Source organism: Egibacter rhizosphaerae (genome assembly GCF_004322855.1).
Lineage (GTDB): Bacteria > Actinomycetota > Nitriliruptoria > Euzebyales > Egibacteraceae > Egibacter > Egibacter rhizosphaerae.
In genome coordinates this window covers 2788195-2899432 of the sequence record NZ_CP036402.1, presented here as the reverse complement: position 1 = coordinate 2899432, position 111238 = coordinate 2788195, and the positions used below count along the sequence as shown (strand labels likewise).

Sequence of the window (111238 nt, the reverse complement as noted above, 5' to 3'; positions counted from 1 at the left end):
ACATGGCGCGGGCGACGGGGGCCAGGTTGCGCACCGTGGTGGCCGGGCTCGGGCCGGACGCCACCCCCGCATCGCTGCCCGCCGATCCCGCCGGCCTCGCCCGCGCGGCCGACGACGATGCCCCCGCCACCTGACGCGGCCCGCGGCGGCACGCACCCACGGACCGGGGTCGCTTCCACCGGCCGCATGATCGGGTCACGCCGCGCGGTACCAGAGCTCCTCGCCGGCCAGCGCCCGCTGGGCGTTCTCGAACACGGCCTCGGCCTTGCGGTGCACGACGGTCGCCACCCCCGCCGCGCAGTGCGGGGTGATGAGCGCGTTGGGCAGCCCCACCAGCGGGTGGCCCTCGCCGGGCGGCTCGGCGGACAGGACGTCGAGTCCGGCAGCGGCGGGGCGCCCGGCCGCCAGCGCGCGGGCGAGGTCCTCCTCGACGACGAGCCCGCCGCGGGCGGTGTTGACGAGCACCGAGCCGTCACGCATCCGGGCGAGCCGGTCCGCGTGCACGAGCCCGGTGGTCTCGGGCGTCAGGGGGCAGTGCAAGCTGACGACGTCGCTGGCCGCGAAGAGCTCGTCGAGGTCGTCGCACCGCCGGACCCGCCCATCGGGCCATTCGGGGTCGAGGGGCTGCGGTCGCGACCGGTGGACCAGGATCTGCGCCTCGAACGGCAAGAGGCGCCGCGCGACGGCCTGCGCGATGCGCCCGAACCCGACGAGCCCGACGGTCGCGCCCATGAGCCCGAGCGACCGCTGGCGGTAGGTCCACTTCGGCCAGCCGTTCGCGCGGACGCCTTCGGACAGCGCGGTCAGGTGCCGACCGCACGCGAGGGCGAGCATGATCGTGTGCTCGGCCACCGCCTCGGGAGTCCCGACCGGGCAGATGCACACGGGGATGCCCCGGCTGCGCACCGCTTCGAGCTCGAGGCCGTCGAGCCCGACACCCTGACGGTGGATGAGCCGCAGCGCGGGCGCCGCATCGAGGTGCGCGGACGTGAGCGGCACGTCGACGTGCAACAGGATGTCGGCGTTCGCGAGCCGTGCCCGTTGTTCCCCCTCGTCGTGGCGGTCGGTGAGGTACTCGAGTCGCCATCCGGCGGGCAGGTGCTGGCGGTAGATCTCCGCGGCGTCCGAGCCGTCGCTGAACAGCAGGACCGTGACAGGACCGACCGAGGGAGGCTGAGTGCTCATGGGTCATGAATCCTATAGGGCGAGGGGGTCGGCGCGAACCGACGTGACGGCCGACGCCGCTGCTCGTAGGCTCATGTTCGGAGGCACGAGACCGCGGGCACGCGGCGGGCCCGGCAGGCCCCGGCGATGAGGAAGCCGTTGGATCCCCACGACACCGAGCGCCAGGCCGACGAGGGCGTGGGGCTGGCGCTCTTCGAGTTGGCTCCCCGACTGACGCGCCTCGAGAATTCGGTGCTGCGCGAGGTGGACCCTCCGCTGACGTTCCGGCAGTACCGGATCCTGGGGCGCGTCGCCGAGGGCCACACGACCCTGACCGCGCTCGGCAAGCTGGCGACGATCTCGTTGCCCGCGGTGTCCGAGAGCGTCGAGGGGCTCGTCCGCAAGGGGCTGCTCCAACGCACCGCCGACACGCACGACCGGCGGGCGGTGCAGTTGCAGCTCACCACCGAGGGCGAGAAGTCGCTCGAGGACGCGCAACGCCTCCTCGAGGCCGCCGCCCGCGAACTGCTCGCCGGGCTGATGGTCACCGATCATCGCGTCGCCTTCGAGGACGACCTGCGTGAGATCGCCGACCGCGTCACCAGCGCGTTGCTCGCGGCCCGCAAGCCCGGCACGGGGGAGAAGGGCGACGGCTCGCCGTGAGCCCGACCACTGACGAGCGTGCGCCGTGACGGGCGCGAACGACCAACGTTACGAGCGGGCCGATGCCGACGCGCTCGTCTCGTTCGCGACGGCGGCGCTCGAGGCCTGGCACGTCCCGCCGGAGGACGCGGCGATCGTCGCCGACAGCCTCGTCACCGCCGACCTCTGGGGTCACCAGTCGCACGGGGTGATGCGCCTGCCGTGGTACGTCGATCGGCTCCGCAGCGGCGTGATGCGGCCCGTGACCGATCCGACGTGGGTCACCGACTCCGGCGCCGTCGTCGTGCTCGACGGTCACGACGGTGTCGGGCAGGTGCTGGCATATCGCGCCGCCTCGACCGCCATCGCCCGCGCGCGTCGCCACGGCCTCGGGGCGGTGGGGGTGCGCAACTCGAACCACTTCGGCACGGCCGCGTACTACACCCGCCTCGCCCCGCCCGCCGGCTGCATCGGCGTGCTGGTGACCAACGGGAGCCCCGCCATGGCGCCGTGGGGCGGCCGCGAGAAGGTGGTCGGCAACAACCCGTGGTCCATCGCGGCTCCCGCGGGCGCGCACGAGCCCCTGGTCCTCGACATCGCGAACACCGCCGTCGCCCGCGGCAAGATCTACCTCGCCCGTCAACGCGACGAGCCGATCCCCGAGGGTTGGGCCCTCGACCCCGACGGGCGGACGACGACCGATCCGGTGGCCGCCATCGCGGGCACCATCGCCCCGATGGCCGGGCACAAGGGCTACGCGATCTCGGTGATGATGGACGTGCTCGCGGGCGTGCTCACCGGCAGCGGTTTCGGGCCGCAGGTGTCGGGCCCGTACCAGCACGAGCATCCCAGCCGCTGCGGCCACCTGTTCCTCGCCCTCGACGTCGGCTCGTTCCTGCCGGTGGACGAGTTCCACGAGCGGATGGAGCAGCTCGTCGCGCAACTGCGCTCGGCGCCGCTCGCGGAGGGGGCCGACGCGATCCACTACCCCGGGGAGCTCGAGCACCTGGCCGAGCAACGGCACCGACGAGACGGCCTGCCGCTGCCGGCCCGCACCCTCGACGACCTCGGCGCGCTCGGCGAGGAGGCCGGGGTGTCCCTCACTCGCGGCTGATCGCGGCGCGGCTGTCGGTCCCGTCGAGCACCAGCCGTGCCTCGGCGTCCTCGACCCGCTCGATCGCGACCGTCCATTCGTGTGGAGCCATCTGCCGTCCGGCCGACGTCACGCGTCCGGCGCGTCGTCGTCCACTTCGTCTGCTCGCCGGCGGCCGAGGACGTCGCCCTCCAGGTAACGCTTCATGCCCGCATGGCTCGCCTCGAAGCCCAGCGACTCGTAGAACCGGTGCGCGTCGTCGCGGGCGGCGTTCGTCGTGAGCTGGATCAGGTGGCAGCCTTGTGCCCGAGCCTCGTCGATGGCCCACTCGAGCAGGCGGCGCCCAACCCCTTCCCCGCGCCGGCCGGACGCGGTCCGGACCGCCTCGACCTGCGCACGCCACCCGCCACGGAACGCGAGGTGGGGGATGAACGTGAGCTGCAGGGTCCCCACCACCTCACCGGCCTCCTCGACGACCACGAGACGGTTGTGCGGGTCGGCCTCGATGGCCGCGTACGCGTCCCAGTACGCCTCCGGCAGCGGATCGTTCGGGTCCTCGCGCTGCCGTCCGAGCTCGTCGTCGGCGAGCAGCGAGACGATGGCGGGCACGTCCCCCCGTCGCGCGTCGCGGATGTCCATCGCGACGAGGCTACTGTCACCGCTCGGCCGGTGCCGACACGACCCGGGTAGGCTGACCCCGAGCGACCAAGGGTTGGGAATGCGCACCGAACTGACCGGCCGCGCCGCCTCCCCCGGGACGGCGTTCGGCCCCGCCTTCGTCGTCCCGACGCGAGCGGCCCGCGAGGCGCCGGACACCGGCTCCGATCCCGATCGCGAACGCGAGCGCGTCACCAGTGCGCTCCCGCGCGTCGCCGCGGATCTCGAAGGGCTCGCCGACACGGTCGGGGCGGACACGGGGGTCGCGCACTGCGAGATCTTCCGTGCCCACGCCGAGTTCGCCCGCGATCCCGAGCTGCTCCGCCACCTCGACGACGCCATCGCCGAGGGCGCGAGCGCCGAGCAGGCGGTCCGAGCGGCCTTCGGTACCTACCGCGAGCTGCTCGAGCGCTCCCCCAGCGAGAACCTCGCGGCCCGGGCCGCGGACCTCCACGACGTCGCCGAGCAGGCCCTCGACGCCCTCGCCGGGGGCGTCGAACCCCGTGTGCCGACCGCGGCGTGCGTGGTCGTCGCCGACGAGCTCACGCCCTCGCAGACCGTGCGGACCCCCCGCGAGCACGTGCGCGCCATCGCGTGCGCGCAGGGCTCGCCGGTCAGCCACGCCGCGATCCTCGCGCGTTCCCTCGGGATCCCCGCCGTCGTCGGCGTCACCGGCCTCCTCGACGCGGTGGCGCCCGGTGAGGAGGTCTCGGTCGACGGCACGACGGGCCGGGTCACCGTCGCCCCCGACCCCGCGACCCGCGCGCAGATCATCTAGCGCGGCTACCGGACGGCGTCGGCGACGGCGCCGGCGAACGCCCGCGTGCCCGCCTGCCCGCCCATGTCGGCCGTGCGGGTCCCCGCACGCACCGTGGAGGCCACCGCCGCATCGATCCGCGTGGCCGCCTCGCCGAGACGTGTCGTCCCGTGCCGAGCGCCGAGCCACTGCAACAGCATCGCACCGGAGAGGAGCATCGCGATGGGGTTGGCGATGTCGCGGCCCGCGATGTCGGGCGCGGACCCGTGGGCGGCCTGCGCCATCCCGTGACGGGTCGAGACGTTGATCGAGGGCGCGAGGCCGAGTGACCCGACGAGCTCGCCCGCGAGGTCGGACAGGATGTCGCCGAACATGTTCTCGGCAACGATCACGTCGAAGTCGGCGGCTCGTCGGACGAGGTGCGCGGCCATCGCGTCGATGTGGAAGTCGTCGACGACGACGTCCGGGTAGTCCTCGGCGACCTCACGGCAGATGTCGTGGAACATGCCCGTGGTCAGGCGCAGGACGTTCGCCTTGTGCACGACCGTGACGTGCCCGCGACGCTCGCGGGCGAGCTCGAAGGCCTGCCGCGCGATCCGCTCGACCGCGGGGCGGGTGATGATGCCCATGGCCATCGCGACGTCCGGCGTGGGCATGAACTCGCCGGTCCCCGCGTGGGTGTTCCGGTCGGCGTAGAAGCCCTCGGTGTTCTCCCGGGCGATGACAAGGTCCGCTCCCTCGACGACCGCGTCGGCGCCCTCCAGCGACTTCGCCGGACGGATGTTGGCGAAGAGGTCGAAGTGCTTGCGCAGCGCGCCGCTCGGGTTCAGCTGCGAGCGGTGGGGCTCGGGGTACGCGGCACTGTCGTGCGGGCCGAGTAGCCACCCCTCGAGCGCCTCGAGCGCCTCCACCGTCTCCGCGGGCAGCGACGTGCCGTGCGTGTCGATCGCCGCCCGGCCGACCGGCAAACGCACCCACTCGATCCCCGGGCCGCCGACCGCGGCCATGGCCGCGTCGAGGACGTCGGCCGCCGCCGGGACGATCTCGGGGCCGATGCCGTCACCCTCGAGCAATCCCAACCGGTGGGGGCGCGGCGCGTCGTCACGGACCATGCAGGACCTCCGAGGGTCGCGGGTGAAGCGTCAGGGTGCGACGGCCGTCGGACTCACCGGCCGGCCGCGTAGCCCTGCTGGCCCCGCGGATTCGCCCCCGCCTTGAGCGGCGCCGGGTCCCCGGCGGCGGAGACCGCGCTGAGGCGCCCGAGCGACCAGGGATCCTCACGGGTGACGAGGTGCCCTCGGCGCTCGAGCTCCGCGACGGTCTCCTTGGGGAACCGGTCCTCGAGGCTCAGCGCCCCGGGGGAGGCGTCACGGGGGAAGAACGAACTCGGGAAGTGGTCCGAGTGGAACGTGGGCGCGTCGATCGCCTCCTGCAGGTTCATCCCGTGGTGCAGGTGGCGCAGGAAGAACACGAGGCCCCACTGGTCCTGCCGGTCGCCCCCGGGCGTGCCGAACGCGAGGCGCGCCCGCCCGTCGCGTCGCGCGATGCCCGCCGTCAGCGTCGTGCGCGGTCGCTTGCCCCCCTCCAGCGCGTTCGGGTGCTGCGGGTCGAGCCAGAACATCTGCGCGCGCGTGCCCAGTGCGAACCCGAGGCCGGGTACGACCGGTGAGCTCTGCAGCCACCCTCCGCTCGGGGTGGCGGACACCATGTTCCCCTCCGCGTCGACGACGTCGACGTGGCAGGTGTCGCCCGGACTCTCGCCCTCGCTGTCGACGGTCGGCTCGCCGATGCCGAGCGCGTTGCCGGTGCCCTGCGTGGGTGGCAGTTCGGGGGGGAGCACGGGCTCGCGTCCGCCGGGCGCGCCGGGTCGCAGCTCGAGCGAGGCGTCGTCGCCGATGAGCCGGCGCCGCTGGTCCGCGTACGCGGGGTCGAGCAGGTCGTCGGTCGGGACGTCCACGAAGGCGGGATCGCCGTACCAGGCCTCACGGTCGGCGAACGCGAGCTTCGCCGCCTCGACCACGAGGTGCACGAACCCCGGATCGTCCGGCGCGGTCGGATCGAGGTCGAACCCCTCGAGCAACCGCAGCTGCTGCAGGAACACCGGAGCCTGACTCCATGCGTGCGGCTTGTACACGGTCCACCCGTGGTAGTCGACCGAGAGCGGGGTCTCGACCGGCGCCTCGTAGGCCGCGAGGTCCTGCTCGGTCAGCAGGCCGGTGTGCGCCGCACCCGAGGTGTCGACCCGCGGCGTCGAGCGATGGAACTCGACGATCCGCTCGGCGACGAACCCGCGGTAGAAGGCGTCCCGCGCGGCCTGGATCTGGGCCTCCCGGCCGGACCCCGCGGCCTCGGCCTCCTCGAGGATGCGCGTGTAAGTCGCCGCGAGGTCGGTGTTGGCGAACCAGTCGCCCGCTCGGGGCACGCCGTCGGCGAGCCACAGGGCGGCCGACTCGGGCCAGTCCTCGCGGAACTTCGGCGCCACGGCCTCCAGGACGGCGTTGATGCGGGGCAGGATCGGGAACCCGCGCGTCGCGTACTCGATCGCGGGGCTCATCAGGTCCCGCAGCGGCAGCCGACCACGTTCCAGAGCGAGGCGCATCCACGCGTCGAACGCGCCCGGCACGCACGCTGCCAGGGGCCCCGTGCCGGGCACGCGGTCGAGGCCGAGGTCGTGGAAGTGCTCGACCGACGCGGCCGCCGGCGCGACGCCCTGCCCCGCGACGACCTCGACGGCGTCGATCGCGGCGTCGTACACCATGATGGGCACCTCGCCGGCAGGACCATTGAGGTGCGGCTCGACGACCTGCAGCGTGAGCCCCGCGGCCACGGCGGCGTCGAACGCGTTGCCACCCGCCTCGAGCGCGGCCATGCCGACCCCCGACGCCAACCAGTGGGTCGACGACACCATGCCGTGTGTGCCCTGCAACTCCGGACGTGTGGTGATCATGACCTGGATCCCTCGAGGTTCCGTCGGTTCCGCCCAGCGACACGGCATTCAACCGCACCGGCCAATCCTATAGGATGTGGGGGCCACTGCCTAGCTGGCCGTAGGTCTTGTCAAGCATCGTGTACGACATCCTTGGCAGCCCCCGGTGTGCGCGGGGGCTGGCGGGATGCTTGTGTGGCGGTGGGGTGCGAGGTCGGCGGGGCCGTAGGCCCACGCTGATCTATGCGACCTCCACTGAGGGTGGGGTCAGCTGGCTTCGTTCGGGCTCTGAGACGGGTGGAAGGCCGGGCGTCAAGCTAGGAGCGGCGTGACCCGCGAACGAGTCCGCCATAGCCGGTACGACGTCTGATCCGGCCTTCCTGTCCGCGAGCCTCGCACGATCGACCGCGGATGGGAAGGGTCCGGTGTCCTACTCCTTGCTGGCCCAGCAGGCGGGGTCGTACAGCGTCTGGTCGCGGACCATCGCGAAGGCGATCTTGTTCGCCCGGCGGGCCAGGGCGGTGGCGATGATCGCGCCGGGCTTGCCGCGCTCGCGCAGCCCGGCGGCGTAGCGGCGGGCGGCGGGATCTTGGTGCCACAGGCCCACGCCGAGGTCGAGGATCGCCCGGCGCAGCGGCACCGATCCCTCCCGGCTGATGCCGCTGTCACGCCGTCGACCGGCGGACTCGTACTGGGCGGGGTTCAGCCCGGCGGCGCGGTACACCTGCCGGTGCGAGGGCCAGCGTGCCGGGTCGCCGACGCCGGCGGCGTAGCCGGCCGCGCGGACCGCCCCCCAGCCCGGCCCCGACGTCAGCACGCGGTAGCGGGTGGCGGGCACGAGCGCGTCGATGCGCGCGTCGACCTCGGCGAGTTGGCCGTCCAGGCCGTCGAGCAGCGCCAGATCGGCGGCCAGGACCTGACGGGCCACCGCCGCGTCGGGCGTGGGCAGCGCGTCGCGGGCCGCGGCCACGAGGCGCTCGGCCAGCGCCACGCTCACGCGCACGTCGCGGCGCGCCGCGAACGCCCGGAAGCGGGCCACGCCGAGCCGGGCGAGCCGATCGGGGTCTGAGAACTCGGCCGCGACAAGGCGGCCGACCTTGGTGCCCAGCACGCTCGACAGACTCGCGCCCAGCCCGGGAAAGCAGCGGTCCAGCTGACCGGTCAGCTGGTTCTTGACCGCCGAGCGGGCCTGCACCCGCCGGCGGCGATGCGCCGCCCACGCGCTCAGCTCGACCAGCAGCTCATCACCGACGGCCACCTCGTAGCCGCGGCCGGCCAGCAGCAGATCCGCGATCGCGGTCAAGTCGATCGGGTCGGTCTTGGTCCGACCCGTGCCGTTGACCCGCCGCTGGGCTGACACCCACGCCGGGTTGTGCTCCACCAGCTGCCAGTGCCCGGGCAGCACCCTCGAGGCGACCAGCGGCCGGTGGTAGTGCCCGCACGCCTCCACCCCCACCCGCACCAACGCCGTCTCCGCCGGCAGAACCCGCTCGACCCGAGCGACGAACCCCGCCACCCCCGACCGGTCGAGAGCGAACTCGAACGGCGCGGCCAGCCGCCGACCCGAGAAGTCGACCACCATCGCCATCGCCGCCGACTTGCCCACATCCACCGGCACCGCCACCAGCCGATCCAACCCCACGCCGACCGTCCGCGCCGAAAGTTGCTGCGCTCGAATACCATGCATGTGCATCATCAAGCCCACCTCCCGGTGGTGTCAGGAGAACCAGGCGCGACAACGCCCGACCCTCGGAACCTGTGCGGGTCCCTTCTGACACCTCCGGAGGCGAAACCCATGGAACCGCTACCGGCAGGTCATATCAGCCGCGCGACGCTGGCGCGAGGAGCCCGGGGCCTGCGCATGGACGACCGCCACGACGCGGACACGCTTCTCGACTGGTGCCGGACCACGATCGCTGCACGCGCCGGGGCGCTGCGTGCCGAGGCCGACCCGGCCGCCGAACAGGTCGCCGGCTACGACCTCGTCGTGGCCGCGGGCCGCGCCCGGGCCGCGGCAGCCCTGCTCGACGCCGCGACCGACGACACGCCCGCCACCCTCGCGCTCGTGGCCGCGGGGCTCGCCGCCGCCGACCTCACCGGTCGGCCGGCCATCGGGCCGGAGCCACCGCCGGCAGCCGTGCACCATGCGCTGGCGCGCGCCACCGACCCCGTTCGGCTCGACGCCGTGGGCGCCCGGACCCTCGCCGAGGGCGTGCCGCGCCCGCTGGACGAGGACGCCGCGCTGATCCGCGCCGGGGTGCGCGAGCACGCGCGCGACCGGGTCGCGCCGGAGGCCCAGCGGATCCATCGCGAGGACGCCGACGTTCCCGAGTGGCTGATCCGCGAGCTCGCGGACCTCGGGTGCTTCGGCCTGAGCATCCCGGAGGCCTACGGGGGCTCCCTGCCCGACACGGGCGATCGAGGGCACGCCCTGCAGCGGATGCTGGTGGTCACCGAGGAGTTGTCGCGCGCCTCGCTGGGCGCGGCCGGCAGCCTGATCACCCGCCCGGAGATGCTCGCCGGGGCGCTGCTCGAGGGCGGCACCGAGGCGCAGCGGCAGCGGTGGCTGCCGGCGATCGCGGGCGGGGACGCCATGTGCGCGATCGCGGTGACCGAACCCGATCACGGCTCCGACGTCGCGAACCTGACCACCCGCGCACGGCGGGTGGCCGACGCGGGCGGCCCGGACGGGGACTGGGTGCTGGACGGACGCAAGACGTGGTGTACGTTCGCCGGTCGGGCCGACCTGATCCTGTTGCTCGCGCGCACGGGCGCACCCGGGGACCGCCACCGCGGGCTCTCGCTGTTCGTCCTCGAGAAGCCCCCCTACCCGGGTCGTGCGTGGACCCACGAGCAGGCCCGCGGCGGGCGCCTGACCGCGCGCGCGATCCCCACGATCGGCTACCGGGGGATGCACAGCTTCGACCTCGCGATCGACGGGCTCCGGATGCCCGGCGACGCCATCGTCGGCGGGGACGAGGGCGAGGGGCGCGGCTTCTACCTGCAGATGCGGGCGTTCGCGACCGGGCGGTTGCAGACGGTCGCACGAGCGACCGGTGTGATGCAGGCCGCCCTCGACGAGGCCACAGCCTACGTTCGGGACCGGCACGTGTTCGGCGTGCCCCTCGCCGAACAGCCGCTCACCCGCGCGAAGGTCGCCCGCATGGCCGCCGACCTCGCGGCAGCGCGTGCGCTCGGGGACGCGGCGGCGCTGCGCCACGGGAACGCCGACGAGGGCGACCCGGGGGTCGATGCCGCCCTCGCGAAGTCGATGGCGTGCGCCGCCGCGGAGCGGGTCACCCGGGAGGCCCAGCAGCTGCACGGCGGGATGGGCTACGCCGAGGAGTATCCGGTGAGCCGGCTGTTCGTCGATGCTCGCGTCCTCTCGATCTTCGAGGGCGCCGACGAGGTGCTCGCCCTCAAGGTGATCCTGCCCCGGCTCTAGCACCCCGCGGTGGCGCCCGGGTGTCCCGGCTCAGTAGGCGATCGTGACGAGCCGCTCCTCGGTCATCTCGCGGATCGCGTAGCGGGGGCCCTCCTTGCCGGACCCGGAGTCCTTGACGCCGCCGTAGGGCATGAGGTCGATACGGCTGGACGAGGTCTCGTTGATGTGCACCGAACCCATGTGCAGCCGTCCCACGCACTCGAACGCGCGGTGCAGGTCACGCGTGAACACCCCGGCCGCGAGCCCGTAGGGCGTGTCGTTGGCCTCGGCGATCGCCTCGTCGAGGTCCTCGAAGCGCCGGATGACGACGGCGGGCCCGAACAGCTCGCGGCACATCAGCTCGGCGGCGGCGTCGACATCGGTCAGCACGGTCGGGCGCACCACCCGTCCCTCACGGGTGCCGCCCGTGAGCACCCGCGCGCCGCGCTCGGCCGCCCGCTCGATCCACCGCTCGACCCGCTCCGCCTCGGGCTCACTGATCAACGGGCCCACCTCGGTCGCCGGATCGCGCGGGTCCCCGCAGGTGAGTGCCTCCGCGGCCGCGGTGAGCCCCGCCTCGAACGCGTCCGCGACGTCCTCGTGCACGTAGAGCCGCTGCACGCTCGTGCACACCTGGCCGGCTTTGCGGAACGCGGCGTTCGCGCACTTCGCGACCGTGGTGTCGACGTCCGCGTCGGCGCACACGAGCGAGCTCGACAGGCTGCCGAGCTCCAGCTGCGCGCCGCGCAGGCCCACGGTCGCGCGGATGTGACGGCCGACCTCGGTACTGCCGGTGAACGTGTAGTAGCCGATCCGCTCGTCGATCAGCAGCGCCTGACCGGCCTGGCTGCCGGGACCGTGCACCAGTGCGATCAACGACGTGGGCAGGCCGGCCTCCAGCAGGATCTCGACGAGCAGCTCGGCCGTCAGCGGGGTGTACGCCGAGGGCTTGAGCGCGACGGCGTTACCGGCCGCCAGCGCCGGGCCCACCTTGTGGCACACGGTGTTGAGCGGGGAGTTGAACGGCGTGATCGCCGCGACGACCCCCACGGGAACCCGCATCGTGTAGCCGATCCGCCGCTGGACGCCGGGCGCTGCCTCGAGCGGGACCATCTCCCCGGTCAGGCGCGCGGCCTCCTCGCCGGACAGCCGCAGCGTCTCGATCGCGCGGTTGATCTCCCCCTCGGCGTCCCGGTGCGCGAAGCCGGTCTCGTCGACGATCGTGCGTCGCAGTTCGTCGCGTCGGGCACCGACGAGCTCGGCCGCGCGCGACAGCACGGAGAAGCGCTCGCGCGGGCCCAGCCCGGCGGTCGCCTGCCCGCGCACCAGGGCCGCGACCGCCGCGGCCACCTGATCGGCGCTCGCATGGTGCAGCTCGGCCAGCGGCTCCCCGGTGAACTTGTGCTCGACGGTGCCGCGCTCGGCCCCCTCGACCCAGGTCCCATCGATGAACAGTCTGGCGGTGACCATCGGTCTACACCTCGCGGTCGTCGGTGGACGGCAGGACGCGGCGCTTCACGAGGGCTCGATCAGCGCGAGCGGGCGCGCGGGCGCGCCGGTGCCACCGGCGATCTTCAGCGGCGCGAGCAGGAACGTGAACGCACCGAGCCCTCGCCCGGCGAGGCCACGCAGATCCATGACCTCGATGATGTTGATCCCGGCGTCCACGAGCAGTTGGCGGTGCACCGGCAGCGCCCGAACACCGGTCCACGGCTGGATGGCCTCGAAGGAGATCGTTTCCCCGCCGACCACCGAGACCCCCCGGGCGGCGAGCCAGGAGCCCGCGGCCTCCCCGGGTCCCGGGGTCCCGTCACGGTCGCCCCGGAACCGTTCGGGAGCGGCGATGTGCTCGGACCAGCCGGTCCGCAGGAGGACGGCATCGCCCTCGCCGACCGCAGTACCGGCCGCCTCCTCCGCCGCGGCGAGGTCGGCCGGGGTGACCTCCTCGCCGGCAGGGAGCACGTCGACGCCACGAACCCCCGCGACGTCCAGCAGCACGCCCCTGCCCGCGAACGGGGGGAACTCGTCGATGCCCAGTCGCGTGAAGCCGTCGTTGCCAGTCACCTCGGCGGCGTCGAGCCCGCCGTGCAGTCTCCCGTCCTGCGAGATGTGGGCGAGGGCGTCGACGTGCGTGCCGACGTGCCCCCCGGTGACGATGATCTCGTTCGCGGCGGAGCCCCCGTCGTCGCGGACCATGTCACCGTGACGGCGCTGCAGCGCGAACTGGAACGGCGGGTGGTTCGGTGACGCCGGGATCCCGCGACGGAGCGCGTGCGCGAGGTCCACCACCTCGCTACCCGCGACGCGCTGCCACAACGGCGCTGCGGTCATCGCGACACGCTCCTCAGATCTTCGGGACCTTCATAGTCGGGCACCCGAACTATCCAGAACCACGACACGGCTGTCAACCAGTGGTCGCGGGCTCGTCGGCGGACCGCGACGGCGGACAGACCCGATCGACCATCGCGACGGCGGCCTCGGTCAGGGGCTCGGGATCGAACAGCCCGTCGATCTCCGAGACGCCCAGCACCGTGGCGACCTCCGGGTGCGCGTGCAGGGCGTCCCGCAGGTGCCCGCCGTGGTCGGTGGCGCTCCGCGCGGCCGCGGACACGAGGTCGTGGGCTCGCTGGCGCCCGATCCGGTCGGCGAGCACCATCATCGCGCGCTCGCTGAACACCCCGCCGCGGCTCGCGTCGAGGTTCGCGCGCATGCGTCCGCGGTCCACCGTGAGTCCGGCGAACACCTCGGTGGCCAGTTCGAGCATGCGGTGGGTGTGACCGAAGACGCGCGGCAGGTAGTCGACGTCGACGGTGTAGACGGCCTTGTCGCGCTCGTGCAGCGAGCCGAACCCCGAGAGGCCGGTCCGCACGTCGCCCAGGACGAGCTCGCCGAGCGTCCAGATCGCCTCGCAGGTCGCGGGGTTGTGCTTGTGCGGCATCGTGCTCGAACCGACCTTACCGGCGTGGGCGGGCTCGGCGACCTCGCCGACCTCGGTGCGCTGCAGCGCGACGACCTCCGCGGCGGCGCGCTGCACGGCGCCCGCGACCATCGCGACCACGAACGCCAGATGGGCGGCGCGGTCGCGGCTCGTGTGCCACGTGATCAGCGCCTCGCCGAGGTCGAGCTCGTCCGCGAGGGCGGCGCGCACCTCGAGTCCGACCGGTCCGAGCGACGCGAGCGTTCCGGCGGCCCCGCCGAACTGCACGACGAACGTCTCGGTCCGCAGGCTCGCCAAGGTGCGGGCGTGGCGGCGCAGCTCGTCCACCCAGACGGCGACCTTGTAGCCGAACGTGATCGGCACGGCCTGCTGGCCGTGGGTGCGCCCGGCCATCGGCGTCCCGCGGTGGGCGCGGGCGAGTCCCTCGAGGATGTCGATCAGCCGGGCGAGGTCGCGGCTGAGCAGCTCCTCGGCCTCCGCCAGCCGCAGCACGAGCCCCGTGTCGAGGACGTCCTGGGTCGTCGCGCCCCAGTGCACGTACTCGCCGGCCCCGCCCGCGCACCGATCGGCCAGCGCCCGCACGAGCGGCATCACGGGGTGCACGGCGTGACGGATCTCCGCGCGCAGGGCGTCGAGGTCGTACTCGTCGACGCGGGCGCGCGCGGTGATCTGCTCCGCAGCCTCCGAGGGGACGAGCCCCAGCCGCGCCTCCGCGCGGGCGAGGGCGGCCTCCACGTCGAGCCAGGCCTGCACCTCGCGGGCGTCCGTGAAGCAGGCGGCCATCTCGTCGGTCGTGGCCGTCCACGCGATGCTCATGCAGGCTCCTGGACCCGTGCGACGAGGGCTGGCGAAGGTGGAGTCGCGGAAGGCTCGCGTGGGTCAGCTCGCCCCGCGCTCGACGATGTCACGGCGGTGCGCGGCAGCGCTCATGATGTGCTCGCGCATGATCTCCTCCGCTCGGTCTCCGTCCCCGTGCTCGAGGGCGACGATGAGCTGTTCGTGCTGCTCGTTGAACTCGTCGGTGATCGCCGGGTCGTTCATCAACGTGAGGCGGGTGGGGATCATGCGCCACAGGGACTCCGAGTGCTCCGCCACGAGGTCGGAGCCGCTGCGGCAGATGAGCAGGTGCAGCTCGCGGTTCCAGGCTCCGAGCTGCTTGCGGTCCTCGATCGACGACGCGGCCACCGTGCGCTCGTGCAGCTCGCGGGCCCGCGCGAGCTGCTCGTCGGTCATGCGCCCCGCGGCCAGGCGCGCACCGAGCGCTTCGACGGTCGCCCGCAGCTCGTACAAGTCGCCCAGGTGCTCATGGCTGAGCTCGTTGACCGTGGCCCCACGGTGCGGGGAGTAGCTGACCGACCCCTCGGCCTCGAGCAGGCGCAGCGCCTCGCGCACCGGGGTGGGACTCACCCCGAACCGATGGGCGAGGTCCGACTGGCGCAGCGGATCGCCCGGTTGCACCTCGCCGCGGGCGATCTCGGCGCGCAGACGCTCGAGGACGTAAGCCGTCTTGCTCGTGGGCGGGCCGGGGAGCCCGCTCACCAGAGCGTCGTCACTGCTCATGCGTACCCCCGCGGCTACCTGCCACCCTCTCGGCCGGACACGCCGGGAAGCGAGCCGCTCGTCTCGGCGGAAACTGGCGCTCAGTATATCTTGTAGAACCGTATGGCAGCGGTTGCCGGACGGAGCGAGCATCTCCCATCCATCCACCCACCCCAACATCTCCACCCTCTTCACCGAGCTCCCGTTCGAACACCGAGTCGGCGCAGCCGCCGAAGCGGGATTCGACGAGGTGGAGGTCTGGTGGCCCTTCGATCGGCCCGATCCTGGCGACCGCGCGGTGGACACGTTCGTCACCCGGTGTCGGGAGGAAGGGGTCGGCCTGGCCGCCCTCAACCTCGACGGGGGTGACCTCACCGCCGGCGAGCGCGGCCTGGTCTCGCTGCCAGGGGAGGAGAGCCGGTTCCGCGCGAACCTCCCGGTCGCCGTGGAGCTGGCCGAGCGCCTCGGCTGCCGGGTGCTGCACGCGCTGTACGGCAACCGTGTACTCGGCGTCGATCCCGCCGCGCAGGACGAGATCGCGACCGAGCGGCTCACGCTCGCCGCGCGTGCGGCCGAGCGGATCGGGGCGAGGGTCGTGGTCGAGTCGCTCAACCCCACCGACAATCCCCACTATCCCCTGCGCACCGCGACCGACGTGTGCACGGTTCTCGACCGCGTGGCGGCGGCCACGGGCGCCCGGCTCGCCTGGCTGTGCGACCTCTACCACGTCCAGCGCGGCGAGGGCGATCTCATCACCACCATCCGACGGCACGCCGACCGGATCGGTCACGTGCAGGTCGCCGACGCGCCCGGCCGCGGAGAGCCCGGAACGGGCGAGATCGCGTTCGAGCGGGTGCTGCCCGAGTTGACCCGGGCCGGGTACGAGGGGCGGATCGGACTCGAGTACCGTCCGAGCACGACCACCGAGGAGGGCCTCGCGTGGCTGCGTCAGCGCGGCCTCGCGCCCGCCGTGTCGGGCGTGCCGCACGACGAGCAGGAGGAACCGTGACGACCTACGGATTCGTCGGCCTCGGGGTGATGGGTCGCCCGATGGTCCGCAACCTGCTGCGGGCCGGCCACGACGTCATCGTGCACAACCGCTCCCCCGAGCCGGCGCGGACGCTGGCGGCCGAGGGAGCGCGCACCGCCGACGACCCACGGGAGGTCGCCGCCGGCGCAACCCACACCGCCCTGTGCGTGGCCGATCCGGACGCGGTGCGGGCGGTGGCGCTCGACTCGGACGGGCTGCTGGCCGGCGCGCCTGCCGGTGGGGTCATCGTCGACCACAGCACCATCGACCCCGAGACCACCCGCGTGCTCGCGGAGACCGCGTCGGCGCGCGACGTGGCGTGGGTGGACGCGCCGGTGAGCGGCGGCGAACAGGGGGCGATCGACGGGACGCTCACGATGATGGCGGGGGGCGACCCGGCCGCGGTGACCGCCGTTCGCCCGATGCTCGAGGTCAACGGGGCCACCGTGCGCCACGTCGGCCCGGTCGGGACCGGACAGACGGTCAAGGCCGCGAATCAGTTGCTGGTGGGCGGGACGCTCGCCCTGGTGGCGGAGGCCGTGCTGCTGCTCGAGGCCGCCGGCGCCGAGGTGACTCCCGCCCTCGAGGCGCTCGCCGGCGGGCTCGCCGGGAGCGCCGTCCTCGATGCGAAGGGCGCGCGCATGCACGCCCGGGAGTTCGCCCCCGGGGCACGGGTCGACCTGCACCGCAAGGACCTGGGGATCGCGCTGGAGATCGCGCGGGAGCACACGCGGCCCGTGCCGCTCACCGGCCTGGTCGCCCAACTCTTCGACGCCGCGGCCGCACGGGGTCACGGGGGTGACGATCACGCGGGCGTGCTGCGCGCGCTGGAGGCGCTCGGCCCGCCCGGGGGCACGGACGCTGAGCCTCAGGCGTCGGCGGCCCCCACCTCGAACGCGTCGAGGAACCGGCCGACGGCGACGTAGTAGGCCGCTGTGGCGGCGACCTCCACGAGGACGCGTCGGTCGAGCGTCGCGCTGGCTCTGTCGAACACGGCGTCGTCGACGGTCCCTGTGGCCACCGCCTCCGCGAACGCGAGCACCGCCTCGTCCCCGGCATCGAACCCGGCATCACGCCACTGCGGCAGGGCGGCGAGCTGCTCCGGCGCCACCCCCGCTCGCTCCGCCAACGGGGCATGGTTGGCCCATTCGTAGTCCGCGTCGAACAGGGCCGCGACGAGACAGGTCACGAGCTCGCGGGTGCGCTCGTCGAGGGAGGTCTCCCACCGGATGGCGGTGCCGAGACCGCACCAGGCCGCCGCCACGTTCCCGGCGTGCAGCAACGTCCGGTACAGCGTCGAGATCCGTCCCGTGCGCAACTCGCGGATGCGCGCCACCGCCTCCGCATCGGCGTCCGGACCATCGACGGGCGCGGGTGGGATCCTCATGCTGGGTCCTTTCCTGCCGGGATGCGGACGGGCCCCCCGACCGCATCCGGAAGGCTAGCGGAAAAGCTATGGGGCCCGTACTATTTTGTGGGCGGCTCCCACGAGCGCTCGCCCGGCCCCGATCCGTCGGACGTGAGGAGAACCATGGCAACCACGACCACCCCCACCGCCCTCGTGATGGCGGGCAGCAAGGGCCTCGGCTACGCGAGCGCGGAGGCGCTGGGCCGCAGCGGCCACACCGTCGCGCTCTGCGGACGGGACAGCGACGCGCTCGGCGCCGCCGCGAGGCAACTCGAGGAGGCCGGCATCGAGGCGCTGCCGGTGACCGCGGACGTCGCGGACCCCGACGCGCTCTCGCAGCTGTTCGCTCGGGTCGACGACGCGCTCGGGCGGCTGGACGTGCTCGTCGCGAACGCGGGCGGCCCCCCGGCGGGGAACTTCGACGACCTCGACGACGCTGCGTGGGAACGGGCCTTCGAGCTCACGTTCATGAGCGCGGTGCGGTCCATCCGCCACGCCCTGCCGCGGTTCCGTGCCGTGGGCGGTGGCCGGGTGATCGTGATCGGCTCGTCGAGCGTGCGGCGCCCGATCCCGGGGCTGACGAGCTCCAACGCGATGCGGCCCGGCCTCGCCGGGCTCGTGAAGTCCCTCGCCACCGAGTTGGGCCCCGAGGGCATCACCGTGAACATGGTGTCGCCGGGGCGGATCGAGACCGAGCGCACACGGACGCTCGACGCCGCCGCGGCCGAGCGGGAGGGCAGCACCTCCGAGGACATCCGCGCGCGCACGGTCGCCGGCATCCCGATGGGACGGATGGGCGAGCCGCACGAGCTCGGTGCCATGGTCGCCCACCTGGCCAGCCCCGCGTCGGCCTACGTGACGGGGCAGAGCATCCTCGTCGACGGAGGGCTCGCTCCCACCCTCCCCTGAGGAGATCGAAATGCGGCTCGGACGGTTCCAGCTGGGTGTGAGGACGAGGGACGGCGAGGGCGTCGGCTTCGACCCGGCGCTCATCGCGCTGTCGCTCGCGATCACGATCGTGTGCACGCTGCCGCTCTGGCTCACGGGCGCGCTCGCCGTGCAGATGCGTGCCGAACTCGGCTTCTCGATCGTCGCGCTCGGTGGCGCCGTCGCGGTGTTCCGCGTCGCGGGCGCCGCCTCGTCCGTGCCGCTGGGACGCCTCGCCGATCGGCTCGGCCCCGTTCCTGCCCTGCGCATCGCGGCGGGCATGGCGGCGGCCTCGGGTCTGGGCATCGCCGCGTTCGCACACGACTGGCTCGTGCTCGTCGCGTTCCTCGCGCTCTCGGGCGCCTCCAACGTGCTCGGGCAGACCGCGGCGAACCTCACGCTCGTCCGCACCGTCCGGGCCGGACGACAGGGAATCGCGTTCGGGGTCAAGCAGTCGGCGCTGCCGGCCGGCTCCCTCGTCGCTGGCCTCGCGGTCCCGCTCCTCGCGCTGACCATCGGATGGCGCTGGGCGTTCGTGCTGGCCGCGGTCCTGGCGCTCGCGGTCGCGGCCGTGGTCCCCGCCAACCGTACGGAGCGGTACGGCACGTCCAGCGGCGCGAGCAACCGCGTCTACGGCCGCCGCCCGCTGGTACTCCTCGCCCTCGGGTTGTTCTTCGGCATGGGGGCGGCCGGTTCGCTCACGACCTACATCGTCGAGAGCGCCACCGTTTTCGGCTTCGCCGAGGCGGCGGCCGGCCTGCTGCTCACCTTCGGCAGCGCGCTGTCGATCGGGGCGCGGCTGATCGCCGGCGCGCGGGCGGACCAACGCGGCGGCCGCCACCTGCACGCGGTCGGGCTGATGCTGCTCGCCGGATCGGTCGGCTACGTGCTCATCGCGGTGGGCACGCCCGCCGCGGTCCTCGTCGGCGCCGCGCTCGCGTTCCCGTTCGCGTGGGGCTTCAACGGCGTGTTCTGGCTGGCGATCGTGCGGCTCAACCAGGCGACTCCGGCCAGCGCCACCGGCCTGCTCATGCCCGGCGGCATGCTGGGAGGCGTCGCCGGGCCGCTCACCTTCGGTCTCCTGGTCGACACGTTCTCCTATCAGGCCGCCTGGCTCACTGCCGGCGGATGGGGCCTGCTGGCCGGGCTCTGCATGTTGCTCGGGCGCTGGCTCCTGCGCATCGACCTCGGCGCGAGCGACGCGGCCGGGGCCCCGCGCCCCGCGGCCGGGACCACGAGCTGATCGGCACGGGGGCGGCACGGACCCCGGTTACAGGCTCACCAATCTCCTATAGGATCTCGCGGCCGGAGCGTCCGTGTCGGCCCCGAACGGAGAAGGCATGCAACCGTCAACTGCGCTGATCGGGTGCAAACCCGACCGCGATCCCCGCCCGCTGCTCGCGCTCGCGCGCTGGGTCGTCGAGCCCCCGGCAACGCTGCATCTGGTGTCCGCGGTCCGGGTCGACACCGAGGAGAACCAGCGGCAACGCCTCGACGGGGTCCAGCGCCACCTCCAACCGATCGCCGATGAGCTCGAGCGGGAGGGGTTCTCGGCGCCGATCCAGGTCGGCATGGTGGCCGTCTCCCCGGGCAGCGACTTGGTCCGCACCGCAGAGCAGCGCGCAGCCGACTTCATCGTGATCGGCCTCACCAAGCGGTCCCGAGTGGGCAAGGCGCTCATGGGCAGCGAAGCGCAGCGGGTCCTGTTGAGCGCGCCATGTCCGGTGCTGTGCGCCAACTCCGGCTGGGTGGAGCAGGCGTCCACCGCCTGACCCCGCGCGCCCTGAGACCGTGCGATCCGGACGCGACACGCGCGGCCGTGCCGGGCCGTCGGGCCAAGACGGCCGCCTGCCCACCGCCGAGCGACCAGCGGGCACCGACGGGCGCTGCCCACCGCCGAGCGACCAGCGGGCACCGACGGGCGCTGCCCACCGCCGAGCGACCAGCGGGCACCGACGGGCGCTGCCCACCGCCGAGCGACCAGCGGGCACGGACGGGCGCTGCCCACCGCCGAGCGACCAGCGGGCCTAGCCGTCGGGCTCCCCGCCGAGTTCGGCCACGACCCGCTCGGCGACACGGTCGGCCGCGTCACGGGCGCTGGTCTCGCTGTCCGCCTCGACCATCACGCGCACGAGGGGCTCGGTCCCCGAGGCGCGGACGAGCACGCGGCCACGCCCGTCCAGCGCGGCCTCCTCGTCGCGAACCGCGCCCCAGACCCCCTCGGCGGCACCGAGGCGGTCGCGGTCGACACCGCGGACGTTGACGAGCACCTGCGGCAGCTGCTCCATCACCGTGGCGAGCTCCGAGAGCTTGCAGCCGGTCTCCGTCATGGTCGTGAGCAGCCGCACGGCCGAGAGGATGCCGTCCCCCGTGGTGGCCTGATCGGCGAAGATGAGGTGGCCGGACGGCTCCCCGCCCAGCAGGTGACCGCCTCGGCGCATCGCCTCGAGCACGAACCGATCGCCGACCTTGGTCTCCTCGACCGCGATGCCCTCCCGCTGCATCGCGAGCTTGAAACCGAGGTTGGTCATGACCGTGGTCACGACCGTGTCCAGGCCGCGCTCCGCCCGCAGCCGGGTCGCGAAGATCGCGAGCAGTTGGTCGCCGTCGACGACCCTCCCGGCCTCGTCGACCGCGATCAAGCGGTCGGCGTCGCCGTCGTGGGCGAGTCCCAGGTCGGCGCCCCGCCGGCGGACGGCCTCCCGCAGCGGCTCGGGATGCGTCGAGCCGCAGCCCGCGTTGATGTTGCGACCGTTCGGTTCGGCGTGGATGGCCTCGACGTTCGCGCCCAACGCAGCCAGCACCTGGGGCGCGAGGTCGCTCGCGGCCCCGTTCGCGCAGTCCACGACGACCTCGAGTCCGTCGGCGCGCACGCCCGCGGACGCGGCGACCAGATGGTCGCGGTAGGGCGCGAGCACGTCCACCGGACGTTCCACGCGGCCGAGGTCGACACCGGTCGGGCGGTCCACGCGCTCGCCCTCGAGCAGCTCCTCCACCCGCCGCTCCTGCGCGTCGTTCAGCTTGTAGCCGTCCGCGCCGAAGAACTTGATGCCGTTGTCACCGACGGGGTTGTGGCTGGCGCTGATCACGGCCCCGGCGTCGGCCCTCGTCTCGAGCGTGAGATACGCGACCCCGGGGGTGGGCACCACCCCGAGCTCGGTGACGTCGCCCCCGGCGGAGGCGAGGCCGCTGGCCAACGCCGCCTGGATCATGTCGCCGCTGGCCCGCGGGTCGAGGCCGATGAGCACACGCGGCCGGTCGATCCCACGTTCCCGCAGCGTGCCCACCAAGGCGCGGCCCAGCGCGAGCGCGAGCTCCGGCGTCAGCTCGGTGTTCGCGACGCCGCGGATCCCGTCGGTACCGAAGAGCTTGCCCACGGGCACTGACCGTCGGCTAGCGCTTCGAGTACTGCGGAGCCTTGCGGGCCTTCTTGAGGCCGTACTTCTTGCGCTCGACCTCGCGGGCGTCGCGCGTCAACAGCCCCGCCTGCTTGAGGCTGGGCCGCCAATCCGGATCCTCGCCCTCGAGGGCCCGGGCGATCCCCAACCGCAGTGCCCCGGCCTGACCCGCCGTGCCGCCACCGCGAATGTTCGCGACGACATCGAACCGCTCCTCGGCCTCGGTGACCTGGAACGGCTCACGCACGGTGCCCTGGTGCGCCTCGACGGGGAAGTACTCCTCGAGCGAGCGCCCGTTGATCTCGAACCGGCCGGTGCCGGGGCGCAGGCGCACGCGCGCGACCGCGCTCTTGCGGCGGCCGGTGAAGATCTTGTCCGCCATCTCACGTTCCTTTCGGCGACAGCTGCCGCGCGTCGACTAGAGGTGCTCGGGCAGCGGCTGCGGCTGCTGCGCCTCGTGGGGGTGATCGGGTGCCGCGTACACCTTCAAGCGCTTCAGTTGCGCGCGACCCGGGGTCGTGCGCGGCAGCATGCCCTTGACGGCACCGCGCAGCAGGTCCTCGGGCTTGGTTTCGAGGACACGCCCGAACGGCAGCGACACCAAGCCGCCCGGGTAGCCCGTGTGGCGGTGCCGCATCGACTGCTCGGCCTTGTGGCCGGTCAGCTCGACCCGATCGGCGTTGACGACGATGACGAAGTCGCCGACATCGGCGTGGGGCGCGTAGATCGGCTTGTGCTTGCCGCGCAGGACGTGGGCGAGCCGCGACGCGAGACGACCTAGCACCTCGCCGTCCGCGTCGACGACGTACCAGGCGCGCTCGATGTCGGTGGGGCGGGGCGAGTACGTGCGCATCGTGAAGGCTCGAATGCTCGTGTTGGACGGATCGGACTGGACTGCTCGTGCCGGCGAACGGCGGGTGGTGGTATCGACCACTCGGCGGGCCGAGCCTCCGCGCAGCCGGCGGTGCGGTCACCCGGCCCGACGGCGCGCAGCCCGGACCGGCCCGGGTCGGCGCTGCGATTGCGCGCACGACGACGGCACCGCGCCGCACCGACCCACTACAGTACGCGCCCGCGCGACGGCGGTCAACTTCACCCTGGTGAGGTCCGGCGGCCACCATAGGAGACCCCCTCGAGCACGAGCCCGTGTGGGGGGGCGACCTGGCCGACGACCTGGCGGTCCCGGGCGGCCAGTGCCTCGGCGACCCAATCGGCCCCGCGCGCGCCGCGCCCGACGCGCAGCAGGCACCCGGCGATCGAGCGCACCATTTGATGGCAGAACGCCGGCCCGGCGACATGCAGCTCCACCAGGCCGCGAGGACGCCGCCGGACCCGCAGCGCGTCGACCCGGCGGACGAGGTGTTGGTCCCCGCGGCGGCGGCAGAACGAGGCGAAGTCGTGCTCGCCGATCAGATGCCGGCCTCCCGCGTTCATGGCCGCCACGTCGAGCGCCGGGGGGCCGACGTGCCAGACGGCGATCCGGTCGAGCGGGTCCAGGGCGGGGCCGTCGCACAACCAGTACCGGTAGCGCCGCTCGGTCGCCGAGAAGCGCGCGTCGAAGGTGGCGGGGACCACGCGCACGCGCCAGATCGTGATCTCCGGACCCAGCATCCGATCGAGGGCCCGCCGGGCGCGTTCCACGTCGCCGAGCAGGCGGGCGTCGGTGGGGACGTCGACGTGCACGGTCTGCGCCCGAGCGTGCACACCCGCGTCGGTGCGCCCCGCCACGGTGATCGAGACCGGCCCGGCGAGCCGCTCGAGCGCGGCGGCCAACTCGCCTTCGACGGTGCGGTGTCCGTCCTGTGCCGCGAAGCCGTGGAACCCCGAACCGTCGTACGCGAGGTCGATGCGCACGCGCCGGTACGGGGCCGCTCGTGCCGCCAGGGTCAGCCCTTGGACTCGTCCTCGTCGTCGCCGACGGACTGCTCGGAGGCGTCGGCCTCCTCGGCCTCTACCCCTTCGACGTTCTCGTCGGTCGGGTCGCCCACGGCTGACTCGTCAACGGGGGCCTCGGCTTCTTCGGCATCGGCCTCGGGCTCCTCCGCGGTGGCCGTGGCGGCCGCCGCGGGCGCGGCCCGGGCTCCCCCGGTCGCCTCCTCACGCCGCGACCGGCGCAGGCTCCAGCGGCGCCCGCCCCCTCGCGCACGCTCTCGCCGCTGTCGCCGTCGCTGTCGGCGACCAGCTCGATCAGCGCCATCGGTGCGGCATCCCCCTTGCGGGGCCCCAGCTTCAGGACGCGCGTGTAGCCACCGGGACGCTCGGCGTTGGCCGGCCCGACCTCGTCGAACAGGCGCGCCAGCACCTCCTCGTCCTCGATGACACGGTTCGCGCGCCGACGGGCGTGCAGGTCACCACGCTTGCCGAGCGTGATCATCTTCTCGGCGAGGGGCTGGACGTGCTTCGCCCGTGCCTGCGTCGTGCGGATCCGCCCGTGGCGGATCAGCTCGGTGGTCAGGTTGGCCATCATGTGCTTGTGGTGGCCGGGGCTACCGCCGAAGCGGGGCCCCTTCTTGGGCGTCGGCATGGTCGTGCTCCCTCGTGCGTGCAGGCTCGTGGCGAGTGACGGGCGGTGCGGGCAGCCGTACGGGCTAGCCGCCGTAGTCGGAGAGCGAGAGCCCCATCTCGGCCAGCTTCTGCTTGACCTCCTCGATGGACTTCTGCCCGAAGTTGCGGATGTCGAGCAGGTCCTGCTCGCTCTTCTGGACCAGCTCACCGACGGTCGCGACGCCCTCGCGCTTCAGGCAGTTGTAGCTGCGCACCGACAGGTCCAGGTCCTCGATCGGCAGCATGAGGTTGGGGGACTGGGGTCCGGCAGCAGCGGTGTCGGCGCCGATGGACAGGCCGCCGGGGCCCGACTCCTCGAACCCGCTGAAGAGCCCGAAGAGGTCCTGCAGCGTCGATCCGGCCGACGCGAGGGTCTCCGGGGGACTGACCGAGCCGTCGGTCTCCACGTCGAGCAGCAGCCGGTCGTAGTTGGTCATCTGCTCGACACGGGTGGCTTCCACACGGTAAGTCACGCGGCGCACCGGCGAGTAGATCGAGTCGACAGGGATCACGCCGATCGGCTGGTCGGGGCGCTTGTTGCGCTCTGCCGACACGTAGCCGCGGCCCTGCTCGACGGTCAGGTACATCTCGACGCGTCCCTTGCGGTTGAGCGTCGCGATGTGATGATCGCGGTTGAGGATCTCGACCTCGCTCGGCGCGGTGATGAAGTCCGCGGTGATCTCGCCGGGACCCTCACCCCCGAGGAAGATCTCGACCGGCTCCTCGGAGTGGCAGCGCAGCACGAGATCCTTGACGTTCAGGATGATGTCGGTGACATCCTCCTTGACGCCGTCGATCGAGCTGAACTCGTGCAAGACCCCCTCGATGCGCACGCTCGTCACCGCGGCGCCCGGGATGGACGACAGCAGGGTGCGGCGCAGGCTGTTGCCGAGCGTGTAGCCGAAGCCTGGCTCGAGAGGTTCGATCGCGAACACGCTGCGCACGCCCTCGACGAGGGGTTCCTCGGTGATACCGGGTCGCTGAACGGTCAGCACGGGCCTCGGGCCTCCTCCTGACGGCGCGGGTAGGAGCGGCGGTCCGTGGCACGCCGGCCTCGGACCGTCGCTCGACTACTTCGAGTAGAGCTCGACGATGAGCTGTTCCTGCACGGGCGTGTCGATCTGGCTGCGCTCCGGCGTGTCGAGCACGGTGATCTGCAGCTTCGACTGGTCGGTGGACAGCCACCCCGGGATCGTCTTCGTGCCGATGATCTCGAGCGCGCCCAGGACGGCCTGGATGTCCCGCGACTTCTCCTTGATGGTGATGACGTCGCCGGCCTTCACCAGATAGGACGGGATGTTCACGACCCGACCGTTCACGAGCACGTGACGGTGGCGGACGACCTGCCGCGCTTCGTCCCGGCTGCGGGCGAGAGCGCCCCGGTAGACGACGTTGTCGAGTCGGCGCTCCAGGAACACCAGCAGCGCCTCACCGGTACGTCCGCGGTAGCGGCTGGCTTCCTCGTAGTAGTTGCGGAACTGCTTCTCGAGAACCCCGTAGATGCGCCGCGCCTTCTGCTTCTCGCGCAGCTGCAGCAGGTACTCGCTCTCGCGGATGCGCCCCCGGCCGTGCTCTCCCGGCGGGTAGGGGCGCTTCTCGATCGCGCACTTGGGACCCTCGCAGCGGGTGCCCTTGAGATAGAGCTTCTGCCGTTCGCGTCGGCAGAGCTTGCAGTCCGGTCCGGTGTAGCGAGCCATGGAACCCCTCGTGGTGGCGTGTGTCGAAAGCGGCGCGTCAGACGCGGCGGCGCTTCGGTGGCCGGCAGCCGTTGTGCGGGATCGGGGTCACGTCCTTGATGACCGCGACCTCGAGCCCGTTCGCGGCGAGCGAACGAATCGCGGTCTCGCGCCCCGAGCCGGGGCCCGACACGAACACGTCGATCTTGCGCATGCCGAACTCCCCCGCGCGCTTCGCGGCCTGCTCGGCCGCCAGTTGCGCAGCGAACGGGGTCGACTTGCGGCTGCCCTTGAAGCCGGCGTTGCCGGCCGTGGACCAGGTCAGCACGTGACCCTGCTGGTCGGTGATCGTCACGATCGTGTTGTTGAACGAACTCTTGACGTGGGCCTGCCCGTAGGCGACCTGGCGGCGATCCTTCTTCTTCTGGCGCCGCTCGCTGGACTTGCGCTGCTGAGCCATCGTCTCCTCAGTGCTTCCGCTTCTTCTGCTTGCCCGCGCCGCCGACGGTGGCCTTGCGGCCCTTCCGGGTACGCGCATTCGTGTGCGTGCGCTGGCCGTTGACCGGCAGGGCCCGGCGGTGCCGAATGCCCTGGTAGGAATTGATCTCGACCTTGCGCTTGATGTTCTGCTGCACCTCGCGGCGCAGGTCACCCTCGACCTGGAAGGCCCCGTCGATGATGTCCCGCAGCGCCTTGACCTGCCCGTCGTCCAGGTCGCGCACACGGGTGAGCGGGTCGATTCCGGCCTGCACGACGATCTGGCGCGCCGTCGGGTGGCCGATGCCGTAGATGTAGGTCAGGCCGACCTCGAGACGCTTCTCGCGCGGGAGGTCGACACCGGCGATGCGGGCCATACGCTCGCTCTCCTAGGTGCGGTGGGCTCGGGTGACGACTTGGTGCGGTGGGCTCGGGTGACGAGGGTGGCGGATCGGCGCGAACAGCGGACCGGTCCTAGCCCTGCCGCTGCTTGTGGCGGGGGTTCGAGCAGATCACCATGATCCGCCCGTGCCGGCGGATGATCCGGCACCGGTCACACTGGCGCTTCACCGAGGGCTGGACCTTCACGGCTTCTACCCTTGTCGTCGAACGGTTCTGGTGGACTCGGTCAGCGGTCGGCGCGAGGCGCCGCGATCCCAGGTGCGCGGCCTCAGACCGTGGCTCCGAGACCGGGTTGTCCGTCGAGGCTGGCACCTGCCCCACTGACGCCCTGCGGCTGGGACCATCGGCCGCAACGGCTCTCAAGACAACACGAACGGCCCAATAAGGCGGCAACATGTGGATGCCGCCCAGGGCCGACCTCAGACTCTAGCATCAGGCGCTACTGGCGTCCACGACGAGTTCGCGTCCGGGCACGCGGTCGGGCTCGTCGAGCGGGTACGTCGGTTCGTCGCGGCGTGCGGTCAGCACACGCGGGCCGTCGTCGGTGACCGCGACCGTGTGTTCCCAGTGGGCTGACAGCGCCCGATCGGCGGTGACGACGGTCCAGTCGTCCTCGAGCACCTCCGTGTCCGCGGTCCCGAGGTTGAACATCGGCTCGATCGCGATGACGAGGCCGCGCACGAGTTTGGGCCCCCGTCCGGCTCGCCCGTAGTTCGGGACCTGGGGCTCCTCGTGGAGTGCTCGGCCGAGGCCGTGGCCGACGTACTCCTTGACGACGCCGTACGCACGCGATTGGGACTGCGCCTCGACCGCGGCGGAGATGTCGCCGATCCGGTTGCCGACGAGCGCGGCCTGCAGGCCTGCCCACAGGGCGGCGCGGGTTCGGGCCACGAGCTCGCGGACCTCGGGAGGGGCAGCATCCTCGCCGCCCACGATCCAGGTAACGGCGGTGTCGCTGTGGTACCCGTCGACGATCGCGCCGGTGTCGAGCTTGACGAGGTCGCCGGCCTGCAGGATCACGTCGGACCGGGGGATCCCGTGCACGATCTGCTCGTTGACCGAGGTGCAGACGGACCCGGGGAAGCCCCGGTAGCCCTTGAACGAGGGTTGCGCACCGGCCCCGACGATCTCGCGCTCGGCGATGGCGTCCAGGTCCCCGGTCGACATGCCCGGCTCGAGGGCGTCACGCATCGCCTCGTGCGCCCGGGCGGCGACGGCCCCGGCACGAGCCATGGCCTCGATCTCCTGGGCGGACTTGCGGACGATCATCGGGGCGCCTTTCGGCTGGTCGGTGCGGGCCACTCCCCGCAGCTGGCGGAGGCGTTGGCGCGGTGTGCGGATCACGCCCCCTTGAGGCCTTGTAGCACCTTCTCGGCCCGCTCGCGCACCTCTTCGACGGTGCCGACGGCGTCGATGTCGCGCACGAGCCCGCGCTCGGCGTAGAAGTCCTCGAGCGGCGCGGTCTTCGAGCGGTACTCCACCAGGCGCTTGCGGATCACCTCGGCGTCGTCGTCGCTGCGGTGCTCCGCCTCGCGTCGGGCCTCGAGGCGGGCGAGCAACTCCTCCTCGGGGACCACGAAGCGTAGGACGGCGTCCAGCGGCGTGTCCCGCTCCTGCAGCAGGAGTTCGAGGGCCTCGGCCTGCGCCGTCGTGCGCGGATAGCCGTCCAGCAGGAAGCCCGGGGCCGCGTCGGGCTGGGCGAGGCGATCCTCGACCATCCGGTTGACGACGTCGTCGGGGACGAGCTCGCCGCGGTCCATGTAGGCCGTCGCCTCCAGCCCGAGCTGGGTCTCCTGCCCGACGTTCGCACGGAAGATGTCGCCCGTCGAGACGTGTGGGATCCCGTGATCGCGAGCGATCAGCTCGGCCTGTGTGCCTTTGCCCGCCCCCGGGGGGCCGAGAAGGACCAGTCGCACGATGTCTCCTCTTCTGTGTCGGCCGAACGACGACCGAGTCGTGGGTCGGCCCGGACGGCGCCCGACCCTGCTCGAGTACGTCGGGCGCGGGCCGAACGAGCGGACCGGCCGCTGCTAGCTGCGGATGAAACCCTCGTAGTCGCGCTGCAGGAGCTGGCTCTCGATCTGGCGCATCGTGTTCAACCCCACCCCGACCACGATGAGCAGCATCGCCCCGCCGAAGGGGAACGGCAGGCCCGCCGCCGCGGCGACGATCAGCGGCAGGACCGCGATGATCGAAAGGTAGATCGACCCGGCGCTCGTGATGCGGGTGAGCACGTAGTCGAGGTAGTCGGCCGTCGGCTTGCCCGGGCGGATCCCGGGGATGAAACCGCCGTACTTCTTCATGTTGTCGGCCACGTCCTGCGGGTTGAACGTGATCGCCGTGTAGAAGAAGGCGAAGAACATCGTCATCCCGAAGTACACCGCGATGAACCAGAAGCTCGGGTTCTCGGGGTTGAGGTGGCGCTCGACGAACTGCGTGAACGCGGGGTTGTCGATCAGCCCGGTGGTGAGCGACGGGATGAAGAGGATGGAGGAGGCGAAGATGATCGGGATGACGCCCGACTGGTTCACCTTGAGCGGGATGTAGGTCTGGCTGCCCCCGTAGGTGCGCCGTCCGACCTGCCGCTTGGCGTACTCGACCGGGATCCGCCGCTGGCCCAGCTCGACGAAGACGACGGCGACGATCAGCAGCAACCCCACGGCCACGGCGACCGCGAACACCATCTCACCGGCGGCCTGCAGGATCGCGTTGCCCTGGTTGGGGATCTCGGAGACGATCGCCGAGAAGATGATGAGGCTCATCCCGTTGCCGACCCCGCGCTGGCTGATGAGCTCGCCCAGGTACATGATGAGCGCGGTGCCGGCCGTCATCGTGAGGATCATCAGGGCCCGCAGCGGGATCGAGTCCTCGGGGATGAGCGTGATGCCGGCGGGCAACTGACCGAAGCCGAGCAGGTTGCCCTGCCCGATCATGACGATCAGCCCGGTGGACTGCACGAGCGCGAGCGCCACCGTGAGGTAGCGCGTCCACTGGTTGATCTTCTTCTGCCCGGTCTCGCCCTCCTTCTTCCACTCCTCGACCTTCGGGATCACGACCGTGAGCAACTGCATGATGATGCTCGCCGTGATGTAGGGCATGATCCCCAGGGCGAACACCGACAGCTGGTTGAACGCGCCGCCGCTGAACAGGTTCACCAGCTGGCCGGGTCCCTCGGCCTGTGCGCCCGCGAGGAACCCCTGCAGGGTCGCGAAGTCGACGCCCGGGGTCGGGATGTGCGCCCCCAGGCGGTAGACCGCGATGATCGCGATCGTGAAGAAGATCTTGCCCCGAAGGTCGGGGATCTTGAAGGCGTTGGCGAACGCGCGAAGCATGGGGTTTCCTCTGAGCGGGCGACTACCTGCGGCCGGTGGCCTCGCGGGACAGCTGCTCGGCCGAGCCGCCGGCCTCGTCGATCTTGCGGCGGGCGCTGCCGCTGAACGCGTGCGCGCGCACCGTCAGCGCGCGCGAGAGCTCCCCGTCCCCCAGCACCTTCACGGGGGCGTCGCCCTTGCGGACCAGCCCCGCTGCGTGCAGCTCGTCGGGGCCGACGGAGGTGCCGTCCGCGAACGCGCGCTCCAGCTCGCCCACGTTGACGGTCCGGTACTCGACACGATTCGGGTTCGTGAACCCGCCGATCTTGGGCAGGCGGCGCTGCAGCGGTAGCTGCCCGCCCTCGAAGCCGGCGGGCACCTGGCCGCGCGCCTTCGTGCCCTTCATCCCACGGCCGGCGGTCTTGCCCTTCCCGGCCGACTCGCCGCGCCCCTTGCGGGTGCGTGACTTGCGGGATCCCGGCGCGGGCTTCAAGTGGTGGATCTTCATCGGTCTGCCTCTTCGGCGTCCTCGGTGGTGTCAGCGGTGTCGTCCGCCTCGGCGTTCTCATCGTCGGCCGGCTCGTCGAGGTCGGCCTCCTCGAGTTGCTCGGGCACGGGGTCGACGTCGCCTTCGGACTCGGTCTCTGTCAGCGCGGCCTCCTCAGCCGCCGCGATCTCGGCCGCCTCGTCGTCGGCAACGGACTGGCCGGCGGGCGGGTTCCCGACCCCCTTCGGCTCCTGACCCGGCTCGAGGTCGAGGACCTCGCCCTCGCCCGGGTAGCGCACCTCGACGAGGTGAGCGACCTTCGCGAGCATCCCGCGTACCTCCGGCCGGTCGGGCCGGGTGACGGTCTGGTGCCGGCGGCGCAGGCCCAGCGCACGCAACGTGCGACGCTGCCCCTCCTGCTGCCCGCTCGTCGAGCGGACCTGGGTGACCTCGAGCTCACGCATCGGTCGGCGCCTTCATGTTCTCGAGCATCTTGCGGGGCAGGATCTCCTCCAGCTCCACGTCACGCAGCCGAGCGACCTCCTCGGGCCAACGCAGCGACTTGAGCGCGCTGACCGTGGCGCCGACCACGTTGAGGGCGTTGGCCGTGCCCATCGACTTCGCGAGCACGTCACCGATCCCGGCGGACTCGAGCACGGCGCGCATCGGCCCGCCCGCGATGACACCGGTCCCGGGCGCGGCAGGCTTCAGCACGACCCAGCCCGCATCGTCGCGGGCAGTGACCTCGTGGACGATCGTGCGCTGGATCATCGGAACCTTGAACAGGTTCTTCTTGCCCTCCTCGACGCCCTTCTGGATCGCCGCGGGGACTTCCTTGGCCTTGCCGTAGCCGACGCCGACGGTGCCTTCACCGTCGCCGACCACGACGAGCGCCGTGAAGGAGAAGCGGCGGCCGCCCTTGACGACCTTGGCCACGCGGTTGATCGCGACGACCTTCTCCTCGTAGGGGCTGCGCTCTTCCTCGCGCCCCCGACCGCGGCCGCCGCGGCCTCCGCGTCCACCTGCTGCTGCCATGGTTGCTCCCTGACCTTGATCTCCGGTTGTTGCGTGGTCGCTGGCTGGGTCGTGTGACGGGTGATGCCCGACCGCGCTCGGGGCGCGGCCGGGCTGGCGGCTAGAACTGCAGACCGGCTTCGCGGGCGCCGTCGGCCAGGGCCGCGATACGCCCGTGGTAGCGGTTGCCGCCACGGTCGAACACGACCTCGCCGATGCCGGCCTCGCTCGCACGCCGGCCGACCAGCTCGCCGACGGCCCGCGCGGCGCCAACCTTGCCGTCGCCCTCCGCTGCGACGCCGTCCTCGAGACTGTTCGCTGCCACGATCGTACGGCCCTCGCCGTCGTCGATCACCTGCGCGTAGATCGCACGGTTGGACCGGTAGACGTTGAGGCGTGGCCGCTCGGCCGTGCCCTGGATCTTGCCGCGGACACGCCGGTGTCGGCGCTCTCGTGCGCGGCGTTTGTCGGTCGTGTTCGTCATCACTGCCTCCTCGTCCGCGGCCGCCGGCCTCGTGCGGCACCGGCGGGTGCGCGGGACGCGAACGATCGAGCGGTCGGTCCTCGGGGGGACGGACGGGTCAGCCGGCGGCCTTGCCGGACTTGCGCCGGACTTCCTCACCGGCGTAGCGGATCCCCTTGCCCTTGTACGGCTCCGGCCTGCGTATTTTGCGGATGTCGGCGGCGACCTGGCCGACCCGCTGCTTGTCGGCTCCCGACACCACGATCTGGGTGGGGCTGGGGACCTCGAGGTCGATCCCGTCGGGCGCCTCGACGTCGACCGAGTGGCTGTAGCCGACCTGGATCTGCACCCCGCTGCCTCGCTTCTGCGCGCGGTAGCCGACGCCCACGATCTGCAACTCACGGCGCCAACCCTCGTGCACACCGTGCACCATGTTCGCGATGAGGGCGCGGGTGAGGCCGTGGCGCGCACGGCTCTCCTGCGAGTCGTCCGGGCGCTCGATGTCGACGCGACCGTCGACGACCTCGATCGACATCCCCGGGTCGACGTGCTGGGACAGCGTACCCTTGGGGCCGTCCACGGTGACCTCCCCCTGGCCGACGGTCACGTCGACCCCGTCGGGGAGGGTGATCGGCTCCTTGCCGATGCGGCTCATGATGCTTCGCTCCTCTCGCGTCACAGACATCGCCCACGGATCCGGGCCTTCCGCCCGTGACCGCACTGCTACCAGACGTAGGCCATTACCTCCCCGCCGATGCCCTGCTTGCGGGCCTCGCGGTCGGTCATCAAGCCCCGGGAGGTCGAGATCAGCGCGATCCCGAGCCCGCCCAGCACACGCGGCACCTCGTCGCGTTGGCAGTACACGCGCAGGCCCGGCTTCGACACCCGGCGGATGCCGTTGATGGCCTTCTCCCGTTGGGATGAGTACTTCAGCGCCAGCCGCAGCGTCGCCTGTGGCTTCGTCGGGTCCACCGCGAAGTCGCGGAGGTATCCCTCACGCTTGAGGATGTCCGCGATCGCCGCCTTCACCTTCGAGGAGGGCATGGAGATCTCCTCGCGGTAGGCGACGTTCGCGTTGCGGATACGCGTGAGCATGTCCGCGATCGGGTCGGTCATCGTCATCGTGCATCGCTCCTCGAGGGGTTGCGGGGACCGGCGGCGGGGCATCCGCTCGATGCCTCGGGACGCCCGGCCCCGTACTTCCCGTTGTCTGTGTGCGGTCGCGGGCGGTGCGCTCCCTACCAGCTCGCCTTGCGCACCCCCGGGAGCTCGCCCTTGTGCGCGAGGTCCCGGAAGCAGACGCGGCAGAGCATGAACTTGCGATAGACGCTGCGCGAGCGCCCACAGCGGCTGCAGCGCGTGTGCGCGCGCACCCGGAACTTCGGGGGGCGCGACGCCTGCGCGATGTTCGACTTCTTTGCCATTGACGGCTCCTGCTCGGATCACGGTTGCGGCGCGGCGGTAACGGTGGCCCCGCGCGGGGCCGACCTAGGAGGTCCGGTCGCTGAACGGGAACCCGTAGGCCACGAGCAGCGCGCGGCCGTGCTCGTTGTTGGTGGCACTGGTGACGATCGTGATGTCCATGCCGCGGACCCGGTCGATCGCGTCGTAGTCGATCTCCGGGAAGATGAGCTGTTCGGTCACGCCGAACGTGTAGTTGCCCTGCCCGTCGAAGCTGCGCGCCGGCAGCCCGCGGAAGTCGCGGATGCGCGGCAGCGCGACGGACAGCAGGCGGTCGAAGAAGTCCCACATGCGGTCGCCGCGCAGGGTGACCTTCGCGCCGATCGGCATGCCCTTGCGCACGCGGAAGCCGGCGATCGACTTGCGCGCGGTGGTCGCCACGGGCTTCTGCCCGGTGATCGTGGCGAGGTCGCGCATGGCACCCTCGAGCGCCCGCGCGTCCTGCACCGCCTCCCCGATGCCCATGTTCACGGTGATCTTCTCGAGCCGCGGCACCTGCATCACGTTGTCGAGGCCCAGCTGCGACTGCAGCTGATCGCGTAGCTCGTCGTGATACCGCTGCTTGAGCCGCGGCACGTAGTTGGTGGTCTCAGTGGTCGACATGGCGCTGGCTCCTAGAACGTCGCGTCGCAGGCGCGGCAATTGCGGTGCTTGACGCCGTCGACGAACTTGGCGCCGACGCGTGTCGCCTCCCCGCACTCCTCGCAGATCGGGAGCACGTTCGACGCCGGCAGCGGCGCTTCCTCGTGGACGATCCCCCCCTCGGTGGTCCCCGTGCGCGAACGCTGGATGGGGGTGTGCTTGGTCTGCACGTTCACGCCCTCGACCATGACACGGCCGTCGCTCGGCCAGACGCGCACGACCCGGCCGGTCGTGCCGCGGTCCTTGCCGGTGATGACCTTCACTCGGTCGTCCTTCTTGATGCGCTGCATAGCGTTCTCCTGCTCCCCATCGCCCATGACCCGGAGCGGGCCGGGCACTCTCCGGTGGCGGTGACTACAGCACCTCGGGCGCGAGCGACACGATCCGCATGAACCGCCGCTGCCGCAGCTCCCGTGCCACGGGGCCGAAGATGCGGGTGCCGCGCGGCGCGCCGGTGTTGTTCACGAGCACGCAGGCGTTGTCGTCGAAGCGGATGTAGGTGCCGTCGTTGCGTCGGCGCTCCTTGCGGGTGCGCACGACGACCGCGTGGACGACGTCGCCGCGCTTCACCCCGGCGGCGGGGATCGCCTGCTTGACCGTCGCGACGATCTCGTCGCCGAGCGAGGCGTACCGCCGCCCGGATCCCCCGAGCACACGGACGCACAACACCTCGCGGGCGCCCGTGTTGTCGGCGACCCGCAACCTCGATTCCTGCTGGATCATCGGTTCGCTCTTCCTGCTCGTTCGCGGTGAACTTCGCTGTCACGCGGCGCGTCCGGCGCCGCGCGCTCCTTCCTTCGGCCGCGCGCTGCGCGGCGCGGCCCAGTTGGGTCGGCGCGCCTACTTGGCGCGCTCGAGGACCCCGACGAGCCGCCAGCGCTTGCGCTTCGACAACGGGCGCGTCTCGGAGATCCGCACACGATCGCCCTCGCGAGCGTCGTTGTCCTCGTCGTGGGCGTGGAACTTCTCGCTCTTCTTGATGATCTTGTGGTAGAGCGGGTGAGTGGTGCGACGCTCGACGAGCACGACGACGGTCTTGTCCATCTTGTCGCTCACGACGATGCCCTGCCGCACTTTCCGCTCGTTGAGCGGTCGCTCCGGCTCCGGAGCGGTCTCGGTGCTCACGCTGGTCCTCCTCAGGGGTCGTTCTCGGGATCGGGGTCGGGCGCGCGGACGCCCGGACGCGCGGGCCGGCTACGCGTCGGAACGGGCGGCCGACAGCTCCCGTTCGCGCTGCACGGTCAGGACACGCGCGATGTCGCGGCGGACCTGCTGCAACCGACGCGGGTTGTCGAGCTGGCCGGTCGCCATCTGGAAGCGCAGGTTGAACAGCTCCTCCTTCAGCTCGTCGTGCTGCTCGACGAGCTCCTCATCGGAGAGCTCCCGGAGCTCCTGTGCGTTCATGGTGTCGGTCTCCTCTCGGGCTCGCGCCGGGCGGGCCGCGTCGCGCCGGTGACAAAGCGGGACGCCGGCCGACGCGGTGTTCGGCGACCCGCGTGTTGGCCTACTCGCTCTCGCGTGCGACGAACCTGGTACGGACGGGCAGCTTGTGCCCCGCGAGGCGCATCGCCTCGCGAGCGGTCTCGTGGTTCACGCCGGAGAGCTCGAACATGATCCGCCCCGGCTTGACCACCGCGACCCAGCCCTCGGGCGAGCCCTTGCCCGAGCCCATGCGGGTCTCGGCCGGCTTCTTCGTGTACGCCTTGTGCGGGAAGATCGTGATCCAGACCTTCCCCTGTCGCTTGATGTACCGGGTCATGGCGATACGGGCCGCCTCGATCTGACGGTTCGTGATCCAGCCCGGGTCGAGCGTCTGCAGCCCGTAGTCGCCGAACGCGATCTCGGTGTGCCCCTTCGACAGGCCGCGGGTGCGGCCACGGTGCTGCTTGCGGTAGTAGACCTTCCTGGGGGCTAGCATCGCCGTTGCTCCTCGTTCGCTCGGGGGGCGCGCTACGCGCGGCCCTCGTCCTCGTCGCCGGTGTCGGCCTCGGGGTTCGGCTCGACCGCTTCGGGGTTCGGCTCGATGGCCTCGGGATTCGGCTCGATGGCCTCGTCCTCATCGGCGTCAGCACCCTCGGTCTCACGCGGCACCGTCACGTCGGGACGTGCCTCGGGCACCACATCGAGGTTCTCCGCGGCGGCCTCGGCCTCGGTGGCCTGCTCGCCCACCGCTTCCCCGGACGGCTTGTCGGGGTCGACGACCGGCTCGGCGGCCGCTCCCGTGGGGTCACCCGGCTCCTGCCCGAAGCCTTCGGTGGCTGCCGAGCTGTCGGCCGCCGGGGTGGCATGCCCCGGCGGCACCGCGTCCTCGGGCGCGGGCGAGCCCGGGCGGACCGCCTCCTGCGGGGGGTACTGATCGGGCTGGTTGGTCGGCTCGGTCGGCGTGTCCGCCTTGCGACGCTTCGGACGCGACGGACGCACCGGCTCCTGGCCTTGCTCCGGCAGGATCTCGCCCTTGTAGATCCAGACCTTCACACCGATGCGACCGTAGGTCGTGCGTGCCTCGTCGAACCCGTAGTCGATGTCGGCGCGCAGCGTGTGCAGGGGCACCTGGCCCTCGCGGTACCACTCGGTGCGGCTCATCTCCGCGCCGCCGAGGCGCCCGGAGCACTGCACCCGCACGCCCTTGGCGCCGGCCTTCATCGCGTTCTGGGTGGCGCGCCGCATCGCACGACGGAAGCTGACACGCCCGCGCAACTGCTCGGCGACGTTGTGGGCGGTGACCTGCGCGTCGAGCTCGGGAGTCTTGATCTCCTTGATGTTGAGCTTGATCGACTTGCCGGTCATCTTCTCCAGCTCGCCACGGATGGCATCGGCCTCTGCGCCGCGCCGTCCGATGACGATGCCCGGCCGCGCGGACCACACGTCCACGGTGATGCGCTCCCGGGTGCGTTCGATGATGATCTGGCTCACGCCGGAGTGACGGACCCGCTCGCTGATGTAGCGGCGGATCCGCTCGTCCTCCGCGACGTAGCTCGCGTAGTCGGCATCCGCGAACCAACGGGACGTGTGGTCCTTGATGACGCCGAGCCGGAACCCGTACGGGTGGATCTTCTGGCCCACTTCGATCTCCTCTGCGGCCTACGCGCTGCCGGCGTCGTCGCCGTCGGACTGGCTGGACTCGTGCTCGCCCTCACCGGCGGCCGCCCCCGTCGCGGCGGCTGCCGCCGCCTTGGAGGCGCCCTTGCCCCGTGACGGGGCGGGCTCCTCGTCCTCGCCGTCGGTGAGGACCACGGTGAGGTGGGTGGTGCGCTTGCGGATCCGCGTCGCGCGCCCCATCGCGCGCGGCCGGAACCGCCGCAGGACGGGGCCCTCCTCGACCACGATCCGCTCGATCACGAGGTCCTCGGGATCGAGCTCGTGGTTGTTCTCCGCGTTGGCGGCGGCCGAGTCCAAGGTCTTGCGGACATCTCGCGCCGCGCCCTTGGTCTCGAGGTCGAGGACGGCGCGGGCCTCCTCGACGCCGAGCCCACGCAGATCGCGCGTGATCTGGCGCACCTTCGGTGGCGCGACCCGCGCGTAGCGGAGCGTGGCCTTCGCCTGCATCGTGACTCCTTGCCTGGTTCTTTCCCAGCAATCGTTGTCCCGGGCCGGACGAACCGGCTCCGAGGGTCTACCGGCGCTTGCCTCGGACCTGCTGCTTCTCCCCCGCTCCGCGCCACTTGATGGCGCGCGTGGGCGCGAACTCACCGAGCTTGTGCCCGACCATCGACTCGCTGATGAACACCGGCACGTGCTTCCGGCCGTCGTGCACCGCGATCGTGTGGCCGACCATCTCGGGCGAGATCTCCGAGCGGCGCGACCAGGTCTTGATGACGCGCTTCTCGTTCTTGCGGTTGAGCTCGTCGACCTTCTTCTCGAGATGCAGATCGACGAACGGACCCTTCTTGACGCTGCGCGGCATGGCGTGTCAGCCCTTTCTGCCCTAGCGACGACGGCGCTTGCCGCGCCGGCGGATGATGTCGGCGTCGGACGCCTTCTTGGCCTTGCGGGTGCGGCCCTCGGGCTTGCCCTTGGGGTTTGTGGGGTGCCGCCCACCCGAGCTCTTGCCCTCGCCGCCACCGAGCGGGTGGTCGGCCGGGTTCATCGCGACACCCCGGGTCGTCGGCCGCTGGTTCTTCCACCGGCTGCGGCCGGCCTTGCCGACCTGCACGAGCTCGTGCTCCGCGTTGCCCACCGAGCCGACGGTGGCCCGGCAATCCGCGAGGACCAGGCGGACCTCACCGGAGGGCAGACGCACCGCGGCCTTCTTGCCCTCCTTGGCGAGCAACTGCACGCGGTTACCCGCGCTGCGCCCGAGCTTTGCGCCACCCCCGGGACGCAACTCGACGGCGTGCACGGTCGTTCCGACCGGGATGTTGCGCAGGGGCAACGCGTTGCCGGCGCGGATGTCCGCACCCTCGCCGGATTCGACCCATTGGCCGACCTTGAGACGGTCGGGCGCCAGGATGTAGCGCTTCTCGCCGTCCACATAGTTCAGCAGGGCGATGCGCGCCGACCGGTTCGGGTCGTACTCGATGCTCGCGACCCTGGCGGGCACGCCGTCCTTGGTGCGGCGGAAGTCGATCTCGCGCAGCTTGCGCTTGTGCCCACCACCCTGGTGGCGCGTCGTGATGCGCCCGTGGGTGTTGCGCCCCGCACGCTTCGGGTTCGGCTTGGTGAGCGACTTCTCCGGTTCGCCGCGAGTGACCTCGGCGAAGTCCGGCGTGCTCATCCCGCGCCGTCCGGCGGTGATCGGCTTCTCTCTGCGAATCGCCATCGTCTCAGCCTTCGTGTGCTTGCTCGGGGTGGTCGTCCGCGCCGACGGCTAGAGGCCGGCGTCGAAGATGTCGATCTCGTCGCCGTCGGCGAGGATCACGATCGCGCGCTTGGTGTCCTTGCGTCGGCCCTCGGTGAACCGGAAGCGCTTGCGCTTGCCCTTGCGGTTCAAGGTGTTCACCTTGGCGACCGACACGTCCCAGATCTCCTCGACGGCCTGCTTGATCTCGGTCTTGTTCGCCTCGGGGTGCACGAGGAACGTGTAGCGGCCCTCGTCGAGCAGCTCGTAGCTCTTCTCGCTCACCACCGGGGCGATGATGACGTCGCGCGCGTTCCTCACTGGTCGTCACCCCCGCATCCGCGTCGTCCCCGGTCGCGGTCGCGCGCTGCCCGGTGCCGATCAACGCCAGGGCGTCCTCCTGCACGACGACGACGTCGCTACGCAGCACGTCGTACGTGTTCAGCTGGTCGACCATCAACACGTGCACGTTGGGCAGGTTGTCGAAGCTCTTCTCCACCCCCACGTGCCGGCCTGCCAGCACGAGCAGGACCTTCGCGTCCTCGATCCCGGCACCGGAGAGGAAGGCCCGCGCGGCCTTCGTCCGCGGGACCTCGGGAGCGAGTCCGCGCACGACCTTGAGGGCCTCCTCGCCCGCACGGTCGGAGAGCGCGCCGGCCAGCGCCTTGCGCTTGACCTTCTTGTTGACCCGCTGCCCGTGGTTCTGCTGGCCGGTGGGGCCGTGCGCGACACCGCCGCCGACCCACTGGGGCGCCCGGATGGACCCCTGGCGGGCACGCCCGGTCCCCTTCTGGCGCCAGGGCTTGCGGCCACCGCCGCGCCGCTCGCCGCGCGTCTTCGTCTTCGCGGTGTCGCGCCGCGCGTTCGCGAGCTGCGCGGTCACCACCTGGTGCATGACCGGCACGTTCGGCTCGACCCCGAACCACTCGGGCGCGAGGTCGACCGTGTCGACGACCGCGCCCTGCTCGTCGAGGACTTCGGCCTGCACCTCGGTCGTCGCGTGCTGGGCCATCACTCGTCACCTCCCTCGGCGCCCGCGGGGCTCGGCCGCTTGGCGGCGTCACGGATGTCCAGCAGGCCGCCGTTCGGCCCGGGCACGCTCCCACGGATCAGCAGCAGGTTGCGCTCGGGATCGACCCGCACGAGCTCGAGGCTCTGCACCGTCACGCGCTCGGCACCCATGCGGCCGGCCATGCGCTTACCGGGGAAGACCCGCGACGGCGTCGCGGCGCCTCCGATGGCGCCGGGCGCCCGGTGGGTCTTGTGGGCACCGTGGCTGGCGCGCTGACCCCCGAAGCCGTGGCGCTTCATCACGCCGGCGAAACCCTTGCCCTTGCTCGTGCCGGCGACATCGACGTGCTGCCCGTCGACGAACTGGGCCACGGTGACCACGTCGCCGGGCTGGTACTCGCCCTCGAGCGGCAACTCCACCAGGTGCTCGGTGGGCTCGACGCCCGCCGCGGCGAAGTGTCCGGCCACGGGCTTCGTGGGGTTGTCGTCGGTGCCGTACCCCAGCTGCACGGCGTGGTAGCCGTCCCGCTCGGGCGTGCGGACCTGCACGACGGGGCACGGCCCCGCGCGCACGACCGTGACCGGGATGACGTGGGCGTCATCGTCGAACACCTGCGTCATCCCGACCTTCGTGCCGAGAATCCCTCGTGCAACCATCGTCTGCTCGCCTCGCGTCCTGTTCGATGTCCGGGTTGGTGCTGCTACGGCGGTACGCCGACGTCCCCACCACGGGGGTGTCGTGGCGCACCCCGGCGCCGATGGCCGGCGGCGCCGTTCGGCGTGTGGTCAGAGCTTGATCTCGATGTCGACGCCCGCCGGGAGGTCGAGCCGCATCAGCGAGTCGACGGTCTTCTGGGTCGGGTCGTGGATATCGATGAGCCGCTTGTGGGTGCGCATCTCGAAGTGCTCGCGCGAGTCCTTGTACTTGTGCGGCGAGCGGATCACGCAGAACATGTTCTTCTCGGTGGGCAGGGGTACGGGTCCGGTGATGCGGGCGCCGGTGCGCTCGACCGTGTCGACGATCTTGCGCGCCGAGGCGTCGATGACCTCGTGGTCGTAGGCCTTCAGGCGGATGCGGATCTTCTGGTCTGCCATTCCTCAGCCTTCTGCGTGCTCGCGTCGCGGGGTGTGGTGGTCCGTGTGCGCTGGTCGTGGCTCGTGGGCTGGCGGGGAGTGCCCCCGCGAGGCGTGTGGCGTGTCGCGGGGGTGGTGGCAGCGGCGGATGAGGCTCGGACGCGCCGCGGGTGGCGCCGCGGCCGCCGGGTCGAGAGCCCACCAGCCCCCGACCCGACAGCCGCGCTCACTTGAGGATCTTGGTCACACGACCCGCACCGACGGTCTTGCCGCCCTCACGAATCGCGAACTGCAACCCCTCCTCCATCGCGATCGGGCTGATCAACTCCACCGTCATCTCGGTGTTGTCGCCCGGCATCACCATCTCGGTGCCCTCCGGCAACGTCACCGTGCCGGTCACATCCGTGGTCCGGAAGTAGAACTGCGGCCGATAGTTGTTGAAGAACGGCGTGTGCCGGCCACCCTCGTCCTTGGACAGGATGTACACCTGCGCCTCGAAGTTCGTGTGCGGCGTGATGCTGCCCGGCTTGGCCAACACCTGCCCGCGCTCGACCTCCTCCTTCTTCGTGCCGCGCAACAACACACCAATGTTGTCGCCCGCACGCCCCTCGTCCAACAACTTGCGGAACATCTCCACACCCGTGGCCGTGGTCTTGCGCGTCTCACCCAACCCGACGATCTCGACCTCCCCGCCGGGCTTGACCACGCCCTGCTCCACACGACCGGTCACCACCGTGCCGCGACCAGTGATGCTGAACACATCCTCCACCGGCATCAAGAACGGCTTGTCCACATCCCGAGCCGGCTCCTCGAAGTACCCATCGACCTCGCCCATCAACTCCAAGACCCGGGCCTCCTGGCCCTCATCGCCCTCCAGAGCCTGCAACGCCGAACCCTTCACCACCGGAGTGCCCTCACCATCGAACTCATAGGCCTCCAGCAGCTCGCGGACCTCCATCTCCACCAGCTCGAGCAACTCCTCATCATCGACCATGTCGGCCTTGTTGAGGAACACCACCAACCGCGGCACCCCCACCTGACGCGCCAACAACACGTGCTCACGCGTCTGCGGCATCGGGCCATCCGCCGCACTGACCACCAGAATCGCCCCATCCATCTGCGCCGCACCCGTAATCATGTTCTTCACATAATCCGCGTGCCCCGGCGCATCCACATGCGCATAATGACGATTCTCGGTCTCATACTCCACATGCGCGACGTTGATCGTGATACCGCGCTCGCGCTCCTCCGGCGCCTTGTCAATATCCTCGAACGGCGTGAACGCGACATCCGGATTGTGCTTATGCAACACATTCGTGATCGCCGCCGTCAACGTCGTCTTCCCATGATCGACATGCCCGATCGTGCCGATATTCATATGCGGCTTCGACCGCTCGAACTTCTCCTTGCTCATCTCGGTGGCTCCTCTGAACGCTCGTCTGCGCTGTCCGGTGCCCGCCCGCGAAGACATCCTTGGCGGGGGTGTGATCAGATCCCTACTCGCCGCGAACCTTCGCGACGATCTCCTGCGCGAGCGACGACGGGACCTCTTCGTACCTGCTGAACTGCATCGTGTAGGTGGCCCGTCCCTGAGTCTTCGACCTCAGATCCGTGGCGTAGCCGAACATCTCGGCGAGCGGGACGGTCGCCCGGATGACCTTCGAGTTGCCGCGGTCGCTCATCTCGTCGACCCGGCCGCGTCGGCCGTTCAGGTCTCCGATGACGTCGCCCATGTAGTCCTCGGGCGTGACGACCTCGACGTCCATGACCGGTTCGAGCAGTGCGACACCGGCCTTGTGCGCGGCCTCCTTGAACGCCATCGACCCGGCGATCTTGAACGCCATCTCGCTGGAGTCGACATCGTGGAAGCTGCCGTCCTTGAGCCGCAGACGGCAATCGACCAGCGGGTAGCCCGCGAGGATGCCGCCCTCCATCGCCTCACGCGCGCCCTCGTCCACCGACGGGATGTACTCCCGGGGGATCGCGCCTCCGCGGATCTCGTCGCTGAACTCGTAGCCGCCGACCTCACCGGTGGGGTTACCGAACTCGTCGACGATCTCGCGCGGGTTCTCGGCGTTCTTGCCGGTGGGCTCGAGGTCGATGACGACCTCGGCGAACTGGCCGGCGCCGCCGGTCTGGCGCTTGAAGCGCAGTTGGTGGCCGTGCACGGGCTTCTTGATGGTCTCGCGGTACGCGACCTGGGGGCGACCGACGTTCGCGTCGACCTTGAACTCGCGCAGCAGTCGATCGACGATGACCTCGAGGTGCAGCTCGCCCATGCCGCCGACGATGGTCTGGCCCGTCTCCTCGTCCGTGTGGACGCTGAAGGTCGGGTCCTCCTCGGAGAGCTTCTGCAGGGCGCTCCCGAGCTTCTGCTGATCGGCCTTGGTCTTGGGCTCGATCGCGATGTGGATGACCGGGTCCTCGAATTCCATCGACTCGAGGATGACGGGGTGCTGCGGGTCGCTGAGGGTGTCGCCGGTCCCGGTCTGCTTGAGCCCGACCGCCGCGACGATGTGGCCGCAGAACGCCTGGTCGCGGTCCTCGCGGTGGTTGGCGTGCATCTGCAGGATGCGGCCGATGCGCTCCTTCTTCTCCTTCGTCGTGTTGACGACGGACTGGCCCTGGTTCAGCACGCCCGAATAGATACGGAAGTAGGTGAGCTTGCCGACGTACGGGTCGCTCATGACCTTGAAGGCGAGCGCGCTGAACGGCTCGTCCTCGGTCGGCTTGCGCTCGATCGGCTCGCCGGTCTTCGCGTCGACACCCTTCACGGGCGGCACGTCCTCGGGGCTCGGCAGGTACCGGACGACCCCGTCCAGCAGGAGTTGCACACCCTTGTTCTTGAACGCCGACCCGCAGAAGACCGGGGTGAGCGTGCCCTCGATCGTCGCCTTGCGGATCCCGGCGATCAGCTCGTCCCGGGTCATCTCCTCGTCGGCGAGGTACTTCTCGAGGAGCCGGTCGTCGGTCTCGCTCACCGCCTCGATCAAGGCGGCCCGGTACTCCTGGGCGCGGTCCACGAGCTCGTCGGGGATCGGCACGTCGTTGAACGTCGAGCCGTAGTCGTCCCCGGTGCCCTCCCAGATGCGGGCGTCCATGTCGACGAGATCGACCACGCCGACGAAGTCGCTCTCGGCGCCGACGGGGATCTGCACCGCGACGGCGTTGGCACCCAGGCGCTCGTGCAGTGTGCCGAGCGAGTAGAAGAAGTCCGCACCGACACGGTCCATCTTGTTGATGAAGCAGACGCGGGGCACGCCGTACTTGTCGGCCTGGCGCCACACGGTCTCGGACTGCGGCTCGACCCCGCTGACGGCATCGAACACGGCCACCGCGCCATCGAGGATCCGCAGGCTGCGCTCCACCTCGACGGTGAAGTCGACGTGGCCCGGCGTGTCGATGATGTTGATCTCGTGCCCGTCCCAGGCGCAGGTGGTCGCCGCGGACGTGATGGTGATCCCGCGCTCCTGCTCCTGCGGCATCCAGTCCATGACCGCCGCGCCCTCGTGCACCTCGCCGATCTTGTAGTTCCGGCCGGTGTAGTACAGGATGCGCTCGGTCGTCGTGGTCTTGCCCGCGTCGATGTGGGCCATGATCCCGATGTTGCGGGTCAGGCCGAGCGGGTGATCACGCTTCGCCATATACCGATCGTCCTCTCGGGTGTTCGTTGCACGTGCGGGTGCGGCGCGGTCGCCGCTACCAGCGGTAGTGGGCGAACGCCTTGTTGGCTTCCGCCATCTTGTGCGTGTCTTCCTTGCGCTTGACCGACGCACCGCCGTTGTTGCTCGCGTCGAGGAGCTCGTTGGCGAGCCGGTCCGCCATCGAGTGCTCGCGGCGCTGCCTCGAGTAGGTCGACAGCCACCGCAGCGCCAGCGTCGTGCCCCGGCCCTGCCGTACCTCGATCGGCACCTGGTAGGTGGCGCCGCCCACGCGTCGGCTCTTGACCTCGAGCACCGGCTTGGTGTTCTCGATCGCCTTCTTGAACGTCGCGACCGGGTCGGTGCCGGTGCGCTGCTCGACGCGCTCGAACGCGTCGTAGACGATCCCCTCGGCCTTCGAGCGCTTGCCGTCCTGCATCACCTTGTTGATGAGCTGGGTGACGAGGACGCTCTGGAACTTGGGGTCCGGGTCGAGCTTGCGCTCGGGAGCGGGGCCCTTCCGCGGCATCGCTAGCCCTCCCTCTTCGCGCCGTACTTCGACCGTGCCTGCTTGCGGCCCCGGACAGCGGCCGCGTCGAGGGCCGAGCGCACGACCTTGTAGCGCACGCCCGGCAGATCCTTCACCCGGCCGCCACGCACGAGCACGATGGAGTGCTCCTGCAGGTTGTGGCCCTCGCCGGGGATGTAAGCCGTGACCTCGATGCCCGAGGTGAGCCGGACACGGCACACCTTGCGCAGTGCCGAGTTGGGCTTCTTCGGCGTCGTCGTGTAGACGCGCGTGCAGACACCTCGGCGCTGAGGGGAACCCTTCAGTGCCGGGGTCGTCGCCTTCTCGGCGCGCTGCTTGCGTCCCTTGCGGACGAGTTGCTGGATGGTTGGCATGGCGTCTGGACCGCCTCCGGTCTGTGCTGGCAGGGCGCTGATCGCACACCCCCGGTCAGCCCCCGCTCAGGGGGTCGTCGATCCGGGGCCGTGCAGGCACGGGTCCGAGCGGTCGGTCGCGTCCCGTGCCCGATCGTTGTCGTCCGCCCGCATGGTGCGGGCACCCCGATCCACGGGGCCGGGCGTTTCGGTTGGTGCTCACCCCGCAGTACCCCTCATCGGGCTGCGTGGTGCGGCCGACAGCGGCGGCGCACGCGCCAGCTCGCTGCACCGGGGCTGGACCCCGGTTCGGCCTTCGAACGAGTCGATGGCGTGAATCGAGGGCGCCCGGGAACGAGCCGAGCGCCACCACGACCGCCAAGCCTATGGGTGGCGCGAGGCGATGTCAACTTGGGACCGGCGGAACCTCCGCCGGCGGGGCGACGTCCTACGCGCCTCGACGATCACCCGCCCCGTCGCGGCGGGAACCCGACATCGACGAGGAGCCCCTCATGCGCCGCACCGCGCTCGGCACGATGCTCACCCTCGGGCTCCTGCTGGCCGCGTGCGGGAGCGACGACCGCGCGGACCCGCAGACCGATGACGGCTGGGAGCCGGACGATGCCCCACTCGTGGAGGTGGAGGGCACCGTCATCGTTGCCGACGGGGCCGAACCGCAGGTCTGCGCGGTGGTTCGCGAGTCGCTGCCGCCCCAGTGCGGTGCCGGGGTCGGCATCGAGGGACTCGATCCCGACGACCTCGACGGCCTCGACGGTGCCGGCCGCGACGGGGGCGTGCTCTGGGGCGCGGCGCGGCTCACCGGTACCTTCGACGGGGAGCGGCTTACCCTGACCGAAGCTCCCGCGGCGGTCTCGGGTGAGCCCGCAGGGACGAGCACGACGGGTGGACCGATCGAGGGCGCAGTCGCCGAGGCGCGCGACGCGGTCCTCGACCTGGCCGACGAGCGGGACGCGACGGTCCTCGGCTATCGCGCCGTCGGCGACGCCTTGGAGGTGACGGTCGTCGACCCGCGCGGTCCGCTGGCCGCAGCGGTGCGCGAGGAGTTCGACGACGGGGACGTGCGGGTCGTCATCGACGGGTGGCTCACCCACCGCGACGAGTGACCGACCGCCGTCGGCCCCGCCAACAGGGGCGGGGCCGACGGTGGGACGTGCGTGCTCGACGGGGCAGCCTCGCTAGTAGCTCTCCTCGCCCATGGTCCACCCCTCGTCGGCCTCGTAGTACTCGTCGTACCCGTCGGCGCCGAACTGCTCGATGAGGTCGGCGGGCACGACCTGCTCGGGCACCTCGGTCGGCAGGGGCCGCACCCCTCGGTAGCGCCGCAGTCCGGTGCCGGCGGGGATGAGCTTCCCGATGATCACGTTCTCCTTCAGCCCGATGAGGGAGTCCTTCTTCCCCTCGATCGCGGCCTCGGTGAGCACGCGGGTGGTCTCCTGGAACGAGGCCGCGGACAGCCACGACTCGGTCGCCAGCGACGCCTTGGTGATGCCCATGAGCACCTGACGACCGTTGCCGGGTTGCCCGCCCTCGTCGAGGACCCTGCGGTTCGCGTCGGCGAACTGCGTGCGGTCCACGAGCTCTCCCGGCAGGAAGGGCGTGTCGCCCGGCTCGACGACGTTCACCCGGCGCAGCATCTGACGGACGATCAGCTCGATGTGCTTGTCGTGGATCGACACGCCCTGCGAGCCGTAGACCTCCTGCACCTCGCCGACGAGCAGGCGCTGGGTCTCGCGGGCGCCGAGCACCTCGAGCATCTCGTGGGGATCGATCGAGCCCCCGGTCAGCATCTCGCCGACCTTGATCTCCTGACCGTCCGAGACGAGCAGGCGCTGACGGTTCGGCACCGTCACCGTCATCTTGGCGTCCTCGTCGTCGCCCTCGACGGTGACCTTCACGCCCCGATCGGTCTCCTCGAAGCTCACGACGCCGGAGTTGTGGGCGATCTCGGCCTTCCCCTTCGGGCTGCGGGCCTCGAACAGCTCCACCACACGGGGCAGACCCTGGGTGATGTCCTCCCCGCTCGCGACCCCGCCGGTGTGGAAGGTCCGCATCGTCAGCTGCGTGCCGGGCTCGCCGATCGACTGGGCGGCGATGATGCCGACCGCCTCGCCGACCTGCACGAGCTGGCCCTCGGCGAGCGCGCGGCCATAGCACAGCACGCACACGCCTTCGGGGGTGTCGCAGGTGAGCACGGTCCGGACCGTGACGCTCTTCTCCGCGTCGCTGGTCGCCCGGTGCTCCAGCGCCTCGCCGGTCTCGGGGTGCTCCCCGCGGACGAGGACGCGGCGCAGCAGCCGGATCTCGGCGTCGGTGAGCTCGGTGCCGGCCGGCATGAGCACGTCCTCGGTGCCCGGATAGTGCACGTCCTTGCCGAGCACCCGCCCGAACAGTGCCTGGCTGTCGCGCTCGCCGACGACGACCGGCATGCCGCGGCGGGTCCCGCAGTCGTCCTCGCGGACGATCAGGTCCTGCGCGATGTCGACCAGCCGGCGGGTGAGGTAGCCCGAGTCGGCGGTGCGCAGTGCCGTGTCGGCCAGGCCCTTCCGAGCCCCGTGCGTCGAGATGAAGTACTCGAGCACGGACAGCCCCTCACGGAAGTTCGACTTGATGGGGCGTTCGATGATCTCGCCGCGCGGGTTCGACACGAGGCCCTTCATCGCGGCGAGCTGCCGGATCTGGGTCATCGACCCGCGGGCCCCGGAGTTCGCCATCATGAACACCGGGTTCAGGCGGTCGAAGTTCGCCTCCATCTTGTCGGCGACGAGGTTGGTCGCCTCCGTCCAGATGTCCCGCAGCTCCTGCTTGCGCTCCTCGTCGGTGATGATGCCCTTGCGGAACTGCTTCTCGACGTCGAGCGCCTTCTCGTCGTGCTCGGCGAGGATCTCCTGCTTCTCGGGGGGCGCCTCGACGTCCGCGATCGACACGGTGACGCCGGCCCTGGTCGCGTAGCGGAAGCCGAGATCCTTGAGCCGGTCGAGCACCTGGGCGGTCACGGCACGCGTGTAGTTGTCCGCGCAGCGGTTGACGAGCTCACCGGCCTCCTTCTTGCCGATCAGCCGGTTCTCGAAGGGCATGTCCTCCGGCAGCGCCTCGTTGAGGATCACGCGGCCGGGCGTGGTGAGGATGCGGACCCCGCGGGCCGAGCGCACGACGCCGGGCGTGAGCTCCTCGGCGTCGTCCGGAAGTTCGTCGTCGAGGTTGTCCTCGACCCGCACGGCCTGGTTACGCAGGCGCACGAGGACCCACTGCTGCAACTCCACCTCGTGCAGGTCGAGGGACATCTCGACCTCACCGGGGTTCGAGAACGACGGCAGGAACGTCTCGCCGGCCTTGGCCGAGGCCACCAGGCCGTTCTGCGGGGCCGCCCCGGTCTCGTCCGCGTCCTTGGCAAAGGTGAGGTAGTAACTGCCCAGCACCATGTCCTGCGAGGGCGTCGCCAGCGGGCGCCCGTGGGCCGGCGAGAGGATGTTGTTCGACGACATCATGAGCACCCGGGCCTCGGCCTGGGCCTCGCTGGACAGCGGCAGGTGCACCGCCATCTGGTCCCCGTCGAAGTCGGCGTTGAACGCCGCGCAGACGAGCGGGTGGATCTGGATGGCCTTGCCCTCGACGAGGACCGGCTCGAAGGCCTGGATGCCGAGGCGGTGCAACGTCGGCGCGCGGTTGAGCATCACCGGGTGGTCGGCGATGACCTCCTCGAGCACGTCCCAGACCTGCGGACGGGCCCGCTCGACCATGCGCTTGGCCGACTTGATGTTCTGCGCGTAGTTGAGGTCGACCAGCCGCTTCATCACGAACGGCTTGAACAGCTCGAGCGCCATCTGCTTCGGCAGGCCACACTGGTGCAGCTCGAGCTGCGGACCGACGACGATCACCGACCGGCCGGAGTAGTCGACGCGCTTGCCGAGCAGGTTCTGGCGGAACCGGCCCTGCTTGCCCTTGAGCATGTCGCTGAGCGACTTGAGAGGACGGTTGCCCGGCCCGGTGACCGGCCGGCCGCGACGCCCGTTGTCGAACAGGGCGTCCACCGCCTCCTGCAGCATCCGCTTCTCGTTGTTCACGATGATCTCGGGCGCACCGAGGTCGAGGAGCCGCTTGAGGCGGTTGTTGCGGTTGATGACGCGGCGGTAGAGGTCGTTCAGGTCGCTCGTCGCAAAGCGGCCCCCGTCGAGCTGCACCATCGGGCGCAGATCCGGCGGGATGACCGGGACGGCCTTGAGGACCATCGCGGTCGGGTCGTTGCCCGTCTGGCGGAAGGCCTCGACGACCTTGAGCCGCTTGACCGCGCGGGTGGCCTTCTGGCTGCGGGCCTTGCGGGCGCCGCTGCGCAACTTCTCCGACTCGGCGCCGAGCACCTCGCGCAGCTCGGCGGCCTCCTGGTCGAAGTCGAGCGTCCCGAGCAGGTCGCGGATCGCCTCGGCGCCCATGCCGCCCTTGAAGTACTCCCCGAAGCGGAAGTACAGCTCACGGTAGAGCAGCTCGTCGGTGATGAGCTGCTTGGGCTCGAGCGACTTGAAGGTCTCCATGACCTCCTCGAGCCGCGCGACCTCCTGCTCGGTCGACTCCTGGACGTCCTTGATCTGCTTCTCGTACTCGCGACGCTTCTTGCGGACCTGGTCCGACTTCGCGCCCTGCTCCTCGAGCTCGGCGAGCTCGTTCTCGAGGTCCTTGAGCAGCTGCTCGCGATCGACCTCGAGCTGCTGCTCCATCTGCTTCTTCTCGTTGGCGACCTCGGCCTCGAGCGTCGGCAGGTCCTCGTGGCGCTGCCCGTCGTCGACCGACGTGATCAGGTAGGCCGCGAAGTAGATGACCTTCTCGAGGTCCTTCGGCGGCAGGTCGAGCAGGTAGCCCAGCCGGCTCGGCACGCCCTTGAAGTACCAGATGTGCGTCACCGGCGCGGCGAGTTCGATGTGGCCCATGCGCTCGCGGCGCACCTTCGAGCGGGTCACCTCGACGCCGCAGCGCTCGCAGATGATGCCCTTGAAGCGGACCCGCTTGTACTTGCCGCAGTAGCACTCCCAGTCCCGGGTGGGACCGAAGATCTTCTCGCAGAAGAGCCCGTCCTTCTCCGGCTTGAGCGTACGGTAGTTGATCGTCTCCGGCTTCTTCACCTCGCCGTTCGACCACATGCGGACCTGGTGCTCGGTGGCGAGGCCGATGCGCAGCTCGTCGAAGTTGTTGACGTCGAGCATTCTCAGAGGCTCCTCTGTGGGTCGACGGCCGGGCGCGCCGGCGCGGCGGCGCGCGGCGGTCGTGCAGCGGGGCGTGCGCGGTGCGTGGTCGGGTTCCCGGCCACCTAGGACTGACTCCCGATCTGGAACTCGTCGGAGTAGCGCTCGGGCCGCGAGAGGTCGATGCCGAGCTCCTCCGCGGCGCGGAACGCGTCGTCGTCGGACTCGCGGAACTCGATCTCCTGCCCTTCGGCGCTGAGCACCTCGACGTTCAGGCAGAGCGACTGCATCTCCTTGACGAGCACCTTGAAGCTCTCGGGGATGCCCGGTTCGGGGATGTTGTCGCCCTTGACGATCGCCTCGTAGACCTTGACTCGCCCGAGCACGTCGTCGGACTTCACGGTGAGCAGCTCCTGCAGGGCGTACGAGGCCCCGTAGGCCTCCAGCGCCCAGACCTCCATCTCACCGAAGCGCTGCCCGCCGAACTGTGCCTTCCCGCCCAGCGGCTGCTGGGTGATCATCGAGTAGGGCCCGGTCGAGCGGGCGTGGATCTTGTCGTCCACGAGGTGCAAGAGCTTCAGGATGTACATGTAGCCGACCGTGATCGGCTGGTCGACCGGCTCACCGGTCCGCCCGTCGATCAGGCGGGCCTTGCCGTCGCCGCCCACCTGCCGGTCGCCGTCCTGGTTCGGCTGCGTGTGGGCGAGCAGGTCGCCGAGCTCACGCTCGCGGCACCCGTCGAAGACGGGGGTCGCGAGCCGCTCGCCGCCCCGGCTCTCGAGCAGCTCCTCGTTCCAGCCGACGTCGTCGAACCACTCGGGCTTCGAGTCGAAGCTCCACCCGTTGGCGGCCACCCACCCGAGGTGCGTCTCGAGGACCTGGCCGACGTTCATGCGGCTCGGGACGCCCAGCGGGTTCAGGATGATCTCGACGGGCGTGCCGTCGGGCAGGAAGGGCATGTCCTCCTCGGGCAGCACCTTCGCGATGACGCCCTTGTTCCCGTGCCGCCCGGCGAGCTTGTCGCCGTCGGAGATCTTGCGCTTCTGCGCGACGTACACGCGCACGAGCTCGTTGACGCCCGGCGGCATCTCGTCCCCCGCCTCGCGGCTGAACGTCCGAACGCCGATGACGCGGCCGGACTCGCCGTGGGGGACCTTGAGGCTCGTGTCGCGCACCTCGCGGGCCTTCTCGCCGAAGATCGCCCGCAGCAGCCGCTCCTCCGGCGTGAGCTCGGTCTCGCCCTTGGGGGTGACCTTGCCGACGAGGATGTCGCCCGGGCTCACCTCAGCGCCGATGCGAATGATCCCGCGCTCGTCGAGGTTGCCGAGGACCTCCTCACCGACGTTGGGGATGTCGCGCGTGATCTCCTCGGCCCCGAGCTTGGTGTCGCGCGCATCGATCTCGTACTCCTCGATGTGGATCGACGTCATGACGTCGTCCTTCACGAGTCGCTCGGAGATGATGACGGCGTCCTCGAAGTTGAAGCCCTCCCAGGACATGAAGGCGCACATCAGGTTGGCGCCGAGCGCGATCTCGCCGTAGTCGGTGCACGGCCCGTCGGCCACGACCTGGCCGGCGACGACCTCGTCGCCCTCGTCGACCAGCGGCTTCTGGCTGTAGCAGGTGCCCTGGTTCGTCCGCTCGAACTTGCGCAGGAAGTGCTTCTCGAGCCGGCCGTCGGTGGTCTTGGAGATGATCCGGTCCGCGGCGACCTCGACGATGATCCCGTCGTTCTCGACCACGATCACGTCGCCGGCGTCGCGGGCGCTCTTGCCCTCGAGGCCGGTACCGACGTAGGGCGCCTGCGACTTCACCAGCGGCACCGCCTGGCGCTGCATGTTGGTCCCCATGAGCGCGCGGTTAGCGTCGTCGTGCTCGAGGAACGGGATCATCGCCGCGGCGACCGAGACGGTCTGCCGCGGGCTGACGTCCATGTAGTCGACCTCTTCGGGCAGGACCTCGCGGACCTCCCCGTCCCGGGCACGGCAGAGCACCAGCGGGTTCGTGAAGTGCCCGTTGTTGTCGAGCGGCGCGTTCGCCTGCGCGATGACGTTGCGGTCCTCCTCGTCCGCGGTGAGGAAGTCGATGCGGTCAGTGACGGTCCCGTCCTCGACCTTGCGGTAGGGGGTCTCCACGAACCCGAACGGGTTGATCCGCGCGTACGTCGCCAGCGAACCGATCAGGCCGATGTTGGGACCCTCGGGCGTCTCGATGGGGCACATGCGTCCGTAGTGCGACGGGTGCACGTCGCGGACCTCGAACCCGGCCCGCTCGCGGGACAGCCCACCCGGACCCAGCGCGGACAAGCGCCGCTTGTGGGTGAGGCCGGACAGCGGATTCGTCTGGTCCATGAACTGGCTGAGCTGACTGGCCCCGAAGAACTCCTTGATCGAGGCGACCACCGGTCGGATGTTGATGAGCGTCTGCGGCGTGATCGCCTCGACGTCCTGGGTGGTCATACGCTCGCGGACGACCCGCTCCATCCGGGACAGCCCGATGCGGACCTGGTTCTGGATCAACTCGCCGACGCTGCGCAGGCGGCGGTTGCCGAAGTGGTCGATGTCGTCGTGGTCGTAGGTCCGGTCCTCCTCGCCCGACTTCGACAGGTTCACCATGTAGCTCATCGTCGCGAGCACGTCCTGCTTGGTGAGCGTGTGCGACTTGAGCGGTGCACGGTCCTCGCCGGAGACGGCCACCTCACCGATGCCCGTGCGCTGTCCCTCGGCCTCCTGCAGCGGTTCGGGCACGCCGTGGTCGTCGACGAGCCAGCTGGCTTCGTCGACGTCGGCGAGGCCGAGCCGCACGAGCTCCTCGCCGAGCTTCTTGTTGGCCTTGTAGCGGCCGACCTTGGCGAGGTCGTAGCGCTTGGGGTTGAAGAAGAGGTTGATCAGCAACCCGCCCGCGGACTCCGCGGTCGGCGGCTCACCGGGCCGCAGCTTGCGGTAGATGTCCTGCAGCGCCTCGTCGGGCGTCTGGAGCACATCCTTCTCCAGCGTCGCCCTGATGCCCTCGTCGTGATCGAAGAAGTCGAGGATCTCCTCGTCGGTCACCGGGGTGTCGAGCCGCTCGCGGTCGGCGAGCTCGTACTCACCCGACTCGGGGTTCCACACCAGACCCTTCAGCGCCCGGTACAGCACGGTGATGTGCTGCTTGCGCTTGCGGTCGACGCGCACGCCGACCATGCCCCGCTTGTCGATCTCGAACTCCAGCCAGGCGCCGCGCGACGGGATGATCTTGCACCCGTGCAGGAGCTGACCGGTCGACTTGTCGAAGGTGCGGTCGAAGTACACCCCGGGGCTGCGGACGAGCTGGCTGACGACGATCCGCTCGGTCCCGTTGATGATGAACGTGCCCTGGTCGGTCATCATCGGGAAGTCGCCCATGAACACGGTCTGCGACTTGATCTCGCCCGTGGACCGGTTCACGAACTCGGCGGTGACGAACAGCGGCGCCGCGTACGTGAGGTCCTTCGTCTTGCACTCCTCGACGGTGTTCTTGGGCTCGTCGAAGCGGTGCTCGGAGAACGACAGCGCCATCTGTCCGGTGAAGTCCTCGATGGGGCTGATCTCGCTCAGGACCTCCCCCAGGCCCTCCTCGGTCAGCCACTCGAAGGAACTGCGCTGGATCGCGACGAGGTCGAGATCCTCGATGGGCAGCGGTTCCGAGATCTTCGAGAACGAGTGCCGCGGCGGGTCGCTCGCGCGAGCGGCCGCGGAACGCGCGGGCGTAACGTCGTGCTCCACAGAGGTCGACAATGCTCGCTCCTCACACTGCGCGGTGAACGCACTGAACGCCGAACGTCGGCGACGCTCGGCGAGGGCCGCGGCCAACCGCGGTCGCGGGTGGGTGGCCGCTCACGGCCTCCGCCGGTCGCGACGGAGACCGGCGGTCCGGGCGCTGCTGGCCCGGGAGGAAAGGATGGTGTTGTGCGGTCGGGTGCCCCGCCGTAGCCGCTTGACCGTCGGCTGAGCGGTTCGACACGCGGAATGCACGGCGATCGAGACACGAACAGGCAGTGTAGCGCATGGCTACACTGCTGACTGCGATCCGTGATCGACGCGGAATGTGGACCGGCACGCAACTCCTCGTGCGCGTGTTCCGCTCGTCGGCCCCGTAAGGATGCCGATCCGCGGGATGGGTGTCAACAAGGGCATTCGGGACGGGCCGCAGCTCCGGGACACTGCCGGGGACCACGGATCGGCGACCGTGGCCCGGTCAACCCGTCCGGAGCGGCGCTCGCCGTCGCGGGCGCGACACCGTGACGGCGCCGCGGACCGCGGTGGCTGCTACTTGAGCTCGACCGAGCCGCCGGCGGCCTCGATGGCCTCCTTGGCCTGGTCGGCTTGCTCCCTGGTGACACCTTCGAGGACCGGCTTCGGCGTCGAGTCGACGAGCTCCTTGGCCTCCTTCAGCCCGAGGTTGGTGACCCCCCGGACCTCCTTGATGACCTGGATCTTCTTGTCGCCCGGGTCGGAGAGGACGACGTCGAAGGCCGTCTGCTCCTCCTCGGCCTCCGCCTCATCGCCGCCGCCGGCGGCCGCCGGGGCGGCCACGGCCGCGGGTGCCGCGGCGCTGACGTCGAACTCCTCCTCGAACTTCTTCACGAACTCGCTGAGCTCGAGGAGGGTCATCTCCTTGAACTGCTCGAGCAGGTCGTCGGTGGAAAGCTTCGCCATGGTGCTGCTCCTCGGTTCAGGTCCCGGACGCGCGCGGCGGACCGGGGACGGTCTGTCGGGTGATCGGGTGCGGGCCGTGGCCGTCGGGCCCGCGCGACGGCATCGACCTACGTCTGCTGCGCGGGGTCCTCGCCGGTCTCGGCGGCCTCGGCTTCGTCGGCGCCGTCGCCGGCCTCGGCTTGGTCACCGGTTTCCTCAGCGGCCCCGGATTCGGCGCTCGCCTCGGTCGCCTCCTCGGGCTCGGCGGCCTCGGGCTCGGCGGCCTCGGGCTCGGCGTCCTCGGAACCGGCGGCCTCGGAACCGGCCGACTCGGCCTGCGTGAGAGCGCCCCCGTCATCGGGCGTCTTGTCCTGCAACGCGCCGAGCACACGAGCGAGCTTCTCGAGGTTCGCGTTCGCGAGCCGTGCGGGCTGGGCGAGGACCGTGCCGAGCATCACGGCGATCCTGCCGAGCAACTCCTCGCGGGACTCGAGGTCGGCGAGACGCGCCGCGTCGTTGGCGTCGAGCAGCTTGCCGTCGAGGACCCCGGCCTTGATCTGCAGGCCGGGGTGACTCTTCGAGAACCGCTTGAGGACCTTGGCGGCCGCGACGGGGTCACCGGCGCAGAAGGTGATGGCGGTCGGGCCCACGAGCACGTCGTCCGGGATGTCCACGCCGGCTTCGCGCACCGCGCGCCGCGTGAGGGTGTTCTTGACGACGCGGTACTCCGCGTCGGTCTCACGCAACTGCCGCCGCAGCTCCGCGGTCGCCGCCACCGAAAGACCGCGGTAGTCGGTCAGCACGGTCGCGTTGGACTGCTCCAGCCACTCGGCGATCTCGGCGACCTGCGCCACCTTCTCGGGGCGGGCCTCCTCGTTCGTCGCCATCGACGCTCCTCTCGGGTGTTTATGCGCGGGTGCGCGCGAGCCGAAGCGCCTGGGGTCAGGAGCGGCGCGGAGTCAGCACGGGCCCACGCGAGCCCGAGGGCGTCGCGAAGTCACCTGCGCTGGTCGACCGGCAGTGCCGGCTCCTTCGCCGCGTGGGACGCGGGACCGAGCGGTCTTCGGCTCAACGGGTAACGGTACGGCTGCCGCGGGGTGGCCGCAACTCGCGGCCGAGCCCCTAGGCGGCGACGGACTCCTCCTCCTGGGGCTGGTACGAGACGCGGACGATGCCGGGATCCACCGGCACCGAGGGGCCCTGGGCGGTCGACACGTGGATGGACCGCAGGTAGCGCCCCTTGGCGGCGCTCGGACGCTGCCGGACCAACTCGTCGATCACCGCGCCGTAGTTCTCCACCAGCTGGCGGACCTCGAAGCTCGCCTTGCCGATGGGAAGGTGCACGTTGCCCTGGCGGTCGGTGCGGTACTCGACCTTGCCGGCCTTGATCTCGCTGACCGCGGTGGCGACGTCGGTGGTGACCGTGCCGCTCTTCGGGTTCGGCATCAGCCCGCGAGGGCCGAGCGTCTTCCCGTAGCGACCGATCTTGCCCATCTGATCCGGGGTGGCGATCACCGCATCGACGTCGAGCTCACCGGACTCGATGAGCTCGGTCACCCGCTCGGCGCCGACGATGTCGGCGCCGGCGCTCTCAGCCGCCGTCGCCGCGTCGCCCTCGGCGAACACCGCGACCCGGGCCTCCTTGCCGACTCCGTGCGGCAGGGGGACCGACCCCCGCAGCATCTGGTCGGCCTTGCGGGGGTCGACCCCGAGGCGGACCGCGAGCTCGACGGTCGGGTCGTAGTTGACGGTGACGGTCTCCTGGACGAGGCGCATCGCCTCGGTCGGACGGTAGCGGCGGTCGCGATCGATCTTCGCCGCAGCCGCCTGGTAGCGCTTGCCGCGCTTGGCCATGATGATCCTCCTCGTGGTACCGGCGGGCGCGCCGGTCGCCCGGCTCGCCCTCCCACGTCGCGGACGGACTAGTCCTGGACCTTGAGCCCCATCGAACGGGCGGTGCCCTCGACGATCTTCACCGCGCCATCGACGTCGTTGGCGTTCAGGTCGGGGTACTTGCGCTCGGCGATCTCGCGGATCGTCTCCCGTCTGACCGTGCCGGCGCCCGCCCGACCCGGCTCCTGGGAGCCCTTCTCGATGCTCGCGGCCTTGAGCAACAGCTTCGAGGCGGGCGGGGTCTTCGTGACGAACGTGAAGCTGCGGTCCTCGTAGACCGTGATCTCCACGGGGATCACGTCGCCCTGCTGGTCGGCCGTGCGCTCGTTGTAGGACTTGCAGAACTCCATGATGTTCACGCCGTGCTGGCCCAGGGCGGGGCCCACCGGCGGCGCCGGCGTGGCCTGGCCGGCGGGAATCTGCAGCTTGATGAGGCCTGCGACCTTCTTCGCCATGTTCTCTCCTCGGTGTGGTGCGCGCGGACGCCGCGGCTCGGACGTCCTCCCACGGTTTCTGTGCTGCTTCGGGGCCGAGCGACCTTCGCCCGGGGGCGTCGTCGCCCGACTAGAGCTTGGCGACCTGCTCGAAGGTGAGCTCGACTGGTGTCTCGCGGCCGAAGATCGAGACGAGCACCTTGAGCTTCGTCGCGTCGGCGTTGATCTCGCTGATCGTCCCGGTGAAGTCCGCGAACGGGCCGCTGGTGACCCGCACGTTCTCGCCCTCCTCGAACTCGATCGAGGGCGGGACCGCCTTCTCCTCCTCGTCGGGCTCGGCCAGGATCCGCTCGACCTCGCGCAACGACAGCGGCACGGGCTTGGTGCCCGGCGGGCCCACGAACCCGGTGACCGCGGGCGTGTTGCGGACCACGTACCAGGAGTCGTCGTCGAGGTCCATGCGCACGAGGACGTACCCCGGGAAGACCTTGCGCTTGACCTGCTGCTTCTTGCCACCCTTGATCTCGACGGCGTCCTCGGTCGGGATGATCACCTCGAAGATCCGGTCCTCCATGTTCATGGACTGGATCCGGTTCTCGAGGTTCGCCTTCACGCGCTGCTCGTAGCCGGAGTAGGTGTGGACGACGTAGTAGTCGCCCGTCTGGCGCATGAAGTCCCGACGGTCGGGCATGCGAGGCCGCGCGGGGGCGGCCTCCTCCGCCGGAGCTTCCTCCTCGGCGGGCACGGTGTCGCCGTCCGGCACCGGCGCGGGCGCCTCCTCGGTGTCGGTCCCGGCGCTGCCCTCCTCGGTGACGCCCAGGGCACGGCTGACGTCCTCGAGGCTCGGACCGTCGCCACCGTCGGCCCCAGCGGCCTCCAGCAACTCGTCGAGGTCGTCGGTGTCGTCCTCCACGGCGTCACGTGCCTCGGGCGCCTCGGTCGCATCGGCCATGGCCTCCGCGACGAGTGCCTCGATCTCGGGATCGCCCTCCTCGTAGTCCACCGGCGTCTCGGCCTCGCCGCGTGCACGCGGGTCATCCGCCGCGCCCTGCGACGAGTCCTCGCCGAGTTCCTCGTCGGCTGCAGCGTCGGCGTGCTCCTGGTCGCTCTGAGGGTCGCTCATCCGAACACCCACACCGCGAACTGACTGAAGACCTGGTCGATGCCGAAGATGTAGATCGTGAGGATGGCGACCGCGAACAGCACGACCATGCTGTACTGGCCGAGCTCGCGGCGGTTCGGCCAATGGACGCGGCGCAGCTCGCTGCGGACCTCGCGCACGAACTGCGGGGGGCTGGTCCGCGGCTTGTCATCGGACCGACCCGCGCCGCCGGAGCCGCCGGAGCCGCCCGAACCTCCGCTCGGGCCGCCGGAGCCGCCCTCACCGGAGCCGCGACCGCCCGAGCCGCCGGCCTCGGCGTCGATGTCGCCACTGGCCTGGCGGCGCTCGATGCGCTCGCGCTCTCGTCTCGACTCGCGGCTCACTGCTTGCTCCTCGCGGCGTTCAGCGATCCCCCAGGGCGATCTCGGGGCGGTAGGGCACGCGGTGACCGCGTGCGTGGCGCAGGGGCGGAGGGAATCGAACCCCCGACCTTCGGTTTTGGAGACCGATGCTCTGCCAATTGAGCTACGCCCCTCTGGCAGCCTGTCATCGACAGCCCGAGATGGGCGCAACGACAGCGCAGCGGACAGTATAGGCAGGCACCCGACGTGCCGGCAACGCACGGCCGGTTTCGTTGCCCGACCCTTCGGCCGGTGGACCGACCCCCACCCTGACCGACCCCGGGCGGCGGATCAGTCGCTCAACCGCACGACCGCGCGCGAGCCCTTCGCGTCGACCACCCTCGCACCGTCCTCGGTCTCCGCCCACACCGCGACGGTCGCGGCCCCCCCGTCGTGGTCGACCTCGGTGACCTCGCCGCCGACTCGCAGCGTCGCGCCCACCGGGCACGGCGCCCGGAAGGAGGCCGAGAGGTGGGCAACGTGTTCGGGCCCGCCCGCCCACGCCGTGACGGCGCTGGACACCAGCCCCATCGACAGCATGCCGTGGCCGATGACCCCCCCGGTCGGGCTGACCTGGGCGGCGAACTCGGGATCCCAGTGCAGGCGGTTGAAGTCACCGCTCGCCCCGGCGTACCGGATGAGCATGTCCTGGTCGATGACGTGCTCGACAACGGGCAACTGGTCGCCGACCTCGACGGTCTCCCGCGCGGGCATCAACCGCCCTCCTTGAAGAAGATGATCGTGCTCTGACTGCGCACGACCGGCGCGCCGGTGTCCCGTTCCACGCATTCGACCCGCATCGTGAGGATGTCCATCCTCCCGCGATCACGCATGTCGGCGATCTGCGGGGTACACCTCAGCCAGTCCCCGACACGCAGGGCGCGCGTGAAGTCGTACTCCTGGGCCCCGTGCACGAGGTTCCAGTGGGCACCGAGCTCGGGGTCGCCGATCAGCAGCGGCGCGGCGGCCCCGCTGAAGCAGGCGGCGAACGTCGGGGGCACCGGGACCTGCTCGGGCGGGATCTCGCTGGGGTCCGCGGTGTACACCGGGTCGGTCGAGCCGGTCGCCAGCGCGTACTCACACACCTTCGGGCGCGTGATCTCGTAGGTGTAGGCGGGGTAGACGTGCCCATTGCGGTCGTAGTTCAGCGCGATGGCCCCCTCCGTTCGTCCTCGTTGCTTCCGAGGCCGCGGTCCTCCCGCCGTTGGCCCCCGCGAGAGCGCCGGGTGCGCGCGAGAGCGCCGGGTGCGCGCGAACACCGCCGACCCGGCGTGTCACGCGCGCGGCGTCACTCCTGCTGCTGACCCTGCTGCTGGCGTTCCTTCTTCGACTTCGGCGAGAAGGTCATGGTGATGAAGCGCCCCTCCATCTGCGAGCGCGAGTCCACGTTCGCCACGTCGCTGATCTCCTCGGCGAAGCGGTCGAGGACCCGGGCGCCCATCTCGGGTCGCCGGAGCTCCCGTCGACGGAACATGATCTGCACGCGCACGGAGTGCCCGTCCTCGAGGAACTGGCGCGCGTGGCGCACCTTCGTCTCGAAGTCGTGGTCGTCGATCTTCGGGCGCAGCCGGATCGACTTCTGACCGCCACCCTTCTGCTGCTTGCGCTGCTCGCGCTCCGCCCGCTCCTGCTCGTACTGGTGCTTGCCGTAGTCCATGACCTTGGCAACCGGCGGGCTTGCGTTCGGCGCGACCTCGACCAGATCCATGCCGAGTTCCTCGGCGGCGTCGATTGCGATCTTCAGGGGCACGACGCCCACCTGTTTGCCCTCGGGTCCGACGAGGCGGACCTCCTTCGAACGGATCTCGGCGTTGATTGCGGGTCGGTCAGCCAATGGTCCTCCCGGGTCGTCGGTCGCGCGGCACACCTCTGCGCGCTCGCTGCACCATGGTGACCCGGATTCGGGCCGATGCAAGAGGCAGTCGTCGCTCCGCCCGGCGCGGCCGGCCCTCGGGACCGGCGCGCCGGCGCGACTACTTGGTCTCGCGGTGGGGGCGGTGCTGTTTGCAGCGGGGGCAGTGCTTGCGCATCTCGAGCCGCTCGCGCTGCTTGTGGCGGTTCTTGGTCGTCGTGTAGTTGCGCTCGCGACACTCGGTACAGGCAAGCGTCACGTGGGGACGGGTGTCGCTTTTCGGCATGTCGGGCCTTCCCTGCTCTCGTGTTCGTCGGCAGCGCGCTCGCGCCGCGGGTGGCGCCGCGGCCGCCGGGTCGAGAGCCCACCAGCCCCCGACCCGACAGCCGCGCTCACTTGAGGATCTTGGTCACACGACCCGCACCGACGGTCTTGCCGCCCTCACGAATCGCGAACTGCAACCCCTCCTCCATCGCGATCGGGCTGATCAACTCCACCGTCATCTCGGTGTTGTCGCCCGGCATCACCATCTCGGTGCCCTCCGGCAACGTCACCGTGCCGGTCACATCCGTGGTCCGGAAGTAGAACTGCGGCCGATAGTTGTTGAAGAACGGCGTGTGCCGGCCACCCTCGTCCTTGGACAGGATGTACACCTGCGCCTCGAAGTTCGTGTGCGGCGTGATGCTGCCCGGCTTGGCCAACACCTGCCCGCGCTCGACCTCCTCCTTCTTCGTGCCGCGCAACAACACACCAATGTTGTCGCCCGCACGCCCCTCGTCCAACAACTTGCGGAACATCTCCACACCCGTGGCCGTGGTCTTGCGCGTCTCACCCAACCCGACGATCTCGACCTCCCCGCCGGGCTTGACCACGCCCTGCTCCACACGACCGGTCACCACCGTGCCGCGACCAGTGATGCTGAACACATCCTCCACCGGCATCAAGAACGGCTTGTCCACATCCCGAGCCGGCTCCTCGAAGTACCCATCGACCTCGCCCATCAACTCCAGGACCCGGGCCTCCTGGCCCTCATCGCCCTCCAGAGCCTGCAACGCCGAACCCTTCACCACCGGAGTGCCCTCACCATCGAACTCATAGGCCTCCAGCAGCTCGCGGACCTCCATCTCCACCAGCTCGAGCAACTCCTCATCATCGACCATGTCGGCCTTGTTGAGGAACACCACCAACCGCGGCACCCCCACCTGACGCGCCAACAACACGTGCTCACGCGTCTGCGGCATCGGGCCATCCGCCGCACTGACCACCAGAATCGCCCCATCCATCTGCGCCGCACCCGTAATCATGTTCTTCACATAATCCGCGTGCCCCGGCGCATCCACATGCGCATAATGACGATTCTCGGTCTCATACTCCACATGCGCGACGTTGATCGTGATACCGCGCTCGCGCTCCTCCGGCGCCTTGTCAATATCCTCGAACGGCGTGAACGCGACATCCGGATTGTGCTTATGCAACACATTCGTGATCGCCGCCGTCAACGTCGTCTTCCCATGATCGACATGCCCGATCGTGCCGATATTCATATGCGGCTTCGACCGCTCGAACTTCTCCTTGCTCATGGGTCGTGGTCCTCTCGAGGTTTCGGGGCAAGGGTCGGGTGCGGGTGTGTCGTCCCGGCCTCCGCGCTCGCCGCGGTGGGGGTGGCACGACGCACGCGACCAGGGACCCGGGTGCGGGTCCCTGGCGGAGCGCCCAGGTGCAGTTGCGGGCGTCGTGGCGGCGGGTGGATTCGAACCACCGACTACTCGATTATGAGCCGAGTGCTCTGCCCCTGAGCTACGCCGCCGGCACGGCGGTCGCCCGCGGGCGACCGCGCCACCGGGAGCCTACCCATCGAACCAGTCGGATGTGTACTCGCGCGGTGACTCGAGCCCCCCAGCGGAATCGAACCGCTGACCTACTCCTTACCATGGAGTCGCTCTGCCGACTGAGCTAGGGGGGCGAGCCCCCGACAGTATGGAATGGGGCCCCATGCCCTGCAACCTGGGCCGCATAGGCTGGAGAGGTGATGGACGCTCAGGAGCCCCCTCCCACCGCCGAGGCCGCCGACGCACCGGCCGGTCCACCTTCGCTGCCGGATGCCGATCCCGGCACCGGTGACGGGATCCCCGAGCTCGTCCCACTCGACCCACGCGTGCGCAAGGTGTGGTGGCTGACCGGGTTCATCTTCGTGCTCCAAGGGGTGATCGTGGCCGGGGTCGTCGACCTGCTCGCGCCGCTGCCCACCCCGACCGGCCTCCTCACGGGCGCGGTCCTGGCCGGGGGGACCGCGCTGGCGATCGTGCTACCCATCATCCGCTACCGCCGGTGGGGGTACGCGCTGCGCGAACGCGACCTGTGGATCCGCCACGGCGTCTTCTGGCGCAACGTGAGCGTCATCCCCTACGCCCGGCTGCAGTTCGTCGACACGCGGGCCGGGCCCCTGGACCGACTGTTCGGGCTTGCCCAGCTCGTGGTGCACACGGCGGCACTCGGCACGAGCGGCCAGTTGCCGGGACTGGACTCGGCCGAGGCCGAACGCCTGCGCGAGCGCCTGGCGTCCGTCGAAGCCGACATCCTCGCGGTCTGACGTGAGCCGTCCAACCCCGACCCCACCAGGGGGAGACCCCGCGGGCGCGTCGACCCGGCGGAGCGCAGGCTCCGGACCGACCGTGTGGCCGCAGGTCCCGACGCCCCCGGCGCAGGCCGTGCTGCGCGGACGCCAACGCCTGCACATCGGCGCGCTGGGCGTGTGGGCCTTGTCGAGCGCGGGCCCGATCATCCTGTTGATCATCGCCGGGACCGTCGCCCCGGCCTTCGCGGCGATCGTGATCGTCGGGGCGCTCGTCTCCTCGGGGGTCCGATGGTGGCGGTTCACCTGGCACATCGACGCGGAGTCGCTCGTCATCGAGCAAGGACTCCTCCAGCGCCAACGTCGGGTCATCCCCCGCGAGCGGATCCAGTCGGTCGAGCGGATCCGTCGGCTGCGTCACCGCCTCTTCGGCGTCGTGGAGCTGCGCGTCGAGTCGGTGGGGGGCGGCACGACCGAGGGCCAACTCGACGCGCTCGATCCGGAGATCGCGGACCTCGTGCGCACCGAACTCGTCGGGCGCCCCAGCACGCCGCGCCCCGCCGCGTCCGCCGACACCGACGCCGACGACCAGGGGGGCGATGACGAACTCGTGCGCATGCGGCCCGGCGACCTCGTGCTCGCGGGCCTGACCGGGGGCCGTGTCGGTGTCGTCGCGGCCCTGCTCGGCTTCGCCTCCCAGCTGTTCGCCGAGCAGATCGACCCGGTGGTCGAGCAGGTCACCCAGTTCTTCGGTGCGCAGGGCTGGGTGGGGATCGTGATGGCGGTCGGGGGGTTCCTCCTCGCGGTGTTCGTCCTCTCGGTCGTTGCGACGGTCTTCGCCTACTGGGACTTCCGGCTCAGCGCCGCCGACCGGCGGCTGCACACCACACGGGGCCTGCTGGAGCAGCGTTCGGGCACGATCCCGCTGTACCGCCTGCAGTCCCTGCGGGTCGAGGAGAACCTGCTGCGACGCCCCCTCGGACGAGCCACCGTGAAGGTCGAGGTCGCCGGACGCGCCGCCGGCGAGGCCAGCGACACGAGCACGGTGTTGCCGATCGGCACCCGGCAAGAGGCCTTCGCGCTCGTCGATCGCATCACCGGGCGGGACGACGTGGCCGGCGTCGAGCTCACACCGGCCCCGATCGGTGCGCGACACCGCCGCGACGTCCGGGCCGCGTTGGCAACGCTGGCGGCGACGGTCGGCCTGCTCGTGTGGCAGGGCCCGGCGGGTGTGGCGGGGCTGGCACTCGCCGTGCCGTTCGCGCTGCTCGGTCGCTCGTCCTATCGCGCGCTGGGACGCGCCCGCCTGCCGCAGGCGATCGTCGCCCGCTCCGGTGTGTTCGTCCGCACGACCCATGTGACGCCCGAGCGCTCGCTCCAGGGCATCGCGCTGTCGGCGACGCCGTTCCAGCGCCGTCGTCGCCTCGCGACACTGGAGCTGCACATCGCGCGCTCGCCCGGCGGCGGAGACGATCCCGCGCTGATCGACATCGCCGTCGACGAGGGCAGGCGCGAGCTCGTGCGCCTGGCCGAGGTGGCGGACGCCGCCGCCCGACGCCCCCGCACCATCGACGGGCGCATCATGCGCGCCGAGACAACCGAGGACCACTCGGCGGTCCATGATCTCCTGGCAGCGGCGTTCGGGCGGGACGCCGAGGCCGAGCTCGTCGAGTCGCTCCGCACGGGGTCCGACACCGAGTCGGTCCACTCCCTCGTCGTCGAGGAGGACGGCGAAGTCGTCGCACACGCGCTCCTGGTCCCGATCGGGCTCGGGCCCAGCGCGACAGCCCCACCCGGGGTGCCGCCACCTGACGGCCGCGTGCTCGCGGTGGCCCCCATCGCCGTGCGCCCCGACCGCCAACGCCAGGGCATCGGCGGTCGGCTGGTCAAGCGCGCGACGAACATCGCGGCAGCGTTCGGGGCGCACCGGATCGTCGCCGCCGGCCCGGTGGACTTCCTGGAGCAGTTCGGGTTCGAGGAGCCCGGACCGCTCGGCCTCGAGCTGGGCACCCGGGACGACGGCGCGACGGCGTGGGGCGGGCGCTGGCTCGCGCGGAGCCTGCCCGCGGATGACGGCACCGCGCGAGGGGCTGTGCGGCTGCCCGAGTCGCTCGCGCACCTGCACTCGGTCGTGGCGTCGCCGGGGTCACAGTCGCAGCGGTCACACGAGAACGCCGCCGGAGAGGATCCGGCGGCACCTGGGGTGGTGGGTGAAGGATTCGAACCTTCGTAGGCATAAGCCGGCGGATTTACAGTCCGCTCCCTTTGGCCGCTCGGGCAACCCACCAGGACGTCGGAATGCTAGGCCCGGCCCGCACCCCCCGCAACCAGGGCGGGCCCGCGCGAGAGCTCGTCACTATCCTGCCGTGAAGGACTCGCGGACATCGGCATGGAGAAGGAGTCGCGCATGGCCGAGAACAGCTTCGACGTGGTCGCCGAGACCGACCGTCAGGAGGTCGACAACGCGATCAACCAGGCCGCCAAGGAGGTCGGGCAGCGCTTCGATTTCAAGGGCGCGAATGCCGAGATCGCCTGGTCGGGCGACGGCATCGCGATCACCACGAACTCCGAGGACCGCGTCGATGCCGCCCTCGACGTGCTCAAGGACAAGCTCGTGAAGCGCAAGGTGAGCCTCAAGTCGCTCGACCACGACCGACCGCAGCCCGCCGCGAAAGGCACGTACCGCCTCGACATCGGCCTCGTCGAGGGCATCCCCCAGGACAAGGCCAAGGCGATGGTCAAGCAGATCAAGGCGAGCAAGCTGAAGGTGACGCCCAGCATCCAGGGCGATCAGTTGCGCATCTCGAGCAAGTCGAAGGACGCGCTCCAGGAGTGCCAGACGCTGTTGCGCAACAACGACCAGGACCTGCCGATCAAGTTCACCAACTACAACTGACGATGCCGGCCCGTGGGTTCCCCACGGGCCGGCATCGTCCGTGTCCGCTTCGAGCACGCGGCGAGCTACGCCATCTGGCCCATGCGGCGAGCGAGCTGTTCCAGGTTGCGCACGCGGTCCTCGGTCTTGGGGTGCGTGCGGAAGGCGTTGCCCAGGCCGCCACGAACCGCGCCACCGAAGGGCGCCGAGATGTAGAGGCTCGAGAACGCGTTGTTCGGCTGCTCCGCCGGCGTGCCGCCGACCCCGCGCCGGGCGAGCTCCTTGCCGCCGGCCTCGAGCTTCCGGAGCGCGCTCGCCAGCGCCAGGGGCTTGCCGGACAGGTCCGCGCCGCTCGTGTCGGCCTGCGTCTCGCGGCTGCGGGTGACCGCGAACTGGATGAGGATCGCCGCGATCGGCGCGAGCAGGATCATCGCGATCTGCGCGATCGGGTTCGCGTCCTCGTCGCCTCCGAAGAACAACGCGAAGCGGCTGAGCGCGGTGATCGCCGTCGCGATCGTCGCCGCGATCGACCCGATCAGGATGTCGCGGTTGTAGACGTGGCTGAGCTCAGCCACCCACCTCCGGCGGGATTTGATAATCTCGCACGTCCATGGTCCGGTCCTCGCCGCCGGCCGCACGGCCTCGCGACGTCCCGCCGTGACACTCGGTGCCCGGCCGCCGAGGCCACACTCACGCACGCAGAGAGCCGAGCTCCACGAGCGCACCACCCGCCGCTCCAGACCGACACACCCCAGCAGGGGCGAGACCCCAGCCGGGCCGACACCCGAAGGTGATGCTCATGAAATGGCCAGCGGACCGCATGGAGAGCCAGCGCGGGAAGGGCTTCGGGATGTACCCCCGTGCCGCCGCGCTCGAGCGCGAGGGCGCCGACGTCATCCACCTCGAGGTCGGTCGCCCCGCCTTCGACACCCCTGTCGACATCAAGGAGGCGGCCAAGCAGGCCCTCGACGCAGGCATCGTCCACTACGGGGACCTGCAGGGGACCGAGCGCCTACGCCAGGCACTCGCGCGCAAGCTGAGCGAGTTCAACGGTCTGCCCGCCGGACCGGAGAACGTCCTCGTGACGACCGGGTTGACCCAGGCGTCGTTCGCGACGTTCATGGCCGCGCTCGACCCCGGCGACGAGGTCCTGGTGCTCGAACCGCGTTACCCGCAACATCCCCCGAAGATCGCGCTCACCGGCGCGACGGTGGTCCCCGTCCCACTCGACCCCGAACGCGGATACCGGGTGGACCCCGAACGGGTGGAGGCCGCGATCACGCCGCGAACGAAGATGCTGGTGCTCGTCAACCCGGCCAACCCGGTCGGCACGGTGTTCACCCGCGACGAACTCGCCGTGCTCGCCGACATCGCGATCCGCCGCGACCTCCTCGTCGTCACCGACGAGGTCTACGAGTACATCACCTACGACGGTCGGCAGCACACGAGCATCGCCGCGCTGCCGGGCATGTGGGAGCGCACGGTCAGCCTCTTCGCGTTCACCAAGGCCTACGCGATGGACGGCTGGCGTCTGGGTTACGCGGTCGCGCCCACCGAGCTCCTCGGGGACATTCACCGCATCGCCATGAACGAGACCACGCACCCCAACGTCTTCGCCCAGGAGGGCGCAGTCGCGGCGGTCGAGGGCGACCAGCAGCCCCGGCACGACATGGTCGCCGAGGATCGCCGCTGCCGGGACCTCGTGTACGAGCGCCTCAACGCGATGCCCGGCGTGCGCTGCCACCTCCCCGAGGGCTCCATCTACGCCTTCCCCGACGTCTCCGGGCTCGGGCAACCGGACCCGGAGTTCGCCGAGCAGCTCCTGCACGAGGCCCACGTGGCGACCGAGCCGGGCAGCTCGTACGGTGCGATGGGGCAGGGCCATCTTCGGGTCTGCTTCGGGTCGGAGCCCTACGCCCGCCTCGAGGAGGCCATGGACCGGATGGCGAAGTACGTCCAGTCGGTCGCGCCCGCGCACGACTGACCATTCCCGGGGGACCGCCGATGCGCCGCCGCTTCCTGCAGCTCGACGTGTTCTCGCCGGTGCCGTACCTCGGGAACCCGCTGGCGGTCGTCGTCGACGCCGAGGGGCTCGACACCGACGACATGCGGCGGATCGCGCGGTGGACCAACCTGTCGGAGACGGTGTTCCTCCTGCCCCCGGACGCGCCCGGTGCGGACTACCGTGTGCGGATCTTCAACCTCGGCAGCGAGCTGCCGTTCGCGGGCCACCCGACGCTCGGCGCGTGCCGCGCGTGGCTCGAGTCGGGGGGTCGGCCGCGCGACGCCGACGCGGTCGTCCAGGAATGCGGGGCGGGGCTGGTCACCGTGCGTCGGACCGACGCCGAGCTCGCGTTCGCCGCGCCGCCGCTGAAGCGGTCGGGGCCGGTCGACGAGGCGCTGGTGGCCGACCTCGCGGCGGTGCTGCGCCTCGACCCGGCCGACATCGTCGACGCGCAATGGGTCGACAACGGACCAGGGTGGGTCGCGGTCCTGCTCGGCACCGCTGACGAGGTGCTCGCCGTCGAGCCGGACGCCTCCGCGGTCGCGGAGACGCCGTCGGACATCGGCATCGTGGGTCCGTACCCCCCGGACTCGCCATTCGCGTTCGAGGTGCGCGCGCTGTTCGCCGACGGAGAGGGGAACCTGCGGGAGGACCCGGTCACCGGCAGCCTGAACGCCTCGCTCGGACAGTGGTTGCTGGCCTCCGGGCGCGCGACCGCCCCGTACACCGCGAGCCAGGGCACGCGGATGCACCGCGCTGGTCGTCCCCGCATCGATGCGGACGCCGACGGGTCCGTCTGGGTCGGCGGCCCGACCCACGTCTGCGTCGACGGGGCGATCGAGGCGTAGACGCGCATCCGGCCGCGTCGGGCGCGCGTCTAACCGATCCCGATCAGCAGCACGCCCAAGATCGCGAGCCCGACGCCGACACGCTGCGCACTCGCGAGCCGTTCGGCGAGCACGACTCGGGCGAGCACCACGGTCACTGCGGGATAGAGCGACGTGAGCACGGCCACGAGCGCCAGCAATCCGGTCCTGGCGGCGAAGAGGAAGCTGGTCATCGCCCCGACGCTCAACAGCCCGATCACCACGGCCAGCGGGACCACCTTCGCCGGCAGGCGCACCCTTCGGCGTCCGAGACCCGCAGCGACGGCCACCACGAGGAGACTCGCTGCCTGCGCCGCCAGGATCGGCCAGAGGTCGCCCTGGCCGCCTGCCTGGTCCAAGGACACGAAGACGAGCGCGAACCCGCTGCCCGCCCCCAAGCCGTACAGCGTCGCGCCGCCCGGGCGAAGCTCGGCGACGATCGCGCGCGGCGTGATCCGCTCGCCGGAGGGTGCCGAGACCAGCGCGATCGCGACGATGCCCAGCAGCACGCCGCTCGCGGCGAGGGCGGACGGGCGCTCGCCCAGCGCGACGCCCACCAGGGCCGGGAGCGCCGACGATCCGATCGCGCTCACGGGCGCGACGACGCTCATCCGCCCGAGCACCATCCCGCGGTAGAGCAGCAGGACGCCGCCCGAACCACCGAGGCCCGCCATCCCGCCCCACAGCAACTCGTCAACGGCCGGCGCGCCCGTGGCCAGCAGTGGGGCCAGCCCCAGGAGCACGAGGACCGCCGTGAACCGGGCCGCCAGCACCACCCCGAACACCCCGCCGGCCCGACGCGAGGCCAGCCCGCCGAGGAAGTCGGAGGTCCCGTAGCAACCCGCTGCGAGGAGTCCCAACCCGACCGTCAACGTAAACCCGCTCCTCCGATTGATTCTCGTCGCCACGCGTGGTCGGCGAGCCCTTCAGGGCATCGGCGACCCCTCGTCGCACGGACACGACTTTGGCATCCTATATATGCTCAAACCATTCGTCGGGGCGGCTGACCGGAGGGCTGGTGGTCACCCCGCGCCACGCCATGCGCGACGTCGAGAGAAGGAGCCAACCATGAGACGCCTGCTGTTGCTCGCCCTTGCGCTGCTGCTGCTCGTCGCGGCCTGTGCGGAGGAGGAGGCCGCCGAGGAGCCCGACGACGACGTGGCCGAAGAGGACGAGGAGCCCACGGACGACCTCGACGACGAGGACGACGAACCCGACGAGGACCCGGACGACGAGCCCGACGACGAGTCCGAGGACGACGCCGACGAGCCCGACGAGGACTTCGACCCGGTCACGTGGACCTGGAACGTGAGCGAGACCGGCGAACGGGACTCCGCGTTCGGGATGACCGCGGAGTACTTCGCCGAGGAGCTCGAGGCGCGGACGGACGGGCAGATCACGCTCGACCTGCACTTCGGCGGGGCGCTCGGCTACGAGGCCGGCGAGATGATCGAGGTGATCGGAGAGGGCTTCGTCGACGGCGGCGACATCTCGCTGCCTCACAACGCGGGGGCGGAGCCCCTCGCCCAGTTCGGCGCGCTGCCCTTCCTGCACGAGGGCTACGACGAGCACTGGGAGTGGCTCGACGAACTCTACGTGCCGGAGATGCAGGAACACCTCACCGACGATTGGGGGGTCATGCCGGTCGGCACGTTCACCTTCGGTCAGGAGTACCTGCTCTGGGACGAGCAGCTCGAGGACGTGGAGCAGCTCGAGGGCGCCGAGTTCCGCGTCCTCAGCCCCGTGCACGGGGAGTTCTGGGAGCAGCTGGGGGTCTCGCCGCTCTACCTGCCCGTCGAGGACCTCGCCACCGCCATGGAGCGCGGCCAGATGGACGGGATGCCGAACAGCAACCCGCTCATCAGTCAGCTCGAGGCCTGGGAGCACTACGAATACCGCGGTGTGCTGGGCTCGGTGATCGGCTCGTCGCTCTACGGCATCAACCAGGAGTCGTTCGAGGCCCTGCCCGACGACCTGCAGGACACCGTCGTGGAGGTCGCGCAGGAGGCGACCGAGCACGGCCGCGAACGGCTCCTCGAGGAGGACGAGGAGGCCGAGCAGCGCTTCGACGAGGAGGGCATGACCACCTACGAGGTCCCCGACGAGACGATCGCCGAGATGCGGGACCAGGGCGAGGAGGCCTGGTGGTCCTGGGCGGAGGAGACCGGGGACGAGGCCGTCGACCTCCTCGAGGCGACGCTCGACATGCAGGACTGACCCACTCGACGCCGGGGCGGGGTCGGTGCCATCGCCCCCGCCCCACGCGAGGACGCATCGATGACCGAACCCGAGCCGTCACCCACCGAGGCCCCGCTGCCCAGCGAGCGGGTGGCGCTGCTGCGCGCTCTGTCCGGCCTCTCGGTGGTCGCCGCGGTCGTGGCGGCCGCCCTCCTCCTGGCCGCGATCGGTTTGGTCGCCACCGACATGCTCTGGCGCAACCTGCTGAATCGCTCGATCGCCGGCACGACGGAGATGTCCTCGTGGCTCATGGCCGCGATCGGGTGGCTGGCTCTCAGCTACACGCTGCGCTGCGATGGCCACATCCAGGTGCGGATCCTCGCGGACCGCCTCCCGCCCCGGGCCCGACACGGGCTCTCGGTCGTGATCAGCACTCTTGCGCTCGGGTTCATGGCCGTCCTGGTGTGGGCCATGTTCGATCGCTGGGAGTACTTCCGGGACACGGGGCAGACCGGCGTCGAGACCGGCTACCCGACGTGGTGGCTCTACACGGTCGTCCTGACCGGCGCGGCGCTGTTCGCCCTGCAGTTCGCGGTCCGGCTGATCGACGACGTCGCCCGATGGCATCGGGCACGGCACTACTCGGTGGGCGCCTCGTGATCGCCGGTCGAGGCGTGCCCGGACCCACGCCGCCGCTTGTCGGGGGGCGACGACCGTCGTGGCGGGTCCGCGGAAGGAGGCCCCGTGGGTGAGATCGCGTTGCCGGGGCTGTTCATCCTCGCGGCGCTGCTGCTCGTCCTCGCGTCGAAGTTCTGGTTGGGCATCGGGCTCACCGTGGTGGGCGTCCTCACGGGGCTGATCTTCACCGACGTGCCGGTCTGGGACATCGTCACCCGGCTGCAGTTCTCCGAGAGCGTCAGCCACACCCTGCTCGCCATCCCGATGTTCGTCTTCATGGGCCAGGCGCTGACGAAGTCCGGGGTGGTCGAGCGGCTCTTCACCGGCCTGACCCCCTGGCTGGCCCGGTTCCCTGGAAAGCTGCTGCAGTCCAACGTGCTGGCGTGCACGATGATCTCGGCGACCACCGGCAGCACGGTGGCCACCTGCGCCACCGTCGGCAGCACCGCGGTTCCCGAGCTCCGGCGCCGCGGCTACGCGCCGGGGCCGGTCGTGGGCTCGATCGGCGGGGCGTCCCTCGGCATGCTCATCCCACCGAGCCTGTACTTCATCCTGTTCGGGCTCATGACGGGCACCTCGATCAGCCGCCTCTACATCGCCGGCCTGTTGCCGGCGCTGCTGATCCAGCTGCTCTTCATGACGTTCATCGGCTCGATCGCGCTGGCCAGGCCCGGCCTCGTGCCGGCCGAGCGGGAGCCGGTGACCCCGCGGGCGCTGCTCGCGAGCATCCCGAGCATGGGGCCGGTGGTGCTGCTCGCCGCGGCGGTGCTGGGTTCGATCTACTTCGGGATCGCGACCGTCACCGAGGCTGCCGCGGTGGGCGTCATCGGCGCGCTCGCGCTGATGGTCGCGTTCCGGACCTTCACGATCAGCGCGCTCAATGAGGCACTGCGCGAGACCATCCGGATCACCGGCATGATCATGCTCGTGTTCATGGGCGCGACCGTGATCGCCAACTTCATCGGCTACCTGCAGATCCCCGCTCACCTCGCCACGGCGATCGAGGCCGCCGACCTCGCGCCTGTCGTCGTGCTGGCGGCGATCGTCGTGCTGTACCTGTTCCTCGGGACGTTCCTCGAGGGGCTCTCGATGATGCTCCTCACGCTGCCGATCGTGTTCCCGATCGTGACGAACCTCGGCTACGACCCCATCTGGTTCGCCGTGGTGCTCGCGATCCTCATCGAGATCTCGCAGCTCACCCCGCCTCTCGGGTTCAACCTGTACGTGCTCGAGGGCGCGACCGGCCTGCCCATCGAGACCGTGATGCGCTGGCAGGTCCCCTTCGTGGGCCTCATGCTCCTGGCCATCGTGATCCTGTTCGTCTTCCCGCAGATCGCCACGTGGCTGCCCGAGGTGATGAGATGACCTGGGGGGATTCGCCGCCGCCCCAGCGCGACGCGCGTTCGGTCGTGGGTCTCGTCGTTCCGGCCTCCAACGCGGTCATCGAGGAGGACGTCCGACGCCACCTCGGGGGTGGGACCGGGGTCCTCGCCGCGCGGGTGGGAGGGGGACACGAGCTCGACGCCGAACTCCTGAGCCGCATGGCCGAGGAGGCCGAGGTGGAGGTCGCGAAGCTCGTCGAGGCGCGGCCCGGCGCCATCGCCTACGGATGCACGTCCGGGAGCTTCTTCGGCGGGACGACGTACGAGCACGAGCTCCGCGAGCGCCTGGCGGTCGCGGCGGCCGGAATCCCCCTGGTGACGGCCGCAGGAGCGGTGACCGAAGCCCTGCGCGCGACCGGCGCCCTCCGGGTCGGCTTCGCCTCCCCCTATCCCGCCGAGGTGCACGCGCGCGGTTGCGAGCACGTGACCGTTCAGGGGTTCAGCCTCGCCGGCGACGCCTGCCTGGGGATCGCCGACAACCATGTGATCGCGGGGCTACCCGACGAGGACCTGATCGCGTTGGTCGGCCGGGTGGGCGCGTCCGCGGACGCGGTACTGCTGAGCTGCACCGGGTTGCCGACCGCGGACCGGATCGTGCAGCTCGAGGCGGCCGCGGGCGTGCCGGTCGTGACGAGCAACCGGGCGCTCGCCGAGGCCCTGCGGACACGCCTTGCCGAGGGAGGAGTCGTACCGTGACCGCTGACGATCCCGCCTACGCCCCGACGCTCGAGTCGCCGCTGCGCGTCCTCGTGCTCGGCAGCGCCGAGCCCTCCTGGTACACCGCCGACGACACGCTGCGACAGGAGCGGGTCGTGCCGGCGCTCACCGCGTGCTTCGCGCGGTGGCAGGAGTGGGGCGCGGACCTGCTCGCGACCTTCGACGACGACCTGCTGATGGTGGGCAACCCCCGCAGTCGCGACACCAGCTTCTACCTGCTCTACGAGGTCGACGACCTCGAGCTCGTGACCGCGATGCTCAACCTCCCCCGCCAGGAGCTCGAGGGCGTCCGTCTCGACCGGTACTTCCGGTTCGAGGCCCTGCTGGGCCGACGCTTCTTCCCCGCCGAGTGAAGGTGTTTCCGTGCAACTGCACCACGCTACGGGTGCTGATAGCGTGACACGACAGGGTCCGGCATCACAGAGTGTTTCAGATCCGAACGATCCATCTCGTTGGAGGTCTCGCCTGAGGTGTCAGGCCTCCACAGCAAATCCATGTCCATTTGGGGGTTAACATGCCATACTCGCGGAGGGTACTGCTTGCCTTGAGCGGCGTCGTCGTCGCGCTCGGCGTGGGCGCATGCGCGACCGAGGGCGCCGAGGATACTCCGGCCGACGACGCGGAGGCCGACACGGTCACCGAGATCTCCTACGCGACGTCGTTCGGCACGTTCGGGCGCGACGCCTACGTCTACGTCGCCGACGCACACGGCCACTTCGAGGACGCCGGCCTCGAAGTGGACATCGTCCCCGGTGGAGGGTCCGTCGACAACGCACAGCTCATCGCCCAGGGCCAACTGGAGTTCGCACCGATCGATTTCGCGTCCACGGCGATCGTCCGGGCCAACGAGGAGGTGCCCGTGAAGATCGTGAGCTTCGTGCACCAGGACGCGTTGACGGCCATCCTCGCCCCGGAGGGCGCCGGGATCGAGGAGCCGGGCGAGCTCGAGGGCCGGACCCTCGCCGGAGCCCCGGCGGGTGCCGACACCCTGCTGTTCGGTCCCTACGCGGACGCGGCCGGATTCGATGGCGACGCCGTCGACTTCCGCCCCACCGAGCCTCCACAGCTGCCGCAGATCCTGGCCGGTGGAGAGGCGGACGCGGTGCAGCAGTTCGTGGTGGGCATCCCGCTGTTCGAGCAGGCCACGGATGACGACATCGTCGCCTTCCCCTACGCCGACCACATCCCCGACCTCCCCGGTCTCGGCATCGCTGCCAGCGACGACCTCATCGAGGAGGATCCCGAGCTGATCACCAGGTTCGTCACCGCCCTCAACCACGGCCTCCAGGAGGCCCTGGACGACCCGGAGGAGGCTGCGACGGTCATGGAGGAGCGGGTCGACGAAGTGGATGTCGACATCGCCGCCCGAGAGCTCGAGATCATGCGCGACTACGTCGTGACCGACTACACCGAGGAGCACGGTCTCGGACACATCGACGAGTCACGCCTCGAATCGCTGCTGGACACGGCCGAGGAGGCCTTCGAACTGGAGCAACCGGTGTCCCTGGACGAGGTCTACGAGCCGTTGGCACCCTGAGCTCCTGAGCGCGTCAGACCCGCTTCGGCGAGAAGAAGAGAACGGGACGTCCGCGTGGAACACTCGACGGCGCTGCTCCGACTCCAAGGGGTGTCCAAGACCTTCGGCCCCGGGACCGCCGGGGCGGTCGACGCGCTCCACGGAATCGACCTCGATGTCGGCCGGCACGAGTTCGTGTCGCTGGTCGGGCGCTCTGGCTGCGGCAAGTCCACCTTGCTGCGGCTCATCGCCGGACTGATCCCCCCGACGGCGGGGACGGTGTCCGTCGCCGACGAGGTCGTCACGGGGCCGCGCGAGGACGTCGGCCTCATGTTCCAGCGCCCGGCGCTGTTCCCCTGGCGGACCGTCCTCGAGAACGTCCTCTTCCCGGTCGAGATCCTCGGCGGCACGTCCGACGCACACCTCGACCGGGCCCGCGCCCTGCTCGACATGGTCGGCTTGGGCGGCTTCGAGCATCGGCGGCCGAAGGCGCTCTCCGGGGGGATGCAGCAACGCGCTGCCCTGTGTCGCGCGCTCGTGCACGATCCGGACATCCTCCTCATGGACGAACCGTTCGCCGCGCTGGATGCCCTGACGCGCGAAGAGCTCAGCCAGGAGCTGCAACGGATCTGGCTGGAGACGACGAAGACGATCGTCCTCGTGACGCACAGCATCACCGAGGCGGTCACGCTGTCCGACCGCGTGGTCACGCTGACCCCTCGCCCCGGGCGCATAGGATCCGTCCAGCCGATCGACGCGTCCAGACCGCGCTCCGAGAACTCTCCTGAGCTCGCCGATCACGCGGAACGCGTGCGCCGAGAGCTGATCGGCGACCCGGTCCCGCCGGACGAGCAATCGACGTCAAGGCCCGACCGTGAGTGAGCGGACACCGGTGCTGACGACCGGCGCAGCGGGAGGCCGCGCCCGGGAACGACTGGGCGCGGGGATGGCCCCCGTTGCGTTGCTGGTCGGATTGATCCTGCTGTGGGAACTCCTCGTCCGCGTACTGGGCGTCCGGGAGTTCACGCTCCCCGCGCCCACCTCCATCGCCGCCACGTTGCTGGAGGACGCCGAGAGCCTCACTGGGCACTTCCTGACCACCCTCGGCCAGACACTCCTCGGCTACGCGGCAGCCATCGTGCTGGGGGTCCCGCTCGCGTTCCTGATCGCCTACTCGAGGATCGCGGAGCGAACCCTGTACCCGCTGCTCGTCACCGCACAATCCGTCCCGAAGGTGGCGATCGCGCCCATCCTGGTGATGTGGCTCGGGTTCGGGATCCTGCCCAAGGTGATCCTCATCATCCTGATCTGCATCTTCCCGATCGTGGTGTCGTGCGCAGCCGGCCTCAAATCCACCGACGAGGAGTTCATCGAGCTCAGCCGCTCGCTCAAGGCGTCCGAATGGCAGATCTTCCGCAAGGTGCGCTTCCCCTCCGCCCTGCCCCAGACGTTCGTGGGCCTGAAGGTCGCGATGACCCTCGCCGTGATCGGGGCGGTCGTGGGTGAGTTCAGCGGCGCTGACGCGGGCCTCGGGTTCGTCGTCATCATCGCTGGCGGAACGGCGAACACCTCACTGGCCTTCGCGTCCATCCTGCTGCTCAGCGCGATGAGCGTCGCGCTGTTCTACGGGCTCGTTGCACTCGAACGACTCCTCGTCCCGTGGGCATCGACCACCGGCGACTGACGGCCCCCGGGACCACCCACTTCCGACCAGGTGAACGGTCGGCCACGCACAAGGAGTGCCCTCCATGGCCCGTCGGTCCGCGCTCGGCGAGCCGCACCCGCTGCGGTTCGACCCCCTGAGCCCCGAACAGCTGGAGAACCCCTACGGGATCTACGAACAACTCCGGGACGAGGCGCCCGTCTTCTACGCCGAGCCGTTCGATCTCTGGGTGATCAGCCGCTACGAGGACGTCCTCGCCGCAGCGAGGGACCACGAGACCTTCTCGTCGCGGCACGCGGTGCGATCCTCGATGGCGACGCCGCCGCCCGAGGTCGAGGCGGTGCTCGCCGAGGGCTACCCACAGCTGGGGACGCTCACCGACAGCGACGAGCCCTACCACCGGCGCCTCCGCGGGCTCGTGAACCAGGCGTTCACGCCCAAGCGCGTCGCGATGCTGGAGCCACGCCTCGACCAACTCGCCGAGGAGCTCATCGCCGGATTCGCCAGCGACGGTGAGGCCGAGCTCATCGACCGTTTCGCCTGGCCGTACCCGCTCGCAGGGATCGCCGACATGCTCGGCCTGAACCGTGCGGACCTCGAGGACCTCCACCTGTGGAGCTACCACTGGCTCAAGCTGATCCAGGCCACCGACCCGGTCGAGGACCAGGTCGCCTACGCCGAGAGCTTCGTCGCGCTGCAGCGGTTGGTGATGCGGGAGCTCGAAGCGCGGCAGGAGCAGCCCACCGAGGACCTCATGTCCGCCCTGCTCGAGGCTCGGCTCGAGGGCGAGCGACCCCTCTCGCTGGAGGAAGCCCTCTGGGTTCCGCTCAACCTCATCATCGCCGGACACGTGACGGTGACGCGCGCGATCGGCAACTCCCTGCTGCTCCTCTTCCAGAACCCCCGGCTGCGCGAGACGCTCGAGGCCGACCTGGAACAGCGGATGCCCGCGGCCGTGGAGGAGTTCCTGCGGCTCGAGTCCCCCGCGCAGGGCCTGTTCCGCACCACCACCAGGCAGGTCGAGGTCGACGGGGTCACGCTCCCCGCCGGCGCCCGGGTGATGCTGCACTACGGCTCGGCGAATCGGGACCCCCGCCGCTACGAGGATCCCGACGAGGCCGACCTCGAGCGCGCGGGTGTCCGCAAGCACCTCGCGTTCGGCACGGGGATCCACGTCTGCATCGGCGCGCCCCTGGCGCGCCTGGAACTGCGGATCGCCTTGACGAAGCTCCTGCGGCGCCTGCCCGGCCCGCGCCTGGCCGGCGAGCCCGAACGCGACACGATCTTCTTCGCCCGCGGCCTCAGCAGGTTGCCGGTGGCATGGGAGCCCGACGGGTAGCGAGGAGCCCATCGCCCGGGGTTCGCCCCCCGTGCCAGGGCAATCCCGGAGACCCGGCGTGCGCGTCGGTCAACGCGGCAGCAAGCCGTAGACCCTGGTCGGGCTGCCCGAGCCTCCCTCGATCTTGAGCGGCGCGGCGGCCAGGGTCGTGCCGGTCGCGGGGAGCCGATCGAGGTTCGCGAGCTGGGTCAGCCCCAGCTTGCCCGCACCGTGCATGTAGTGGTGCACGGGAAAGACGGGATCGAGCTCGAAGGCCTGCCCCGCATCGGTGCCGACGGTCTCGACGCCGATCCCGATGATGCCGCTCTCCTCGGCCAGCCACCGGGCGCACTCCGCTTGGATGCCGGGGGTGTGCGCGCCGCTCTCGTCCGCGTTCAGGAACTGTTCCTGGTCCTGGGCGTACCGGCTCCAACCGGTCCGGTACAGCAGCCAACCGCCCTCCGGCAGCGGGCCGTGCTCCGCCTCGAACGCGCGCACGTCCTCGAGCCCCAGCAGGTAGTCGGGATCGGCAGCCGCCTCGTCGGTGCGGTCGATCACGACCGCCGGTGCGACGAGTTGCCGCAGCGGGATCTCGTCGACCGGGCGACCCCCCTGCCCCGAGACCCAGTGGTTGGGCGCGTCGAGGTGGGTCCCGACGTGCTCGCCGCACTCGAACCAGTTCCAGTAGGAGACGGGTCCGCGTTCGTCGTAACGGCTGATCTCGTGCAGTCGGAACGGGGGGGTGTTCGCGAACGGCTCGGGCAGTTGGATGGTCGGCGTCGTCTCGGTCAGCGGCTGCGCCAGATCCACGACGGTGAGGGCCCCGAGACCGGGGAGGTCGATCGCTTCGGTTGACACGGTGGGCTCCTTCGACATGGGGGTTCGCTCCCCGCCCGCGACGAACGGTCAGAGCATGAGCTCGGGCAACCAGAGGGCGATGCCGGGTACGAGGATGAGCAGCGCGATGGCGACGACGTCCGCGAGCACGAACGGCACGGCCGCGAGGTAGACGTCGGTGAGCTTGACCCCGCGCGGTGCGACGCCCTTCATCACGAACAGGCTCATCCCGAACGGCGGTGTCGTGAGCGCGATCTGCAGGTTGATGAGCATGATGATCCCGAACCAGACCGGGTGCCAGCCCATCGCCTCCACGACCGGCATGAAGAACGGCAGCGTCACGAGCATGATCGAGATCTGCTCGAGGAACAGCCCCAGCAGCACGACGGCGACCTGCATCAGGATCAGGGTCACGATCGGGCCCGCGTCGACGTCGAGCAGCGCGCCGATCACGCCGGACGTCGCGCCGCTGAAGCTCATGATGCGGCTGTAGACGTCGGAGCCGGCCAGGATGAAGAAGATGACCGCCGACACCTTCGCACTGCCGACCAGCGCCGACCACATCGTGGCGCGGCCCAATCGGCGGTAGGCCGCCGCGAGGACGACCGAGCCCACCGCCCCGGCCGCCGCCGACTCGGTCGGGGTCGCGACTCCGAAGAAGATCAGGCCCAGGACCAGCGCGATCAGCAGGGCCAGCGGGGCGACGTCGACCAACAACGAGGGAGGGGCATCGGGCGTCTCGTGGTCGCGGGTCGCCTCCTGGTCCCCCGACCGCTCGACGCGGCCCTCCACCGTCGCCCCCTCGGTCGCCCCCTCGGTCGCCACCACCGGCGCCGAGCGACGCGATCGTCGGCCCGCCAGCCAACTCCAGCCGATGAGGACGATCGCGTAGTTCACCGCCATCAGCAGCCCGGGGAGCAGACCCCCGATGAGCAAGGGCCCGATCGCCACGCCCGCTGTCGCCCCCCACACGACCGCCAGCGCGCTCGGGGGGATGATCATCGCCAGGCCACCGGAGGCGAGGATCGAGCCCATCCCGTAACGCACCCCGTAGCCCTCGCGCAGCATCTGGGGGAGGAAGGCCTTGCCCAGCAACGCGGTGTTCGCGAGCGTCGATCCCGACAGGATGCCGAACAGGGTGCCCCCCGCGGTGGTGACGAGCCCCAGCCGGCCGGGGAGTCTGCCCATGCTGCGCTCCACCGCGCTCAAGGCGCGGCTCGCCAGGCCCGAGGCCATGAGCACCTCGCCCATGAGGATGAACAGCGGGACCGGCGACAGCACGAACGTGGACAAGCCCCCCTGCACGCTCAGCACCAGCTGGCGCGTTCCCGCGTCCCAGCCGAACAGCCAGACGACCCCCACGAGGTTCACGCCCAGCAGCGCGATGGCCACGGGGACGCGCAGCAGCAGGAGGATGATCAGGGCACCGAGGAAGGCGGCGAGCAGGAGGGGCCACTCCACCGCTACCCCTGGGTGTCCGGATCCGCGGCGGAGCCGGTCGAGCCGGCCCACCCGGTCGAGCCCGGCCGCACGGCGCGAGCCAGGCGTTTCCCGTGCTCGATCGCGAGGAGCCCGAGGCCGACGGGCATGATCGCGAGCACCAACCAGCGCGGGATGCGCAGGATGCCGCTGACGCGCGTCCCATCGGCGAGGTTCTCGGCGGTGATCGCCACCGCTGCGACGAAGGCGGCGGCGAGCACGAGCAGGGAGATGGTCTCGGCGATCAGGGTGAGAACGCGCTGGACCCGCTGCGGCAGCACCTCACCGAGCAGCTCCATCCTGACGTGACCGTCCTCGCGCCCCACCAACGCGATCGCAGCAAACGTGATGACGACGAGGCTGTACTCGGCGATCTCGAAGGTCCACCCGATGGGCTCCCCGGCGAAGTGACGGGAGAGCACCGCGACCGTGATGCTGACCGCGAGCCAGGCGAGGATGATCGCCCCGACGGCGGTGAGGGCCCGCTCGACGGTCTCGAGCGGGCCCCACGGGCTCCGCAGGCCCATGGCTCCCCTCTCTGGCACGCGTCTTTGGGCGCGGCCCGCGCTTACTCGCCCTCGATCTCCTCGATGAGCTCGCGGAACTCCTCGGCCTCCGGGGCCTGTTCGATCGCGTCCTCCCAGCCGGCCCGATCGGCGGCCTCGAGGAAGGCCTCGGCCTCGTCGTCGGGCAGCTCGATGATCTCCATGCCCGCCGCCTCGCGTTCGGCGACCTCCTCCTCGAGGGACTCCTCGTAGAAGTCGGGGATCTCGCGCTCAGTCTCCTCCATCGCGTCGGTCATGGCCTCCCGGGTCCGCTCGTCGAGGCCCTCCCACACATCGATGTTCACGATCACGCCGACGTCCAGCTCGTAGAAGCCGGGCCGCAGCTCGTACTCGGTGACCTCCTCCCAGCCGCGGTCGGTGACACCGGTCGCCGGCCAGCCGAACGCGTCGACGGCGCCACGCTCCAACGCGGTGTAGACCTCGTCGGGGGCCATGGAGACCGCGGAACCGTCGAGCTCCTGCACCAACGGTTCGTAGACCGGGGACACGCGCACCCGCAAGCCGCTCAGGTCGGCGGACTCGATCGGCTCGTTCGAGTACAGGAAGAACGGCGTGTTCGCCTTCGTCTTGCCGAGGTAGTGCGCGTTGAGGTGTTCGCGGTGCTGCTCCCGGTAGAGGTCGTAGATGCCGTGCTCGCGCTCCTCCTCGGGCAGGAAGGGCGTGAGCTTCATGGCGTGTGCGAACGGCATGTTCTGCGTGTAGTAGGTTGCCGCCACGACGGACATGTCGACCGCACCGTCCCGGACCGCCTCACCCTGTTGATCGTTCGGGAAGGTCTCGGGGCCGCCCCGGTACTCCAGCTCGATCCAGGGGGCCTCCTCCTCCAGGCGCTCGGCGAACTGCCAGAACCCCTGGACCTCGTCCGAGTCATCCTCCCACGCGGTCACGAACTCGAGGGTCACCTCCTCGGGCTCGTCGCCGTCCTCGTCGGCTTCGTCCTCGGGATCGTCAGCGTCCTCGTCGGGTTCGTCGGCGTCGCCGTCGGCAGGATCGTCGGCGGCGTCGTCGTCGTCGTCGTCGGGCTCGTCCTCGGGTTCCTCGACGTCATCGTCGGGCTCGTCGACGGCGTCGTCGGGTTCGTCCTCGGCGCACGCCGCGAGCGCGAGCGCGAGGGCGAGAAGCCCCACGACGAGCAGCGCCGCGCGAGGGCGACGTGGGATCCGCGGGTGTGCGGGGGTCCTGGTCGTGTGCATGTGGCCTCAGCCTCCTACTTCCGGGACCTCGCACAGCCCTCCGACCGGCGCCAAGTTCCCGGGTCGCCGGTCGGAGAGCTCGGTCCGAATGCCTCGGTTCGCCGGGCGGTGCCTGACCGATCACGATCAAGTGTTCAATATTTGATCACTTCGGTCAACGACTTTCGCGCGGCCACTCTCCGAGCAGACCCTCGGTGACACGTCACGCCCGGCGCCCGCGAGCGCGCCGAGGCATCCAGGGGGAGCCCGCGCACGGACTACGCGCCGGCACTCGCCCACAGCCACCCGTCGCCGGGCCGGTCGCGCCAGCGCAGTCGCACCCGTGAGCCCTGATGCACCCCCACGTCGAGGCGCGTCAGGAAGAGGGGGCCGTCGTCCAGGGCGACCGCGCCGACCCGGTAGGGGGCTTCGTCCGCGAACTCCGGCGCGACGCCGCGATGCACGGTCGTCGCGGCACGGACGAGCCCCGTGCCTGGCACGCTCACGAGCCTCCAGCGTCCCTCCCCGCACACGGGGCAGACGACCGTCGGGGGCCAGGACCAGGCCTGGCAACCGGCGCAGGCCGGGAACCGCGGCGGCCCCTCGCGCGCGGCGGTGAGCCAGCGCTCGCGCAGCGTGTCGAGCGAGGCGATCTCCTCGGAGCGGCGACTCATGGCACCACCCGGCTCACGGGATCGTCTCCAGCATCATCGCGCTCACCGACAACGGCGCGCCGTACCGGACCATGCCGAGCCCGCTCACCAGACCGCGGCGCGCTCCCGGCACCTGTCGGGTGCCCGCCGTGCCGAGCAGCTGTCGAGCCGCCTCGACGACGGGCACGTACCCGCCGGCGGCGCCGGCCTGCCCGCACGCGAGCATGCCGCCGCCGGTGTTCAGCGCCGGGGGCGCGGCGACACCGAGATCGTGGTTGCGCAGCCACGCGGAGGCCCCACCGGGCGCGCAGAACCCGAGTTCCTCGAGCTGCCAGAGCACCATGAAGGGATAGTCGTCGTAGAGCTCGAGCACGTCGAGGTCGTCGTGGATCATCCCGGCCGCATCGAAGAGGTCGTCGACGAACCCGCGCCAGCCCAGCTCGCGCGGCGGCCACTCGGGCGCCGCGCCGTGGGCCTCCGCGCCCGCCAGCACCCGAACCCCGCGCGGTCGTGACGACCGCCGCCGGCTGACCTTCTGCACCACCACCGCGCTGGCGCCCGACCCCGGGCGCACGCAGTCGAGAAGGTGCAGCGGCGTGGCGACCGGCGGCGCGCCGAGGTAGTCGAACAGCGCGATCGGGTCACCGAACACCGCGTTCGGATTCATCGCGCCGTGACGGCGCTGGAGCACCGAGACCACGCCCATGTCGGCGCGGGTGAGCCCGTGCGCCCGCAGGTAGTGGTCGGCGAGCAGCGCGAACGTGACGTTCGCGGGCTCGGCCCCGATCGGGGTCAGCCAATCGCGGGTGTCCGCGCTGAAGCGCTTGCCGAGGTCGACGAGGGCGGGCCCGTCGAGCGCGTCGCCGGCGACGCAGAGGACGACGTCGGCGTCGCCGGCCTCGACCGCGCGCGCGGCCGCGAGCACCGCCGCGACCCCGCTCGCGCCCCCCGGGTCCTGGGGGGCGAGCCACCGTGGCTGCAACCCGAGGCGGGTCGCGACGTGCACCGCCCCATCCGGCCCGAGGGTGAACCCCCCGAGCGCGAGGCCGTCGACGTCCTCCCATGCGACGCCGGCACGGCCGACCGCACCGCGCGCGGCCTCACCGAGCAGCTCGATCGTCTGCCGGGTCTCGCCGCGCACGCGGACCGGCAACTCGGCGAGCCCGGTGATGCCCGCCCGATCGAACCGCCGCACCCGCATCCCCGTCACGTCCCGTCGCTCAGCCGCGCCGGATCTCGACGCCCGCCGCCTCGCGGTCGAACGTCCCGGTGGCCGCGCCCTGTTCGCGCAGCGCGGCCTTGCGCACCTTCCCGTTCGGCGTGCGGGGGAGGTCGCCGACGACCGCGATGTAGCGCGGCACCGCGAAGTGCGCGAGACGGTCGGCGCACCACCGCACGATGTCCTCGCCCGATGGCTGCTCGCCCGGCTGCGGCACCACGTGGACCATGACCTCCTCCTCGCCGAGCTCGGACGGTACCCCGATGCAGGCCGCCTCGGCGACCGCCGGGTGGTTCGCGACGACCGCCTCGACCTCGAAACTGGAGATGTTCTCCCCCCGTCGGCGGATCGCGTCCTTCATCCGGTCGAGGTAGCGCAGCGCGCCGTCGTCGTCGCGCACCACGCGGTCCTGGGTGTGGAACCAGAGGTTGGCCCACGCCTCGGCCGTCGCCTCCGGCCGGCGCCAGTAGCCCTGACACATGCTGTGCGGCTCCCGCGGCCGCACCACCAGCTCACCGGGCTCGCCGTCGGAGACCTCGATGTCCTCGTCGTCGACGACACGCGCCTCGAAGTCGTCGAGCACCCACCCCATGCGCCCCGGGCGGGTGGCTTCCGGGAGCGAGGAGACGACGAGGTTCAGCTCGGTCATGCCGAAGCCGTCGACGAGGTCGAACCCGAAGCGCTCCCGGAAGCGTTCGAAGATGTCCGGCGGGGTGGCGGGCGCGAGGGCCACCCGTAGATCGTGCTCGCGGTCCCGCTCGCTCGGTTCCTGCTTCCAGAGGATCGTGAGCATCGCGCCGAGCAGATAGGTGACCGTGGCCTCTGCCTCCCGGGCCTCGGCGATGAATCGCGACGCGGAGAACCCGCGCCGGAACGTGTAGGAGGCGCCGACCCCGATCGCCTGCAGGTACGCCCCGAGCGCGTTGATGTGGTAGAGCGGCAGGGTCGTGTAGAGGTGGTCGGACGGCCGCAGCCGGAGGTACTCGGCCGTCAGCACCCCCCACCAGAAGAACTGGCCCGCGGGGCAGACCACTCCCTTGGAGGGCCCGGTCGTCCCGGACGTGTAGAGCACCCCGGTGGGGTGGCTGGGCGGGTGACCGGCGGAGAGCTCGCGCGTGGACGGCCGCGGTGGCGTGGCGCCATCGAGCTCCCAGGTCCCCTCCCCCAGCACGAGCAGTTCGGGTGGGTCGGAGAACCCGGTCAGCACCTCACGGACCTGGTCGTGGGTGCCCTGCTCGCACAGGACCAGCGTGGGCGCGGCATCCTCGAGCTGGTGGCGCAGCTGCTCGCCGCGCAGGAAGGGGTTGACCGGGACGTAGATCGCCCCGGCGAACGCGCAGCCGAGGAACAGGTCGAGCAGTTCGACCCGGTTCTCGCTCACGACCACGACCCGCTCGCCCTCGCCCACCGCGCGAGCCTCGAGCCAGGCGACCACCCCGGCCACCTGCCGGTGGGTCTCCCCGTACGTTCGGTCGGCCGGCCCCCGCAGGAGCGGGTCGTCGGCCCGATCGCGGAACTGCCGCACGACGAGTTCCTGCACGGTGCGGTCGCGCGGGCTCAGCGCGCGCAGGGGGTGCGCCCCCGGCGCGGCGATCGTCGGCTCGCTCATGCGTTCCCCGATGCGCTCGATCGGCTAGGTTTGATGAATCATACGAAGCGTCCGGTCGCACTCAAGCTCGACGCGTCCGGCCGCGGCCCCCAGTGGACCGCCTGAACGGCCGGTGCGCTAGCCTGCACCCGAGAGGTGGCGACGTGGCAGCAACGATTCGGTGTCGACCAGCGAAGCGGTTGGGGGCCTGTCATGATCGAGTTCCCGTTCGAGCGGGAGCGTTCGAGCTTTCCCATCTTGAGCGAACGCAGCCAGCTCACGAGCTGTTCGCAAAGCGCGCTGGCCAGACCCGTCGAGGCAGCCGTTCAGCGGTACCTCACGCACTGGCGCGAGGACGGCATGGCGTGGGTGGCCTGGATGGACGGGGTCGAGGCGTCGCGGAGGGCCTTCGCCACGCTAATCGGCGCCGAACCCGACGAGGTCGCGGTGGTTTCCTCGGTCAGCCACGCGGTCGCCGCACTGGGCACCACGCTGGACTACCCCTCGGACCGCCCGGACGTCGTCACGACCGAGATGGATTTCCCCACGGTGGGGCACTCGTGGCTCCCCCAGGAACAGGGAGGTGCTCGGATCCGGTTCGTCCCCTGGGACGGGGGTCCGTTGCGCGTGGAGGCCCTGGAGCCGCACGTGTCGAGGAGCACGCGGGTGCTCTCGATCCCGCACCAGAGCTACTACAACGGCGCGCGGGCCGACCTGGTAGAGGTGGCGGCGCTGGCGCAGGAGCACGGGACCCTCCTGCTCGTGGACGCCTACCAGTCACTCGGCACGTGCCGCGTCGACGTCCGTGCGCTCGGAATCGATGCGCTGGTGGCCGGGGCCCAGAAGTACCTGCTCGGGATGCCTGGCATCGCCTTCCTCTACCTGCGCCGCGAACTCGCCGAGCGTCTGTCGCCCCGGGTGACCGGATGGTTCGGTCAGGGCAACCCCTTCGCGTTCGACATCCACGGCGGCGACCCGGCGCCCGGCGCCCGGCGCTTCGACGCCGGCACGCCACCGATGGTCAACGGCGCGGCAGCCGCCGCGGGGCTCGACCTGCTCCTCACGGTCGGCATCGACAGGATCGAGACCTACCTACGCGAGCTCACGGGGTTCGGTCTCCAGCAGGCCCGGGAACGTGGGCTCGAGCTCGCGACACCGGACCAGCCGGATCGGGTGGGCCCGAACGTCGCGGTACGCGTGGGCGATGCCAACGCCGTCGCCGAGCGGCTGGCTGGACAGGACATCATCGTCTCCCCGCGCCGCGATGTGGTGCGGATCGCGCCCCACTTCTACACACGCCCCACCGAACTGACCGACGCGCTGGACGCGGTGGCCGACATCGTTGCCGCCGGCCCTCCCCAGGAGCGTGCCCCCGCGCCCTGAGCGCCCGTGCGAGCGACACCGACCACTGCGCCGGCACGAAACCGCTCGACGCCCACCGCGGCGACCCTCCGCCGAGCTCGAGGCTGGGAAACCACACGGGCCGGTTCGAGGCTTTCGAATCACCTGGCGATGTGATCTAATATCGAATGATCACAGCCCTCCAGCCTGGAGCGACGAACCCCATGGTGGACCGCGCGCAGTTCTACACGAGCCCGCTCAACGCCCAGGTGCTCGGCGATGCCGTCGGCCGGAGGATCGGGATCTACGACACGACGCTGCGGGACGGAGAGCAGAGCGTCGGCGTGGTGTTCGACCCCGAGGACAAGGTGCGCATCGCCCACGCGCTCGACCGGCTCGGGGTGCCGCGGATCGAGGCGAGCTTCCCGCGTGTGTCACCGCGCGACGAGGAGGCGATCCGCCTGCTGGTCCAGGAGGACCTCGACGCGCAGCTGTGGGGCTTCGGGCGCGCGGTCCCCGCCGACATCGAGTTGCTCGCGGGGCTCGGGCTGCCCGCCACCATCATCGAGGCGCCGGTCAGCCACACCAAGCTCGCCGCGTACGGGGTCGAGCCCGAGAAGATGCTCGAGCGGATCCGTACGGCGGTGCAGGCCGGGGTCGAGAGCGGCATGCGCGTGTGCTTCTTCGGCGTCGACGGGTCGCGCGCGCATATGGACCACCTCCGCGCGTCCTACGAGGCCGCGCTCGAGGGTGGGGCCGAGGAGATCGCGGTGGTCGACACCATCGGCGTGCTGGCGCCCGAGGCGGTCCGCCACCTCGTCGGCTCGGTCCGGGGATGGGTGGGTCCCGACATCCCGATCCACTGGCACGGGCACAACGACTTCGGGCTGGCCACGGCGGGAGCGGTCGCCGCCGTCGACGGCGGGGCCAACTGGATCCAGGCGACGATCAACGGGATCGGCGAGCGCGCCGGCAACGCGAACATCGCCGAGATCGCGCTCGCGTTCGAGGGCCTGTACGAGCACCAGACGGGCCTGCGCCTCGATCGCCTGCGCGAGACGTCCCAGCTCGTGGCGGAGCTCGCCGGCCACGGCTACGAGCCGTGGAAGTCGGTGGTGGGCGACAACCTGTTCATCCGCGAGAGCGGCGCGGTGGCGATGCAGTTCCACGAGCCCGAGGCCGTCGAGCCCTACGCCGCCGACCTCGTCGGAGCCGAGCGCAAGATCGTGCTCGGCAAGAAGAGCGGCGCGGTCAGCCTCGACATCAAGGCCGAGGAGCTCGGACTCGACCTCGACGGACTCGACCAGATGGCGCTCCTGCAGGAGGTCAAGCGCTTGAGCGAGGATCACCGCCGCACGATCACCGACGCCGAGTTCGTCGAGCTCGTGAAGCGCGCGCAGAACGGGTAGCCACCCGCTCCGAGCGACGTCACGACGAGCGGGCACCGCGTCGCGGAGCCACCGCAACGCGTCCCGGCGGTCAGCGCATGTGCAACCCGCCGTTGATGTCCAGCGTCGCGCCGGTGATGTAGCCGGCGTCCTCCGAGGCGAGGAAGGCCGCGAGCGCGCCGACCTCCTCGGGGCGCCCGACCCGCCCGACCGGGATCTTGTCGGCCAGTGACTCGATCGCGTCGTCACCGAGCCCTTGCAGGAGGGGACTGTCGATCGCCGCCGGCGCGAGCGCGTTGACGGTCACGCCGGATCCGGCGAGCTCCTGCGCCACGATCTTGGTCAGCACGAGGATCCCGGCCTTCGACGCCGCGTAGTGCGCACCCATCACCGCGCCGCCCTGCTGGCCGGCGATCGAGGAGAGGTTGATGATGCGGCCCCATCCCCCCTCGCGCATGAGCGGACCGGCGAGCTGACAGCCGAGGAACACGCTGCGCAGGTTCACCCCGAGCACGTGATCCCACTCCTCGGGCTCGATCGCCCAGAAACTCCGCATCACCGAGGCGGCCGCGTTGTTGACGAGCACGTCCACGCGCCGCCAGCGCGCGCCGACCTCGTCCAGCGCGTGCGCGAACGCCTCCCGATCGCCCACGTCGGCGGACACGGCCATGGTCGCCTGCTCGGACGGATCGAGCTCGTGCGCGGCGGCCTTCGCGGCGTCGGCATCGAGATCCACGAGCGCGACCCGGTGTCCGGAGTCCTGCAAGGAGGCCGCGATCGCCTTGCCGAGGCCCTGCCCGGCGCCGGTCACGACGGCGACGCGGGGCTCGTCGGGTGTCTGGCTCTGGGTCATGACCCCTCCTTGGCTCGTGCTCCCCCCAGATCATGACGGTTGGCGAGCAGACGCGGAAGGCCGCCTTCGGCGACCCGGCGCGAACGAACCCCCGGGGGTCTCTGCCTTCCGGGGGTCTCGCCCCCGGGGGTCTCGTCTCGCCCGGGGTCTAGGCCTCGCCGCTGCCCACCAGCTCGTCGGTGTGCGGCCGGCTGCCGTGGCCGGACTCGTCGGGCGGGATCTCCGGCTTCAATTGCACGCCGAGGCTCGTCGCGCCGAGCATGCGCTGGGTGTCGACGTTGTTGTACGGCATGATCGGGCCGGCCAGGCTGTCGCGGAGCATGCGCTCGAACGGGAACCGCTTCATGTAGGCCGGGCCCCCGACGACGTCGACGAGACGCTGCATGATCTGCAGCCCGTTGTTCGCGCACACGGCCTTCGACAGCGAGGTGCGGGCGAGGCCCTCCTGCACGGAGTACTTGTCGAACAGGTCCCCGGACATCACCTCCTGCGCGTGCCGGTAGAGCATCGCCCGCGCCGACTCCTGCAACAGCTCCACCTCCCCGAAGATGTGCTGGACGACCGGGTCGGTCTCTCGGCCGCGCTGGAGGACCATCTGCCGGGCCCACTCGATCCCGCCGCCGGCGATGCCGATGTAGACGGCCCCGAACGTCGCGATCCCGCGGGCGAACGCCGTCTTCAGGACCGTCGCGTCGAAGTGCCCGACGGGCATCGAGTGCACGACGTCCTCGTCCGGCACGAACAGATCCGTGAACACGAGGTCGTTGCTCTGGGTCCCGCGCATGCCGAGGGTGTCCCAGGTCTGCTTGATCTCGACGGCCTCCTCGCCCATCGCCGTGCGCATCAGCAGCACCCGCGGCCCGTGCTCGTGGTCCTCGGTGCGCGCCGTGAACGAGAAGTGCGTCGCGACCGCCGAGTTGGTCCCGAAGATCTTCCGGCCGTTCACGCGGTAGCCCCCGTCCGCGCGCTCGGCGGTGACGGTCGAGTCCGTGAGGTCGTTGCCGACGCCCCGCTCGGAGGTGATCGACGCCCAGACGATCTCATCGCGGGCCACCGCCCGCAGGAACTCCTCGAGTTTGGGGTTGCCCGTCTCGCGCCAAATCGCGGCCCACTGCCCCACCGGGGACACGTGCATGTTCACCGCGAGCGCCGTGGCGCCGTCGCCCATCGCGAGACGCTCTTGCGCGAGCAGGAGCTCGTGGAAGTCGGCGCCGTACCCACCGAGCTCCTCGGGCACCGTGAGGCGCAGGTACCCGGTCTCGCGCATGTCCTCGTAGTTCTCCACCGGGAAGCGGTTCTCCCGGTCGGGACCGTCGGCACGCTCCGCGAACGTGTCGGCGAGCCGGCCCGCCAGCTCGACGATCTCCCGTTGCCGATCCGTGAGGCAGTGCTGCATTGCTACCACCTTCCTCGCCGTCGTGGGCACGGTCACCACCGAGCGCGCCGACCCCCGGGACACCGAGCCGGAGCGTTGGGCGGATCACGAACGACGACTCGGGTGCACGAGTTCGGGTGCACGAGGGTTGATACTTGATACTACCTAGGGTTAGTGACACCATAGCCGACCTCGCACCCGCGCTGTCAAGGGGCGAGCGGGGCCGCGCCACCCGTCCCGAGTACGGCACCGGTCCACCGCCCGAGCGGCGCCGGCGACACGAGGCGGCCATGGACGACACGATCACGGAGCGGCTCGTCGAACTCGGCCTCACACGCAACGAGGCCCGGGCCTACCTCTCGCTGCTGCGCCACGGCCGCCGATCCGCCGCCGAGGTCGCCGAGGCGGCCGGAATCCCCCGCCCGAAGGTGTACGAGGCGCTGAACGCGCTCGAGCGGCGCGGGTTCGTGCGGTCCGGGGGTCAGCGGGTCCGGGCGTTCGAGGCCGTGCACAGCGAGGTGGCCCTGCCCGAGTGGGTGAGCCGACGCGACCAGGAGCGCAAGCTCGAAGCCGAGCGAGAGCAGCGCCTGGCCGACGAGCTCTCCGCGACCCTGCCGAGCCCACCCGAGCCCACCCCGGCGCCCGCGCACACCGAACTCATCGATGTCACGGAGGGCCGGGAGGAGACCGCCGGCCTGTACGAGGACCTCGTGGCGCGCACGAACCGTACCGTCGACGTCTCGTACGCGGGCTTCGGCGTACGCCCCCGGGAGCGGTGGGCCGACGCCGAGCGCGGCGCCCTCGACCGCGGCGTGCGCGTGCGTGTCCTCTTCGCCCCTGAGCTCCTCGACGATCCCGCGCGCTGGAGACCCGTCGAGGAGGCGGGAGGCGCGGTGCGGATCTCGGCGACGTTCCCCCTGAAGCTCGCGATCCGCGACGGCGAGGAGGCACTCGTCGTGCTGCTCAGCGAGGCGCGGGACGGTGGTGAGGGCGTTCGCACGGTCGCGATCCGCCACCCGGATCTCGTGGCCCCGTTGCAGTTGTTGTTCCAGCAGGAGTGGCGGCGCGCCCGCGCCGTCGACACGTCCCCCGACACGGCACAGGAGGAGTAACGATGTCCGACGACCAGCAGAGCTACCGCGACAAGGGCCCAGCGCTGCGGGTGCTCTTCTGCATCGGCGTGCAGCAGCCGCTGTTCGAGGAGCCGGCCGCCAAGATCCCCGAGCTGATCCCCCAGATCGCCGACGCCTTCGCCGACCTCGGTGGGCGCTTCGGGATCACGGTCCTCGGCACGATGGACGACGACGAGCTCATGGTCGGCTCGTCGCCCACGTGGCCCTGGACGGCGTACATCCTGGCCGACGCCCCGTCGCTGGAGGCCGTCACCGGCGTCTGCAACATCGTCCGCGACGGGGAGATCGACGAGTACCGCCTGTGGCGCTACCTGAAGATCGAGGCCCGCGTCGGGCGTCAGCTGTTCTTCGGCAACGAGTGAGAGGGCCCCGCTCGAGCCTCAGCGGGTCGCTTCCGCCCGACGTGCGATCTCGGCACCGAGGATCTCCAAGGCGTCTTCGGGTCGCGGGCCGAGGATCCCGGAGAACGACACCGCGTCGAAGCCGGCCGCCTCGAGCCGACCGAGCCCGCGACGCAGGTCGTCGGCGTCGCCCGCGGCCATGAACCGATCGATGGTCTGCTCGCTGATCGTCGCGAGCGCGTCGCGGTCCCCGTGAACCGTGGCGTCGCGGGCGGCCTGCACCTCGACGTCGGGGATCTCGTAGAACGACAGCAGCGGACCCAACTCCGGCAGGAACGTGGCGAGCACCTCCCGCGCCCGGGCTCGCGCGCGCTCACGGTCGGCGTCGAGGCACGTCCAGTTCTCGAGCACGACCTCCACCGCCGAGGGGTCACGACCGGCCTCCCGCGCCCCCTCGGCGATCCACTCGCGCGCCCGGGACATGTACGCGGGGTCCCACTGCGCCGCGGCTCGCACGCCGTCGGCGATCGCGCCGGCGCGGCGGCAGCCCTTCGGTCCGAAGACCCCGAGTGAGATCGGCACGCGCCGGCGCGTCCCGAACTTCAACCCGTGACCCGGTCCGAGCGCGAACACCTCCCCCTGCCACGGGGTGTCGTCGCCCTCGAGCAGCATCCGGCACACGTGCACGGCCTCGGTGAGCCCCTGCAGCGAGCCGCGGTGACGCTCGCCGATCAGGGAGTAGAGCGACCCGCGTCCAAGGCCGAGCGTCGCACGACCCCCGACACCTCGTCGAGGTGCGCGCAGTTCGTCGCGATCACGGCCGGGTGCTGCACGAACGGGTGCGTGACGTTCGGCCCGACGCGCACGTGCTCGGTGGCCCGCGCGATGTCGCAGAGCACGGGCCACACGGGTCGGCGCATCAAGGTGTCGTGGAAGGTGACGTCCTCGAGCCCGAGCGCCTCCGCTCGGCTCGCTAGCGCCGGGAACTGCTCGAGCTCGAGGGTGCCGTGCAGCTGCAGCCCGAACCGCATCAGGCCCGCCCGTGCAGACGGCCGCGAACCGTGCGGTGGTGCGGAGTGAACCGGGTCACGCCGACGGCTCCTCACCACCTACGGTGCCGCCCGACGCGGGGTCGGCGGGCTTGGCCGCCAGCACCGAGCAGGGCGCCGCGAGGATGACGTCCTGCAGGTTGCTGCCGAGCAGCAGCTTGCCGACCCGGGAGCGCTTGCGCACCCCGACCACGATCAGATCGGCCTCGGCGCGCGTCGCGTAGTCCACGAGCGCTGCACCGGCGCTGTCGCGGTCGTCGCGCACCACCTCGCCGCGAGCGTCGAGACCGTCGTCGACGAGCCTTGCGACGAGCTCGTCGAGCCGCTCGGCCGCCGCCGCGACCCCCTCCTCCCGATCCCGGGCCTGCGAGGCGTGCTCGCCGACGCTCGTCGTGTCGCACACGACCACGTGCAGCCGGGCGCCGTGCGCGCGGGCCTGCGCCGTCGCCTCGTCGAGCGCCCGCTGACCGTGTGGGGTGTCGACGTAGCCGAGCACGATGTCCATGGGATCTCCGATCGCACCGTGCGGATCCACCACGGACCCGCCGACGCCCGCGCCACGCTCACCGACCCTCGGGCCAGCGGTAGATGTCGCGCTCGACGAGGTACTCGATCTGCCGGTCGGTCACCTGTGCCTTGTAATCCGCGTGGTCGTACGGCTCACGATCGAGGTAGAGGTTCTTCGGATACACGGGCTGGTCGTAGATCAGCCGGTACTGCTCGGTGGTGAGATCCTTCATCCAGTTGTTCATCTGGGCCCGCGTGCGGAAGTCCCGGAGCGCCTCGACGTCGATCTGTCCGGCGATGTAGGTCGAACCCGCGCCGTAGTCCTGCTGGCCCACGACCCGGCCCTTGTAGTCGCACATCATCGACCGCCCGCCGAACGTGTCGATCGGCAGCTCGTCCTCGGCGTGCAGGTAGTAGGTCCCCATGTTCGGCGCGAGGACGTAGAAGTTGTTGTCGAGCGCCCGCGCCCGGTTCTGGACCTCGAACAGCTCGTTGCCGGTGTGCGGGTGCGGGTACGACGCGCGGTAGACCACCTCGGCCCCGTTCATCGCGAGGCCGCGCGCGTTCTCGGGGTAGGAGCCCTCGTTGGCCATCATGACGCCGAGGCGGCCGATGTCGGTGTCGACAACCGGGTAGAAGGCGTCGAGCGTCTCGCCGTAGAGCTCGACCCACCGGTCCCACACGTTGTGCGGGGTCACCGAGTGCTCCACCGGCAGCAGCGGTACCACCTTGTAGTGGATGAGGATCAACTCGCCCTGCGGGTCGAGGACGAACCCGGCGTTGAAGAAGCGGCCGGGGAACTCCGGGTGGCGGACCTTCGCCTGGGCCATGAGGTACACGCCCCACTTGCGCGCGAGGTCGCCGAGGAACTCGGTCTCCTTGCCCGGCAGGTCGATCGCGCACTCCCGGGCGAAGGTCTCGTGGTGCAGATCGAGGACCTCGTCGTTGAAGCCCTGCAGGGCGCCCTCCGGCACGATGACGAGGCGGACCGGCAGGTCCATGCTCGACAGCCACGAGGCCGCGGTGACGAGCTCGGCGAGGTGATCGAGGTTGCGCTGGATGTCGTCGCGGGTCCTGATCCCCCGCACCGTGGGGATCAGGCCGACCGCGGAGTAGGGCTGGATCATCGCTGTCTCCTCCTCGACGTCGGGGGATGGGTGCTAGAGCGCGAAGAGCGCGATGCCCGGGAAGGCGATCAGCAACGCGATCACGAGCACGTAGGAGAGCATGAACGGCAGGACGCCCCGGAAGACCTCCACCACGCCCAGGTCGGGGTCCAGGGAGCTCACGATGTACACGTTGACCCCGACCGGCGGGGTGACCGCCCCCAGGCTCGTCACGAGCGTGATGAGCAGGGTGAACCAGATCGGGTTGAAGTCGAGCGCGAGCGCGAGCGGGAAGAAGATCGGGATCGTCGCGACGAGGAAGCCCAGCGCATCCATGATCAGGCCGCCGATCAGGTAGATCAGCAACACCATCAGCAGCATCCACAGGGGATCGACGGCGACGTCCGCCGCCCACTCGGCCAACTCGAACGGCAGGCGCGTCACGGTCAGGAAGCGGCTGATCACGACCGCGCCGGCGAGCAGGAGGATCACCATCGCCGAGATCCGCAGCGTCTCGAGCGTGGCCAGCTTGATCTGCTCCCAGTTCAGGTTCCGGCGCGCGAACCCGATCACGAACGCCCCGAAGGCGCCGATGGCGCCCGACTCGGTGGGGGTAAACCAGCCCAGGTACAAGCCCCCGATCACGAGCGCGAACAGCACGAGCGTCTCGATGACACCACCGAGCGAGCCGAGCCGCTGTCCCCAGGAGGCCTTCTCGCTCGGCGGTCCCAGCTCGGGGCGCAGGCGGCACAGGACGACGACGGTCAGGAGCAGCATGATCGTGAGCATGATCCCGGGGGCGATCGCGGCGACGAACAGCCGTCCGATGGACAGCTCGGCCTGGATGGCGATCACGATCAGGACCACGCTCGGGGGGATGACCACGCCGAGGGTCCCGCCCATCGCGACGCTGCTGCTCGCGAGGGAGCGCGCGTAGCCGTAGCGACGCATCTCCGGCAGCGCCACCGTGCCCATCGTCGCCGTGGTGGCGGTGTTCGAGCCGGAGACCATCGCGAAGCCCATGCTCGCGAGGATCGTCGTGGCGGCGACCCCGCCGGGCAGGTGGCCGAGCCAGTTGTAGGCGGTCTCGTACAGCCGCTGGGTGATGCCCGAGCGGTAGGCGACCTGCCCCATGAGTACGAACATCGGGATGACGCTGAGGCTGAACGCCGAGAGCTGGTTCCACACGTCGGCGCTGATCAACTGGAGCGCCGCATCCGGTGTGAGCACGACCATGGCGCCCACGAACCCGACGATCATCATCGCGAACGCGACGGGCATGCGCAGCAGCATCAACGCGAGCATCGCGACGACGCCGATGCCCGCGATCGCGAGATCGCTCATTCCCGTCCTTCCGACCCGTCGTCGTCGGCCATGTCCGTGGCCGTCCCCGTCCACCCCGTCCGATCGCCCTCACGACGCGGAACCATCGCCTCCCGCCCGTGCCGAAGGAGATCAGCGAACAGCGCGAGGACGAACCCGGCGAACCCGACAGCCACGGCGAACGTGAACGGATAGAAGGGGACGCGCAGCACGTCCGAGAGGCTCCCCACGTCGCGCAGGTGCAGGCCGTGCTCGACGAGCTGCCAGGTGACGATGACGAAGAACCCCGTGGCCACCCCGGTCATCACGGCGCGCAGGACGGCCTGGATGCGGAGGGGCATCAACCGGGTCAGCACGTCGATGTCGACGTGGCCGCGCCGGGTCTGCGTGTAGCCGACCGCGAGACCGTTCGTGAGGGCGGCCAGCCACCCCACGAGCTCGAACGAGCCCGCGATCGGCGCGCCCGCGAACCGCAGGACCATGTTCACGACCGTGAGCAGCATGATCGACAGCACCGCGATGGCCGCCAGCGTCGCCAGCGCACCGTTCGCGCGGCGGCTCACCCGGTCGACCCGCTCGTCGAGTCCTCCCCGTGCCGCCGCCTCGCTGCTCATCGCCCCCCTCCATGGCGTGCCGCGGCACGGAGCACCTCGAGGTCCTCGGCGCCGATCGAGGCGGCGCTCCGCCCTTCCGTCCAGGGATCGACCCCGAGGGACGGGGCCGCGAGCGTCAGCAGGGCCTCGCTGACAGGCATCGGCTGGCCCGCGGCGCGCCCCCACGAGGCGGTCAGGACGAGCCCGCAGAGCAGGTCCTCGGTCACGTAGCGGTGACGTGGGTGCAGCCGTTCCCGCCACAGGCCGCTCTCGACGAGACGCCGCTTCGCGTCGCTGCCGTACATCCCCTGGGGCGATTCGTCGTAGTGCGTGCGGATGGGCCAGTGCTCACCGGGGAGGTTCAGGGTGCGCCGCAGCGCGATGCGCTCCTCGTCGACCGCGAGGATCGTGCGGACCACGCCCTCGGACGTCCCGGCCGCATGGATGTCGAACGCGTCCCCGAGCGACTCGATCGCGCCGAGATTCTGCACGATCAGCGGCGGGTGCAGCACCGGCCCCCAGTTGCACAGCGCCGCGTCCCACCCGTCGCTGACGCGAACGGCCGACGGGTAGGCGGCCGCGAACGCCTCGTGGGCCGCGTCCGCGGCCGGCCCCTCCCCGGGGATCGAACCGGTCGGCAGCCGGGTCGCGACGACCGGGATCGACACCTCGCCGGGGGCGGTCACGCGCGCGAGGTACGGCAGCGTCCCGGTCTCGAGGAACGTGACCCCGGGCCGCCGCTGCGCTCCCAACCAGGAGCCGAACGTGCCCGGCGTGAAGGCGACCGCCTGCCCGTCCCGGAGGGCGGGCGCGAGCCGGTCGAGCAGCGGCGGTTGCGCGTCGGCCGGCAGCGGCGCGACGACGAGATCGGCGTCCTCGACGGCCTCGGCGAGGACGTCGGTGCACCGTTCGACGGTGATCTCGCCCTCGCCGAGGATCCCCGTGTAGCGGAGGCACCCGTCGGGGGGGAAGGCCCCCGCGTCGCGACGCCACCACGCGACGCGATAGCCCTTGAGTTGCAGGTCGACCACGGCGGCATGCGCCCCGTTGCCGCCGCCGAGCACCGCGACCACGCTCAACGGTCGCGTCCGGATCCCGCCGGTTCCGCTCGCTCAGCACCGGAGCGAGGGGGCGTCCGCGGTGGTGTCCCCACTCGCCCCTCCTGACGTCGTGGCCGTCGATCGTCCCACGGTGGCGGGCGGGCTGCGGGCGGATCAGCCCGCAACCCGCCCGGGCTATCCGTGCTCCTCGGCGTGCTCGTCGCGGAGCTCGAGCATGCGCTCGTGGAACTCGTCGCCCGGGAGCCCCGCGTCCTCGGCCTCGTCGAGCCACGCTTCGGTGATCGGCTCCATGAGCTCGTCCCAGCGCTCGGCCTCGTCCTCGTCGAGCTCGACGATCTCGTGGCCGTGCTCCTGATCGGCCCACTCGAGCGCGCCCTCGACGTTGTCGGTGTCGTGGTAGTTGCCGGTCCACTCCGCCATCTCGGGGCCGAGCCCGTCGATGGCCTCCTGGACGTCGGCGGGCAGGCCCTCGTACTGGTCGAGGTCCATGACCGCAGCGAAGGAGTTCACCACCGTCGGGTGATCGACCGTGTAGCCGAGGTTCTCGGCGAGCGCGAAGTCCTCCAGGGTCTCGCGGGAGGTGAGCACCCCCTCGATGACCCCGGTCTCGACCGCCTCCGGGACCTCCGGCATCGGCATGCCGGTCCCGCTCGCGCCGAACGCCTCCAGGACCGGGATGCCGCTCCCGGTCGCCCGCATGTCCGTGCCCTCGACGTCCTCGACGCCCTCGACGCGGTCGATGGTCATGAGATGCGCGGGCTCGGTGGTGAACGCCGTGAGCACCTTGAAGTCGTCGTAGAGCTCGTCGGGCTCGAACTCCTCGAGGAGATCCCAGAGGGTCACGCTCGCCACCGTCGCGTTCGGGAATCCGACCGGCAGGGCGATGCCCGACATGAGCGGGAACTGTCCCGTGTCGTAGCCGGGCGAGCCGAGGCCCATGTCCGCGGTCCCCTGCTGCACGCCGGAGTAGATGTCCCCGGCCTCGAGCAGGGTTCCGCCGAAGAACATGTCCACCTCGACGTCGGTCTCGGTCCGCTCCTGCAGCCGCTCCGCCCACTCCTGCATCTGGACCGCGGGGAACGTGCCCTCGGGCGCGAAGAACGCGTAGGTGAGCTCGACGCTCTCGGCCGCCTCGTCCGGCTCGTCGTCCGGCTCGTCGTCCGGCTCGTCGTCGGGCTCCTCGTCGGGTTCGTCGTCCGGCTCGTCCTCCGCGTCGCCGGCGGCTTCGTCGGGCTCGTCCTCGGCGCACGCAGCAGCGGCGAGGGCCAGCACGGCCATCAGCGCGAGGAGCCACAGCACGGTGGGTCTGCGCATGTCCAGTCCTTCCCTGTCGGCCGGCGATCCCTCCGGCCACGGATTCCCGCGTGGCAAGTGATTGGATCTTTGATCAAACGGGTTGTCAAGGTTCGACGGGCAGAAACCCCGCACCGATCGCCCCGTACCCGCCCCAGCGATGTCGTCGGGACGACCCCCGACCTCCCTGGGGACCTTGACGCCGCCGCGATGCCGTCTACCGTCCGTCCTGCTGCACGGTCGGCGTCGAGAGGGCGGGCTCGAGCGCTTCTCCCGCGGCCGTGGCCGGTCCGTCCCGAGTGAGAGGAACCCCCGTGGAGCGTGAGCAGATCGACCCGTGGATGTGGCAGGAACCGTACGGCTTCAGCCACGCCTGGCGTGTGCGCGGTGCCGACGAGATCGTCTTCGTCTCCGGGCAGGCGAGCGTCGACGCCGACGGGCAGGTCCAGCACCCCGACGACGTCGCGGCGCAGACGCGGCTCACGTACGAGAACCTGCAGACCGTGCTGGCACGGTCGGGTGCCAGCCTGCAGGACGTCGTGAAACAGACCGTCTACCTCGTCGGGACCGAGCACCTCGGGGAGTTCGGGCAGGTCGCCGCCGAGTTCCTCCAGGGGCACCGTCCGGCGCAGACGGTCGTCGGATGCGAGGCGCTCGCCCTGCCGGGGATGCGGGTGGAGGTCGAGGTCATCGCCGTCCGCTGAGCACGGCCGGCGCCGGGCACACGGCCGGCGCCAGGCACACGGCCGGCACCGGGCACACGGCCGGCACCGGGCACACGGCCGGCACCGGGGACGCCCGGTCGCCGATCACCGCCGACGGCGCGTCCGTGAGCGGGTCAGCTGCTGGCCGAGCAGATGGCCCGATCCCGCACCGACGCCCGCGCCCGGCCAGGTGGCCGCCCCGCAGAGGTAGAGCCCGTCGATGGGCGTGCGATAGCGGCTCCACCCGGGCACGGGTCGCAGGAAGAAGTGCTGCATGAGGTGGTGGCTGCCGGCGAGCGAGTCCCCTCCGACCAGGTTCGGGTCGGCCGCCTCGAGGTCGGCCGGCGACCACGCCGAGCGTGCGCGGACCTTGTCGCGGGTGCCCGGGGCGTGCGCCTCGATCAGGTCGAGGATCCGGTCGGCGTACGGCTCCTTGGCCTCGTCCCAGGAGCGCGCCTCGATCTCGCCCGCCGCGTCCCCGTGGATGGCGCTCGGGACCTGACGCACCTGGACCCACAGCACGTGCTCGCCGTCGGGGGCCCGGGTCGGATCGACCGCCGTGGGCTGGCCCACGACGAGTGTCGGGTGCTCGGGCAGCCGTCCCGCCACCGCTCGGACGTAGGCGAGGTCCATGTCCTCGAGGTAGCCGGCGACGTGGATGTACGCGTAGTCCCGGGCCTCCGCGCTCGCCGACCAGTCCGGCAGGTCGGACATCGCGAGGTGGAGCATGAACGTCGCCGGGCCGTGGCGGAACGCCCGGACCCGTCGTTCGAACTCGTCCGGCACCTGCGCCGGCGGGATCAGCTGCCCGAACAGCGCCTGCGGCGTCACGTTGCCGATCACGGCCCGGCGCGCCCTCAGGCGCTCGCCACCGACCAACTGCACCCCGAGGGCACGGCCCCCGTCGACCATGACCCGGTCCACCGGCGCGCCACAGCGAACCTCGCCCCCCTTCTCCTCCAGTAGCCCGACCATCGCGGCGATGAGGGTGCCCGCCCCGCCGCGGCCGAGCGCCATCCCGTTGGCGGCGGACGCCTGCGACTCGAGGAAGGGGAACAGCGCGCCCCCGGACATGCTCGGAGGGAAATCCAGGTGCATGCCCCAGGCCGCGCAGAGTGCCTGCACCTCGGGGGAGACGAAGTGCTCCTCGAACAGCTCCCGGGGTGACTGTGCCAGCAGGCGGGCGAGGTCCAGGGGCCACCGCCGACCGAGTGCCCGCGTGCCGCGCAGCAGCCCGCGCACCGCAGCCACGGAGGGCAACGGCACCCCCAGCAGCGGGAAGAGGTGCGGCGCGATCGCGGCGAAGCGTGCGTGCAGCGCTTCCCACGCCTCCGCGTCGTCGGGATCCACCTGCGCGAGGCTCGCCCGCGTGGCCTCCGGGTCCTGCTCGACGCCGAGGAACCGCCCGTCGGGGAACACGGACCCGTAGGCCCGCTGGGCCGTCACGACCGAGAAACCGTGGCGTGCGAGATCGTCGCCGAACTCTGCGAAGAACGCCGACCCCATGAACAGATTGAGGTTCGCGGCGAACAGGTCGTGGCGGTACCCGGGGAGCGTGACCTCCTCGGTCCGAATCGCGCCACCCGGCGACTCGTTGCGCTCGCAGACCACCACGTCCCAGCCCGCGCGGGCGAGCACGATGGCCGACGCCAAGCCGTTGTGCCCGGCACCGATGACGACCGCGTCCGCGTCGGCGTTCATGCCGCCTCCCTCGCCGTCCGGCGTCGTCGTCGGCCCGCCGCGGTGTCCGGGCGGCGGGGCCACGGCAGTTCGCGGCCTCCGGTGATGCCCTGGGGCCGCAGGATCAGCATCCCGGCCATGACCCCGGCCACGATCAGCGGGCGCGTACCGGTCGGCAGCGTCACCTCGAACAACCCGAACGACAACCCGGTCTCGGCCTCCCCCAGGAACTGGTTCAGGAAGCTGATGACGCCGGTCCCGGCGACGGCCGCCCACAGGCTGCCCGTTCCCCCGACGACGAGCATCGCGAGGGTCACGAACGTGAGGTCGAGCGCCACCTGCTCCGTGCTGATGCTCCCGAGCAGGTGGGCCAGCTGCGCGCCGGCGAATCCGGCGATGACCCCGCTCAGCGTGAAGGCGCGAACCCGCTCGAGGTAGATGTTGACTCCGGTCGCCCGCGCGGCGTTGTGGTCCTCGCGCGCCGCGCGCAGCCGGCGCCCGAACCGGCTGCGCTGGTAGGCGAACGCGATCACCATCGCTACGAGGGCCCCGCCAGCCGCCACCGCGAGGCCGGTGTGCTGCGGGATGCCGGTCATGGTCCGCACGCCCGGCCCCACGCTCTCCCAGTTGCGCAGCACGTTCAGGGTGATCATCAGCACGCCGAACGTCGCGATCCCCGCCGCGAGCCCGGAGAGGCGCATGAGCGGCAACGCCACCAGGAAGGCCATGATCCCGCCCACCGCGGCCGCGGCCAGCAGGGCCACCGGCGGCGACACGCGCGCCTCGGCGAGGACCGGCAACAGGTCGGGCATGAACGCCTGCTTCTGGGGCGGCGCGATCGTCAACAGACCCGCCGTGAACGCGCCGACCGCGACGAAGCTGACGTGGCCGAACGACACCACGCCGGAGTTGCCGACGAACACGTAGAGCCCGACCACGATGGTGAGCAACACGAACGCGAACCGCATCTGGAACTGGAGCCCGCTCGACAGGCCCAGCGATCCCACGGCGGCGACGACGACGAGCGACGCCGGCCCCAGCAACGGCCAGAGTGCCTGCACCCGTGCCCGCATCAGACGCGCTCCGCCATCGCGTCGCGGCGCGCGAACAGCCCCTGGGGCCGCAGCACCAAGAGGGCGATCACCGCCAGGAACAGCCACGAGGTGAGGAACACCCGCGTGTCGGTCGGCAGCGTGTTGCCGAGGACGGAGTTGATGACTCCGATGAGGAAGCCGCCGAGGGCGCCGCTCACCAACCGGTCGAGGCCGCCGACCACGACGCCGATGAGCCCGACGATCGTGACCTGGAAGCCGAAGTCCGGTGTGACCGTGGGTCGCTGCACGACGAGGATCACCGCGACCGCGGCCGCGAGGACCGCGGCGATCACGAACGCGGTGCGAATGACGTGGTTCGCGTTCACCCCCAACAGCCGGGCCGTCTCGAAGTCCGCGGCGGCCGCGCGCATCTGCAGGCCCGTGCTCGTACGGGTCAGGAAGAGCCCGGTGGCGGTGAGGAGCACCGCCCCGAGCACCGCGGTCACGACGGTGAGCAGGCGCAAGCGCAGGTCCCCGGCGAGAACGGGCGCGTCGAGGATCGGGAGCACCTGCACACCTCGCCCCTGCGCGGTGAACAGCAGGCGGGACAGTGCTTGCAGGAAGTACGCGATGGCGAACGTGAGGACGAGCATCGTCGCCGGGCTCGCGTCCCGCACCGGCCGGAAGGCGACGCGCTCGAGCACCAACGCGAGGCCGAGCACCACCAGCAACAACACGAGCAAGCGCGCCCCGGTCGCCCATGCCGCGGTCAGCGTGAGGCTGTACGCACCCGCGGTGAGCAGCTCCCCGTGCGCGAGGTTGATGAGGCGCATCACCCCGAACACGAGCGCGAGCCCGGTGGCCACGAGTGCGTAGAGCATCCCGAGGCTGATCGCGTCGATGGCGAGCTGGAGATAAGTCATGCGCCGAAGTACGCCTCCGCCATTCGTTCCGTCGCCGCGGCGTCCTCCGGCCCCAGCGTGAGCCGCATCTCCCCGCCGGCGAGGACCTCGGTCCGGTCGGCGAAGGCGACCGTCCGCTGGGCCCGCTGCTCCACGATCAGGATGGTCCGCCCGTCGGCGCGGATCGCCTCCAGGGCGGCGAACACGTCTTCGACGAGCGCGGGCGCGAGGCCCAGCGACGGCTCGTCGAGCAGGAGAAGGTCCGGCTGGGACAAGAGCGCGCGGGCGATCGCGAGCATCTGCTGCTGACCGCCGGACAGGATCCCGGCCTTGCGCTGGCGGAAGTCGCGCAGCACCGGGAACAGCTCGTGCACGCGGGCGAGGTCGTCGTCCGCCCCGCCCGCGTCGCGCCGTCCGAGCAGGCCGAGCCGCAGGTTCTCGTCGACGGTGATCTGGCCGAAGACCCGCCGTCCCTCCGGCACCAGCGCCACCCCCGAGCGCGTGATCCGCTCGGTGGGGCGACCCACGAGGGAGTCCCCACGCAGCCGGACATCGCCCGCGGCGGGGGCGACGAGGCCCATGACGGTGTGCAGGAGGGTGGACTTGCCCGCGCCGTTCGGGCCGATGAGCCCGACGACCTCCCCCTCCTCGACCCGCAGTGTGACCCCGTGGAGCGCTCGCACCGAGCCGTAGCGCACGTCGAGCCCGTCGATCGCGAGCATCCTCAGCCCCTCGGACCGTGATCGGTGGCGAGCCCGAGGTAGGCGGCGGCCACCTGGTCGTCGCCGCGGATCGTCGCGGGGTCGCCCTCGGCGATCACCACGCCCTGGTCGAGCACGACGATCCGGTCGCAGAGCGCGAGGATCATCGCGACGTTGTGCTCGATCAACAGCACCCCGGTCCCGCTGGCGCCCATCGCCCGGATCGCGTCCTCGAAGGCCGGCACCTCGGCCTCGTTCAGGCCGGCCGCGGGCTCGTCGAGCAGCACGTAGCGCGGCTCGGTCGCGAGCGCGCGGGCCATCCCGAGCCGGCGTTCCTGGCCCGGCGGCAGGACGCCCGCCGACGCAGTGGGCTGATCCGCGAGCCCGAACCGCGCGAGGAGCTCGTCGGCGCGAGCGCGCGCGGCCCGCGGCGACGCCCCGACCCCCAACGCGCTGGCCTCGATGTTCTCCCGCACCGTGAGACCCGCGAAGAGGTGCCCGTGCTGGAAGGTACGGGCGAGCCCGAGCCTCGCGCGGCGGTGCGCCCGCAGGCGCGTCACCCCGCGGCCGTTCAGCCAGATCGCACCCCGGTCCGGCCCGTCGAAGCCGGTCAGGATGTTGACCAGCGTCGTCTTGCCAGCCCCGTTCGGCCCGATGAGCCCGAGCACCTCGCCCGGGCGCACCTCGAGGTTCACGCCCTGCAGGACCGCGATCCCCTCGAAGGCGCGGTGGATGTCGACCGCGCGCAGGGTCCCCGGCTCCGGTTCGCCGGGCGCCCCGCGCTCCCCTGCGTCGGTCACGGCCGGCCCCACGGTCTGACGCTGGTCCTCACTCCGGCATGGGCGGCGACTCGGCCGTCCGCAGCTCGCGCACGGAGTACTCCCCGTCCTGGACCTCCATGATCCGGAAGGGCCGGTCGGTGAGGATGTGCACGTCCTCGGTGAACGTGATCGGCCCCGAGACCGACTCGAACCCGTCGAAGGCGAGGAACTCGTCGGCGAGCGCCTCCCCGTCGGTGGTGCCCGCGCGCTCGACCGCCTCGGCGATCGCCTGGACCGCGGACGCCCCGGTGACGAACCCTCCGGTGGCCGGCGGCTCGCCCGTGCGGTCCTCGAAGGCCGCGATCAGCTCGTTCACCTCGTCCTCGGGATCGTCGCCGAAGACGGACACGAAGGTCGCGTAGTGGTAGTCGCTCAGGTCGGGCACGGCGTCGATCCAGAAGTCGCCGTCCCCGGACCACGGGGCGAGCAGGGGCTGGTCGACGCCCGTGGCGCGCAGCTGCGCGAGATAGCTCGGCAGGTCCGGTGGGAAGCTGCAGAGCAGCACCGCGTCGCTGTCCCCCCCGGCCACCGAGCCCGTGACCTGCTCGACGGTCCCGTCGCCCTGGGTGAAGCTCTCCTCGAGCACGATCTCGCCGCCGTGCTCCTCGTAGCGCTCGGTGAACCCGCGGCAGACGTTCTGGAAGTAGAGGATCGCGTCGTCGGTGACGGTGATCGTCTCCTCCCACCCTTCGTCCATGGCGAGCTCGGCGAGCGCGGCGCCCTCGGCAAAGCTCGCGTTCCCGAACGTGAACGCGAGCCGGCCCAGGTCGCCCTCGAAGCCGGAGGGGCCGAAGATCGGGTCGCCGATGCAGGGCGCGATCGTGAGCAGCCCCTCGTTCAAGGCCTCCTGCGCCGCCGGCACCGACCAGTCGAAGTCGCAGGTCACGAACAGCACGTCCGCGCCCTCGTCGATGAGGTCGAGCGCGGCCGACTGGGTGCGCTCCGGGTCGAGCTGGGTGTCGATCGCCGTGAGCTCGATCTCCCGTCCGTTCACACCGCCGTCCTCGTTGATCCGCTCGGCGGCGATCTCCGCGGCGACCCACGCCGGCTCGTCGAACGGGGCCATGTCGTTCGACTGGTCGATCGCACCACCGATCAGGATGGGATCGTCCCCGTCCGCCTCGTCCGCCTCGTCCCCGTCCGCCTCGTCCGCCTCGTCCGCCTCGTCCGCCTCGTCCCCGTCCGCCTCGGCGGCATCGGGATCGTCGTCGTCATCGTCCGTGTCGTCGTCCTCGGCCGCATCCGCCTCCTCGACGGCATCGTCCTCGACGGCATCGTCCGCGTCGTCCGCGCAGGCCGCGAGCAGCAACGCCGCCCCGCCGATCAGCACTAGCAGCCATCCGACCCGCTTGGCGCCCATGACATCGCCCTCCCCATCGAAGTGTGGGTCAGGGCGACTCCGCCGTTCCCGCCCCGATCCCTCGAGTGCAACATTATCAAAGATCAGACACAAGGGAACACTGGATTACGATCCTTGTCGGAGCGGCGTCAGGTCGACCCGGGCACGGCGTACGGAGGGAGGGCCGCAGCCGTCCGAGCGCGACGGTCCGACGCCCGACAGGTCGCCCACCCCGACCCGGTCCGGGATCACTCCAGGAGCGGACGCAGCGGCTGGCCCATCTGCTCCGGACCGATCGCGGTGTACCCTCCGTCGACCGCCAGATCCGTGCCGGTGATGAACGAGGCGCGGTCCGAGGCGAGGAACACCACGGCCTCGGCGACCTCCTCCGGGTCACCGATCCGGCCGGTCAGGAAGAGGTGCTCGCCGACCCCGTCGGCCATGGCGCGGTCGCCACCCGTCATCTCCTGGATCGGGTTGCTCCAGATCCAGCCCGGCGACACGGAGTTTACGCGCACGCCGCGGTCGGACAGCTTCAACGCCTCGTTGCGTGTCACCCCGAGGATGGCCGCCTTCGTCGCCGAGTAGACGTAGAACAGCGGCTGGGCGCGCTTCCCGCTGATCGACGCGAGGTTGACGACCGCGCCCCCGCCCGCGGCCGCCATGTGCGGGGCCACCCGGGCGGTCAGGAGTGCGCCCGAGACGAGGTTCACGTCGAGGGCGCGCAGCCAGTCCTCGCGGGTCGTCTCGAGCGCGTTGTCGAGGTAGGTCGCGGCGCCGTTCACCAGCACGTCGATCCCACCGAGACGCGTGACGGTCTCGTCGACGAGCTGATCGAGCTGGTCGTCCGCGGTCACATCCACGTGCCGGAACACGACCCGCTCGGGGTCGAGGCGCGAGGCCTCCCGACGTCCCGCCTCCTCGTCGATGTCGGCCAGGACGACCGTCGCGCCCTCGCGCACCATGGCCGCGACGATCGTGGCCCCGATCAGTGTGGCCCCTCCCGTCACGATCGCCCGCTTGCCGTCGAGATCACCCATCCGTTCCTCCGTTCGCCGAGCCGACACGCGGGCCGTGGTGCCCGCGCCGTGGTGCCCGCTACGTGCCGGGGTGTCCCGCCTCACGGCCGAGCCGTTGGCGTATCTGCCCGCGCGCGATGCCCGCCCGACCTCGCAGCAGCGGCCACAGCGTGGAGCCGTGCGCCTCCCGGACCGCGGCCTTGGCGCGCTCGGGGTCGTAGAACGCGTCGGTGAGTCGCGCGGGGTCGTCGAAGTTGTTGCAGAACGCGCGGGCGACCTCGTCCTGGGGCGTCCACTCCTCGGGTGAGCCCCCGCTGCCGTACTGGGCGATCAGGACCGCCTTTCCCGCCGCGGTCAGGGGCTCCAGCAGCGCCGCGTTGAACCGCTCCGTGTGCCGGCCGTGCCGCTGCCAGAACCGGTCGAAGGTGTCCCGCATCCAGTCGGACCCGAACGGCCCCCCGCCCCGCTCGACGATCGCGTCGACCACGGTCCGGGCCATCTTGTTCCCGTTGTTCGCGCCCTGCCCTCCGATCGGGTCGAGGGTGTGCGCGGTGTCGCCCACCGCCATGACCGTGCGGCCGGAGGGCAGGGTCCCCACCACGTCGCGCACCTCCGGGACGAAGGTGCCCCGAAGCCACGAGTTCTCGTCGCACGGGCGGGCGTCGCGGACCCACTCGGCGTCCCACGGCGCCATCTCGGCCATCACCTGCTGGGCCACGCGCAGGGCCTCGTCGGCCGAGGAGACCTCGCGGAACCGGTCCACGGGCCCGCCCTCCTTCGCCTCGAACACCAGGCTCCACGAGGGCTCGAGGTCCTTCGAGAGCCACGGCACCCAGAACATCTCCCCGTGCGGAGCGAAGAAGTTGAACTTCACCGGCGTGCGCCCCGGGAGGTACGGGAACTCCATCGCGGGACCCGTGACGTTGACCATCGCGAGGTAGCGCTGCGGGGTGGCGTAGGTGCTGCGCGCCTCGTCCCGTGGGAACAACCGCTGGGTCTCCCCCTTGCCGGCGGCCACCAGCACGAGGTCGTACTGGGCGGCGAGCTCGTCGAGGCGCTCCACGGTGACGGTCTCGAGCTCGACCTTGCCACCGCGGGCCTCCAGGTCCTCGAGCCATCGGGCGCTCTGCAGCCGCAGGTCGATCGCGAGGTAGTGGTGATCGAGCCGGCCGACCAGCGTGACCAGCGTGTTGCGGAGCGTGGGGTTGAAGTGCAGGTGGATCCCATCGCCCTTGGGAGCGATGTTCTCCCAATGGTCGAGGCCCAACTCCCGCTCGAACTCCAGGGCGCTGTGGAATCGGGCGGCGGTGCCCGTCGGGCGGGCGCGTTCGAGGAAGTCCTCGGGGGTCTTGTCCGAGTACAGCGTCACCTCGTACCCGGCGCGCAGGAGCCCGTGAGCCGCCAGCAGCCCCGCTTGTCCCGCGCCGACGACCGCGATCTGCCCGTTCCCGCTCATGGCGAGGCCCTCCTCCCCTGGGGCCGGCCGCGGTGCGCCCGGCCCGATCGCCCGTTGCGACCCGACGCTTCGGGTCGCTGCGAACGTACGCCGGGGCGGGGCCACTCAACATCCCGCGCGACGCCGGTCCCGTCGACACCCCCCGAACGGGGGGGGTCACCATCCACGGGCCGTTGACGGAGACGGTCCGGGATGATCTAATCAAATATCATACATGTGGGTTCACGTATCGCCCACCGAGCACCCACTGGAGCCCACCGGGAGCCCGAGATGGCCGAACGCGAAGCCGATGACATCCTCGATCCGATGGCGGGTTCCGTCGACGGGGGTGACGTCGCCTGGGCACGGCTCGCCCACTTCGCCCCGGCGCTCACCCGCGAGTCGACCGTGAAGGGAGTGGGCGCGGCCTTCCTTCGCGGAGCCGGCGCCCTGGTGCCGAGCGCGGCCCAGGGGCTGTACCTGTTCGATCCCGGCACGCTGGTGGTCGAGCACACCGCAGTGCGGGGGGTCAGCGACTACGTCCTCGCCGTCTACGAGGAGCGTGGGCGGGCCGTCGACCCGATGCTGCACTACCTGGTCGACGAGCGGCGACCGACGTCGAGCGCCACGCTCCTGAGCGAGCCGGAGTGGCTCGCCAACCCGATGTACGAGATCTGCCAGCTCCAGCGCTTCGAGCACAAGATCGAGGCGCCCGTCGTGGCGCAGGCGCGCGTCGTCGGCTCGCTGCACTTCGCGTTCCACGCGCATCACCCCTCGGTGACGCGCGAGCTGATCGAGTTCGCCGGGGCCATCGGACTCGTGGTCGGTGGTGCGCTCGAGTCCGTGGCGCGCACTGCCGACCTCGCCCGCGAGCGCGATTGGCTGCGTACCGGCGTGGAACTGTGCGACGAGCCGCTCGTCCTCACCGACCTCGGGGGTGGGGAACGACGGGTCAACCGGGCCGCCCGCGAGCTGCTGGAGCGGTTGGAGGCCGCGGACCCGGGATTCTCCCTCGACGCCGCGCTCGCGTCCGACGGCGCGAGGGACGGCGAGATCACCGCTCGACGAACGGTGCGCCTCCCTGCCGGCGAAGGGGTCCTCCGGCTGCGCTCGGTCCGCGACGCCGACGACCCGAACCTGATGGCGACCACGCTGGCGTTGGAGGAGCCCACCCGACCCACCCTGCCCGCGGCCGTGGCGAGTGCCCTGACGCCGCGGGAGCGGGAGGTCGCACAGCTGATCGCGGCCGGTGCCAGCAACGACGCCATCGCCGCCGAGTTGTTCCTGAGCCCCTACACGGTCAAGGAGCACACCGGCAGCGTGTACCGCAAGACCGGCACGATCTCCCGGGTCGACCTGACCCGCCGCGTACTCGCGGGCTAGCGCTCGTCGGCGGGACCGGGACCCGCGCAGACCTCCGCCGTCAGGCCTCCGTGCCGTCGAACGTCGTGATCGGCACGCCGGAGAGCGCCTCCCCGCCGTCCCGGCCGACCCGGAAGGTCTCCTGCATGTAGAGGCAGGACTGCCCGTCGGTCGAGATCACGTGGGGGTGGATCGAGATGATCATGTTCTCGCGCAGGACCGTGGACTCCTCGCCCTCGCCGATCCGGGGGAACTCGATCATCGTCGTGCCGATCGAGTGGCCCGTGACGTGGCCCAACG

Annotated in this window: 116 protein-coding genes, 4 tRNA genes and 3 pseudogenes (2 of these 123 running past the window's edge); 31 read left to right on the top strand and 92 right to left on the bottom strand. The window is 71.0% G+C overall.

The features are described from left to right. Positions 1 to 134 carry the 3' portion of an NAD(P)-dependent oxidoreductase gene (locus ER308_RS13615; protein WP_131155494.1) on the top strand. It extends 760 nt beyond the left edge of the window, so only the last 134 of its 894 coding nucleotides appear in the window; its start codon lies beyond the left edge, outside the window; the stop codon is at positions 132 to 134. Positions 135 to 195: 61 nt separating this feature from the next. Here the strand turns inward: ER308_RS13615 and ER308_RS13610 are convergent, their stop codons facing one another. Then, on the bottom strand, positions 196 to 1185 hold the full coding sequence (locus ER308_RS13610; RefSeq protein WP_131155493.1) for an NAD(P)-dependent oxidoreductase: 990 nt from the start codon (positions 1183 to 1185) through the stop codon (positions 196 to 198). A gap of 126 nt (positions 1186 to 1311) precedes the next feature. Between ER308_RS13610 and ER308_RS13605 the strand changes: the two genes are divergently transcribed. Next, complete coding sequence (locus tag ER308_RS13605) at positions 1312 to 1827, top strand: MarR family winged helix-turn-helix transcriptional regulator (RefSeq protein ID WP_131155492.1); 516 nt, start codon at positions 1312 to 1314, stop codon at positions 1825 to 1827. Positions 1828 to 1852: 25 nt separating this feature from the next. Beyond that, positions 1853 to 2920 (top strand): Ldh family oxidoreductase, encoded by a 1068-nt coding sequence (locus ER308_RS13600; RefSeq protein WP_131155491.1) that lies wholly within the window; start codon positions 1853 to 1855, stop codon positions 2918 to 2920. Between the two features lie 108 nt (positions 2921 to 3028). Here ER308_RS13600 and ER308_RS13595 read toward each other — a convergent pair whose 3' ends face one another. Next, a complete protein-coding gene (locus tag ER308_RS13595; protein WP_131155490.1) occupies positions 3029 to 3538 on the bottom strand; it encodes a GNAT family N-acetyltransferase in 510 nt (169 codons plus the stop codon). Between the two features lie 79 nt (positions 3539 to 3617). Between ER308_RS13595 and ER308_RS13590 the strand changes: the two genes are divergently transcribed. Further along, on the top strand, positions 3618 to 4334 hold the full coding sequence (locus tag ER308_RS13590) for a phosphoenolpyruvate-utilizing N-terminal domain-containing protein (protein WP_165492078.1): 717 nt from the start codon (positions 3618 to 3620) through the stop codon (positions 4332 to 4334). A 5-nt stretch (positions 4335 to 4339) separates the two neighbouring features. Here the strand turns inward: ER308_RS13590 and ER308_RS13585 are convergent, their stop codons facing one another. The 3 genes from ER308_RS13585 to ER308_RS13575 all read right to left on the bottom strand — a co-directional run bounded on the left by ER308_RS13585 (position 4340) and on the right by ER308_RS13575 (position 8935). Continuing rightward, positions 4340 to 5425, bottom strand: a complete 1086-nt coding sequence (locus tag ER308_RS13585) for an isocitrate/isopropylmalate dehydrogenase family protein (protein WP_131155488.1) — start codon at positions 5423 to 5425, stop codon at positions 4340 to 4342. Positions 5426 to 5478: 53 nt separating this feature from the next. Beyond that, positions 5479 to 7260, bottom strand: a complete 1782-nt coding sequence (locus tag ER308_RS13580) for a gamma-glutamyltransferase family protein (protein WP_131155487.1) — start codon at positions 7258 to 7260, stop codon at positions 5479 to 5481. 409 nt (positions 7261 to 7669) lie between these two features. Continuing rightward, positions 7670 to 8935: an IS110 family RNA-guided transposase gene (locus ER308_RS13575; RefSeq protein ID WP_205745615.1), complete on the bottom strand. Its 1266-nt coding sequence runs from the start codon at positions 8933 to 8935 to the stop codon at positions 7670 to 7672. 99 nt (positions 8936 to 9034) lie between these two features. Between ER308_RS13575 and ER308_RS13570 the strand changes: the two genes are divergently transcribed. Then, a complete protein-coding gene (locus ER308_RS13570) occupies positions 9035 to 10684 on the top strand; it encodes an acyl-CoA dehydrogenase family protein (protein WP_165492077.1) in 1650 nt (549 codons plus the stop codon). A 30-nt stretch (positions 10685 to 10714) separates the two neighbouring features. On the opposite strand, the gene ER308_RS13565 is transcribed toward ER308_RS13570, so the two are convergent. The 4 genes from ER308_RS13565 to ER308_RS13550 all read right to left on the bottom strand — a co-directional run bounded on the left by ER308_RS13565 (position 10715) and on the right by ER308_RS13550 (position 15161). Next, entirely contained in the window at positions 10715 to 12133 is a 1419-nt protein-coding gene (locus tag ER308_RS13565; protein ID WP_131155485.1) for an aldehyde dehydrogenase family protein, read from the bottom strand. A gap of 45 nt (positions 12134 to 12178) precedes the next feature. Next, positions 12179 to 12994, bottom strand: coding sequence for a cyclase family protein (locus tag ER308_RS13560; protein ID WP_131155484.1), 816 nt, complete (start codon positions 12992 to 12994; stop codon positions 12179 to 12181). Between the two features lie 73 nt (positions 12995 to 13067). Further along, positions 13068 to 14417: a class-II fumarase/aspartase family protein gene (locus ER308_RS13555; RefSeq protein WP_131155483.1), complete on the bottom strand. Its 1350-nt coding sequence runs from the start codon at positions 14415 to 14417 to the stop codon at positions 13068 to 13070. Between the two features lie 63 nt (positions 14418 to 14480). Further along, positions 14481 to 15161: a GntR family transcriptional regulator gene (locus tag ER308_RS13550; protein ID WP_165492076.1), complete on the bottom strand. Its 681-nt coding sequence runs from the start codon at positions 15159 to 15161 to the stop codon at positions 14481 to 14483. 112 nt (positions 15162 to 15273) lie between these two features. On the opposite strand from ER308_RS13550, the gene ER308_RS13545 reads away from it, so the two are divergent. Both ER308_RS13545 and ER308_RS13540 read left to right on the top strand, forming a co-directional pair. Further along, on the top strand, positions 15274 to 16149 hold the full coding sequence (locus tag ER308_RS13545) for a hydroxypyruvate isomerase family protein (protein ID WP_205745614.1): 876 nt from the start codon (positions 15274 to 15276) through the stop codon (positions 16147 to 16149). Continuing rightward, the gene (locus tag ER308_RS13540; RefSeq protein ID WP_205745613.1) at positions 16146 to 17096 is read left to right on the top strand and encodes an NAD(P)-dependent oxidoreductase; all 951 of its coding nucleotides are present in this window, start codon (positions 16146 to 16148) and stop codon (positions 17094 to 17096) included. The genes ER308_RS13545 and ER308_RS13540 overlap by 4 nt, the downstream gene beginning before the upstream one ends. On the opposite strand, the gene ER308_RS13535 is transcribed toward ER308_RS13540, so the two are convergent. Next, positions 17039 to 17557, bottom strand: coding sequence for a carboxymuconolactone decarboxylase family protein (locus tag ER308_RS13535; RefSeq protein WP_131155480.1), 519 nt, complete (start codon positions 17555 to 17557; stop codon positions 17039 to 17041). The genes ER308_RS13540 and ER308_RS13535 overlap by 58 nt on opposite strands. A 144-nt stretch (positions 17558 to 17701) precedes the next feature. Here ER308_RS13535 and ER308_RS13530 point away from each other — a divergent pair, with 144 nt between their 5' ends. The 3 genes from ER308_RS13530 (at position 17702) to ER308_RS13520 (ending at position 20277) form a co-directional block, all read left to right on the top strand. Further along, entirely contained in the window at positions 17702 to 18487 is a 786-nt protein-coding gene (locus tag ER308_RS13530; RefSeq protein ID WP_131155479.1) for an SDR family oxidoreductase, read from the top strand. A 10-nt stretch (positions 18488 to 18497) separates the two neighbouring features. Further along, the gene (locus ER308_RS13525; RefSeq protein ID WP_131155478.1) at positions 18498 to 19748 is read left to right on the top strand and encodes an MFS transporter; all 1251 of its coding nucleotides are present in this window, start codon (positions 18498 to 18500) and stop codon (positions 19746 to 19748) included. A 97-nt stretch (positions 19749 to 19845) separates the two neighbouring features. Beyond that, on the top strand, positions 19846 to 20277 hold the full coding sequence (locus tag ER308_RS13520; protein ID WP_131155477.1) for a universal stress protein: 432 nt from the start codon (positions 19846 to 19848) through the stop codon (positions 20275 to 20277). A gap of 255 nt (positions 20278 to 20532) precedes the next feature. On the opposite strand, the gene glmM is transcribed toward ER308_RS13520, so the two are convergent. The 38 genes and pseudogenes from glmM to rpsL all read right to left on the bottom strand — a co-directional run bounded on the left by glmM (position 20533) and on the right by rpsL (position 45786). Further along, a complete protein-coding gene (gene glmM, locus ER308_RS13515) occupies positions 20533 to 21882 on the bottom strand; it encodes a phosphoglucosamine mutase (protein WP_131155476.1) in 1350 nt (449 codons plus the stop codon). A gap of 16 nt (positions 21883 to 21898) precedes the next feature. Then, positions 21899 to 22285, bottom strand: a complete 387-nt coding sequence (gene rpsI / locus ER308_RS13510; protein WP_131155475.1) for a 30S ribosomal protein S9 — start codon at positions 22283 to 22285, stop codon at positions 21899 to 21901. Between the two features lie 36 nt (positions 22286 to 22321). After that, positions 22322 to 22756, bottom strand: coding sequence for a 50S ribosomal protein L13 (gene rplM / locus ER308_RS13505; RefSeq protein ID WP_131155474.1), 435 nt, complete (start codon positions 22754 to 22756; stop codon positions 22322 to 22324). 239 nt (positions 22757 to 22995) lie between these two features. Beyond that, entirely contained in the window at positions 22996 to 23757 is a 762-nt protein-coding gene (gene truA, locus ER308_RS13500; RefSeq protein ID WP_205745612.1) for a tRNA pseudouridine(38-40) synthase TruA, read from the bottom strand. Between the two features lie 97 nt (positions 23758 to 23854). Then, the gene (gene rplQ / locus ER308_RS22945) at positions 23855 to 24427 is read right to left on the bottom strand and encodes a 50S ribosomal protein L17 (RefSeq protein ID WP_131155472.1); all 573 of its coding nucleotides are present in this window, start codon (positions 24425 to 24427) and stop codon (positions 23855 to 23857) included. Between the two features lie 64 nt (positions 24428 to 24491). After that, complete coding sequence (locus ER308_RS13490) at positions 24492 to 25442, bottom strand: DNA-directed RNA polymerase subunit alpha (RefSeq protein ID WP_131155471.1); 951 nt, start codon at positions 25440 to 25442, stop codon at positions 24492 to 24494. Positions 25443 to 25517: 75 nt separating this feature from the next. Beyond that, positions 25518 to 26144, bottom strand: coding sequence for a 30S ribosomal protein S4 (gene rpsD / locus ER308_RS13485; protein WP_131155470.1), 627 nt, complete (start codon positions 26142 to 26144; stop codon positions 25518 to 25520). 37 nt (positions 26145 to 26181) lie between these two features. Next, complete coding sequence (gene rpsK, locus ER308_RS13480; RefSeq protein ID WP_131155469.1) at positions 26182 to 26583, bottom strand: 30S ribosomal protein S11; 402 nt, start codon at positions 26581 to 26583, stop codon at positions 26182 to 26184. A 7-nt stretch (positions 26584 to 26590) separates the two neighbouring features. Next, a complete protein-coding gene (rpsM, locus tag ER308_RS13475; protein ID WP_131155468.1) occupies positions 26591 to 26977 on the bottom strand; it encodes a 30S ribosomal protein S13 in 387 nt (128 codons plus the stop codon). Positions 26978 to 27074: 97 nt separating this feature from the next. Then, complete coding sequence (gene rpmJ / locus ER308_RS13470) at positions 27075 to 27188, bottom strand: 50S ribosomal protein L36 (protein ID WP_131155467.1); 114 nt, start codon at positions 27186 to 27188, stop codon at positions 27075 to 27077. A gap of 246 nt (positions 27189 to 27434) precedes the next feature. Further along, complete coding sequence (gene map, locus ER308_RS13465; RefSeq protein ID WP_205745611.1) at positions 27435 to 28346, bottom strand: type I methionyl aminopeptidase; 912 nt, start codon at positions 28344 to 28346, stop codon at positions 27435 to 27437. Beyond that, positions 28343 to 28918, bottom strand: a complete 576-nt coding sequence (locus tag ER308_RS13460) for an adenylate kinase (RefSeq protein WP_131155466.1) — start codon at positions 28916 to 28918, stop codon at positions 28343 to 28345. The genes map and ER308_RS13460 overlap by 4 nt, the downstream gene beginning before the upstream one ends. A 114-nt stretch (positions 28919 to 29032) precedes the next feature. Beyond that, complete coding sequence (secY, locus tag ER308_RS13455) at positions 29033 to 30334, bottom strand: preprotein translocase subunit SecY (RefSeq protein WP_131155465.1); 1302 nt, start codon at positions 30332 to 30334, stop codon at positions 29033 to 29035. Between the two features lie 22 nt (positions 30335 to 30356). Then, on the bottom strand, positions 30357 to 30821 hold the full coding sequence (gene rplO, locus ER308_RS13450; RefSeq protein ID WP_131155464.1) for a 50S ribosomal protein L15: 465 nt from the start codon (positions 30819 to 30821) through the stop codon (positions 30357 to 30359). Then, a complete protein-coding gene (rpmD, locus tag ER308_RS22835) occupies positions 30818 to 31264 on the bottom strand; it encodes a 50S ribosomal protein L30 (protein ID WP_205745610.1) in 447 nt (148 codons plus the stop codon). The genes rplO and rpmD overlap by 4 nt, the downstream gene beginning before the upstream one ends. Next, positions 31257 to 31835, bottom strand: coding sequence for a 30S ribosomal protein S5 (gene rpsE, locus ER308_RS13440; protein ID WP_131155463.1), 579 nt, complete (start codon positions 31833 to 31835; stop codon positions 31257 to 31259). The genes rpmD and rpsE overlap by 8 nt, the downstream gene beginning before the upstream one ends. Before the next feature lie 100 nt (positions 31836 to 31935). Further along, positions 31936 to 32298 (bottom strand): 50S ribosomal protein L18, encoded by a 363-nt coding sequence (gene rplR / locus ER308_RS13435; protein WP_131155462.1) that lies wholly within the window; start codon positions 32296 to 32298, stop codon positions 31936 to 31938. A 97-nt stretch (positions 32299 to 32395) separates the two neighbouring features. After that, entirely contained in the window at positions 32396 to 32932 is a 537-nt protein-coding gene (rplF, locus tag ER308_RS13430) for a 50S ribosomal protein L6 (RefSeq protein ID WP_131155461.1), read from the bottom strand. Between the two features lie 68 nt (positions 32933 to 33000). Then, positions 33001 to 33399, bottom strand: a complete 399-nt coding sequence (gene rpsH / locus ER308_RS13425) for a 30S ribosomal protein S8 (RefSeq protein ID WP_131155460.1) — start codon at positions 33397 to 33399, stop codon at positions 33001 to 33003. 116 nt (positions 33400 to 33515) lie between these two features. Further along, positions 33516 to 33701, bottom strand: a complete 186-nt coding sequence (locus ER308_RS13420; protein WP_131155459.1) for a type Z 30S ribosomal protein S14 — start codon at positions 33699 to 33701, stop codon at positions 33516 to 33518. A gap of 64 nt (positions 33702 to 33765) precedes the next feature. Beyond that, on the bottom strand, positions 33766 to 34341 hold the full coding sequence (gene rplE / locus ER308_RS13415; RefSeq protein WP_131155458.1) for a 50S ribosomal protein L5: 576 nt from the start codon (positions 34339 to 34341) through the stop codon (positions 33766 to 33768). An 11-nt stretch (positions 34342 to 34352) separates the two neighbouring features. Continuing rightward, positions 34353 to 34697 (bottom strand): 50S ribosomal protein L24, encoded by a 345-nt coding sequence (rplX, locus tag ER308_RS13410; RefSeq protein ID WP_420826164.1) that lies wholly within the window; start codon positions 34695 to 34697, stop codon positions 34353 to 34355. Between the two features lie 37 nt (positions 34698 to 34734). Then, on the bottom strand, positions 34735 to 35103 hold the full coding sequence (rplN, locus tag ER308_RS13405; protein ID WP_131155457.1) for a 50S ribosomal protein L14: 369 nt from the start codon (positions 35101 to 35103) through the stop codon (positions 34735 to 34737). Between the two features lie 117 nt (positions 35104 to 35220). Next, positions 35221 to 35505: a 30S ribosomal protein S17 gene (gene rpsQ / locus ER308_RS13400; protein ID WP_276319846.1), complete on the bottom strand. Its 285-nt coding sequence runs from the start codon at positions 35503 to 35505 to the stop codon at positions 35221 to 35223. Between the two features lie 69 nt (positions 35506 to 35574). Continuing rightward, a complete protein-coding gene (gene rpmC, locus ER308_RS13395; RefSeq protein WP_131155456.1) occupies positions 35575 to 35784 on the bottom strand; it encodes a 50S ribosomal protein L29 in 210 nt (69 codons plus the stop codon). A gap of 100 nt (positions 35785 to 35884) precedes the next feature. Then, positions 35885 to 36298 (bottom strand): 50S ribosomal protein L16, encoded by a 414-nt coding sequence (gene rplP / locus ER308_RS13390; protein ID WP_131155455.1) that lies wholly within the window; start codon positions 36296 to 36298, stop codon positions 35885 to 35887. A gap of 32 nt (positions 36299 to 36330) precedes the next feature. Beyond that, positions 36331 to 37443: a 30S ribosomal protein S3 gene (gene rpsC, locus ER308_RS23235; RefSeq protein WP_131155454.1), complete on the bottom strand. Its 1113-nt coding sequence runs from the start codon at positions 37441 to 37443 to the stop codon at positions 36331 to 36333. Between the two features lie 147 nt (positions 37444 to 37590). Continuing rightward, positions 37591 to 37926 (bottom strand): annotated as a pseudogene (gene rplV, locus ER308_RS13380) (50S ribosomal protein L22); the annotation flags it as partial. A 67-nt stretch (positions 37927 to 37993) separates the two neighbouring features. Next, on the bottom strand, positions 37994 to 38284 hold the full coding sequence (gene rpsS / locus ER308_RS13375) for a 30S ribosomal protein S19 (RefSeq protein WP_131155452.1): 291 nt from the start codon (positions 38282 to 38284) through the stop codon (positions 37994 to 37996). 21 nt (positions 38285 to 38305) lie between these two features. Further along, positions 38306 to 39139, bottom strand: a complete 834-nt coding sequence (gene rplB / locus ER308_RS13370; protein WP_131155451.1) for a 50S ribosomal protein L2 — start codon at positions 39137 to 39139, stop codon at positions 38306 to 38308. 48 nt (positions 39140 to 39187) lie between these two features. Continuing rightward, positions 39188 to 39478 (bottom strand): 50S ribosomal protein L23, encoded by a 291-nt coding sequence (gene rplW, locus ER308_RS13365; protein ID WP_131155450.1) that lies wholly within the window; start codon positions 39476 to 39478, stop codon positions 39188 to 39190. A gap of 67 nt (positions 39479 to 39545) precedes the next feature. Then, a pseudogene (gene rplD / locus ER308_RS23230) lies at positions 39546 to 40169 on the bottom strand (50S ribosomal protein L4); the annotation flags it as partial. Beyond that, on the bottom strand, positions 40169 to 40825 hold the full coding sequence (gene rplC / locus ER308_RS13355) for a 50S ribosomal protein L3 (protein WP_131155449.1): 657 nt from the start codon (positions 40823 to 40825) through the stop codon (positions 40169 to 40171). The gene rplC and the pseudogene rplD, both read right to left, overlap by 1 nt. Before the next feature lie 129 nt (positions 40826 to 40954). Beyond that, the gene (gene rpsJ, locus ER308_RS13350) at positions 40955 to 41263 is read right to left on the bottom strand and encodes a 30S ribosomal protein S10 (RefSeq protein ID WP_131155448.1); all 309 of its coding nucleotides are present in this window, start codon (positions 41261 to 41263) and stop codon (positions 40955 to 40957) included. A 205-nt stretch (positions 41264 to 41468) separates the two neighbouring features. Continuing rightward, a complete protein-coding gene (tuf, locus tag ER308_RS13345; RefSeq protein WP_131155432.1) occupies positions 41469 to 42656 on the bottom strand; it encodes an elongation factor Tu in 1188 nt (395 codons plus the stop codon). Positions 42657 to 42738: 82 nt separating this feature from the next. Continuing rightward, entirely contained in the window at positions 42739 to 44886 is a 2148-nt protein-coding gene (gene fusA, locus ER308_RS13340) for an elongation factor G (RefSeq protein ID WP_131155447.1), read from the bottom strand. A 55-nt stretch (positions 44887 to 44941) separates the two neighbouring features. Then, on the bottom strand, positions 44942 to 45412 hold the full coding sequence (gene rpsG / locus ER308_RS13335) for a 30S ribosomal protein S7 (protein ID WP_131155446.1): 471 nt from the start codon (positions 45410 to 45412) through the stop codon (positions 44942 to 44944). 2 nt (positions 45413 to 45414) lie between these two features. Then, positions 45415 to 45786 (bottom strand): 30S ribosomal protein S12, encoded by a 372-nt coding sequence (gene rpsL / locus ER308_RS13330; RefSeq protein WP_131155445.1) that lies wholly within the window; start codon positions 45784 to 45786, stop codon positions 45415 to 45417. A gap of 491 nt (positions 45787 to 46277) precedes the next feature. Between rpsL and ER308_RS13325 the strand changes: the two genes are divergently transcribed. Continuing rightward, on the top strand, positions 46278 to 46889 hold the full coding sequence (locus ER308_RS13325; protein WP_131155444.1) for a hypothetical protein: 612 nt from the start codon (positions 46278 to 46280) through the stop codon (positions 46887 to 46889). Between the two features lie 72 nt (positions 46890 to 46961). Here ER308_RS13325 and ER308_RS13320 read toward each other — a convergent pair whose 3' ends face one another. From ER308_RS13320 to ER308_RS13245, 16 genes are all read right to left on the bottom strand, one after another. Next, complete coding sequence (locus tag ER308_RS13320; protein ID WP_131155443.1) at positions 46962 to 50978, bottom strand: DNA-directed RNA polymerase subunit beta'; 4017 nt, start codon at positions 50976 to 50978, stop codon at positions 46962 to 46964. Positions 50979 to 51082: 104 nt separating this feature from the next. Next, on the bottom strand, positions 51083 to 54712 hold the full coding sequence (gene rpoB / locus ER308_RS13315; protein WP_165492075.1) for a DNA-directed RNA polymerase subunit beta: 3630 nt from the start codon (positions 54710 to 54712) through the stop codon (positions 51083 to 51085). Positions 54713 to 55243: 531 nt separating this feature from the next. Continuing rightward, positions 55244 to 55633 carry a 50S ribosomal protein L7/L12 gene (rplL, locus tag ER308_RS13310; protein ID WP_131155442.1) on the bottom strand — a complete coding sequence of 130 codons (390 nt, stop codon included), beginning with the start codon at positions 55631 to 55633 and terminating at the stop codon, positions 55244 to 55246. A 107-nt stretch (positions 55634 to 55740) separates the two neighbouring features. Beyond that, positions 55741 to 56499: a 50S ribosomal protein L10 gene (rplJ, locus tag ER308_RS13305; protein ID WP_131155441.1), complete on the bottom strand. Its 759-nt coding sequence runs from the start codon at positions 56497 to 56499 to the stop codon at positions 55741 to 55743. 235 nt (positions 56500 to 56734) lie between these two features. Continuing rightward, on the bottom strand, positions 56735 to 57466 hold the full coding sequence (rplA, locus tag ER308_RS13300) for a 50S ribosomal protein L1 (RefSeq protein WP_131155440.1): 732 nt from the start codon (positions 57464 to 57466) through the stop codon (positions 56735 to 56737). 68 nt (positions 57467 to 57534) lie between these two features. Continuing rightward, positions 57535 to 57960, bottom strand: a complete 426-nt coding sequence (rplK, locus tag ER308_RS13295; RefSeq protein WP_131155439.1) for a 50S ribosomal protein L11 — start codon at positions 57958 to 57960, stop codon at positions 57535 to 57537. A gap of 109 nt (positions 57961 to 58069) precedes the next feature. Continuing rightward, complete coding sequence (nusG, locus tag ER308_RS22940) at positions 58070 to 59062, bottom strand: transcription termination/antitermination protein NusG (protein ID WP_131155438.1); 993 nt, start codon at positions 59060 to 59062, stop codon at positions 58070 to 58072. Next, a complete protein-coding gene (gene secE / locus ER308_RS13285; RefSeq protein WP_131155437.1) occupies positions 59059 to 59424 on the bottom strand; it encodes a preprotein translocase subunit SecE in 366 nt (121 codons plus the stop codon). The genes nusG and secE overlap by 4 nt, the downstream gene beginning before the upstream one ends. A gap of 79 nt (positions 59425 to 59503) precedes the next feature. Further along, positions 59504 to 59576: transfer RNA gene (locus tag ER308_RS13280), tRNA-Trp, on the bottom strand. 157 nt (positions 59577 to 59733) lie between these two features. Continuing rightward, on the bottom strand, positions 59734 to 60156 hold the full coding sequence (locus tag ER308_RS13275; protein WP_165492074.1) for a MaoC family dehydratase: 423 nt from the start codon (positions 60154 to 60156) through the stop codon (positions 59734 to 59736). Continuing rightward, positions 60156 to 60701 (bottom strand): FAS1-like dehydratase domain-containing protein, encoded by a 546-nt coding sequence (locus ER308_RS13270; RefSeq protein WP_131155435.1) that lies wholly within the window; start codon positions 60699 to 60701, stop codon positions 60156 to 60158. The genes ER308_RS13275 and ER308_RS13270 overlap by 1 nt, the downstream gene beginning before the upstream one ends. Positions 60702 to 60730: 29 nt before the next feature. Then, positions 60731 to 61276: a translation initiation factor IF-3 gene (infC, locus tag ER308_RS13265; RefSeq protein ID WP_205745609.1), complete on the bottom strand. Its 546-nt coding sequence runs from the start codon at positions 61274 to 61276 to the stop codon at positions 60731 to 60733. A 139-nt stretch (positions 61277 to 61415) separates the two neighbouring features. Next, complete coding sequence (gene rpmG, locus ER308_RS13260) at positions 61416 to 61580, bottom strand: 50S ribosomal protein L33 (protein WP_131155433.1); 165 nt, start codon at positions 61578 to 61580, stop codon at positions 61416 to 61418. A gap of 106 nt (positions 61581 to 61686) precedes the next feature. Beyond that, positions 61687 to 62874 carry an elongation factor Tu gene (gene tuf, locus ER308_RS13255; protein ID WP_131155432.1) on the bottom strand — a complete coding sequence of 396 codons (1188 nt, stop codon included), beginning with the start codon at positions 62872 to 62874 and terminating at the stop codon, positions 61687 to 61689. A 155-nt stretch (positions 62875 to 63029) separates the two neighbouring features. Next, positions 63030 to 63101, bottom strand: a tRNA-Met gene (locus tag ER308_RS13250). Positions 63102 to 63184: 83 nt separating this feature from the next. Then, positions 63185 to 63257, bottom strand: a tRNA-Thr gene (locus ER308_RS13245). Between the two features lie 66 nt (positions 63258 to 63323). On the opposite strand from ER308_RS13245, the gene ER308_RS13240 reads away from it, so the two are divergent. Then, entirely contained in the window at positions 63324 to 63884 is a 561-nt protein-coding gene (locus ER308_RS13240) for a PH domain-containing protein (protein WP_131155431.1), read from the top strand. An 82-nt stretch (positions 63885 to 63966) separates the two neighbouring features. Then, on the top strand, positions 63967 to 66099 hold the full coding sequence (locus ER308_RS13235; RefSeq protein WP_165492073.1) for a GNAT family N-acetyltransferase: 2133 nt from the start codon (positions 63967 to 63969) through the stop codon (positions 66097 to 66099). Here the strand turns inward: ER308_RS13235 and ER308_RS13230 are convergent. Then, a tRNA-Tyr gene (locus ER308_RS13230) sits at positions 66071 to 66153 on the bottom strand. The two genes, ER308_RS13235 and ER308_RS13230, sit on opposite strands and share 29 nt — an antisense overlap. 120 nt (positions 66154 to 66273) lie before the next feature. On the opposite strand from ER308_RS13230, the gene ER308_RS13225 reads away from it, so the two are divergent. Further along, complete coding sequence (locus ER308_RS13225) at positions 66274 to 66762, top strand: YajQ family cyclic di-GMP-binding protein (RefSeq protein ID WP_131155429.1); 489 nt, start codon at positions 66274 to 66276, stop codon at positions 66760 to 66762. A 65-nt stretch (positions 66763 to 66827) separates the two neighbouring features. On the opposite strand, the gene ER308_RS13220 is transcribed toward ER308_RS13225, so the two are convergent. Beyond that, entirely contained in the window at positions 66828 to 67316 is a 489-nt protein-coding gene (locus tag ER308_RS13220) for a M48 family metalloprotease (protein WP_205745608.1), read from the bottom strand. Between the two features lie 224 nt (positions 67317 to 67540). Between ER308_RS13220 and ER308_RS13215 the strand changes: the two genes are divergently transcribed. After that, the gene (locus tag ER308_RS13215) at positions 67541 to 68725 is read left to right on the top strand and encodes a pyridoxal phosphate-dependent aminotransferase (protein ID WP_205745607.1); all 1185 of its coding nucleotides are present in this window, start codon (positions 67541 to 67543) and stop codon (positions 68723 to 68725) included. Positions 68726 to 68745: 20 nt separating this feature from the next. After that, entirely contained in the window at positions 68746 to 69594 is an 849-nt protein-coding gene (locus ER308_RS13210) for a PhzF family phenazine biosynthesis protein (protein WP_131155427.1), read from the top strand. A gap of 29 nt (positions 69595 to 69623) precedes the next feature. On the opposite strand, the gene ER308_RS13205 is transcribed toward ER308_RS13210, so the two are convergent. Continuing rightward, positions 69624 to 70484 carry a DMT family transporter gene (locus ER308_RS13205; RefSeq protein WP_131155426.1) on the bottom strand — a complete coding sequence of 287 codons (861 nt, stop codon included), beginning with the start codon at positions 70482 to 70484 and terminating at the stop codon, positions 69624 to 69626. A 196-nt stretch (positions 70485 to 70680) separates the two neighbouring features. Between ER308_RS13205 and ER308_RS13200 the strand changes: the two genes are divergently transcribed. The 9 genes from ER308_RS13200 to ER308_RS13160 all read left to right on the top strand — a co-directional run bounded on the left by ER308_RS13200 (position 70681) and on the right by ER308_RS13160 (position 79085). Further along, positions 70681 to 71829 carry a TRAP transporter substrate-binding protein gene (locus tag ER308_RS13200; RefSeq protein ID WP_165492072.1) on the top strand — a complete coding sequence of 383 codons (1149 nt, stop codon included), beginning with the start codon at positions 70681 to 70683 and terminating at the stop codon, positions 71827 to 71829. Positions 71830 to 71889: 60 nt separating this feature from the next. Beyond that, a complete protein-coding gene (locus tag ER308_RS13195) occupies positions 71890 to 72450 on the top strand; it encodes a TRAP transporter small permease (protein WP_131155424.1) in 561 nt (186 codons plus the stop codon). A gap of 84 nt (positions 72451 to 72534) precedes the next feature. Continuing rightward, positions 72535 to 73833 (top strand): TRAP transporter large permease, encoded by a 1299-nt coding sequence (locus ER308_RS13190; RefSeq protein WP_165492071.1) that lies wholly within the window; start codon positions 72535 to 72537, stop codon positions 73831 to 73833. After that, on the top strand, positions 73830 to 74546 hold the full coding sequence (locus ER308_RS13185) for a maleate cis-trans isomerase family protein (protein WP_131155422.1): 717 nt from the start codon (positions 73830 to 73832) through the stop codon (positions 74544 to 74546). Before ER308_RS13190 ends, ER308_RS13185 begins: the two co-directional genes overlap by 4 nt. Next, positions 74543 to 74920, top strand: coding sequence for a hypothetical protein (locus ER308_RS13180; RefSeq protein ID WP_131155421.1), 378 nt, complete (start codon positions 74543 to 74545; stop codon positions 74918 to 74920). The genes ER308_RS13185 and ER308_RS13180 overlap by 4 nt, the downstream gene beginning before the upstream one ends. Positions 74921 to 75111: 191 nt before the next feature. Beyond that, on the top strand, positions 75112 to 76104 hold the full coding sequence (locus ER308_RS13175; RefSeq protein WP_165492070.1) for an ABC transporter substrate-binding protein: 993 nt from the start codon (positions 75112 to 75114) through the stop codon (positions 76102 to 76104). A 72-nt stretch (positions 76105 to 76176) separates the two neighbouring features. Then, positions 76177 to 76965, top strand: a complete 789-nt coding sequence (locus ER308_RS13170; RefSeq protein ID WP_131157017.1) for an ABC transporter ATP-binding protein — start codon at positions 76177 to 76179, stop codon at positions 76963 to 76965. Further along, positions 76958 to 77767 (top strand): ABC transporter permease, encoded by an 810-nt coding sequence (locus ER308_RS13165; RefSeq protein WP_205745605.1) that lies wholly within the window; start codon positions 76958 to 76960, stop codon positions 77765 to 77767. Before ER308_RS13170 ends, ER308_RS13165 begins: the two co-directional genes overlap by 8 nt. 64 nt (positions 77768 to 77831) lie before the next feature. Further along, the gene (locus ER308_RS13160; RefSeq protein WP_131155419.1) at positions 77832 to 79085 is read left to right on the top strand and encodes a cytochrome P450; all 1254 of its coding nucleotides are present in this window, start codon (positions 77832 to 77834) and stop codon (positions 79083 to 79085) included. 69 nt (positions 79086 to 79154) lie between these two features. Here the strand turns inward: ER308_RS13160 and ER308_RS13155 are convergent, their stop codons facing one another. The 7 genes from ER308_RS13155 to ER308_RS13125 form a co-directional block, all read right to left on the bottom strand. Further along, positions 79155 to 79940: a cyclase family protein gene (locus tag ER308_RS13155; protein WP_131155418.1), complete on the bottom strand. Its 786-nt coding sequence runs from the start codon at positions 79938 to 79940 to the stop codon at positions 79155 to 79157. Between the two features lie 30 nt (positions 79941 to 79970). Then, positions 79971 to 81362: a TRAP transporter large permease gene (locus tag ER308_RS13150; protein WP_165492069.1), complete on the bottom strand. Its 1392-nt coding sequence runs from the start codon at positions 81360 to 81362 to the stop codon at positions 79971 to 79973. 2 nt (positions 81363 to 81364) lie between these two features. Beyond that, positions 81365 to 81907: a TRAP transporter small permease gene (locus tag ER308_RS13145; RefSeq protein ID WP_131155416.1), complete on the bottom strand. Its 543-nt coding sequence runs from the start codon at positions 81905 to 81907 to the stop codon at positions 81365 to 81367. A gap of 41 nt (positions 81908 to 81948) precedes the next feature. Then, on the bottom strand, positions 81949 to 83139 hold the full coding sequence (dctP, locus tag ER308_RS13140) for a TRAP transporter substrate-binding protein DctP (RefSeq protein ID WP_131155415.1): 1191 nt from the start codon (positions 83137 to 83139) through the stop codon (positions 81949 to 81951). 257 nt (positions 83140 to 83396) lie between these two features. Beyond that, positions 83397 to 83792 carry a Zn-ribbon domain-containing OB-fold protein gene (locus ER308_RS13135; RefSeq protein ID WP_131155414.1) on the bottom strand — a complete coding sequence of 132 codons (396 nt, stop codon included), beginning with the start codon at positions 83790 to 83792 and terminating at the stop codon, positions 83397 to 83399. A gap of 13 nt (positions 83793 to 83805) precedes the next feature. After that, the gene (locus ER308_RS13130) at positions 83806 to 84972 is read right to left on the bottom strand and encodes a thiolase family protein (protein ID WP_131155413.1); all 1167 of its coding nucleotides are present in this window, start codon (positions 84970 to 84972) and stop codon (positions 83806 to 83808) included. A 19-nt stretch (positions 84973 to 84991) separates the two neighbouring features. Further along, positions 84992 to 86599 carry an AMP-binding protein gene (locus ER308_RS13125; protein WP_131155412.1) on the bottom strand — a complete coding sequence of 536 codons (1608 nt, stop codon included), beginning with the start codon at positions 86597 to 86599 and terminating at the stop codon, positions 84992 to 84994. Positions 86600 to 86791: 192 nt separating this feature from the next. Between ER308_RS13125 and ER308_RS13120 the strand changes: the two genes are divergently transcribed. Both ER308_RS13120 and ER308_RS13115 read left to right on the top strand, forming a co-directional pair. Then, complete coding sequence (locus tag ER308_RS13120; protein WP_131155411.1) at positions 86792 to 87961, top strand: aminotransferase class V-fold PLP-dependent enzyme; 1170 nt, start codon at positions 86792 to 86794, stop codon at positions 87959 to 87961. A gap of 146 nt (positions 87962 to 88107) precedes the next feature. Then, a complete protein-coding gene (locus ER308_RS13115; RefSeq protein WP_131155410.1) occupies positions 88108 to 89328 on the top strand; it encodes a LeuA family protein in 1221 nt (406 codons plus the stop codon). A gap of 70 nt (positions 89329 to 89398) precedes the next feature. On the opposite strand, the gene ER308_RS13110 is transcribed toward ER308_RS13115, so the two are convergent. Both ER308_RS13110 and ER308_RS13105 read right to left on the bottom strand, forming a co-directional pair. Next, positions 89399 to 90160 (bottom strand): SDR family oxidoreductase, encoded by a 762-nt coding sequence (locus ER308_RS13110; protein ID WP_131155409.1) that lies wholly within the window; start codon positions 90158 to 90160, stop codon positions 89399 to 89401. Between the two features lie 148 nt (positions 90161 to 90308). Beyond that, positions 90309 to 91556, bottom strand: coding sequence for an acyl-CoA dehydrogenase family protein (locus tag ER308_RS13105; RefSeq protein WP_131155408.1), 1248 nt, complete (start codon positions 91554 to 91556; stop codon positions 90309 to 90311). A gap of 269 nt (positions 91557 to 91825) precedes the next feature. Between ER308_RS13105 and ER308_RS13100 the strand changes: the two genes are divergently transcribed. Both ER308_RS13100 and ER308_RS13095 read left to right on the top strand, forming a co-directional pair. Further along, the gene (locus tag ER308_RS13100; protein WP_131155407.1) at positions 91826 to 92647 is read left to right on the top strand and encodes a TrmB family transcriptional regulator; all 822 of its coding nucleotides are present in this window, start codon (positions 91826 to 91828) and stop codon (positions 92645 to 92647) included. A gap of 2 nt (positions 92648 to 92649) precedes the next feature. Further along, a complete protein-coding gene (locus ER308_RS13095; RefSeq protein WP_131155406.1) occupies positions 92650 to 93030 on the top strand; it encodes a hypothetical protein in 381 nt (126 codons plus the stop codon). 18 nt (positions 93031 to 93048) lie between these two features. Here the strand turns inward: ER308_RS13095 and ER308_RS22470 are convergent. The 7 genes and pseudogenes from ER308_RS22470 to ER308_RS13055 all read right to left on the bottom strand — a co-directional run bounded on the left by ER308_RS22470 (position 93049) and on the right by ER308_RS13055 (position 99962). Beyond that, a pseudogene (locus ER308_RS22470) lies at positions 93049 to 94040 on the bottom strand (LLM class flavin-dependent oxidoreductase). 55 nt (positions 94041 to 94095) lie between these two features. Further along, a complete protein-coding gene (locus ER308_RS13080) occupies positions 94096 to 94563 on the bottom strand; it encodes a universal stress protein (protein ID WP_131155403.1) in 468 nt (155 codons plus the stop codon). Positions 94564 to 94621: 58 nt separating this feature from the next. Continuing rightward, positions 94622 to 95692, bottom strand: a complete 1071-nt coding sequence (locus tag ER308_RS13075) for a nitrilase-related carbon-nitrogen hydrolase (RefSeq protein WP_131155402.1) — start codon at positions 95690 to 95692, stop codon at positions 94622 to 94624. A gap of 33 nt (positions 95693 to 95725) precedes the next feature. Continuing rightward, positions 95726 to 97015 carry a TRAP transporter large permease gene (locus ER308_RS13070; RefSeq protein WP_131155401.1) on the bottom strand — a complete coding sequence of 430 codons (1290 nt, stop codon included), beginning with the start codon at positions 97013 to 97015 and terminating at the stop codon, positions 95726 to 95728. After that, positions 97012 to 97608: a TRAP transporter small permease gene (locus tag ER308_RS13065; protein WP_131155400.1), complete on the bottom strand. Its 597-nt coding sequence runs from the start codon at positions 97606 to 97608 to the stop codon at positions 97012 to 97014. Before ER308_RS13065 ends, ER308_RS13070 begins: the two co-directional genes overlap by 4 nt. Further along, positions 97605 to 98660: an NAD/NADP octopine/nopaline dehydrogenase family protein gene (locus tag ER308_RS13060; RefSeq protein ID WP_240732100.1), complete on the bottom strand. Its 1056-nt coding sequence runs from the start codon at positions 98658 to 98660 to the stop codon at positions 97605 to 97607. Before ER308_RS13060 ends, ER308_RS13065 begins: the two co-directional genes overlap by 4 nt. Positions 98661 to 98822: 162 nt before the next feature. Continuing rightward, the gene (locus ER308_RS13055) at positions 98823 to 99962 is read right to left on the bottom strand and encodes a TRAP transporter substrate-binding protein (RefSeq protein ID WP_131155398.1); all 1140 of its coding nucleotides are present in this window, start codon (positions 99960 to 99962) and stop codon (positions 98823 to 98825) included. A gap of 293 nt (positions 99963 to 100255) precedes the next feature. On the opposite strand from ER308_RS13055, the gene ER308_RS13050 reads away from it, so the two are divergent. After that, the gene (locus ER308_RS13050) at positions 100256 to 100645 is read left to right on the top strand and encodes a RidA family protein (protein ID WP_131155397.1); all 390 of its coding nucleotides are present in this window, start codon (positions 100256 to 100258) and stop codon (positions 100643 to 100645) included. 105 nt (positions 100646 to 100750) lie between these two features. Here ER308_RS13050 and ER308_RS13045 read toward each other — a convergent pair whose 3' ends face one another. The 8 genes from ER308_RS13045 to ER308_RS13010 form a co-directional block, all read right to left on the bottom strand. Further along, positions 100751 to 102346, bottom strand: a complete 1596-nt coding sequence (locus ER308_RS13045; RefSeq protein WP_131155396.1) for a phytoene desaturase family protein — start codon at positions 102344 to 102346, stop codon at positions 100751 to 100753. Next, entirely contained in the window at positions 102343 to 103398 is a 1056-nt protein-coding gene (locus ER308_RS13040; RefSeq protein ID WP_131155395.1) for a branched-chain amino acid ABC transporter permease, read from the bottom strand. Before ER308_RS13040 ends, ER308_RS13045 begins: the two co-directional genes overlap by 4 nt. Continuing rightward, the gene (locus tag ER308_RS13035; RefSeq protein WP_131155394.1) at positions 103398 to 104282 is read right to left on the bottom strand and encodes a branched-chain amino acid ABC transporter permease; all 885 of its coding nucleotides are present in this window, start codon (positions 104280 to 104282) and stop codon (positions 103398 to 103400) included. Before ER308_RS13035 ends, ER308_RS13040 begins: the two co-directional genes overlap by 1 nt. Then, positions 104279 to 104983 (bottom strand): ABC transporter ATP-binding protein, encoded by a 705-nt coding sequence (locus ER308_RS13030; protein WP_131155393.1) that lies wholly within the window; start codon positions 104981 to 104983, stop codon positions 104279 to 104281. Before ER308_RS13030 ends, ER308_RS13035 begins: the two co-directional genes overlap by 4 nt. Positions 104984 to 104985: 2 nt before the next feature. Next, positions 104986 to 105762 carry an ABC transporter ATP-binding protein gene (locus ER308_RS13025; protein ID WP_205745603.1) on the bottom strand — a complete coding sequence of 259 codons (777 nt, stop codon included), beginning with the start codon at positions 105760 to 105762 and terminating at the stop codon, positions 104986 to 104988. A gap of 28 nt (positions 105763 to 105790) precedes the next feature. Next, the gene (locus tag ER308_RS13020; protein ID WP_131155392.1) at positions 105791 to 107143 is read right to left on the bottom strand and encodes an ABC transporter substrate-binding protein; all 1353 of its coding nucleotides are present in this window, start codon (positions 107141 to 107143) and stop codon (positions 105791 to 105793) included. A gap of 227 nt (positions 107144 to 107370) precedes the next feature. Then, positions 107371 to 108162: an SDR family oxidoreductase gene (locus ER308_RS13015; protein ID WP_131155391.1), complete on the bottom strand. Its 792-nt coding sequence runs from the start codon at positions 108160 to 108162 to the stop codon at positions 107371 to 107373. 58 nt (positions 108163 to 108220) lie between these two features. After that, positions 108221 to 109597: a styrene monooxygenase/indole monooxygenase family protein gene (locus tag ER308_RS13010; protein WP_205745602.1), complete on the bottom strand. Its 1377-nt coding sequence runs from the start codon at positions 109595 to 109597 to the stop codon at positions 108221 to 108223. Positions 109598 to 109867: 270 nt separating this feature from the next. Here ER308_RS13010 and ER308_RS13005 point away from each other — a divergent pair, with 270 nt between their 5' ends. Then, positions 109868 to 110959 carry a helix-turn-helix transcriptional regulator gene (locus ER308_RS13005; RefSeq protein WP_205745601.1) on the top strand — a complete coding sequence of 364 codons (1092 nt, stop codon included), beginning with the start codon at positions 109868 to 109870 and terminating at the stop codon, positions 110957 to 110959. Positions 110960 to 110999: 40 nt separating this feature from the next. On the opposite strand, the gene ER308_RS13000 is transcribed toward ER308_RS13005, so the two are convergent. Beyond that, on the bottom strand, positions 111000 to 111238 hold the 3' portion of the coding sequence (locus ER308_RS13000; protein WP_165492068.1) for a M24 family metallopeptidase. It continues 892 nt past the right edge of the window; 239 of the gene's 1131 nt are visible here — the last part of the coding sequence; its start codon lies off the right edge, out of view; the stop codon is at positions 111000 to 111002.

Excerpts from the sequence above, each read along its gene's own strand:
- ER308_RS13095 (WP_131155406.1), top strand. The coding sequence starts at position 92,650 with ATGTCCGACGACCAGCAGAGCTACCGCGACAAGGGCCCAGCGCTGCGG.
- ER308_RS13105 (WP_131155408.1), bottom strand. The coding sequence starts at position 91,556 with ATGCAGCACTGCCTCACGGATCGGCAACGGGAGATCGTCGAGCTGGCG.
- ER308_RS13145 (WP_131155416.1), bottom strand. The coding sequence starts at position 81,907 with ATGGGCCTGCGGAGCCCGTGGGGCCCGCTCGAGACCGTCGAGCGGGCC.
- rpsK (WP_131155469.1), bottom strand. The coding sequence starts at position 26,583 with ATGGCTCAGCAGCGCAAGTCCAGCGAGCGGCGCCAGAAGAAGAAGGAT.
- ER308_RS13080 (WP_131155403.1), bottom strand. The coding sequence starts at position 94,563 with ATGGACATCGTGCTCGGCTACGTCGACACCCCACACGGTCAGCGGGCG.
- ER308_RS13610 (WP_131155493.1), bottom strand. The coding sequence starts at position 1,185 with ATGAGCACTCAGCCTCCCTCGGTCGGTCCTGTCACGGTCCTGCTGTTC.
- ER308_RS13045 (WP_131155396.1), bottom strand. The coding sequence starts at position 102,346 with ATGAACGCCGACGCGGACGCGGTCGTCATCGGTGCCGGGCACAACGGC.
- rplN (WP_131155457.1), bottom strand. The coding sequence starts at position 35,103 with ATGATCCAGCAGGAATCGAGGTTGCGGGTCGCCGACAACACGGGCGCC.
- ER308_RS13325 (WP_131155444.1), top strand. The coding sequence starts at position 46,278 with ATGCGCCGCACCGCGCTCGGCACGATGCTCACCCTCGGGCTCCTGCTG.
- ER308_RS13215 (WP_205745607.1), top strand. The coding sequence starts at position 67,541 with ATGAAATGGCCAGCGGACCGCATGGAGAGCCAGCGCGGGAAGGGCTTC.
- dctP (WP_131155415.1), bottom strand. The coding sequence starts at position 83,139 with ATGCACACGACCAGGACCCCCGCACACCCGCGGATCCCACGTCGCCCT.
- ER308_RS13040 (WP_131155395.1), bottom strand. The coding sequence starts at position 103,398 with ATGCGGGCACGGGTGCAGGCACTCTGGCCGTTGCTGGGGCCGGCGTCG.
- rplP (WP_131155455.1), bottom strand. The coding sequence starts at position 36,298 with ATGCTAGCCCCCAGGAAGGTCTACTACCGCAAGCAGCACCGTGGCCGC.
- ER308_RS13120 (WP_131155411.1), top strand. The coding sequence starts at position 86,792 with ATGATCGAGTTCCCGTTCGAGCGGGAGCGTTCGAGCTTTCCCATCTTG.
- rpmD (WP_205745610.1), bottom strand. The coding sequence starts at position 31,264 with ATGCGTGAGCTCGAGGTCACCCAGGTCCGCTCGACGAGCGGGCAGCAG.
- ER308_RS13110 (WP_131155409.1), bottom strand. The coding sequence starts at position 90,160 with ATGACCCAGAGCCAGACACCCGACGAGCCCCGCGTCGCCGTCGTGACC.
- fusA (WP_131155447.1), bottom strand. The coding sequence starts at position 44,886 with ATGGCGAAGCGTGATCACCCGCTCGGCCTGACCCGCAACATCGGGATC.
- rplQ (WP_131155472.1), bottom strand. The coding sequence starts at position 24,427 with ATGCCGACGCCCAAGAAGGGGCCCCGCTTCGGCGGTAGCCCCGGCCAC.
- ER308_RS13320 (WP_131155443.1), bottom strand. The coding sequence starts at position 50,978 with ATGCTCGACGTCAACAACTTCGACGAGCTGCGCATCGGCCTCGCCACC.
- secY (WP_131155465.1), bottom strand. The coding sequence starts at position 30,334 with ATGCTTCGCGCGTTCGCCAACGCCTTCAAGATCCCCGACCTTCGGGGC.
- ER308_RS13015 (WP_131155391.1), bottom strand. The coding sequence starts at position 108,162 with ATGGGTGATCTCGACGGCAAGCGGGCGATCGTGACGGGAGGGGCCACA.
- ER308_RS13125 (WP_131155412.1), bottom strand. The coding sequence starts at position 86,599 with ATGAGCGAGCCGACGATCGCCGCGCCGGGGGCGCACCCCCTGCGCGCG.
- rplC (WP_131155449.1), bottom strand. The coding sequence starts at position 40,825 with ATGGTTGCACGAGGGATTCTCGGCACGAAGGTCGGGATGACGCAGGTG.
- ER308_RS13055 (WP_131155398.1), bottom strand. The coding sequence starts at position 99,962 with ATGCGCAGACCCACCGTGCTGTGGCTCCTCGCGCTGATGGCCGTGCTG.
- ER308_RS13135 (WP_131155414.1), bottom strand. The coding sequence starts at position 83,792 with ATGAGTCGCCGCTCCGAGGAGATCGCCTCGCTCGACACGCTGCGCGAG.
- ER308_RS13160 (WP_131155419.1), top strand. The coding sequence starts at position 77,832 with ATGGCCCGTCGGTCCGCGCTCGGCGAGCCGCACCCGCTGCGGTTCGAC.
- ER308_RS13530 (WP_131155479.1), top strand. The coding sequence starts at position 17,702 with ATGGCAACCACGACCACCCCCACCGCCCTCGTGATGGCGGGCAGCAAG.
- ER308_RS13225 (WP_131155429.1), top strand. The coding sequence starts at position 66,274 with ATGGCCGAGAACAGCTTCGACGTGGTCGCCGAGACCGACCGTCAGGAG.
- rpsE (WP_131155463.1), bottom strand. The coding sequence starts at position 31,835 with ATGGCAGCAGCAGGTGGACGCGGAGGCCGCGGCGGCCGCGGTCGGGGG.
- ER308_RS13240 (WP_131155431.1), top strand. The coding sequence starts at position 63,324 with ATGGACGCTCAGGAGCCCCCTCCCACCGCCGAGGCCGCCGACGCACCG.
- ER308_RS13035 (WP_131155394.1), bottom strand. The coding sequence starts at position 104,282 with ATGACTTATCTCCAGCTCGCCATCGACGCGATCAGCCTCGGGATGCTC.
- ER308_RS13570 (WP_165492077.1), top strand. The coding sequence starts at position 9,035 with ATGGAACCGCTACCGGCAGGTCATATCAGCCGCGCGACGCTGGCGCGA.
- ER308_RS13585 (WP_131155488.1), bottom strand. The coding sequence starts at position 5,425 with ATGGTCCGTGACGACGCGCCGCGCCCCCACCGGTTGGGATTGCTCGAG.
- rpsD (WP_131155470.1), bottom strand. The coding sequence starts at position 26,144 with ATGGCTCGCTACACCGGACCGGACTGCAAGCTCTGCCGACGCGAACGG.
- ER308_RS13590 (WP_165492078.1), top strand. The coding sequence starts at position 3,618 with ATGCGCACCGAACTGACCGGCCGCGCCGCCTCCCCCGGGACGGCGTTC.
- ER308_RS13130 (WP_131155413.1), bottom strand. The coding sequence starts at position 84,972 with ATGCGGGTGCGGCGGTTCGATCGGGCGGGCATCACCGGGCTCGCCGAG.
- ER308_RS13550 (WP_165492076.1), bottom strand. The coding sequence starts at position 15,161 with ATGAGCAGTGACGACGCTCTGGTGAGCGGGCTCCCCGGCCCGCCCACG.
- ER308_RS13185 (WP_131155422.1), top strand. The coding sequence starts at position 73,830 with ATGACCTGGGGGGATTCGCCGCCGCCCCAGCGCGACGCGCGTTCGGTC.
- ER308_RS13065 (WP_131155400.1), bottom strand. The coding sequence starts at position 97,608 with ATGAGCAGCGAGGCGGCGGCACGGGGAGGACTCGACGAGCGGGTCGAC.
- rpsI (WP_131155475.1), bottom strand. The coding sequence starts at position 22,285 with ATGGCGGACAAGATCTTCACCGGCCGCCGCAAGAGCGCGGTCGCGCGC.
- rpsH (WP_131155460.1), bottom strand. The coding sequence starts at position 33,399 with ATGACGATGACCGACCCGATCGCGGACATGCTCACGCGTATCCGCAAC.
- ER308_RS13275 (WP_165492074.1), bottom strand. The coding sequence starts at position 60,156 with ATGCCCGCGCGGGAGACCGTCGAGGTCGGCGACCAGTTGCCCGTTGTC.
- tuf (WP_131155432.1), bottom strand. The coding sequence starts at position 62,874 with ATGAGCAAGGAGAAGTTCGAGCGGTCGAAGCCGCATATGAATATCGGC.
- ER308_RS13560 (WP_131155484.1), bottom strand. The coding sequence starts at position 12,994 with ATGACCGCAGCGCCGTTGTGGCAGCGCGTCGCGGGTAGCGAGGTGGTG.
- rpsJ (WP_131155448.1), bottom strand. The coding sequence starts at position 41,263 with ATGGCAGACCAGAAGATCCGCATCCGCCTGAAGGCCTACGACCACGAG.
- ER308_RS13075 (WP_131155402.1), bottom strand. The coding sequence starts at position 95,692 with ATGATCCAGCCCTACTCCGCGGTCGGCCTGATCCCCACGGTGCGGGGG.
- rpmG (WP_131155433.1), bottom strand. The coding sequence starts at position 61,580 with ATGCCGAAAAGCGACACCCGTCCCCACGTGACGCTTGCCTGTACCGAG.
- ER308_RS13115 (WP_131155410.1), top strand. The coding sequence starts at position 88,108 with ATGATCACAGCCCTCCAGCCTGGAGCGACGAACCCCATGGTGGACCGC.
- rpsS (WP_131155452.1), bottom strand. The coding sequence starts at position 38,284 with ATGCCGCGCAGCGTCAAGAAGGGTCCGTTCGTCGATCTGCATCTCGAG.
- rpmC (WP_131155456.1), bottom strand. The coding sequence starts at position 35,784 with ATGAACGCACAGGAGCTCCGGGAGCTCTCCGATGAGGAGCTCGTCGAG.
- rplM (WP_131155474.1), bottom strand. The coding sequence starts at position 22,756 with ATGCGCACGTACTCGCCCCGCCCCACCGACATCGAGCGCGCCTGGTAC.
- ER308_RS13200 (WP_165492072.1), top strand. The coding sequence starts at position 70,681 with ATGAGACGCCTGCTGTTGCTCGCCCTTGCGCTGCTGCTGCTCGTCGCG.
- ER308_RS13070 (WP_131155401.1), bottom strand. The coding sequence starts at position 97,015 with ATGAGCGATCTCGCGATCGCGGGCATCGGCGTCGTCGCGATGCTCGCG.
- rplR (WP_131155462.1), bottom strand. The coding sequence starts at position 32,298 with ATGACGAACACGACCGACAAACGCCGCGCACGAGAGCGCCGACACCGG.
- rplL (WP_131155442.1), bottom strand. The coding sequence starts at position 55,633 with ATGGCGAAGCTTTCCACCGACGACCTGCTCGAGCAGTTCAAGGAGATG.
- ER308_RS13605 (WP_131155492.1), top strand. The coding sequence starts at position 1,312 with ATGAGGAAGCCGTTGGATCCCCACGACACCGAGCGCCAGGCCGACGAG.
- ER308_RS13555 (WP_131155483.1), bottom strand. The coding sequence starts at position 14,417 with ATGAGCATCGCGTGGACGGCCACGACCGACGAGATGGCCGCCTGCTTC.
- ER308_RS13030 (WP_131155393.1), bottom strand. The coding sequence starts at position 104,983 with ATGCTCGCGATCGACGGGCTCGACGTGCGCTACGGCTCGGTGCGAGCG.
- rplB (WP_131155451.1), bottom strand. The coding sequence starts at position 39,139 with ATGGCGATTCGCAGAGAGAAGCCGATCACCGCCGGACGGCGCGGGATG.
- ER308_RS13210 (WP_131155427.1), top strand. The coding sequence starts at position 68,746 with ATGCGCCGCCGCTTCCTGCAGCTCGACGTGTTCTCGCCGGTGCCGTAC.
- ER308_RS13020 (WP_131155392.1), bottom strand. The coding sequence starts at position 107,143 with ATGGGCGCCAAGCGGGTCGGATGGCTGCTAGTGCTGATCGGCGGGGCG.
- ER308_RS13525 (WP_131155478.1), top strand. The coding sequence starts at position 18,498 with ATGCGGCTCGGACGGTTCCAGCTGGGTGTGAGGACGAGGGACGGCGAG.
- ER308_RS13010 (WP_205745602.1), bottom strand. The coding sequence starts at position 109,597 with ATGAGCGGGAACGGGCAGATCGCGGTCGTCGGCGCGGGACAAGCGGGG.
- tuf (WP_131155432.1), bottom strand. The coding sequence starts at position 42,656 with ATGAGCAAGGAGAAGTTCGAGCGGTCGAAGCCGCATATGAATATCGGC.
- ER308_RS13535 (WP_131155480.1), bottom strand. The coding sequence starts at position 17,557 with ATGAGGATCCCACCCGCGCCCGTCGATGGTCCGGACGCCGATGCGGAG.
- rplA (WP_131155440.1), bottom strand. The coding sequence starts at position 57,466 with ATGGCCAAGCGCGGCAAGCGCTACCAGGCGGCTGCGGCGAAGATCGAT.
- ER308_RS13155 (WP_131155418.1), bottom strand. The coding sequence starts at position 79,940 with ATGTCGAAGGAGCCCACCGTGTCAACCGAAGCGATCGACCTCCCCGGT.
- rplX (WP_420826164.1), bottom strand. The coding sequence starts at position 34,697 with ATGGGCGATGGGGAGCAGGAGAACGCTATGCAGCGCATCAAGAAGGAC.
- rpsM (WP_131155468.1), bottom strand. The coding sequence starts at position 26,977 with ATGGCCCGCATCGCCGGTGTCGACCTCCCGCGCGAGAAGCGTCTCGAG.
- rpsG (WP_131155446.1), bottom strand. The coding sequence starts at position 45,412 with ATGCCGCGGAAGGGCCCCGCTCCCGAGCGCAAGCTCGACCCGGACCCC.
- rplE (WP_131155458.1), bottom strand. The coding sequence starts at position 34,341 with ATGTCGACCACTGAGACCACCAACTACGTGCCGCGGCTCAAGCAGCGG.
- rplJ (WP_131155441.1), bottom strand. The coding sequence starts at position 56,499 with ATGGCGACGAACGAGGAGGCCCGCCCCGAGAAGGTGGCGCAGGTCGCC.
- ER308_RS13100 (WP_131155407.1), top strand. The coding sequence starts at position 91,826 with ATGGACGACACGATCACGGAGCGGCTCGTCGAACTCGGCCTCACACGC.
- ER308_RS13575 (WP_205745615.1), bottom strand. The coding sequence starts at position 8,935 with ATGATGCACATGCATGGTATTCGAGCGCAGCAACTTTCGGCGCGGACG.
- rplO (WP_131155464.1), bottom strand. The coding sequence starts at position 30,821 with ATGAAGATCCACCACTTGAAGCCCGCGCCGGGATCCCGCAAGTCACGC.
- ER308_RS13565 (WP_131155485.1), bottom strand. The coding sequence starts at position 12,133 with ATGGTCACCGCCAGACTGTTCATCGATGGGACCTGGGTCGAGGGGGCC.
- ER308_RS13520 (WP_131155477.1), top strand. The coding sequence starts at position 19,846 with ATGCAACCGTCAACTGCGCTGATCGGGTGCAAACCCGACCGCGATCCC.
- ER308_RS13420 (WP_131155459.1), bottom strand. The coding sequence starts at position 33,701 with ATGGCAAAGAAGTCGAACATCGCGCAGGCGTCGCGCCCCCCGAAGTTC.
- rplF (WP_131155461.1), bottom strand. The coding sequence starts at position 32,932 with ATGAGCCGCATCGGCAAGGAGCCGATCACCCTCCCCGACGGGGTCGAC.
- ER308_RS13580 (WP_131155487.1), bottom strand. The coding sequence starts at position 7,260 with ATGATCACCACACGTCCGGAGTTGCAGGGCACACACGGCATGGTGTCG.
- rpsL (WP_131155445.1), bottom strand. The coding sequence starts at position 45,786 with ATGCCAACCATCCAGCAACTCGTCCGCAAGGGACGCAAGCAGCGCGCC.
- nusG (WP_131155438.1), bottom strand. The coding sequence starts at position 59,062 with ATGAGCGACCCTCAGAGCGACCAGGAGCACGCCGACGCTGCAGCCGAC.
- ER308_RS13005 (WP_205745601.1), top strand. The coding sequence starts at position 109,868 with ATGGCCGAACGCGAAGCCGATGACATCCTCGATCCGATGGCGGGTTCC.
- ER308_RS13195 (WP_131155424.1), top strand. The coding sequence starts at position 71,890 with ATGACCGAACCCGAGCCGTCACCCACCGAGGCCCCGCTGCCCAGCGAG.
- rplK (WP_131155439.1), bottom strand. The coding sequence starts at position 57,960 with ATGGCGAAGAAGGTCGCAGGCCTCATCAAGCTGCAGATTCCCGCCGGC.
- ER308_RS13595 (WP_131155490.1), bottom strand. The coding sequence starts at position 3,538 with ATGGACATCCGCGACGCGCGACGGGGGGACGTGCCCGCCATCGTCTCG.